The organism is Marinobacter maroccanus, assembly GCF_002933275.1.
In the GTDB taxonomy this organism is placed as follows: Bacteria; Pseudomonadota; Gammaproteobacteria; order Pseudomonadales; family Oleiphilaceae; genus Marinobacter; species Marinobacter maroccanus.
This window is the reverse complement of record NZ_PSSX01000010.1, coordinates 56,124-139,977: the sequence shown is the minus strand read 5'-3', so window position 1 is coordinate 139,977 and position 83,854 is coordinate 56,124. Positions and strand designations below refer to the sequence as shown.

Here is an 83,854-nt window from a genome sequence, read left to right as displayed (position 1 = left end):
TGACCATCTCGAGTTCGTGTTGTTGCGGGGACGGCTCTTTGAGCATGGGGCAGCCTCTGAAAAGTCGATGCCCCAATTACAACAAACCCCCGCCTTAATGGCGAGGGTTTGTCAGCAGTCTGAGGGAAGCTGCGGCTTCCCTTTTTCTTTGTGCGAAGAACATCAGAAACAATCAGGTACTGGCCAGCTTGGCGCCCATGGCCACAAAAAACCCACCTGTCAGGCCGTTCAGCAGACGCTTCATCCGCGCGTTCACGCCAAGACTCCGGAAGGTGACCACCACCCAGGCCAGGCCGCACTGCCAGAGCATGGCCAGCAGAAAATGCACGCCTGCCAACATCAGAGACTGCTGAAAGGCGTTACCGGCTGGATCTACAAACTGTGGCAGCAGCGCCATATAGAACAGCGCGGTTTTCGGATTCAAAACATTGGATAACAGCCCCTCACGGAACGACGCCACCATGGCGACCCTCCGGCGAGCAACCTTTTCCTCTTTTACCTCGGGGGCGTCGCCACGGCGAAGGGCCTGGCGCAATGAACCGATGCCCAACCACACCAGGTAGCAGGCGCCCGCCCATTTCAGGGCGGAGAAAGCCCAGGCGGTTTCCACCAACAGAAGAGAAATGCCCAGAGCCGAGAGCGTGGCATGAATGAACAGGCCGCTGCAGATGCCAACGCTGGTGACACAACCATCCCGCAAACCACCCCGGCCGGTATTGCGCATCACCAGCAGAGTATCAACACCCGGTGTGATGGTGAGCAGGGTAATGGCGACGAGATAGGCCCAGAACAGATCCGATATCAAAATGATCCCCTCTCAAACTCTTCAACGGAACGCCTCAGGGGCCCGGACCCGCAATTGAAAAGTCAGGCCTCCTGCTGGAGAATCTTGCGCGCCGCGGAGGATTTATAAAACGGTGCCAGCCGCCGGCGAATCAGGGCCTCAACATAGCCCTCCTCGCGCAATACGTCTATAACCGGAATTGCGTAGGCATCAATCTCCGCCATGACAACCTCACGGCTTACCCCCATATCGCCGAGCAGGTCTGCGAGCGGGCGTTCGCCATATTTGTCGAACAGGTGGGAAACCACCGCCCGGGCACAGCTCTCGAAGTATCCGGTCTTGCGAAACTGCAGCCAGAACTCATAGCCCAGCACCACAAACTCCTGCAGCTGCACATCTCCGAGGCCGTCGTGCAACTCGGCAATGGTACGGTCTTCCAGGGACACCCAGGCGGCCATCACGCTGTCCCGCAGTTCCTCGTCAGACAGGGCGCTGTGCAGGAACTGCTCACTACGGCTGATCAATCCGGGCAGACTGTCAGACAGCCAGGCCTTAAGGCGCCGCTCAAAGGTTTCATCCAGCCCCGGCACGGCTCTGTTGGCCATACGCTTGCCGAACTTCATCATCGAACCCACGCCCGGTACAGACTTGGTGATCAGGTTATCCTCGTAGAGGTAGTTCACCAGGCCGTGGTAAACCACATTGGACACCAGTTCCTGATATACCGGGTGCGCCATAATTTCGCTGATCACCCGCTCCCGCTGCTGCCGGAGTTCCAGTGCTTCCTCCAGAAAGCCGGTGGCCTGTTCACGGGTGATAATCTCACCCAGGGTAGTCTGCGACTGCACATCGGCATTGAGCACTTCGGTCGCCATTTCCGCGGCCAGCTCCGGAATGCCGGCATCCAGCTCCATATCCATAACGATGCGCTGGATGACGCCCATCACCTGCTCTTCCGAAGTGATCCGGTTCAGGGTTATCTCACCGGCATAACGCCACAGCTCATCCAGTTCCTGTTCCAGAAACTTGCGTAGCTTTGCGCCCTTGAGCGAAGCCAGTTCATGCTTCACGTGCTGTTCCAGCAGCTGGTTGGGGAGATCCGTTTTGCCTTTGGTCATGGCGTCAGTTGTCCTGTTGTTAAGGTGAAACACATTGGCCAGAGGCTAACATGAAGTTCAGGCTGGCAGGTTTGCCAAAACTACAGGTGAAGGGGTGCGGCCGGGCCAGTCCGGTTCAGCCGCGAGGTCTGTGGCGGGCTTACTGAAAATCGCTGAAGCTGTGGGGTTCCGCGGCCAGGGCCAGGCACAGACTGCCAGGGCCAACATAGATACTGCTGGTAATTCCCATCTGGGATAGCAGAAGTTCCACTCCGTTACTTTCGCAGGCGTCCCGCAGGCGGTTGAGACCCGGCAAATCCTCAATCTCGGTCCAGGTCAGGCCACAGGAGAGACTGACATAGGGGGTCAGGAGTCCGGCCTCCACGCGGGCAGTGGCATAATTCATCACCTTTTCCACCGCCACATCAAAGCTGCGGGTTTTGGCCGCTGGCTGGCCTTCAGCCCCCTGCCCGAAGATCACCGGGGTAATATTCAGTGCTTTGCCAAGAAAGGCCACGAGCGCCGACACGCTCTTGTCACCACGACGCCTAGCCCGCTCACGGATGTAGTGCAGGTCCCGCGGAATCACGCAGGTGTAGATCTTGTCGCTGAAGGTTTCTACCTCATGGCGCAGGGCATTCTTGGAGACCTTCTGATCGATCAGCTTCAGGGTATGCGCTGCCAGCAAGCCCTGGCCGGCGAAGATCTGCTTGCTGTCGATCACCCGCATAAAAAACCGGCCATCGCGACCGGCGGCGTGACGCGCCCCCTCGTAATTTGCCAGGACACTATTCATGGCTTCGGTGGCATTCTGGAAAATCAGACTTCGGGTTTTTGTGACGGTCTCGCAGATAGCGACATCAAACTGGGTAACGATTTTTTCCATGAACAGATCGTGGATCTGTTCGGCGGAGAAGGCACGGGTTTCCGTCTGATGGCCTTTCTGCAGCAGGCCACTCTGGTAGAACTCCTGGGTCCGTACCGGGTCGTGTTCGTCTATGTAGGTCTGGCCGTCAATTACAGCGGTTACCGGGAGGATGAACAGGTCGTGCTTGCGGCTGAAATCATAAGGTAAGTCGCACGCAGAATCGACGATCAAACCAACTCGCATGGTGGGCCTCCAGCTCCGGGAAGCTTCTCGACCGGAAGCCCCCTTTATTGTCGTTATTCTTTATGCCGCACAGTTTTACACACCGCGATCAGAATTTCAGCAAACCTGATCGATCCTGCACTGGATGTCATATCCAGCTCCCGAAGATTCCGTTCGAGCAACTCACGATTATCCTGCTGCCAGGGATGAAAGCCTTTGCGGAAATAGGCCAGGAATTCCGGCAGACACTTGCGCAGTACCCCGGGTTTTCCCCACAGGAAATTCAGGCCGCCAATCCAGGTGCGAAGACTCCAGAGCTTGCCATCAGCCTTCAGCAGGCTACAGGTGTTCAGGAAGGTGTACTTGAAGAAGTTCCAGGTGACAAACAGGAAGACGATCCGGCGCAGCCGTTCGTTGCCGACACATTCCCGGTAAACATCAAAGGCAACGGATTTGTGTTCGGTTTCCTCGATGGCATGCCAGCGCCAGAGCTTAGCCATGGCCGGTGTGGCCCCCTCCATCCACTCGGGGTGACTCAGGATGGCATTGGCCAGAACAGCCGTGTAATGCTCGGCACCACAAGTGCCCGCCAGTTGGCGGCTCGGCGGCAGTTTGCCCACCCACTCCATATGCTTCTCGAACCGCCGGTCTAGGGCATCGATATCATAGCCCCGCGCCTTCAGAGCTTCGTTGTAGCTCCTGTGCTCGCGGCTGTGCAGGGCTTCCTGGCCAATAAAGCCACGAATCTCCGCTTTCAGCTTGGGATCCTCAATCTGGTCCCGATAGAGTCTCACGGCATTTATAAACTGCTGTTCGCCGTCAGGGAACTGCAGGGAAAGCGCGTTGAAAAACGCGGTCCGGAAGGCGTCGTTACCGTGCCAGAGCGTTTTCAGATCTTCACTGATATCGAACCGGAGATGCCTCGGCTCAACGGACACCCCCTCAGGCGTGGAGCTGATGGTCATGACTGCCTCCTGTTTTTGTAGTGTTGTTATCAGTAGTGAACAGCGGACAAAAATTCATCAGTGCAAGCAGTTTAAACCCGGAAACCACGCGGAAGGAATACTTCCTCAGGAAAAATTGGACAAATTGTCACGAAATGACATTCTGTCAACGGCCGGATTTCGAGGGAAAAGGCAGGCAGAAAAAAGGGAGGCACGAAGCCTCCCAAGGACACACAGGGGGTCAGCGCCTTCCGGTGCAGATCCGGAAGGCGCAGGTTTAGTGCTCTTCTGCGGCTTTCGCGCCCGGCGCTTCCGGGTCGGCGGTAAAGCCAAGCAATCTGGTACGTTCAATCAGGAAATAGAGTACGGCGCCAGTGGCCAGGCCCCAGCCGGCACCATACACCGCCAGAACCACACCCATGGTGCCGGCAATGCCACGCTCAGTATTGTTCTCCAGCTGCTCCAGACCCACCATCAGACAGATATAGCCGGTCAGAAGCAGGGTCAGCGAGAGGGCAATCGGCAGCACCGGCTGGAAGAAGCTCACCAGCGGCAGAACGAACAGGGCAATGAAACCGGTAATCCAGAAGGTACCGCCGCCACTGTAGATGGAGTCCATGGCGTTGCGGCCGTACTTGTAACGCTCGGCCATGGTGGCTGTAACGGCCGTCCAGATCGGGCCCGCCAGCCCCGGGTAAGGCGCGAAGAAGGCGTGGCCACCGTTGCGAATCGCGGTTACCAGGTGCACCCGATCGATGCTGTTATCAATGTCTTCGTCTTTGCGCAAATGATCAACGCGATTCATCAGTGACTGGCCGACTACGATATCGCCGAAGGCAATAACATAGGCGATCACGGCCGTGGGAATGGCGTACAGGAAGACGTTGGCATCCGGGAAACCGACCGCGAACGGCAGGTAGTTCCACAGCTCATCAAACGCTGGCTTGGTGATGCCCCACTCCACATTGGGCACGTCGTATTCGCCAGTGGCAAAGCCAACAAGAATGGCAACCACCATACCCGGCACCATGCCGTAGTTGGCAATCTTGCGGGCGATGGAATTGCTTTCCACAAAGCCTTTGAAAGATACCGAGAACATCAGGTACAGGCACACCAGACCGCCAATGATCAGGGAGATTGGCGTGTTCGCCAGGCGGCCGCCCGCTTCGATCTCACCCATCAGGGCCGCGATACCGGCGCCGATGATGATCCCGCCTTTCATGGAACGGGGAATCAGCTCCACCAACTTGCTCCCCAGGCGGGTAATGCCCAGAACCAGGAAGATAATGAATACAAGGAACTGCAGGGCGAACAGAGCCTGAATCGCTTCCGGGCCGGGCTCGTAGTCACTCAGGAACAGCAGGACAACCGGAATACCCGGGGTAATCCAGCCGGGCACCAGGGGCACACCCAGCAACGCCGGCAGCATGAAACCGATACCGCAGATCACCACGTAGGCCAGAGCTACGTCGTAGGGCACACCCAGATATTTCTCAAGAAGGGGAATCATAGCCAGACTGACCACGAACATGATCAGGGCCTGCACCATCTCCGCGAATTCCCAGCGGTAATGGACAAACGGCAGACGAACCTTGAAAGGGCCAGCCGGCCAATACGGCTGCTCTTCCCCGTTCTTTCGGTGAAACATTTGCATAAAAAGGTCTCCGGGCTCACGCGGCGCGTGTGCCTGACAGCGTTGTTTTTCTGGTTAAAGTCGGCTGCGCCAGAGCGGCGCAGCCGATCGGGGGATCAGTCCAGTTCTTTGGCCTGGTCCCTCAGCACGAACTTCTGGATCTTGCCCGTGGAGGTTTTGGGCAGCTCCGAGAAGACGATGGTCTTGGGTACCTTGAACCGGGCCAGGTGCTCGCGACAGAAGTTGATAATGTCTTCCTCGCTGACCTGCCCTGCTTCCGGTTTGAGGGTCACGAAGGCACAGGGGGTTTCGCCCCACTTTTCGTCTGGCCGGGCAACCACAGCCGCCTCGAGTACAGCCGGATGGCGGTACAGGGTATCCTCAACCTCAATGGTGGAAATGTTTTCACCGCCGGAGATAATGATGTCCTTCAGCCGGTCCTTGATCTCCATGTAGCCGTCTTCGTGCCACACCGCCAGGTCACCGGTGTGGAACCAGCCGCCCCGGAAGGCCTCTTCGGTGGCCTTCGGGTTCTTCAGGTACCCCTTCATCACGGTGTTGCCGCGCAGGAAGATTTCACCGATGGTCTTGCCGTCTTTGGGCACCGGTTCCATGGTGTTCGGGTCGCCAACCATGGTGCCCGCCAGAGTGTGATAGCGAACGCCCTGGCGAGCCTTCTTGCGGGCGCGATCGTGCAGTGGCAGCGAATCCCACTCGGTCTTCCACGCGCAAACCGTCACCGGACCATAGACTTCGGTCAGGCCGTAAACGTGAGTCACCTGGATACCCATCTCTTCGATGGCACCGATAACCTGGGCGGGGGGAGCAGCACCGGCTGTCATGGATTTCACCTCGTGATCTATACCCGCCTTGGCAGATTCCGGCACGTTCAGCAGCGCGTTGAGAACAATCGGTGCGCCGCACATGTGGGTAACCTGATGGTCGCGGATTAGCTGCAGGATCTTCTCCGGGTCAACCCGGCGCAGGCATACATGGGTGCCCGCCATGGCGGTGATGGTCCAGGGGAAACACCAGCCGTTGCAGTGGAACATCGGCAAGGTCCACAGGTACACCGGGTGCATGTCCATGGACCACACCGCCTGGTTGCCGATGGCATTGATGTAAGCGCCACGGTGGTGATAGACCACGCCTTTCGGATTGCCGGTAGTGCCAGATGTGTAGTTCAGGGAAATGGCATCCCACTCGTTGTCGGGGAAGCTCCACTGGAACGCCGGATCCCCTTCCTGCAGAAAGGCCTCATAATCCAGATCGCTGACCTGAACGCCCTCGCCGTACTCGGGATCGTCCACATCAATCACCAGTGGCTTGGTGTCCAGCCGGCTGACGGCGTCCTTGATTACCTCACCGAATTCACGGTCGGCAATCACAACCTTGGCTTCACCGTGTTCCAGCATGAAGGCAATGGCCTCGGCGTCCAGGCGAACGTTCAGGGTATTGAGCACCGCACCGATCATGGGAACCCCGAAGTGGGCCTCCACCATGGCAGGAATATTCGGCAGCATAACGGCGACGGTGTCACCACGTCCGATGCCGCGCCCCTTGAGGGCAGAGGCCAGACGGCGACAACGCTCGTAGGTCTGCGCCCACGTGTAGCGGATCGCCCCGTGAATAACCGCGGGGTACTCGGGGTAAACAGTAGCGGTACGTTCGATAAAATCGACGGGAGATTGAACGGCGTAGTTGGCGTCAACGGGCGCCAGGCCCTGATCAAATATCGAGGTCATTGCGTGGTCCTCTTCAGTGCTGTTGTTCTTATGGCGTATTCAGGAATATCGCTAAACTAGCTATACTTCGGACTGGCCAGAATAGTATTGAATAGAATAAATACTAGAAATTATACCAACGTATTATAGTTAATTTACTATATTAATAAGCCATGAACGACATTCCCCCTTCAAGTGTATTTAGTTTGCACGACGCCGACCCGCAACCCGGATTGATCCTGGATGCTGATGGCGCCGTTCTTGAGGGCAACCGCGCAAGCCGGAATCTGTATCAGACGGCGAACCTCGCCTCCCGGTCCGGGCTGCTGCCGGTAAATGTTCTGGCACTCGTGAAGTCTGCACTGGAACAGGACCGGGCAATAGAGAATGTCGAAGCCCGTATTCCGGGAACCATCCTGATGTGGACGTTCGTCCCTGATGCCCAGAGCGGCAGGGTTCTGGCACGAGCGAGAGACGCCACAGATGAGGTTCTGACCCAGGAAGAGGCAACCCGCTCCAACCGCCTGTACCGGCTGATCACCGAGAATACCACCGACCTGATCTCCCGCCACGCTCCGGACGGGCGCTTTATCGATGCCACACCCGCGTCATGGCGACTGCTGGGCTACTGGCCGGAAGAATTGCGTGGCAAACCGCTCGAAGAGGTCTTTCGCGGCAACCATGTAGCCCAGAAACTGGCGGAAACCCGCAACCTTCTGCGGGATGATGGCTACGCCACCATGACCCTGGAAATCATCCACCGGGACGGATCCCGCCGCTGGTTCGAGATTGCCAGCCGAGCTATCCGGGAGACATACACCGGCGCCGTGATTGAGGTCATCAGCGTATCCCGGGATATCACCGCCCGGGTGGAATCTGAGGAGAACAGCCGCAGGCTGGCCGACGAACTTGCCCATACCGCCAGGCTCGCCACTCTCGGGGAGCTTGCCTCCAGCATTGCCCACGAGATGAACCAGCCACTGGCCACCATCGTGAACTTCGCCAGCGCCAGCCAGCGCTACCTGAAAGGTGCCCGAACCAACCCTGAATGCCTGGACCGCGTGGACGATGGCCTTCAGAAGATTGTTCACCATGCCAACCGGGCCTCGGAGGTCATCAAACGCTTGCGAGCCTTTTTACGCAAAGGCCAGAAGCGCACCGCGCCAATCGCGCTTAACGATGTCGTAAGCAACGTCGCCCGACTGTGTCAGTGGGAGGCCGAGAAGAACAATGTCCAGATCCGTGAGCGACTGGCCTGCTGTCCGCCCGTCATCACCGCCGATCCGGTGCTGCTGGAACAGGTACTGATCAATCTGATCCGCAACGGCATTGAAGCCACGATCGAAGCCCGTGGCGAAGAAACCCGGGGCGCACCTGCACAGATCGTGATAACCACCTGCATCAATGACCAGAACGAAACCCTGATTGAAGTCACTGATGAAGGCCCGGGCCTGGATGAGCAGGGTATCCGCCAGATGTTCCAGCCGTTCTACACCAGCAAGCCCCAGGGACTGGGCCTTGGCCTGTCCATGAGCCGATCGATCATTGAAGGCTTTGGCGGCTTTCTGGATGCCCGCCCCGCCGCAACCGGTGGCCTGTCCCTGATCTGTCGATTCCCGGCCAGCCAGAACCAGAAGCACAAAACCGCAACCACGGAGAACCAGCCCGATGACTGACCACTCTGCCCCGGAAGTCACCACCGTCTATGTTGTTGACGACGACGCCGGCATGCTGGAATCCACCCAATGGTTGCTGGAATCCGTGGGCCTGAACGTGGAGGCCTACAGCGATGGCCGGAAATTCCTGGACGCCGTTGGCAACGGCAAAGCCGGCTGCGTGGTTCTGGATGTGAGGATGCCGGGGCTCGGTGGCCTGAACGTTCAGGAGGAGCTTCAGAAGCGAGGGCTGGAGCTGCCCATCATCTTTGTCTCTGGCCATGCCGATGTGCCCATCGTGGTCAGGGCGTTCAAATCCGGCGCTTTTGATTTTATCGAGAAGCCTTTCAACGAGCAGTTGCTGCTGGACAGCGTTCAACAGGCCCTTCAGGAACACCAGCAATCCGGTACACAGCTGCAGGGTGATGAGGCAACCGAAGCCCTGCTGACCACCCTCACCCGGCGCGAACGGGATGTTTTTCTCCCACTGGCCCAAGGCTACACCAGCCGGGAAATCGCCGAGCAACTGGATGTCAGCGTGAAGACGATTGATCTGTACCGGGCCCGGGTGATGAAGCGCCTGGGCGCCGATCGCCTGCCGGATGTTACCGGCACGGCCATCGCCGCCGGGCTGCTCGACCCGCTGGACCTCCGTGGGGAAAAGAGCTGAACGGCCCTAACCCGCCGCAGCGTGAACATCGTGAGCCAACACCCCCAGCCTGCCCACAGCCTGCTCTATACGCTCACTCCAGGGATTGGCGCTGTTCAGTCTCAGGCAATTTTCGTATTTATTGGCCGTGGAAAACATCAGCCCCGGCGCCACGTTGATGTCCTCCGCCCTGGCCCTGTGGTAAACCTCCGTGCCGGAAACGCCATCCGGCAACTGCACCCAGAGAACGAACCCGCCCTGGGGTCGACTCACAGCGGTACCTTCCGGGAATGCCCGGGCCACGGCTGTACGCATACGCTCGGTGGACTCGCGATAGTGCTGACGTGCTGACCGCAGATAGCGATCGTAACCGCCCTGCTCCAGAAAATGCGCCACCGCCATCTGGGGAATCGAAGACGTGGCCAGGTTGACGAAATACTTGTGCTGCCGGGCGCTGGCCATATGACGCCCCGGCACCATCCAGCCCAGACGCAAGCCCGGCGAGATAGTCTTCGAGAAGGAGCTGCAGTAAATCACATTATCGGCCCGGTCAAAGGCCTTGGCCGGTCGCGGCCGGTCCCCGGAGTGGTGCAGATCCCCATAAATATCGTCCTCAATCAGAGGAACAGCAGCCGCCGCCAGCATGGACACCAGCTGTTTCTTGCGCTCGTCGGACATTTGCGCGCCCATGGGATTGCTGTGATTGGTCACCACCACACAGGCTTTCAGGGGCCACTGTTCCAGGGCCAGCTGCAAGCCTTCGAGGCTCAGGCCCTCGGAAGGATGGGTAGGAATTTCAATGACCTTCAGCCCGACCACTTCCAGGGCCTGAAGAATGCCGGGGAACGACGGTGATTCCACCGCCACAATGTCACCGGGCTGGGTCACGGCACGTAGCGCCAGGATGATGGCCTCCTGGGCACCGTTGGTGGCGAGCACGTCATCCGGGGTTATCGGTACCCCGAGGGTCGCCATCCGCTGGGCGATCTGCCGCCGGAACGATTCTTTGCCCGGAAAGGCATAGTCCAGGGTTTCCAGGCCCCGGCGTGCAGCCCAGAGCGTGCTGTGCTGGATCTGCCGGAGCGGCAGGTAATCCGGATGGGGAATCGCCGTAGCCAGAGGCACCATGCGCTTCTGCTCGTCGGCGCACAGGTCCAGGGTCATTTCCCGGGCGCTGACCGGTACCGGACGACTGCGATGCCGGCGCATCACTGGCTCAGGTGCATCCACGGTCGGCAGCCTCACGAAGTAGCCACTGCGCTCCCGGGCCTGCAGAAACCCCCGTGCTTCGAGAGTCTGGTGCGCCTGCAGGATGGTTGAAATACTCACGCCGAACTGCCGGCTCAGCATTCGCACGCCCGGTAATCGATCACCGTCGCGGTACACACCGTCCCGGATTAACTCCTGGAGCTGATCCGCCACCTGATTGTAAAGAATGCCCATTGCCCGTCCCTCGTCACTGGTACCTCCGGAGTCACCACGCTATTGCACCAGACACTGCGCCTCTCCATGCAGTACAGATACAGCCGAATCTGACCGGCACAGATTCCAGAAACCACACTCTGTACCGGTTCAAAATAAGATTATCTGAATCTGTTATGGCAGTCAGTTCATTTCCTACAATAAGCTGAACATCGGAAGGTGCTTACAAATCAGGCGATACAATCCAAAGGAGAAAAGACCATGACACAGCCTCTCTACCAGATTGATGCTTTTACCAGCAAGATTTTCGGGGGCAACCCGGCCGCGGTCATGCCCCTGGAGCAATGGCTGCCGGACAATGTCATGCTCTCGCTTGCCATGGAGAACAACCTCTCGGAAACGGCCTTTTTCGTGTCGCTTCCGGACGACGAGGAAGCCGATTTCCATATCCGCTGGTTTACGCCGGGCACAGAGGTGCCACTGTGTGGCCACGCCACTCTTGCCAGCGCCTGGGTTATCTTCAACAAGCTTGGCTGGGACAAGGCGCAAATCCGTTTACGCTCCAAAAGTGGCCCGCTCTCCGTCCGGCAGGCGGATGATGGCTGGCTGGTACTGGATTTCCCAAATTTGGCGTTCGAGGAGCAAGCCACGCCAACACTGATTCGGGAAGCCCTGGAGAGCGCACCTGATACGGCGTTTTTTGTACCAAACGATACCAATTACATGGTGGTTCTGAAGGACGAGGACGCTGTGCGGTCTGCCCAACCGGATCTGCGCAAACTCAAGCAGTTGGGCAACCAGGGGCTGATCATCACCGCCCTAGGCAAAGACTGCGATTTCGTCAGCCGCTATTTTGCTCCGGGCGCCGGTATCGATGAAGACCCGGTTACCGGTTCCATTCACAGCGTGCTGGTGCCCTACTGGTCTGAAAAACTGGGCAAGACACGGCTCGACGCCCGGCAGGTTTCAGCAAGGGGCGGTGTGCTGCGCTGCGAGTTGAAGGGGGATCGGGTCGACATCGCCGGCCAGGCTGCCTTCTACATGGAAGGCTCCGTCTACCTGCCCTGAGACTGGTATACTGCCCGCCGTTTTCTTTCCTATGGCGGGTACCATGACGGCAGGTTCAGCATCACAGTACGACGTAATCATCATCGGCGCCGGCGCAGCGGGCCTGATGTGTGCAGCAACCGCCGGGTATCGGGGTCGCCGTGTGCTGGTGCTGGATCACGCCAACAAACCCGGCAAGAAAATCCTCATGTCCGGCGGCGGGCGTTGCAACTTCACCAACCTGAACAGCACGCCCGCCAACTTCCTGTCGGACAACCCGCACTACTGCATTTCTGCGCTCAAGCGCTACACGCCCCAGGATTTTATGGAACTTGTAGACCGCCACGGCATTGAGCATGAGGAAAAAGCCCCCGGCCAACTGTTCTGCAAGGACAGCGCCAAGGAAATCCTCAACATGCTGCTGACCGAATGCGAGTGGGCAGGGGCGGAAGTGAGAATGAAGACAGCGGTCGACCGCATTACCGAGACCGACTCGGGCTATCGCCTGCGCGTCGGCTCCGGCGATCTGACCTGTGAATCCCTGGTGATCGCCACCGGTGGCCTGTCGATTCCCACCATGGGCGCAACCGCCTTTGGTTACCGCGTGGCCGATCAGTTCGGGCTGGACATACTTCCCACCCGCGCGGGCCTGGTGCCCTTTACCCTGCAGCCGGAGCTGAAAGAGCAGCTCGCACCTTTGTCCGGTGTCAGTTGTCCCGTTGACGTGCAATGCCATGACCAGCACTTCCGGGAACCGATGCTGGTCACTCATCGAGGACTCAGTGGCCCGGCGATGCTCCAGATCTCCAGTTTCTGGGAGCCGGGTGACAGCCTGGCCATCAATCTGCTGCCGGCCTGTCGCATCAAGGATGACCTGCTGAACCTCCGGAAAACCCGCCCGCAATCGACCATTGCAAACTACCTGAGCCAGCACCTGCCAAAACGGTTTGCCCAGGCCTTCAACGAACTGCAGGGCTGGACCGGTCCTTTGCAGGGCTACAAGAACAGCGATATTGAGCAGGTGGCAGACATTCTGGGCCAGTGGTCAATTAAACCGTCTGGCACCGAAGGCTATCGGACAGCGGAGGTCACCCTCGGTGGCGTAGACACGCGCCAGCTCTCCTCCAAAACCATGGCGGTGCTCGAACGGCAAAACCTCTACTTTATTGGTGAGGTGGTGGATGTCACCGGACACCTTGGCGGCCACAATTTCCAGTGGGCGTGGGCTTCTGGAGTAGCAGCTGGACAGCATGCCTGAATGCGTCGAAAATCTCAGTCAAGCCAAATTTAGGACTCTAACCTCTCATCGCAAGCGGCGATCGAACTAAGGTATCTCGTTCCCCAATATGACAGCATACTACGGTCGCAAAGCGGACATTCAGACCCAAGCCCAGCGGGCTCGCTTTAAGGGTCGTGTATGCCCCTTGTGTCGGGGCAAATCCAAGATAATGATGATAAGGTCCACGAAACCCAGATGATTAACCAACATACACCGACCCATGCCTACGCTCGCCAGCATGATCGGATAATTGGTCGCCCGTATTCGGGTAGTTCGATCTTAAGAAGCAGTAGCCGCTTACTGTGATTCGTATCCATGCCTTTAAAGATCTTAGAATCATTAGATCACTTCACTCAAAAGATGGTTTCCGGTTGGATGTTACCCCCGCCTTGAATTAATATTTTTGAGCAATTGCTAAAAAACGCAGGAACTTTTATAGAGTTCGAAACACTACATTGACAAGACTTAACCACTCGAGACTTGCTATGGACGGAAAGCCCATGAATAACACGGTCCAACCGGAGTCTGAAGCGTCACTGATCGAGGACCTTAAACAGGGAGATTCAACCGCTTATCAAAAGGCGGTACGCGAGTTCTCACCCGGCATGCTTGCCGTTGCCCGATTTTACCTGGACCACTCTAGCGCTGAAGAAATAGTCCAGGATTGCTGGGTAACGGTTATTGATGCTGTCCAGAAATTCGAGGGCCGATCCGGTCTGAAAACCTGGCTGCACCGCATCGTCGCCAATCGCTGCAAGAACCGGCTTCGTACTGCCAATCGGGAAATCGCAACGGACTTCTCCGAGACTCTGGAGCCTGAACTGGCTAACCGCTTCAATTCTAAAGGACGCTGGGATCTGCCACCCAAGCTGCAATTCCATGATTCCGCGGACAGGCTGATGGAAAATGGCGCCCTCAGCGATTGCCTGGACAAACACCTCTCTGCACTGCCGGAAACCCAGCGTTCTGCCCTGATGCTTTACGAAGCTCACCAGCACAAATCCGATGACGTCTGTAACATTCTGGATGTCAGTGCCTCTAACCTTCGTGTACTTTTACACCGTGCGAGGCAAAAGATCTTTCTCATGGTGGAGACTTTCCAGGAGACGGGCGAATGTTAATGTGCAGGGACCTGGCCGAAATCGCCAGTGACTACATCGATGGCGAACTGAACGGTCCGCGGAGCCTCTCCGTAAAAATGCATTTGATGATATGCAAGGATTGCCGAACGTTTATTGGCAACCTGCGAGCAAGCAGTAATCTGCTGAGTGCCCACTCCTCGGGGAAGGCCGACGAGGAATTCCTGCGCCGGATTGACGAGCGTGTCGCTGAAGCGCTGAGCGTCCGTAAAAACAAAGGTAGTGATTCAGAGTAACGTTGCAGAGGTTTCTATTCCGCCTCAAATACATCGGTATCCGGATGAAAGGTATACCAGGCAAACCAGAACGCCCGGGTCGCCGGAAGAAGGTTGCCTGATTCGTCGCGCAATTCCGCCGATGGTACTTCCGGGTCATAATGCAGCTGCACAGCCTTCCCACCAATACGGTCTTCAAGTACGGCACCGTGACCAGCCAGTTCCGGAAACGGCCAGGCCTTGCTCTCGCCATTGTGTGACCAGCCCAACACCCAGGTTTTTGGATGATATTTCCGGCTGGTGTGGGTAACCGGGAAATAGAGTCGCTCGGAGTGGTCGTAATCGCCATAGGGCGATATTCGATAATTGCGGCGGTGGCCGGTATCGGCGGAAAGCACTTTTCCGCTTCCTTCAACGCGCTCCCGCCAGCGGTGCCAGAGTTCATGGCGAATGGCGACAGGTTCCAGTTCCGTTCCGGCCAACGGCCCCGAAACCGCCCGCCCATCAATCTGCGACCAGAGGGATTCGGTCTGATGGTCATACATCAGTAGATCACTGTTATAGAGCAGTCCCGAAACGCCAAAGGTGAGAGAACGCCCGTCTACCCTCGGGTCAAAGGCCATTCCGGTGCCGCACAACGGGCAGAAGGTGATCAGCAGCGGCGTGCCTCCAAGATCATGATTCACTATCTCATGCCAATTCAGGATACCAATGGGGTAGGCAAAACTGACCTCTCCTTGATCATAGGTCAGCATCAGGTCATCGGAACGCCAGAGTTCTGCGTCCGCCGGGTCCTGGAAAACGGGGTAATTTATAGATGGGATCCCGTCCCGGGGCGGCCCTCCACGAAGAATCTCTTCCACCGGCACCAGGGCGTTACCAAGCTCAAACCCATTCTTTGTTTGACTTAAGGCCGGCTGGGCAAACAGCAGCAAAGCCATTGCCAGAATCAAAGGGTTGTTGAATCTATTCATGGCTCCTCCCAGAGATGCCCAGCTCCCTGAGTCGCTGCTCGATTCTCGGTACGGAAAACCCGTGCAATCGCTCGCCACCAATCAGGAAAAACGGTGTCCCCCGTCCGCCAAGTCGTTCAAATGTGTCCCGCGCAGCCCGGGAGGCGGTTATATCGAATTCCAGGTAGGAGATCTGGTGGTCGTGGAAATAATACTTGGCCGCTTCACAACCCGGGCAGAATGGCTGCGAGAACAGAACAACACGGGAATCCGGCGTGCCCTTGCTTTTTTCAATGACCTCACCGGCCAGCAACACACTGTTCCAGCTCAATAAAACGGCCACTGCAAACGCCCTTGCGATTGGCATTTTCATGCTCACCCCCCCAGGCAGGGGACAAGACCCTGCTTCCTGTTAAGGCGAGAGACACAGAGCAAGCCGGATTGTTACACCGAACCTTATTGCATCTGGATTTTGCGGGCTTCTTCATGAACCGCCTGCTCCGCTGTTTCGGCCTCCCGGAGCAGCGTCAGGTCTTTACTCACACTGGTGTAGGTTGACACCAGATAGGGCACACAGTAGGTCAGCACAACTTTCAACCAGTCCACGGAGGCGGCCCCGGTGACCGCCTCCCATTGATTGATGAGCACTAGAAGCGTGCCAACAACTGCCGCCAGCTTTGCGGCACGTCGTGGCGTACCGTGGCCTACCGCAAGCTCGCAGGCCTCCCTGCAGCTGCGGGCCGGGGTGCGTAAAATCCGTATGAACGACATCAGAATCTGTGTCCGCTGAATGCTGTTAGCTGTGGAATCATGACACCCCCTGGATTCATTTGTTACACCCCTTAATTGGATCAGTGTTTTAACATACGGTCGAATCGACCTGTAACATTCTTTGTTGTTACCTGTCTCTGCTATCAATAACAACAGACGCGCAATTGGGGTAAACCATGCTGCTGAACTGGCTGTCGAGGCGACTGGCCGCCTACCTTTCCAAACAGATCAAATGCCACTCAGTCCGAACCTCCACCTGGGCAGCTATACAGGCGTCGATCAAACCCGGGGACGTGCTTCTGGTGGAGGGAAATACGAGAGTAAGTACCGCCATCAAGTATCTGACCCAGTCCACCTGGTCCCATGCGGCCCTGTATCTGGGACCGGAAGCGAGTCTGGGTGTTGCTGAAGACGGCGAAGAACATGTTCTGGTCGAGGCGGATCTTGAGGAAGGTATTCGTTCACTGCCACTGTCTTTTTACCGCAACTTCCATACCCGGATCTGCCGGCCCGTCGGGCTCAATGAGCTGGATATTCGCAAGCTGATCAACTACTCAAAAAGCCGGCTCGGGCACCAGTACGACCTGAAAAACGTCTGGGACCTGGCACGCTATCTTTGCCCCACACCCCCGGGACCCACACGTTACCGTCGTTCCATGCTGGCCCTGGGCAGCAGCGACCCTACCAGGGCCATCTGTTCCACATTTATTGCCCAGGGCTTCCAGTCGATCCGGTATCCGATACTGCCGGAGCGCCTGGCTGACTCTGACGATGACGCGGATTCGGATGCCCAACGGCGGGAGTACTTCCGGATTCGGCATCACTCCCTGTTTGCCCCTCGGGACTTTGATGCATCACCCTATTTCGACGTGATCAAACCCACCCTGGAGCAGGGATTCGATTACCGACAATTCCAATGGGCGGAATGATCCGGCAGCTCAGCTATCATCCGCATCCGCCGTGCCTTGGAATCCCTGCAGCCCGGGCTTACCCAGCAGATACCCCTGCAGCTCATCGCAACCCGCCAACGCCAGCCAACTTGCCTGGGCTTCGGTTTCAACACCTTCGGCAATAACCTCGCAGCCCATGGTGTGGGCCATGTTGATGATGGTTCTGCACAGGGCCTCGTCCTGCTCGTTATCGGGAAGCCCTGTCACGAAGGTCCGGTCAATCTTGATACGGGAGACCGGCAGTGCCTTGAGATACGCCAATGACGAATAGCCAGTCCCAAAATCGTCCACAGCAAGGGTCAGGTCCAGTTCCCGAAAGCGATTGAGGGTTGCCATTGCCAGTTCGATGTCCTGCATCAAGGCGGTTTCGGTAATTTCCAGTTCCAACTGACGGGCCGAAACGCCTTTATCCCGAAGTGAAACCGCAATGCGGTCGGCAAAACCCGGATCGTGAAGTTGCAGGGCAGAGACATTCACCGCCATGCGTCCTGTAAACCCCTTTTCCGACCATCCCTTTAACGTAGCAACTGCCTGCTCCAGAACCCAGTCACCGATTTTCACGATCAACCCTGTTTCCTCCGCCAACGGAATGAACTCGGCAGGCGAAACCGGGCCGAGGGTGGGATGATGCCAGCGAAGAAGCGCTTCATAACCGGTGTTCCGCCTGAGACGATCACACTGCGGCTGGAAATACAGCTGCAACTGCCGGTTCTCGATGGCCGCCTTGAGACTGTGGATCAATTCCTGCCTGTGAAGGACCTGATCCCCGAGTTCCGAGGCAAAGAACTGCACCCTCTGGCTCGGGGACTTCTTCGCCCGATGCATGGCAATTTCAGCATGACTGAGCAGAGTCCTGGCATCCTGTCCGTCCAGGCCAGAAACTGCTACGCCGGCACTGACTTCACACTCAAAGGTTTTCCGGTCAACCTGGACTGGCCTTTGACAGGCTTCGATAACCGCTGAAATCCGGACTTCAATATCCACCGATGTCCGTGCCCGCTCACCAACCAGCAGCCCGAACACGTCGCCTCCAAGACGGGCAACCCGGCCATGATTGGCACTGAAGCCGGCGATACGACGGGCAATTTCCTGCAACACCCTGTCGCCAATCTCGTGGCCTGCCAGGCCATTGAGCGCCTGGAAATCGTTCAGACCGAGAACCAGAACGGCCTCTTCCCCTCCGCCATGGTCTGGATCGCTGAAATGGCGGTCCAACTGCTCTTCGAACAGGCTCCGATTGGCAAGGCCGGTAAGTTGATCATAGAGGGTGCGGATCTCCAGTTCCTGCTCGGTTCTGCGCAGGGTGCGGGTTCGTTCCGCAAGCAATTGGTCGAGTTCCCGATTCAGCAGTTTCAGGCGTGAAAGGTAAGCCGCATTCTGTTTCAGCATGCTGTTGAATACCCCCTCCACGTCACCGAACTCATCGCAGCGGCCGGCGGGCGTCAGGTATTTCAGGGGATGTTCCGCGTCCTCACCAGCGCGGGAAATGCGATCCCGCAGTCTAAGCAACGGTGACAGCATCATCCGGTCTACCACGAACATCGTCACGGCGGTGACAAAAACGGCGATCAGCAGCGACAGGCCCAGTATCCGGAACACAAAGGCAACCAGCTCCGATGGCACGTCACTGACATCCACCCGGGCCAGGACCTCGTAATCCGAGAGAACCGGTTCAGCAGCCCAGGAGAGATCGATCATTTCCTGCGGTGTCCTGGGCGCGGAACGAAGCAAGCCATTGGCGGGGTGTGGCGTTGTGATAGTTTCACCCGCCCGATACTCGGTTCCGGCTCTGCTCAGGGAGACACCAACCAACGGACTGCTGGTGATCAACGCCTCCAGCGCAGCCCCGGTTATATCCCGTCCCCGGGAGTGATTGATGAAAGTGATGATCGCCTGGCTGGCTATATCAACCCGGTCGTTCAGGAGGTCTTCCTCATAATTGCGGTACGACGGAATGAGGATGGCAACCTCAATGGCAAGAATGGCAGTAAAGGCCGCCAGGGTGAGGTTGCGGCACAACCGGCAATCCATGAGTTGTCTGGCCCACTCCCTGAAAGAACGCCTGGCAAGGGATTGTTCCTCGCTGCCAAGCTCTCCATTGACCATCTCCAACTCTGGTTCCGCCACCGATTTCATACTACCTCGCCTTTTGTATGAGCCTTATAGAGAGACACGCCAGGCAAAGGTAAATTACAAAAAAGGGTGGGGTTTTACCCCCACCCAAGTCCGACAGCAGACTCATTGATGCAAAGCGATGCTATTGCTTGTCGATAAACTTTTTCTGTTCCACGCGGGAATACTCGGTCAGTGCCGCCAGTTCCTCGGAGCCCCACTCAAGCGGTTCTGCAGCCATCGGTGCCACCATGCAGATCTGAACCATTTCATCCAGGTGCACCATATCCATGCCAAAGTCACGCTGCCCCATGGCCACGACATGGGGGTATTCATTCTTGAATGAGGCGTTGTAGCCAGCGCCATTGGCATGACAGGTGGCGCAGGAAAGGCCGTTGGAAGAAAGGCTGGTGTCATTGAAAAGCTTTTCGCCCTGGGCGCGAAGATCGGCGACATTGCCCTGATAGGGCGTATAGCCTTCCGGACGACGAACCGCCTTTTTCAGCTTGGCAGACTCGCCTTCGCCTTCCGCCTCACCCTCTGCTTCCCCTTCAGCCTCGCCTTCACCCTCGGCGCGGGCTTCTGCTTCACCCTCACCCTTGGCGGAACCTTCCGCCTCGCCCCTGGCCTCGCCTTCTGCTTCGCCGCGGGCCTCCCCTTCAGCCTCCCCCTGGGCAGCTTCAGCCGAGGGGATCAACCCAAGCCCGGGCCCGCTGCTCGCATTGAAGCCGGCGACGGCTACCACGGTCATCATGGGAACCGATACCATGAGATTTCGGGACAGTTTTTTTAGTAGTTCCTTTCGGTTTTTGTCTGTGGACATATCTGCAACCTCCGGTCGTATTTTTCCTTGTTCAGGGTGCGGGCCTTTTATCCAGGCCCTTGAAGCACGGACACCCCGGCCGCGCAATTGTTACTGCCCGGGAAACCGGGCCAGTATCTGAAAGTGACATCGGTCTCTGTTACCCGGATATGACTCATGCTTACCGTGGCGGGACCTTTTCGCTTCATGGCTATGGCCACGCTCTCAGGCCAGCCATGCTTGTTCCGATGCAGGTCCAGGAGACGCCCAACGGCCTGGCCTGGCTCACAGCGCTTCAGTGCCTGGCGAACCAGATATCGGCGAAGAGCGGGAACAAAACGCGGCATGAGAGACGAAGAACTGATGGTCATCTCCGCCAGATCACGGGTTTCTTTCAGAGTCTCGCCGGTCCACTCCCACTTGAATGGACCACAGGGCTGGCTGTTGAATGCCAGCAGAATAAACGGCGAATACCGGGAAAGGGTCTCGCCGCACAGGAATGCCCGGACTTCAGCAACGGTGCGCGCCGAGCTGAGGCGCCTGACCAGTAACCCACGACTCGTAGACTGGCCAGCGGGTACAAGTGATGGGTAACGATAGTTATTCAAAAGGGCGAGAATAATGCCGTGGCTGTTACCGGCAATCCAGGTCCCACCACCCAACGGATCTTTGGGCATCACCGTGCTGACCCCATCGCGCAACTCAACAACCGGTGGCTCCGCTTCAGGACGCTGCAGCGACTCGTCCCTGTTAAAAAACAGGTCAAGCCCTGCCGGTGAGTACTGCCAGCTCAGGGTACACATAAGATCAGGCGCTTTCGGCCATACCCTGGGCCTGCCTTTGCAGGTACCGCAAGGTCGAGGGGTGAACCCCGAACTCGGCGCCGACTTCCACGCCCGCCTGCTCGGCCAGCATGCCGATAATCGCCATGTGATGGATGGTATGGCTGGCCAGGAAAACCAGTTCGCGATCCACGCTGGTTGTGACTACCTGCCCCTGTTCGTCGCTGGTATGCAACATGGTAAGTTCGTTGGCGTGATTCCCGCTGAATCGGCTGCGCAACGTCTGCAGAATCTCTGACAATCGGTTGGCCCCGGCCCGCCGATCGGTTTCCAGTGACAGCTCACGGTCACGGTTTTCATAGTCGAGCAGTGCTCCGGGTGATGCCGTTGCCGACAGCAGGGCACTGTAATGGTCAATAATGTGCCGAACATGCTTGCCAATCACATGCTGCTTGCGCTGGCCGAAACTTTGCCGGTACAGATTGCCGGGTAAGTTTTCCAACAGATCTATGAGTTGCCCGATTGCGTGGGCGTTCTCTTCAACAATGTCATTAACGGTTTCGTCTCGCTCAGAGCCTGATTGAGTCATGGTATTCGTCCGCTTCTTGTTGGTCCCGGGTTCTATTACCTTTGAAACTGAGGCAATGAAAGCAACCGCGTGGACACAAGGGTTACTCGTGCCCACCCGATCAACGGCTTAGCCCTCGGCTTTTCCCTCGGCTTTTCCCTCGGCTTCACCTTCTGCTTCGCCTTCTCCCTCGGCTTCACCTTCAGCCTTGCCTTTCGCTTCGCCTTCGGCTTCCGCCTCTCCGGTGGCCAGCATCAGGTAGCTCGGTTCTGCTGTGGCATCAGCGGCCGATACGTTGAACGCCGAGGCACCCATAACAACCGCAAACACGGGGCCGGTATAGGCCATGCCCCGGGCAAGCTTGCCTAGCAATCTCTGTTTCTGTGTTTCTCTGGACATGATGTGTCCCCCTTGATTTAACGTAACAACTGCCAGGCTTACACCCGGCCTCTCCATACCCGGAGCCGAAGCGCTTTGCGCTCAACGGCCCCCGGATGCCTTTTGCGGTGCCTTCTCGAAACACCGCCCGGACAGTGCCGCCGCAGCGGCCTCCAGATTGTTCATATCCACCAGATAGCGCTCACGACCTTCCAGCCAATCCGCCAGCCTGGCGAAGCCATCGGTGTCCAGCGGTCGCCCGTCTTCACCGCAGCAGCTGGAAATGAGATGTCTGAGGCTTTCGTTCACGGGCAGGGGCTGTAAACCGCCATCTCCCAGTGACTCGTCACTCGGCACGAGCACGGCGTTTACGCGGCCGGCAAAGCCTGCAATGCCTGCTTTCGATGGCGTGAACACATCATCACCGTCGGAGTTGTGCAGGGGCAGACCCAGCCCCGTAACGCATGAGCCATCGGTGCTTTTGAGCAATGCGCCGCGGCCACAATCCATACGCCATTGCGTGGACAGTGCCAACGTCAGCGCGTCGCGCATTGACGGCTCAGAATGGCTGACCAGGAACATTTCACCATCGGAGCCAGCAACAAGACCGGCGTCTATGGCGATGTCATCGTGTCTGGCTGAATGGGTGGCCAGACAGCTGGCAAGCGCCGGAACGACCGCCGCCAGAGACAGGCGAGAACGGATCACCTGGCCGTCCAGAATCAAGGTAAAGCCCGGCGTGTCGCGAACAATTTCAAGTCTTGGCAATGAGTCCTTACCTGCCTCATCGGAAATCGCCATTGGCTCAAGCAGGCTTTCAATCCGGTTGACCAGCGGCGCGCTGTCGGTAAAGAAACGTGCCTGGAAACGCCCGCAGGACAGGGCCATCGACATCATGGTGGAGGTTTCCGGGAACGGAGGCTGGCCAGACTCAAGAGCATCCCCATTGGCAGACGGCCCCTCGGACTGGACCAGGAAACGGTTATTGACCCAGTCCGCCAGGGTATTCCAGACATCGTTCCTTATTGCCCAGGCATCCGGGGCAGTAGGCATGCTTTTCAGGGCGGATTCCACCAGCGCCGAGGCAATGTCATCGGGCCCGGCACCCTCAGTGGCCATCAACCAGATCAGGGACGCGGTCTCGTTCAGGCTGCTCAGGTGGCCCAGGCGGGTGTCGTAGAGGTAAACCTGGTCTTCGCTGAAGGTTTCCTCTGCCACCCAGCGTTCAAGGCGGGGTGGCTTCAGGGGCCGGTCAGAAAGGGCCTGGGCGACCACCCAATCGGACAACCTCGGCAAGGTCATGAAAGGCAGGTACGCCGAAGGGTCCGACCCCGGTATCAGGTTCCTGAAACCGCCGCTGCTGGCCATTTCGGCCTGAGTTTCACGGACCAGTTGCTCCACCATCGAACCGCTGGATTCCTTGTGCGCAGGGCGATTCAGACCGAGCATTTCAACCATGTCAGCCACAATGGAGCCCTTGATGCGTTCCTCGATGTCACCGCCACTCTCCGGGCCGGCACAGACTTCGAGGGATGGACTGAGGTTGCACTCGAGAATCCAGGGCTTGATGTCCGCATCAATCAGACAGTCAATGCCCATCAGCTCATAACAGCCACGGGTATCGGCGCCGATCACCCGGGAACGTTCTCGCATGGGCTCCAGGGCCGCCAGGCAGGTCAGGGCGACCATGTCCTCAATCTTGGCAAACAAGGCTTCATCGTCATGGCCCTGTTCACGGAGCCAGGCCCGGTAACGTTCGAAATCCACGAATTCCACGGGCACGTCGGCATCCAGATTCAGTGCATTCACATCCGGGTTGGTGAGATAGCTGTAGGGATTATTCGCGTTTTCCTCGTCATAAGGCATGGAGGCCAGCTTGGCGAAGCCCTGGTGATACAGGTAAACACGAAACGGCGAGACGGAAGAGACAAGCACATACAGCCGCAAAACGTATTTCCGGCCGTGCATGGTGTGGGGATTTTCCAGATACTCCTGAACCATCCAGGAGGATTCCATCGGCACGTCGGCCGGATCACCCACCAGCTGAATCCCCTTGCCGCGTGCTGCATTCTTCGGCTTGAGCAACCAGCGCTTGTCCGGATTATCCAGCGCTGCCTGCTGGAACGCATGGTAGTCCTCAGGCATCGAGAACACCTTGGGCACGAAAGCGAGGCGGTCGGTCAGATGTTTGCCGCCCTTTTCCTGCCGCTCAACGCGATCCCGCAAGTCCATCAGGCTGCGGTAAAGGCGGCTTTTCACCGTGAGGGCATTGTTGCCGGGAATGTGGTTAATTTTCCGCTCCGGCCCCACCTGGCTGAAGAATTCCGGGTCCGGCATCCCGGTGTACCAGCAGGCATCCCAGTTTTCAGGGCCTTCAGCCTTTTGCCACAGGGATTTATCGAGGGACTCCTCGAAGAAGCGATCCTGCTCGTAGGACCTGTTGCCACCCATCCAGTACTGACGATCATGCCGAGTCATCTTGCCGCGCTCTCCGTTTCGGTTGTCCGTTGCCCGTCGTCGGGGCACTGATTTCTCGCGTTTCACGGATTCCGACACATGAGATTTGCAACTGTTACAACACGGCTCGAACTTTTTCGACCGGTCTGTTTTGCGTTTGGGCAGTGGGGATTGTTGCTTCTGTAACAACGCTGCCTCGAAGGTGTCCTTGGCTCACCGGACCAAACAACGAACAACCTCCCAACAAGCCAGGAACACAACCATGGTTTTTCGACACGCCTTCATTTTTGCCGGCCTGTTAACCGTTATTGCACTTTCACTGGCGACCACTCAGTGGCCATCGACTCAATGGCTCTGGCTAATTGCCGGACCGCTGCTGGCACTGGGCGCCTATGACCTCCTGCAAAGCCGCCACACGCTTCTGCGTATCTATCCGGTGATCGGGCACTTCCGATACCTGTTTGAATCTGTTCGCCGGGAGCTGCAGCAGTACTTTGTGGAATCCGACCTGGATGGATCGCCCGTGAACCGGGAATTCCGCAGCCTGATCTATCAGCGAGCCAAAAAGGACAACGATACCCGGGCCTTCGGCACCATCTTTGATGTCTACCGGGATGGCTACGAGTGGCTCAATCATTCAGTGGCACCAAAACACTGCCTGCCTGCCAACCTCCGGATCCGCTTCGGCGGCAGCCGGTGTGCCCAGCCCTACGATGCAGCCCCGTTGAATATTTCAGCCATGAGCTATGGCGCTCTCAGCCGCAATGCCATCATGGCCCTGAACCGGGGTGCCAGACTCGGCAACTTTTTCCACAACACCGGTGAGGGCGGCATCAGTGAGTGGCACCTGAAATACGGCGGTGATCTGGTATGGCAGATTGGCACGGGCTATTTCGGATGCCGCGATTCCGAAGGCAACTTCGATCCGAGATTATTTGCCAGGGAAGCAGCCCGGGATTCCGTCAAAATGATTGAAATCAAGCTCTCCCAGGGCGCCAAGCCTGGGCATGGCGGTGTATTACCTGCGTCCAAACTGACCCGGGAAATCGCTGATATCCGGAAAGTCCCCATGGGCCAGGATGTACTGTCGCCGCCCGGTCATTCGGCATTCTCAAGCCCCATCGAGCTGGTGACATTCGTGGCCAAACTGAGGGCGCTGTCCGGCGGCAAACCAGTAGGCTTCAAACTCTGCCCCGGTAATCGACAGGAATTCCTTGGCATCTGCAAGGCCATGCTGGAGACCGGCCGGCTACCAGACTTCATAACCGTGGATGGTGGCGAGGGAGGCACCGGCGCGGCCCCGGTGGAGCTGACCAATTCGGTTGGCATGCCGCTCAGGGACGGGCTGCAGTTTGTGCATAATGCCCTCAAAGGCATTGGTGTTCGTGATCAGGTGCGCCTGATTGCCTCGGGCAAGTCCTTTTCGGCATTCCATATGCTGCGCCTGATGGTGCTGGGTGCCGATACCGTCAATTCGGCAAGAGGTATGATGATGGCTCTGGGATGCATACAATCCCGCAGCTGTAACACGGATAAATGCCTGACCGGCGTCGCCACCACCAATCCGGCACGCTATAAACAGCTGGATGTAACCGACAAAGGCGTTCGCGTGGCAAACTACCAGCACTCCTCAGTCGAGGCGCTGGCAGAACTGCTCGGCATTCTCGGCATTGACCGCCTCGAAGACCTGCAACCACGACACCTGAACCGGCGTGTTAATCCAAGCCTGGTGATGAACTATGCACAGCTCTACCCCGGTATCGAACCCGGTTGTTTGTTGCACAAAGACTGCGCGCCGGCGGACTGGGCTGAAGACTGGCGGCTGGCAAGGGCCGATCGCTGGCAATAGATAAGGCTGTTTGATGAGATCAAAAATTGCGGTTGTTCTTGTGGTAATCGGGGCGCTTGCGGGTGCCTGGTGGTTACTGCAGATATTGGGAATGCCGCCAAACCTGTCGCCGGATGTGCTCGCGACCTGGCTGCAGAGCCAGGGTGCTGTCGGCCCGGTGTTGTTAATGCTGCTGATGTTGATCGCGGTGGTTGTAGGCCCGATCCCCACACTCCCTGTCAGCGCCGCGGCCGGGCATGGATCATCGGTCCTGCAATGGCCGCCATTCATGGTGTCGGGAGCGAAAAGGGTATCCCCCTGAGCTGGCTGACGCGCCTGACCAATGGCTCGGATATCCTTGGAAAACTCGAGTCGCTGGTAAACGGCAACTGGCCAGAAAAGGGCCCACGGAACGAGGCGCCCACTTGCCCGATGCAGTGAGAGCGCCTACCAGTTCTCGCCGAACGGCCGGATGTCCAGCTCATGGGTCCAGGCCGACGCATCCTGCTGGCAAAGGTTCCACACGGCATCCGCCACCGCGCAGGGCTGCACGAAAAACTCATCCGGTTTGTCCGGCAGCATCTGGCGGGTGCAGGGCAAATCTACCACACCATCAATGACCACATTGGCCACATGAATCCTCTCTGGCCCAAGCTGTCGAGCCAGTGACTGGACCAGGCTGCGCTGGGCCGCCTTCGCAGAGGCAAAGGGCGCGGTATTCGCCCGGCCCCGGGTTGCCGCTGAGGCGCTGGTGACCACAATGCTGGCGATATCATGCTGGCGCAGCTGGGGCAACGCGGCTTTAGTGGCAGCAACCAGGCCCTGCACATTGATCCGCCAGTTGGCCTCGAAGTCTTCGAGGCTGGCCTCCTCGACGTTTTTGAAAGTACCGCCGCCGGCGTTGTAGAGCAGTACCGACACTGGTCCCAGCTTGCTTTCAATAGGCGCCAGCACTGAGTTGATTTGTGCGGGTTCCATGAGGTCGCAGGTAAAGGCATGGGCGCCGTCCACCGCACTCTCAAGCTGTTTCAGATAGTCCTCACTACGGGCCAGCATGGCCACCTGATAACCCTCGCTGCAGAAGCGTCTCACGAAGGCTTCACCATTGCCCGGACCGACACCCATCACTGCGCAAACTTTGTTCATGGCTTACCTCCTTTTCAGTGGGAAATCTTTATTCAGTGTAGGGCAGACTGCTACGCATCAGAGATAACGAGAAGCACTCGCCTCATTCGCTTCAAAACCTCTCCCGCACAAACGGGTTCGAAATTTTATGTCCATATGGTTGACAACAACCAAATCCCCACTCTATTTTGTCTACCTGGTTGACACCTATTAATCCGGGAGAATCAACATGAACCAGACACTCGTTCGCACAGCACTAAAGTTCAATGCGGCGTTTTCGGGTATTTCAGGACTTTTTCTGCTTTTTCTGCCAGATCTCGCTGGCCAATTGATTGGCATCACCGCGCCTATGGCCTTCCAAGTATTGGGGTTGGGCTTGCTGATTTTTTCTACGGATCTATTGCATCAATCCACTCGGGACAAGATCGCCGGTTGGCGGGTGCTGTACGCCAGCGCCGGAGATTTCATCTGGGTCCTAGGCTCCATCCTGGGCGTGATCCTCTGGGGCTCACACCTCACTCCTCAAGGAATCTTTACGATACTTGCCGTTGCAGCAGTTGTGCTTTGCTTTGGACTCACCCAGATGGCTGGATTGAAAAAAATGTACTTCCTGCCAAAGGACCGTTGTTTTGGCTACTCACTCCGGTACCAGTCCGTCTCGGATGCAGACAGTCTCTGGCACATTGTCAGAGATCTGGGTGCGATCGCGCAGTATGCTCCGAATCTGGCTTCCTCGTGGATTGAAGACATTCACGACGGCGACCTCCCATTGCGGGCCTGTGAAGATACCCAAGGCAACCAATGGCGGGAGCGCTGTTCCGAGTATGACGAATACCGCAGATGCTATGAGGTTGAATTCCTGACCGAAGAGGCAGGCTTTCCTTACCCGGCGACCTGGATGGTTGGGGGCTGGCAGGTTGAACAGATCCCGGAAGGATCCGAAGTGGTCGTCTGGTGGAAGCTACATCCAAAACCCGCATGGTTGGCGCCGGTGATCATGGCAATGCTGGCCTTCGGCGTCGACAGAACATTTACTGGTGTGATCGCAAACATGGAAAAGCGGGCGCTTTCAGGGGATTCTGCAGAACTCGCAGACTCTGCCGATCAGGCGACGGTTTGAAGAGCGTTTGGGCAACAACTGGAGTATCGACATGGATCTACTTGCATTCGGGAGGAGTGTTCTGGAGTCTCAGCCATTCAGTAGCCTGCTTGGCTGCACGCTGCATTCACTCGAGCCGGGCAAAGCACAACTCGAATTGATCATTGAGGATAAACACAGGCAGCAGCACACCTTTGTTCACGGTGGCGTAGTGAGCTACCTGGCTGACAACGCCCTGACGTTTGCAGGTGGGTCCATTCTTGGTGACTCTGTCACCTCGGAATTCAAGATCAATTACACAAGGCCCGCCATCGGAGACAAACTGCTCGCCGAGGCCTCGGTCGTTGCTGCCGGCAAGCGTCAGGCAGTCTGTGACTGCAAAATCTATGCAGTCGAGGCAGAGGCAAAAAAACTGGTAGCGGTCGCTCAGGGCACCATTGTTAAAGCCTGAAGCGATTGTTTAGGAGGGGCCATGATGAATCGCTATCGACCGCACTCCCTGCCGGGATTTGTACTTGTCACAGGATTTCTATTACCGACCCTGGTTGTCGCCGAAGACGTGCCTGAATGGCTCTCAGGGCCGCCTGAGACTGAAGTGCCCGAATGCCTTCAAGCTTTCCTTCACACACTCAAAGAAACTGCAGAAATTGATCAGGCAGGATCATTCCGTAACTTGGCAGAGAAGCGTCTTGCCAACCTTGTCAACCGGGCCTGGGAGGCACGCAGGAGTATCCCGGAAGATAGCTACAAAGCTACTTTAACTTTCCTCTACATGAAACCGGATGGCGCACCCAGACACTTCCGGTTTCAAATGAGCGGGGAAGAAATTGACAGGCTTGGATCCGACTGCGAGAACTGACAACCAGCCTTCGTGCGATCAGAGAGTTCCAAGATTGCCGGCTAGCGCATCCAGTTCTCGTACCAGATCCTTGAGGCTTTTCTTGCCGACGCTCTTGTTCAGCTCACGATCCATCTCTGCGAGGATCTGTCGAACCTCGGACATCAACCTCTCGCCCTTCAGCGTAAACTCAATGGGTTTGAGTTTACCCGGTCCGGCTCCCTGGACGAGATAACCTGCTTCGCTCAACTCCTTCACGGTTTTTGCCACCATCTGACGTGAAATATTGAGCCTTCGGGCAATGTCAGAACCAAAGTTCACCCCGCAGTCCAGGGCACCCAGAAACCCAAGCAAGGAAGCGGATACATCCGCATAGCCTCGATCACGAAGCCGGGCCGCTGCAACTTCAGAGATCCTGTCTTTCACATTGCCCGCGGTCTGCACCAGGGTGAGGGTGTCGCTTTCGGTAAGTGGTGTGCCCCGCTCAGTAAAACTAACCGTCATAATTCTGTGCCATGGCTGTATTTAAATATCGTGGAAAGCCGTGGCGATAGTGTACTGCATCTTCCCCCTGTTCGTAGGCCGTAGCCGGGATAAGGTCAGTTTCTGGTCGACGGACACGGCGCCCCGCAGGGCGCGCATGCGGTTTCATCCCTCTGGGAAAGCGCGGTTTGCACATTGCCCTGGCCCGAATTGAAGGCAAAAGTCGGGCTATTGAGATGGTCCACCAGAATCAATACGAGAATGATCCCAAGCGCCACCAGGATACGGGTTCGGCTGTAGGCTCTTTCCATGCTGTCGCCCTCCCCCTTAGTTTGGCAGCCGGAACCAGGGCCGAAGCCGGATTCCGATCAGTGAACCGGCGAAGGCACAGGCAAACCAGACCCAGGCGTGCAGGCTGGCGGAAGCAATGCCGGAAAACAGCGCCCCGATGTTGCAGCCAAATCCCAGACGGGCGCCATAGCCAAGCAGCAAGCCACCCACCACGGCGGCCAGGAACTGGCGGCCTTCGGGGCGGTTGCGGCTGGCTTCGTTGAACCGATTGGCCAGGCCCGCCGCCAGCATGGCGCCCAGCAACAAACCGAAATTCATCACCGAGGGGATATTGGTCAGCACCGAATCCTTCAGGGCCATGGCGGGGTAGTCCCAGGTCCAGAACTCGAACTGGGACATGTTAACGCCCACCACTTCCAGCGCCTTGGCGCCCCAGACGTTAAAGGCAAAGGTAATGCTCCACGGAGCACCGCCTATGGCCAGGGTCAGAGCATTGCCAGCCGCGAGGATCAGGATGGCCCAGGTGAACGGCCAGCGACCACTGAGCAATGTTCTGAGTACACCGTGGCTCTGGCCTTTCCACAGAAGTTCATCGCGCTCGAGGGTTCCATGGGCCTTGCGCTCAATTCGATTGACCCACCAGGCGATCAAACCGAGACCCACGAACTGCACCAGAATGGCACCGCTCACGCCAAAGCTGTTGACCAGTGGCACCGGATCAAAACCCGGTTGGTCCAGCCACCAGGGCAGGTGGATGGATCCAAGCACAGCACCGGCGATAAAGAACACCAGTGTCACCACCATGCGAATGTTGCCAGCGCCCACGGTAAACAGGGTACCGGAGCCGCAGCCACCGCCCAGTTGCATACCCAGGCCGAAAATGAAGGAGCCAACGACGAGGGACGTCCCCACCGGCGCCACGGCACCAACCAGCCCGGCCTGGCCGCTGTGGAGCATGGGGACCATGATCAGGGAACTGAGCCCGAACAGCAGCAGTTGAGCGCGCATGCCAGCGCCGCGTTTTTTCACCACCAGGTTGCGCCAGCCAGCGGTAAAGCCGAAGGCTCCGTGATATAGCGCCATGCCCAGCACGGTCCCAACCACAAACAACGCCACCATGAACGGGGCGGTTTCCAGCCAGATCAGCCCGCCCAGCAGGGCAAGGCCAACCACGGCCGTCGATACGATGAATCGGTCCACCTGCCAGCCGGGCTGTTGCAACCCGGGCTGGAGGACTGCGGAATCAGACATGAATAATCACTTTTTCAGATCAGTTGAAAAAATCCAGGATCTTGCCAAGACCTTTCTTCGCGACCTGCAGTGGCCGATCGCTGTCTTGGGACCACTCGGCCATGGAACCGTCATACAGGGCAACTTCCTCAAATCCGGCCAGCTCGCTGAGCACAAACCAGTCTGTGGCGGCCCAATGGCCGGTGTTGCAGAAGGCGATAGTACGAGCGCCCGGGTCAAGCTCTGCCTGGTTCACTCTCGCCGTGATCTCACCTTCATTGAGATACCAGGCCTGGTTTCGCTGGCCCAGAAAGTCAGAGTGGGGAAGACTCCGGGAACCGGGAATCGTGCCTGGAGCCTTGGCTGCTGGTGACTGGGTTTCTCCGGTAAAGTAGTCACTCGGCCGGGCATCGACCAGTTGAGCCTGGCTGTCGCGGGCCTCCTTTACTTCGCCCAGCGAAGCGATCAGATCTTGCTGCAGGGTACCCTCAAAGTTCACCACGTCTCGCTGCTCACTCTGCCCGCTGGCGACGTTCATCCCGGCTGCCTGCCAACCGGCAAAACCGCCGTTCAAAATGGTGACATCATCGTGACCCAACACACGGAAGGTCCAGTAGACCCTGGCTGCGCTGCCGAAATCCGTAACGCCGGTCCCAGCGGGCACAATGACAACCGTAACGTCGTTACCGATACCCAGGCCCCCTATCAGACGCTCCAGGCTGGCCACCGGTGGCAAAAGGCCGGCAACACCGTCACGACTTTCCCGCCAGCTGTCGCCCGTGTAACTGCTGTAGACGGCCCCGGGGATGTGTGCTTTCTGAAAGCTACTGCGATCCCCTCCGTTATCAATACCGGAGCGAACATCCAGTACCACGAGGTCGCTACGATTCAGGTTTGCATCAAGCCAGTCGGCATCCACAAGCGGAGGCGTTTTATCCCCATCCGCCATTGCCAGAGAGCTTGCAACGATCAATACAAGGGCCAGAAGACGACTCATGATACTTCTCCTTCGTTGCGAATTCTTGAACGATCATTATGAATCGCAGGGAGAGGAATGCATAGGCCCGCCCTGATCGTATTTTGTTATATCGAAATCCCGGATTTTTATGCCGAATCCCATAACTCATCTGTAACGCAACTCAATACTGCGGTGTCTATACCCCGTAAGCGAGGCCTGTTCCCATACGATGCAGACCCCGCGTGTCATCGAACCGAACGAGGTACAGACCATGAAGAAACTGACACTGATTTTCGCCGCTATCGCACTGTCCTTCTCTGCGACTACTGTCTTGGCCATGAACGGTCAGGCCGACAGGTACCATGAGGCGCAGAGCTACCCGACCAAGACCGTCGATCAGGTTGCTGACGTGAAAGTATCCGCGAGATAACCCGCGACGAGAAAGGCCGCTACTCTTCGGAATAGCGGTCTTTTTTGTGGCTATTTTCAGTCAACTGGCTGATCCAGGGTCGGAAAGTTATCCGGCGTGTTAAGCGCCCAGTCGTAATCGATAAACTCCAGGGACGATGTGCGAGCCACCTGATTAGCTACCTCGGGAGCAGCCCACGCTTCTATAAATGCCTTCGAAGAACCCGACGCTTCTGCGAAATCCTCTTCATACCATTTGAACAGCTCGGTCACATACAAGGTATCGCCTTTTACCCGCAGATGACGCGCCGTATTGAATGCCCGCCGGGTATTCTCCGCTAGCAGACGCTCCAGATTATCGGCGGTGTAAATGGTGTCCCGCAGCGGCGGGCATCCGACCGAGGCACAGTTCACGGCAAAATGAACCCGGGCATCTTTCCAACCCTTGCTGGCGTATTCCTCGCCCAGCAGAACTTCCTTCTCCATATCGTTGAGGCTGTAATTACGCCCGCCAATAACGAAGTTCTTGCGCTCAAATACGCTATCGACAAACGGGTTAACCCGGCCACCATAGTCCCATATGGAAGATACAAGCTCGCCGTCTGGCCGTTCGGTAAGAATCTGATCAAGCATGAAAAAGTTATAGGCGTTAATCCAGAAGGCAACAGATTCCGCTTTCCCTTCAAGGGCACCGGGGTTAAACGCCTTCAGGGTTTCGCGCTGCTCGGTCAGTGTCTTTTTCAGGCTGTCGCTGGCCAGGGCAGAACGATAATCAAAGGCGGAAACCAGTCCGTTTCCCGGCAGTGTGTGTTCAATCAGGTGCCGATCAAGCAGCTTCTGATAGTTCTGGAAACTGTCGCGATTGGCATCAGACATGGCTCTGCCCGGGAGCAGGGCCAGCAAAACAATGAAAGACAAAAGTGGATAACCACGCATCATTCCTCTCCAGTCGGTGGATTTGATAAAGGGTTGGTGATCGGTGCTTCAGACCAACTCGGAGCGGTTCTGTTACACAGAGAGATGAATTCAAAAACACGAGGACGGAGTGGCGCCGGCAGGAAAACTCCACGCCGGAGAATTTCGATCAGCACGTCTGTAACGCTTCCAGGTACCCGGTGTCTATGTTGCGAGCACCATTCACTGATATCCGCCACAGCGGCGAGGTCACTGGATGGACATCAGAAAAACGGAGGATACAACCATGAAAATTCTAGCCATATTAGGCGTACTGTTTGCTTTCTCAATGGGTGCAACCGCGCACGCCGAGGGCGTAAGCGCCGAAGACATCGAATGTGGAAACAATCCAACCTGCGTCCACAGTCTGGATGACGGCAACACAGGGTCAACTGGCTAACCGGTTGACCTGCTCCACAAAACCGGCCGGACGAGTCCTGCACAGACCCAGAAGAACTTCGTGGATGAGTGCGCGCGGGTGCTGAGCTCCCCCCGCGCACCGGATGTTGGAGGCCCCTATTTTCGTCGGCTTTATGAAGCAGAAGCAAACAACACTTCCAGGCTTTACACCCCAAAGACCCGGTGCGTGGGAAAACGGCTCAAGGACAAAACGGTCAAGGCAGGCAAACATACTGGCAACGAATGCGGGCAGAGCCGCATCCGTTGCCAGCAGGATCTGAGATTACTGCTTTTTCTGCCACTCGAACTTCTTGAACGGCTCATCAACCGGCGTCTCGGCAATATGGTTGATGTAGTTGCTCAGGGTTTTCTGGGACAGCACCAGAATCACTTCCAGTACCTGGCGGTGGTTGTACCCTGCCTTGTAGAAGGCGTCCAGGTCCTCTTTGCTGACGTTGCCATCTTTGCGCATCACGGCAAGAGTGAAGGTCCGTAGTGCCTCCAGCTTGTCGTTCGGCAATGGCGCTTCGTCCCGCAACGCATCGATGATTTCATCAGAGACTTCCATCATCTTGGCAATGCCTGTGTGTGCCGGAACACAGTAGTGGCAGGCGTTTTCCACGTTGATCGTCTGCCAGACTACGGTTTTTTCGTCATTATCAAAGCTGCTGTCCAACACCAGCTGGTGCAGATTCTGATACGCCTCAAGCGCTCCCGGCGCCTCGGCCATCACGGCGTGAAGGCCGGGAATCATGCCAAAACCTTTGAGGGAATTCTCAAGAAGCGGCTTGGATTTTTCCGGGGCGGATTCGACATCATGCATTGGAAAGTCAGTCATCACGATCTCCTTTTTGAACGATTGCTCAATTCCAACTTCAGGCTAACTGTTATTGAGTGGTCATTCAAGTTATAATTGAGCAGCCACTCAACTCACGACAATGGTGAATTGTTGTTATGGCCAGACACGCACGCTATGACCGCAAAACCGCTCTGGAAAAGGCCGTAGGTCTGTTCTGGGCGAAGGGCTATCACGGCAGCTCCATGAAACAGATCGAGCAGGCCCTGGACATGCGGCCGGGCAGCATCTACGCCACGTTTGGCAGCAAGGACGGTCTGTTTTCAGAAGCACTGGCCGCCTACGCTGAGCAGGGAGGCCGGGAGCTGGCCGTACACCTCAAGGGTTTTGACTCTATTGTTGAAGGTCTCCAGGACTATCTGCGCGGCATCGCCTGCACTTGCGGCGACAAAGGCGCAGCGCCCTCCCGGGCCTGTATGATCGTGAAAACGCTACTGGAATCCAGCAACACCCACCCTGCGCTGGCTGACCAGGCCAACAGTATTCTCTCTGCCATTGAGCAATCCATTGCAGGCCTTGTTGAGCAGGCACGGGTGAATGGAGAGCTGGTGCAGTCCACAGACAGCCAGCGACTGGCCCGGCTTCTCCAGGCGCAGATCATGGGCCTGAGATCCATGGGTGAACGCAAACTGGACCCGCAAATCATGCGCGACCTGGGTGATGACATGGCCGCTATTTTGGATGGATACCGCACCCAGCACTGACTCACCCCCTCCCGGGCGCCTGGGCTGAAGGTAGAAGCACTTGTAAAATTGTGCCCACAGCCCTATCCGTTAACACTGGCATCCAATACTGAACAGAATTAGTTGACCACCACAGATGATGCTCTGTGAAAAGTGTGCGGCGCTGCTGTGCAAAATAAAACGCACAAATCATGCTGTATTAGCGCATTTGCAATTATATGCCTACTAATCGAACAAGGATTCTTACGACCAGTTTCACTTTAGATATCCGGATTCGAAACGCATTTCAAAACTCTCAGAGGAAAACAATTTCTCTCATCTGGGGAGGGAAAATGGGCACGAATTGGATCCTGTGCGAATGTTCGCTTTTGTTTAAGAACGCACTCGCTAGAGTCCCGAAAAATACGATGAGTTCACGAGAATGCTGAAAACCGGCCTTTTTCAGGCATTTGATGGACTAACTCAAACCAGCTGTTCGCTAAGCTCATACTTCACAGTTTTTTTTGACTCTACCCTGCTCCATGAACGTGAACAGTGCGCATAAGTTAAAGCGACCATTTGATCGAAGTCGGACTCAATGCAGGATTGGGTTCATTTGCAAATGCACGCCCCCTTACTCCTATTAAGGCCTCAACTGGCAACAGGCTCACCGGATCGTTAGCAAACCGCCCCCGCTTCTCCCGAGTCCACTCCATTGCCCCTCGCTCCCGGTGTCGGGCTGCCACTGCGATTCATGGATTTGGAGCGGAAAATTTCGGTATCAAAAGCCGGACAAACTACCCTAAGAAAAAAACATTCTTTGACAAGTCTCTGGGATATGTTCGGAAAACCGCAGAGGTTACCCTGGGAGGCGGGGAACGGCGCCTGAGGGATCCCCCCCCCTATGCCATACCCGGCCAAAGAACTGGTAACCTTTCGCGATATACGAGCACAACCGGAGAACACGACAGATAGGGGGAACGGATGCTCCAGACCCAAAGTGACACCGCAACCAGCAATGCCCTCGTTGTCGAAGGTGGCGCCATGCGCGGCATCTTCGCCGCCGGTGTACTCGATGCCTTTCTCGAAAAGCGGTATCAGCCTTTCACGGAAGCCTGGGGCGTCTCCGCAGGCTCAACCAATCTCATCGGCTACCTCTGCGGCCATCACGGCCGAAACCATCGGGTGATCACCGACCACGCCTGTCGGCCGGAATTCATTAACTGGGGCCGTTTCTTCCAGGGCGGGCATTTGTGCGATGTTCACTGGCTCTGGCATCAGTCCTACCAGGAGGTACCGCTCGATCTGGAACGCTACCTGTCTGGCACCACCAGACTCTGGGTGGCAACCACGTCGGTGGTGACCGGTGAGGCCCGGTATTTTCCGGTCGACGATCAGAACATCCACGACGTGCTTACCGCCTCCTGCTCCATTCCCCTGGCCTACCGTGATTACCCGAAAGTGGAGGACGAGCCCATGAGCGACGGCGGAATTGCCGACTCCATTCCGGTTGCGGAGGCCTATCGCCGGGGAGCCCGGGATATCACGGTGGTGCTCTCCCGACCGCTGGGCTATGAGAAGAAGCCATTGGCGTTTCCGGCGCTTACCAAACGGATGTTCCGGGAACAACCGGGGCTCGCCGAGGCCTTGATAAAGCGGGGCGAAAGATACAACGAGACGCTGGAATTCATTCGGAATCCGCCGGAGGACTGCCGGCTCCGGATTATCGCACCACCTGAGGATTTTCCGGTAAGCCGGTTGACCACGGATCTGAACAAGCTGGATCTGGGGTATCAGCAAGGCCACCGCGCGGCGATGGCCTATCTGGCCAAATTGGCCCAGGAAGTAGCCTAGCGAAGCACCACCAGGGGCTTTTTGGCGGTTTTAAGCATCGTGGTGGTGGTACTGCCCACCAGAAACTGACGGATGCGGGAGTGCCCATAGGCGCCCATCACCAGGATGTCGATGTCGTGTTCTTCCTGGTATGCGTGTAACGCAGGCTCCACATCGCCGGCCCGGATTGCCAGAGTGATCTCGGATTCCAGGCCTGCCAGAATTTTCTCGGCTTTCCTGAGCTGCTCCCAGCGGTCGTTGGTGTCCGGTCCGACCATCACCAGATGCAACGGCATGCCTTTCAGGACAGGGCTGCCAGCCAGCAACTCCACGCCCTTGAACGCCGTGGCGCTGCCGTCGAACGCTAGCATGGCACTGCGGGGCTGGGTGTACTCGTCCGGCACCAGGAGGATCGGGCGGTGCATGCTGCGAATTACCGTCTCCAACTGACTGCCGATGTGGGTGTCACGCCCGGAACTGCTCTCGCCATGCAGACCCATGACCAGCAGGCGGGTCTGGTTCTCCAGTGCCATCAGGGACTCGGTCAGGTCACCGTGGCGCTGACGCTGAACCACGTCTGTGATACCGGCCTCGCTGACCCGCTTCTGTGCCTCATCCAGCATGTGATGCCCGTGTTCGAGGGCCAGTTTGGCGCGCTTGCGGTCCAGCTCTGCCAGGTCTTCGAGCAGTTGTTCACGGCTGCCCAGACCAATGTTGCCAGCCAGATCCGGCTCCGCCGGGTAACGTTCCTCGTCCAGCACGTGCAGCAGCATCGTGGGCGTTTCCATGTGCTTGCTGGCCCAGGCGGCATAATCGCAGACCGCCGGCGCCGCCTGGGAGCCATCAATACAGGCAACTACTCGTAACATCTCAACCTCGCCTTCATGATCCTTGTGATTGTTATTCTGACTGCGATCGCTGTTGGATTCCCTGGTCTGTGTCATGTCAGTGCCCCATCAGCTGGTCAACGGCGCCCGGCTTGTCGTGTACGCCAAAGCGGTCAACAATCGTGGCACTGGCTTCATTCAGCCCGATAACCTCAACTTCCGAGCCTTCCCGGCGGAACTTGATCACCGCCTTGTCCAGGGCACCCACTGCGGTGATATCCCAGAAATGCGCGCGACTCAGGTCGATCACCACATTATCGACTGCTTCCTTGAAATCAAAGGATTCCATGAATTTTTCCGAGGAGCTGAAGAACACCTGGCCCACAACCCGGTAAGTGCGGGTATCGGTGGTTTCATCCAGCTCGGAGGTCACCAGCATGTAGTGGCCCACTTTGTTGGCAAAGAACAAAGCCGCCAGCAGAACGCCGGCCAGCACGCCAAAGGCCAGGTTATGGGTGGCAACCACGACAATAACCGTAACAACCATCACGATGTTGGTTGAAAGCGGGTGTTCCCGCAGGTTCTTGATCGATCCCCAACTGAAGGTACCAATCGACACCATGATCATGACAGCAACGAGGGCCGCCATGGGGATCTGGACAAGCCACTTGTCCAGCACCAACACCATAATCAGCAGGAACACACCGGCAGTCAGTGTCGACAGCCGGGTACGGCCGCCGGATTTGATGTTGATAATGGACTGACCAATCATCGCGCACCCCGCCATTCCGCCGAGGAGGCCGGAGCCGATGTTGGCAATGCCCTGACCCTTGCACTCACGGTTGCGGTCACTGGTGGTGTCGGTCAGGTCATCGACGATGGTTGCGGTCATCATCGATTCCAGCAACCCCACAACAGCCAGCCCCACGGAGTACGGCAGAATGATCATCAGGGTTTCCAGGTTCAGGGGCACATCCGGCCAAAGGAAGATCGGCAGCGTATCGGGCAATTCGCCCATATCACCGACCGTGCGGATGTCGAGATTCAGGTACATGGCAACGCCGGTCAGAACCACAATGCACACGAGGGGTGAAGGCAAGATCTTGCCGATACGGGGCAGCAGCGGGAAAAGGTAGATGATTCCCAGACCGGCTGCGGTCATGGCGTAGACATGCCAGGTTACGTTGGTCAGTTCGGGCAGTTGCGCCATAAATATCAGGATGGCCAGGGCGTTTACAAAACCGGTTACCACCGAGCGCGAGACAAACCGCATCAGGCCGCCGAGCTTGAGATAGCCTGCGGCAATCTGAATAACACCAGTCAGCAGCGTCGCAGCCAGGAGGTACTCGAGACCATGCTCTTTAACCAGCGTCACCATCAACAGGGCCATGGCGCCAGTTGCTGCCGAAATCATACCGGGACGGCCGCCTACGAAGGCAATGATCACCGCAATACAGAAAGAGGCGTAAAGACCCACTTTGGGATCGACACCGGCAATGATCGAGAAGGCGATGGCCTCCGGGATCAGCGCCAGCGCCACGACGATACCGGCGAGCACATCGCCACGAATGTTCGAAAGCCAGTTGGCTTTTAAGGAATTCACCATGATTTCGGGGTTCCAGCTTGCTACGAATTCAAAGGTCGCGAAGCTTATCAACCCCCTTACAGGAAAGTAACCTCGCTAGTGGTAAGTTCCTAGACGTCTAACGACCGGGGCCCTCTACTGCTATTATCAGAACATCATTGATTTACAGGAGCTTGCACCACCCCATGGACGACGTTGCCGCCCAGTTTCTCGTTGGAAACCAGACCACCCTGAATCTCGCCGTTGCGCTTCTGCTTGGCGCCATCATCGGGCTTGAACGGGGATGGGACGCCCGGGAACAGAAATCCGGAGAGCGAATTGCCGGCATACGTACCTTTGCCCTGGTAGGCCTGCTTGGCGGTATCTCGGCGGTATTGGCGCAGGAGATCACCGAATGGGCGTTTCCCGTAATGTTGGTCAGTGTGGTGGCCATGGCCATCGTGGCCTACAGCGAGCGGCTAGAGCACATCCGCAACTTCAGCATCACTGGCATAGTCGGCATGGTGCTGACTTTCTGCTTCGGCGCCGTGGCGGTGGCAGTGGATCCTGTCATCGCAACAGCAGCCGCTGTTGTGACCGCAATCATCCTGGACAACAAGGAGGAGATCCACGGCTGGGTCAACAAGCTGAAGGAACATGAACTGGATGCGGCACTCAAGCTGCTGCTGATCTCCGTGGTCATGCTGCCGTTGCTGCCAAATGAAAAGATGGGCCTTGGCGGGGTTCTGAACCCCCGGGAAATCTGGTGGATGGTGGTGATGATCGCCTCCATTTCCTTTGTGGGCTATTTCGCCATACGCGTCGCCGGCACCCGAAGGGGAATTCTGTTCACCAGCCTGTTCGCGGGGCTGAGTTCCTCCACTGCCCTCACCCTGCACTTCGCCCGCCAGGCCTCGAAGAATCCGCAGCTCAACGCCCAGTTCGCCACCGGCATCCTGATTGCCTGTGGCACCATGTTCCCACGCATTCTGGTGTACTGCCTGGTAATCAATCCCGATCTCCTGCCAAGCCTTGTCTGGCCGGTGGTGGTCATGACTGCCCTGCTCTACGGCCCCGCGCTCTTTATCTGGCGGAAAAACAATCGGGAACTCCGTGTCAGTCAGCCAACACTTAACCAGAACCCGCTGGATCTGACCTCGGCCCTGGTTTTTGGTGGGCTATTAACGGGCATCCTCCTGCTGGGCGAGTTTCTGGGCAACTGGCTGGGTGATGCGGGCATCTATTTTCTCGCAGCCACCTCCGGTATCGCCGACGTGGACGCCATCACCCTCTCCCTGACCCGGATGTCCAATAACAGCCTGGCCATGGGCACGGCCGTGATCGGCATCGTTATCGCTGCCGCCACCAACAACCTGGTGAAGTCGGCTCTGGCGGGGTTTGTCGGCAATCGCCAGACCGGGCTCCTGGTCGGCATCCCGATGGTGCTCTCTCTGGCGGCCGGGCTATTGGTCGCGTGGCTGCAATAAACCCTTACCTGGCCCGCCGGAACGTCAGGTTGTAGCGGTACCCGCCCGTCAGCGGGTGCTCCCCGGCCTTCAGGGTCAAAACGCCGTGATAACGCATCCGCGCAGGGCCGCCCCAGACTACTACATCACCATGGCCGAGTGGCACCCGGATGGGGCGCTCGCTGCGCTTGAGACCACCGAACTGAAAGACAATGGGCAGGCCAAGGGAAACCGACACGATCGGCTGGCTGAAATCATCCTCATCCTTGTCCTGGTGCAGCCCCATTTTCGCCCCGGGCTGGTAACGGTTGATCAGGCAGGCGTCCGGGTCGAATCCGTCAAAGCCGGCGGTTTCGGCGGCGCTTCTGGCCAGTTCCCGGAAAGCCTCAGGCATGTCAGGCCACGGCCGCCCGGATTCCGGGTCTTCCGACTGATACCGGTAACCGCGGCTGTCGGTAACCCAGCCCAACTGCCCGCAACAGCTCATTGCAGCTGACATGGCATGACCGCCAGGGGTCTTCATATGCCTGAAAGGCGCTTCTGATGTGACCGTGCCAATGGCCTCCAGTAGCGGCTCGGCTTCGGCGAGCGCAAACTGACGCAGCACCACTGCGCCATCCATCAGATGCTCAACTGTCTGCTCTGGTGGCTGCTCGCCAAACAGGTCCTGAGTCATAACTACCGATTCCTCCTGAAAAAAACGGAAAAAATGCCGGGCAGCGTCTAGTCTTTCACTAGGCAGGGCCATCACCCTGCTGTCTTACGCCAATCTACACCGGTAAGGATCATCCATGCATGGAAAACGCCAGTCTGCACAGATTTCGCTGGCCCTCCTGATTGCATCGGCCATAACACTCGGCATGCTGGTTCTGACCATTGTGTTGATCGGCCAGAGTTTCCGGGGCATGGAGACGGCGAAGGTATCGGCGGCAGGTAGCACCGCCCGCCAACTGGCGATCAGTGTTGACGACCGGATACAGGCCATCACCGCGCCACCGTCCACCGCCCTTGCGGTGCTCAGCCATGACAGCCTCGCAGGTGCACAGACTCTGGCGCAACGCCTTGACCGGCTTCCGGTACTCGCCGACATACTGACCAGCAGTGACATTGTCAGTGCCGTCTATGCCGGCTACCAGAACGGAGACTTTGTTCTATTGCGTAAGGTTCGCAGTTCCGGAACCCTCCAGTTTCCCGATGCGCCCAACGAAACCCGGTTTCTGCTCCAGACGATCACCCGGGGAGGTGAAGAAACACCGGGCCAATGGCGTTTCTTCAATGCCGACATGCAACTGATTGAACAAAGGCCGGTACCTGAATACAACTACGATCCGCGTACCCGACCCTGGTTCAATGCCGCCAGGGCGTCAGATTCCACAGAGCTTTCCGCTCCCTACGCGTTCTTCACCACCCAGGAAACCGGGATCACGCTCTCCCGTCGCGCTTCGGAAGAGACCGGCGGGGCGGGTACGATTTTCGGTATCGATGTGACCGTGACCGACCTGAGCACCCAACTGGCGGAGCTTCGCCAGACACCGAACACCCGGATTGCCATTGTTAACCAGGATCGGGAGGTTCTCGCGGATTCGGGGAACGCCAAAGAGCCCGGGCCTGCGATTTCCGGCGCCCTGGACCGTTTGGGCGACCACATGGAGGGCAGCTCTGTCACCCGATTCAGTGCCGGCGGCAAAGACTGGTATGGAATGACCGAGCCCCTCGGCGCCCTGCAACAGGAAGGGCTCAGCATTGCCGTGGCTATTCCGTCGGACGAACTGCTGGCTGACGTCTGGGCGGCCCTTGCCAGGCAAACAGTGATCGCGGGACTCATTGCCCTGCTGCTTCTGGTGATCGGCTGGTTCCTGGGTCGGCGGGTGGGCCGTCCACTGGAGCACCTGACCGACCAGGTCAGCCGGCTGTCCCGTTTCCGATTTGATACACCGGTCAGGTCCGATTACAACATCCGTGAAGCGCGCCAACTGAGTGTGGCACTGGACGACATGGCGAAAACCATACGCAGCTTCCAGAGCATCGCCACCGTACTGAACCGGGGTCAGAACCTGAATCATCTGCTCCGGGACATTCTTGAGCAGATTATCCACATTGTTGGCCAGGAGCGCGGTGGCATCTACCTGTTCACGCGCCAGAAGAACCAACTCTCACTGGCCGTTAAGCAGAATCTTCAACTGCCGGATACCATCTCGAATGTGCAAGCGGACTCCGACGACAACGAGATCATCCGCTTGCTGAGACGAAACATCTCGGGGCACCCGGTGTTTGCCGTTCTGCGCAACCGACGCAAACAGCTGATCGGTGTCCTGGCAATCGAGATGGAGGTGGGCGACCACACCCAACTGAGTGACGATCTGATCGTCTTCGTGGATGAAATTGCCGGCTCTGCCGCCGTTGCCATCGAAACCCGGGAACTCATCGAAAGCCAGCAGGCTCTGCTCGAGGGCATCATCCGGCTGGTGGCAAATGCCATTGACGCCAAATCGCCGTATACCGGCGGCCACTGCGAGCGGGTGCCCAAGCTGGCCCAGATGCTGGTTGATGAAGCCATGGCAAGCAACGACCGGGCCTTTTACTCGTTCACCATGACCGGAGAACAGCTCCAGGAATTCCATCTGGCCGCCTGGCTCCACGACTGCGGCAAGATCACCAGTCCCGAGTATGTGGTCGACAAGGCGGTCAAGCTGGAAACCATCCACAACCGCATCCACGAGATCCGCACCCGATTCGAGGTACTGCACCGGGATGCCGAGATCCGGTACCTGAACCGTGTGCTGTCGGGCGACGAGGAGGCAGCCGCCGACCAGGAACGCCAGGCCACCCTGGCCCGATTGCAGGAAGAATTCCGTTTGATAGCAACGGCCAACCAGGGCGGTGAGTTCATGGCCGAAGAAGATATTGAGAAGATTCGCAGCATTGGCGAGCAAACCTGGATGCGCCATTTCAGTGACCGACTCGGACTTTCGCCGGACGAGAAAAATGCCCTGCAGCCTAGCCCGGAGGCGCCACTGCCGGTTACAGAACAGTTGCTTGCCGACAAACCGGAACATCTGAGGCCCTGGGGTGAACATATCCCCCCGGTTCGCAAAGACGATCCCCGCAATCGCTGGGGCTTCGACATGGAGCTCCCGGAGTATGCCTACAACCGGGGTGAACTCCACAACCTCACGGTGGCCAAAGGTACGCTGACGGATGAGGAGCGCTTCAAGATCAACGAACACATAGTGCAGACCATCTGCATGCTCGACGCCCTACCCCTGCCCGACCGGCTGGCCAATGTCCCGAAACTGGCAGGGACTCACCACGAACGCATGGACGGCCACGGCTATCCCTGTGGCCTGACGGCAGCGGACATGGGCATACCCGAACGCATCATGGCGGTTGCTGATGTGTTCGAGGCACTGACCGCCGTAGACCGCCCTTACAAAGAGGGCAAAACCCTTACCGAATCCCTCACCATCATGGCCCGCATGGTTGAAGACGGGCACATCGACCGGGCAGTATTCGAGCTGTTCATTCGCTCAGGCACCTACGAGCGGTATGCCAACCAGCACCTGCAGCCCGGGCAGATTGACGAGGTCGATGAAAGCCTGTTCATGAAGCCGGACTGAAAAACACGTATATTCTATGGGCTGATTCATTCCTGTTAAGGACATTTTAATGCTGTTTGCAATCATAATTGGCGGCCTGATTGGCTATGCCTTTGGCAAATTCCCGGGCTTTCTGATAGGTGCGGCTATTGGCGCCTTCCTCTTGAACCTTCTCAAGCGCCGCCTGATTGGCAAGCTCCAGAGCATCCAGTCCGGCTTTATTGAATCGGTCTTTGCGGTGATGGGTGCCCTGTGCAAGGCAGACGGCGTGATATCCAGGGATGAAATCCAGATGGCCGAAGCGATGTTCGTGCGCTTCCGCCTGAATGAAGACCAGAAAGCCAAGGCCAAAACCGCCTTCAACCGGGGTAAAGAGCCTGATTTCGACCTGGATGCCGAGCTGAACCGGTTCCTGCAGGCCAGCGGACGCCAACCTGCGTTTCTCCAGATGTTTCTGCAGGTCCAGGTATCGGCCGTGGCTGCGGATGGCAAGGTGCATCCGGCCGAACACGAAATGTTGGTACGGATAGCCCGTGGATTGGGACTGCCCGAGAGCCAGGTGGACCAGCTGGAAGCCATGCTCCGTGGCGCCCACACCAACCGGGCTGGCGCTGGCCAACCTTCCTCGGCCGATCAGATCAGCGATGCCTACAAGGTGCTTGGCGTCTCGCCGTCTGTCAGCGATGAGGAGCTCAAGAAGACCTACCGTAAGCTGATGAGCGAGAACCACCCGGATAAACTCGCGGGCCGTGGATTACCAGAAAGCATGCGGGAGATGGCGGAGGAACGCACCCGCGAAATCAGTCATGCTTACGACGTGATCAAGGAAGCGCGGAAAAAATCGGCGTAGTGCCTTCTTCCGCTATCGCGTCAGAACCAGCGGGGCACCCGCACCCGATAACGCTCATAGTCCTCACCGAAGTTATCCGCCAGCGCCTTCTCCTCCTCCCGGGCCTGGCGGTTAATAACCAGCACACCAGCCACCAGGCATACGAGGGAAAACACGCTGGGTAACGCCAGGAAAAAACCGAGCTGTCCAGCCATCACGGCCAGAAACAACGGATTCCGGGAGCGGCCAAATGGCCCGCTTGTCAGCAGTTTGCGCTGATCCTTGCGCGGGTCTATGCCAGAGCGCCAGTCCTCGTGCATGTAGGCTTGAAGGTAATTGACCACCGTGAAAGAGGCGATTAGCAGCAGCATGCCGGCCAGCAACACTGGCCAATAATAAAGCGGCCCGAAAACCCCCAGCCAACCGTCGATGTCAGCAAAAATCCGCACCACGCAAATGCCCAGAATGAGCGCACGAAACACATTGAAGATATGTCGATGCCACCAGGGTGCACTTCCGCGCTCACCATAGTTGATGTGCGAAAAGTGCATACGCTGAGACAGCCCGATGCTGCGGCCAGCAAACTGCAGGCCAATCATCAGGAAGAAAATGCCGAGAAAGTGGCGTACGAGGGGTTCAATAGATTCCATCAGGATCGCTTAAAACGGATTGAGACCGACAGCTTATTCCCTGAAAAGGCCTGTGAAAAGGCCCTGCGCCGGCGCCACACCCGCAGCCTACCTGAAATGACATGTCATCACGTTTTCAAATGCATTAGAGTTATCGGGTCATTTTAAGGAGAGTTTGGTTATGAGCGCCCCGGAAATCCCGCAGTCTTGCCATGTATTCTGCAACGACGCGCTCGGGCGTGATGACGCGACAACACTGGCCGAAAAAATCCGCAGACGGGAACTATCGATAACGGAACTCGCCGGCGCCGCCATTGCCCGGGCACAGGCTGCCCAGCCACTGATCCACGGCGTGGCATCCGCGGATTATGATCAGGCACTCCAGACTGCCTCAACGCTGGATGCAGCGACACAAGTGGGCTCCCAGCCGCTGTTCCGGGGCGTACCGACTTTTATCAAAGACAACACCAACGTGACAGGACTGGCCACGCGCCAGGGCTCTCTGGCAGTACCTGAAGCACCTGCTTCAGACACCAGTCCATTTGCCCAACAGCTGCTTGCGCAGGGGGTCCTGTGCCTGGGCAAAAGCACACTGCCGGAATTCGGCTTTAACGCCACAACCGAGCCTGTTCATGCACCGGCGACACGTAACCCGTGGAACCTGGCCTATTCATCCGGAGCCTCCTCAGGTGGTTCAGCCGCCCTGGTTGCTGCCGGCGTGGTGCCCATTGCCCATGCCAATGACGGCGGAGGCTCCATACGAATTCCGGCCGCCTGCTGCGGTCTGGTCGGTCTTAAACCCACACGAGGACGGTTGATAGACAACGAGGCAGCCGCTTCCCTGCCCATCAACATCATCAGCGAAGGCGTGGTGACCCGCTCGGTGCGCGACACCGCCAACTTTTTCGAACAGGCCGAGAGTTATTACCGGAATCCGAAGCTGCCAGCGATTGGTAAAATTGAGAGGCCATCGGGCCGGCCCCTGAGAATCGGTCTGGTACTGGACTCCATCAATGGCCACATAACCGATGACATCACCCGCCGGACTGTCGAAGAAACCGCGCTGAGACTGGAGAAACTCGGTCACCGCATTGAGCCTGTACCCGTTCCGGTGCACAGCGCTTTCCCGGATGATTTCGCCCTCTACTGGGCACTGCTTGCTTTCGGTATCAGGGCCAACGGCAAGAAACTGCTCCACCCGGCCTTCGACAAGCGCAGGACAGACGGCCTGACCAATGGCCTGGACAGGATGTTCCGACGGCAGTTCTGGCGCCTGCCTGCGGCACTCTGGCGGCTCAAACACTCCTGGCACGACTATGCCCACGCCATGGCAGGCTTTGATGCCGTGCTCACGCCGGTGCTTGGCCACGCCACACCCACCCTTGGCCACCTCAGCCCCGAGGTGCCTTTCGATACCCTGTTCGAGCGACTGCGCCAGTATGTCAGTTTCACCCCACTGGCCAACGCCACTGGCGCCCCGGCAATCTCTATACCCATGGGGCGCACGCCTGATCAACTGCCGGTGTCCGTCCAGTTCATGGGCCGTCACGGGGGCGAACACACCCTTCTGGACATTGCCTACACCCTGGAGGCCAGCCACACCTGGCCGCTGCTGTGCGACTCCAATCGACACAAATTCACAACCGACGACAGCTTGAAGGATTCACTTGCTAATCCGGTCTAGGGTTGGACACTTATAAGAACAGATGCCATATTCTTTAGGAAGCTCAGGGATCATCTGAACTCTCCACCAAACCAAGACTCAGGGCCGTTCGTATTTCAAGAAAAAGGACAACACATTGAGCCCGGCCATGCGTGACAGTGAAGTCCTCGTGACCCATCACAAGGCACTGATGGAGCTGAGCCACAACACCAGCTTCATTGAAATGCCCCGCCCCCGGAAGCTGGCAGCCCTCATGGAGCTGTGCACTCGTTTGCTCGGTATAAAACGGGCAAGCGTATGGTTATTTCCCCCGGAACGGGATCGAATCACTTGCGAATGGCTGCACGACAAAGAACAGCCCGACCGCAACAGTTGCGTGGCGCCGAGTGGCGCAGCATTAAATCTGTTTCGCTCGGACCACCCCGAGTACTTCCGGGCCATCACGGAAGAACGGGTTATTGCCGTGGAAGATGCCCGCAATGATATCCGAACCCGTTCATTCGACGTTGGCTACCTGTCTGTTCAGAACATCTACTCCATGCTGGATGCGCCAATTTTCGACGGCGAACAGCTCAGCGGTGTGGTCTGCCTGGAGTCAGATGTCTGCCGCGACTGGTCGGTCCCGGATATCTCACTGGCTGCTGCGATCGCTGATACCATAAGCCTGATGAACACCCATGAGGCGTGGCTGAGATCCAAGCGGGCCCTGGAATACGTCAGCCGTTACGATTCCCTCACCGGCCTCGCCAACATTGATTCGCTTCGTGACCGGCTGGGTCATCTGGTACGCAAGATCAAACAGCGGGGTACCGGCAGCCTGGCGCTGCTCTGGATTGATGTTGACCGCCTGAAAACCATTAATGACGGCCTTGGCCCCCAAGCCGGCGATCAGGTCATTGCCGACATCGGCCAGCGGCTCAAAGAGATCCAGTTGGCAGGCAAGGATTTTCTGGCCCGGATTGGAGGGGACGAGTTTGCCCTGGTCATCCGCAATTACACCCTGCCCGGCTTCCTTGATGAAGTAACCCGGGAAATCCAGGGCCGGATCCGGCAGCCAATCCGGGTATCCGACCAGGACCTGAACGTCAGTGCCAGCATGGGCATCTGTCACTTCCCCGGTGACTGTCATGAACCCGAGGAACTTCTCCGGGGCGCCGAAGCCGCCATGTACCATGCCAAAAGGCAGGGCCGGGACCGTTCTACCCTATTCGACTCGGAAATCCAGATGACAGCGCGCTCCCGATTTGCGCTGGAAAACGAACTGCGGGAAACCCTCAAAACCAATGGCCTGGATGTCTTCTACCAGCCGATCATGGACCGCACGGCAACACAGCTGGAAAGCGCAGAGGCGCTGGTTCGCTGGCAGCACCCTCAGCGCGGCTGGCTGTCGCCGATTGAATTTCTCGACGTGGCGCGCAGTGCCGGGCTCATGTATGAACTCGGAGCCTGTGTACTCAAAAACGTCTGCGCACACTGGCGTGACGCAAGAGACAGGAACATTGCATTACCCACCATCTCCGTCAACCTTTCAGCCGAGCAGGTATTGGTTCCCGAATTGCCGGAGCTGGTAAAGGAAATCTGCAATAACCAGGATATGCCGGTCAGTGCCCTGCAGTTTGAAGTGACGGAAGACTCGATCCAGGGAGATTTCAGTGTGATCGGTCGGGTTCTCGAGCAACTGGTGGAGGCTGGCGCCGAGCTTGCCATTGATGATTTCGGCACCGGGTACTCATCGCTGTCGCGGCTAAAGAGCTTGCCGTTCTCCCGGATCAAGATCGACCGCTCGTTTATCAACAACCTGCCAGACGACGAAAACGATTGCGCCATTACCCTGTCGATCATTGGTCTTGCCAGGGGGCTTGGCTTGTCGGTGGTTGCGGAAGGTGTTGAAAGTGAAGCCCATGAAGCCTGGCTGTTCGAAAAAGGCTGCGACTACCTTCAGGGCTACCGTTACAGCAAACCGCTTCCCTATTCGGAATTTATCAGCCGCTATTTTTCGAAGTGAACCTGCACGTCAAAACCGGGAAATATCGATAACACTTCGAGGAAGCTTTCCTCCGGTGGAACACTAATCGTAAGTGGCTCACCAGACGCGGGATGACGAAAAGCCATACCCGTCGCCGCCAGCATCAAACGGCCCTGCCCGAAACGTTCGGCAAAATAACGGTTGTGTCGACCCCGGCCGTGATTGGCATCGCCAATTATCGGGTGGTTGATATGTTTCATGTGCCTTCGTAACTGATGCTTCCGCCCCGTTTTCGGGCACAATTCGACAACCGCATAGCGACTGGTCGGATATTTCTCGATCTCTACCGGTATCTCGGTGGTCGCCAGCGTGCGGTAATGACTTACGGCGTCGCGCACCGGCTGCTCCACCCCTTTCAGGCGTCGATCCTCTGGCTCTTCCCTCAAGGGATAGTCAATTTCACCATGCTCCGGTGGCCAGCCACGCACCATGGCCAGGTAGGTTTTTGCCACCTCGCCGGCCATCATTGCCATACCCAGCGTGCGGGCAGTGTCGCTGTCCCTGGCAAACACCAGGATGCCGGATGTGGGTCGATCCAGGCGGTGAACCGGGTAGACATGCTGACCGTCATTAAGCGCCCGGGCATATTGCAGGGCAAACTCGGTTTCATGTTTGTCGATGGGGCTCCGGTGTACCAGCAGCCCGGCAGGTTTGTGGACAATCAGAAGGTAATCGTCCCGGTAAAGAACACTCAGTGGATTCACCATCAAAAGCCTGTCATAAAAAGTTCATAAACTGATTGATATAAAGCCTAATGGTTTTAGTTGCCATGCCGACATATCAATGTACACATACTATAAGCCGCCACGACAAACGATCTGTCACCCACATCCTAATCGGTAAGTATCAATGAACTGGTATTCCAAAAGTATTCTCAACCGGGTTCTCCTGGTCGTTCTCGCAGCCAATCTGATTGTCGCAGCCGTGGCGGTGGTTTACCTGAACTTCTCCCTGAAAGTCAAAGATGACTTCAACGATCTCGTCAGTACCCGAATGGTCAGCGCTCTCGAAGCACAGGATGTACTCTCTGAATTCAAGACCCAGGTTCAGGAGTGGAAAAATGTGCTGATTCGTGGCTCGGATCCGGGCCAGCTGGACAAATACTGGGGCCGGTTCCAGGAGCGCGAAGCGTCCATTCAAAGCCAGCTTGATGAGCTGATTCCCCGTATCCAGGAGCCCGAAGCAAAGTCCCTGATGTCCGATTTCAAACAGGCACATCGGGCAATGGGACGGGCCTATCGCGATGGATTCGAGGCGTTCACTCGCTCCGGTTTTGATCCGAATGCAGGCGATGCCGCAGTACAGGGCATTGACCGGGAGCCCGCCAGGCTGATTGAAAATGCGGCCAGCGCGGTTAGGGAGGACAGTCTGGCCAGGGCCGGGACCCTGAACACCATTGTCACCGAACGCAGCTGGCTGGTGGCAGGTCTTCTGATCGCTGCCATTGTTCTGGGCACCATCGCGCTGATCATAATCCTGTTGTCAGGTGTGGTCCGGCCTGCACAGAAACTCACCTCACAGATCGCCCGGCTGGGTGACGGAGACCTTTCCGACCCGGTCACCATGCAGCGCGCCGATGAGCTGGGGCAACTGGCCGATGCCGCCCGAAGCCTGCACCGGTTCCTCAGCGATACCGGCACCCAGCTCAGTGAAAATGCGAGGCAGCTCAACGAAACCGGTGAACTGATTCGTCAGAACGCCGACAGTGTTGTCAGCCAATCCGACCTGGCCCACCAGCGCATCGAGCAGATAGCCACAGCGATGAACGAGATGTCCGCCACTGCAGAAGACGTGGCCAGTCACGCTGCCTCGGTAGCCACTGAAGTGAGCCAGACATCGGACGAGACTGCTACAGCGGATTCGCAGATCAACAAGGCGGTAGACAGCATGCGTAGGCTGACCGACCAGATCCGGAACTCTGCGGAAACCGTTAACCAGCTCGCCAGCGATGGCAAAAAAGTCGGCGACGTCATGCAGGTTATCCGGGAAATTGCAGATCAGACCAACCTGCTGGCCCTGAACGCCGCCATCGAGGCGGCCCGGGCTGGCGACGCAGGCCGGGGGTTTGCTGTCGTTGCCGATGAAGTCCGGAATCTGGCGGCCAAGACCCAGGAAGCCACCGTGGAAATCGACCAGATCATCGGCGCCATCAGTGGCGCTTCGCGGGACGCCACCGAGTTCATGCAGGCCTCGGGCGTTGTAGCTCAGGAAAGCAGTGAAGCGGTAGAGGCAGTCCGCGCCACCCTCGCCGAAATCAACCGACGCATGGGCAGCATCAATGATGCAACAACCCAGGTCGCTACCGCAGCCGAAGAGCAGACCAGTGTCTGTGAAGACATCAACCGCAATGTCACGGATGTGGCCGAAACCTCAGAGGCCATGCACCAGGCGGCTGAAAATAACCTGCACACCGTGCCCGAACTGGAAGCCATGGCCGCCCGGGCCCGGGAATTGGCAGACCGAATCAAACACTAAACGCTGCGGAACCGCCCGGTCAGTCTCCCGAAGGCCTGGCCGGCCCGGTTGCCCAGAACCAGCAGTGAGGGCGTAAGCAAGAGCGTCAGCACGGTGGCAAACGCCAGGCCGCCGGCGATGGCACTGGAAAGCTGGGTCCACCATTGGGTTGAGGGAGCGCCCAGGCCCAGCGACGGCGTCAGAAGGTCCACATTGACGCCGAGAACCATGGGCATCAGGCCCAGCACAGTGGTGATGGCTGTGAGCAGCACCGGCCGCAGACGCAGGCACCCGGTTTCCAGGGCGGCCTCGTAGGCTTCAACGCCGTCCTTCCGCATCTGGTTGTAGGTATCGATCAGAATAATGTTGTTGTTCACCACAATGCCCGCCAGGGCAATCGTGCCCATTCCCACCATCACAATGCCGAACGACTGGCCGTTTACCAGCAAGCCAAGCAGGACACCGGCGGTGGAGAGCACAATCGCCGAAAGAATAAGGAAAGTCTGGTACAGCGAATTGAACTGGGTCACCAGTATCAGCAGCATCAGCCCGATAGCCACCAGAAACGCCGTGGCAAGGAAGTTGGAGGCCTGCTGTTGATCCTCATTCTCGCCGGCAAACTTCACCGAAATACCCTCCGGTGGCTCCGGCATCTCCGCCTGCAGGGCCCGCAGCAGCTCATCCACACGGCGCCCCTGCGCCAGATCGGATTTGATGGTCACCGTACGCTGACCATCCACCCGAACAATGCTGTTGGTCTTGTCGCCAGGCCGCAGATCAACAAACTCGGAGAGCGGCACCTGGCCTCTCGAGGTGTGGATCGTCTGACGTTGCAGATGGTCCAGCTCCCGCCAGTTGTTGGGCACCCGCACCACAATGTCCACTTCATCGCGCACGTCTTCCGGGCGGTAGGTGGCCAGTTTCAAACCGTTGGTAACCAGACGCACGGCGCTTCCGATGCCAAGCACATCGGTGCCAAAGCGGGCCGCGGCTTCCCGGTCAACCTGCAGTCGCCACTCGATACCGGGCAGGCTCCGGTCGTCTTCGATGTCCACGAAGCCACCGAGCTCCCGCATGCGATCTTTGATTTCGTCCACGTAGCCATTGAGACTGTTCGCCTCCCGGCTGCTCACCTGCAGCTCAATCGGTTTGCCTTCTGCGGGCCCACCTTCCTGCTTGCGGAATTCCAGTTCAATGCCGGGAATATCAGAGGTCATGCCCCGGAAGTCTTCCAGAATCGCGCTGGCCGGACGCCGCGTGAACCAGTCGGTAAACTGGAACTGCAAAACCCCGATCACATCCGGCGCCAGCTGCGAGCTGGTCTGGACCATCGAGCGGGCGTAAAGGGCCTTCACCTCGGGCATGCCGCGCAGGCGCTGCTCCACCTCTCGCACGATGGCATCCCGCTCCCACACCGAGAGATCACCACGCGCCCTCACCTGCACCTGGGCAGAATCCGGCTCCACACTGGGGAAGAACTCCACCCCGTGGTTAAAGCGGGCGTAGGCGGCATAGATCACTGCGATCACACAGAGTACGCCGATCAATGTCAGCCCCGGCGACCTGAGCAACATTGCCAGTACCCGCCGATAGCCCTCCATCAGGCGTCCCTGCGATTGGCCCTGCCGCGCCCGCCGCCCCCCGCTGGTACTGCCCAGCACGGGCAGGAACACCAGCGCCATGGCCAGGGAAGCAACCAGGCAGATGATGACCGTCAGCGGCAGGAACTTCATGAATTCCCCGACGACGCCGGGCCAGAACAGCAACGGCACAAACACCGCCAGTGTGGTTGCGGTCGAGGCAATAATGGGCCAGGCCATGCAACTGGCGGCCTCGGCCCAGGCGTGCTTTACCGTCTGCCCTTCCGACAGGTTACGGTCCGCCAGTTCCGACACCACAATGGCACCATCCACCAGCATGCCGGCCACCAGGATCAGACTGAACAGCACCACGATGTTGAGCGTGAGCCCCATGCTCCAAATCACCAGGATGCCGGTAAGGAAAGCACCCGGAATGGTCAGCCCCACCATCACCGCAGAACGCGGCCCCATGGCGGCGATCACCACAATCAGGACCAGCACAATGGCCGTGAGCACGTTGTTCAGCAGGTCACTGAGAATATCCCGCACTTCCTCGGACTGATCCATGATGTAGCGGATTTCCAGAGAGTCCGGCAGCTCCGGTCTGGCCTGATCGATCAACTCACGAACCTGAGCAATGGTCTCGATAATATTGGCACCCGAACGCTTCGACACTTCCAGCACCAGCGCCGGCTCGCCGTTGATCCGTGCAAAGCCGGTGGGGTCCTTGAAGGTACGCTGAAGCATGGCCACATCGCCGAAAGTGACAACTGTGTCACCGTCCACCTTGATCGGCATGGACATCACATCCTCGATGGTTTCGATCACCCCGGGCACCTTCAGGGCCATGCGGCCGTTGCCGGTATCCAGAGAGCCGGCCGCCACCAGCTGATTATTCCGGGTTACCAGGGAAGCCAGCTGATCAAAATCAACGCCATAGCTCTCCAGTACCTGGGGATCCACCACGATCTCCAGCAGGTCCTCCCGATCGCCGCCAATCTCCACCTCCAGGACTTCCGGAATGGATTCAATGGCATCCTGGAAGCGTCGGGCGATGGTGATCAGCTCCCGCTCCGACAGGGGGCCAGACAGACCCACCGACAGCACCGGGAACAGGGACACGTTGATTTCGTTCACCCTCGGTTCATCCGCTTCCTGGGGCAGTTTGGTGCGGGCGGTATCCACTTTCTCCCGCACGTCCTGAAGCGCCTTGTCCGGATCAAACCCTGCATCAAACTCCAGCATCACCGAGGCATGGCCTTCCGAGGCGGTACCGCGCATTTCCTTGATACCCTCAAGCGAACGCAGCTCCTGCTCCATGGGCCGCACCAGCAGACGCTCGGCGTCCTCAGGGCTGATGCCATCGAGGGTCATGGAGACATAGATCATGGGGATGGTGACGTCGGGGTTGGCTTCCTTGGGGATGGTCTGAAACGCCGCAATACCACCGAGCAGGAGGAACAGGAGCGTCAGCAAGGTGGTCCGGCTGCGATCAATGGCTGCGAAGATCAGTGCGCGCATGCGGTCTAGCCCCTGTCTTCGGCGGCGTCGACCGGCACAACCTGTTCACCGGTGCTTACGAAACCACCGCCCCGGGTAATCAGGCGGATCTCATCCGGCAAGCCGGTCACCCAGGCGCCGTCGGTGGATACACTCAACAGTTTCACTTCACCGAACTCGACACGGTTCTCACCGTTCACGTACTTGACGCCCGGGCGACCGTCATCACCCAGGGACAGGTAGGCGGGTGAGATAAACATCGCCTTTACCTCGGGCAATGCCACACGCAGGCTGGCGCTGCCACCGGCCACCCGTTTTCGATCCGGATTCTCCACCGCGATCTCAACCGCAAAACTCCGGGTCTCGGGCGAGGCGGCACTGGCCACAAAGGTCACCACACCAGAAAGACGGCTGCCATCGAGCAAATCCACGCGAACTGCCTGGCCGGGCGCCACATCGCCCACCGATTGCTGGGGAATCTGCGCGGTCGCCTTAAGGCGATCCACCCTCACCAGCTGAAACAGGGGGGAACCCACCTGCACCAGGTCGCCGGTATCCACCGACTTGCTGTTGATGATGCCGTCAAAAGGCGCCTCGGGAGTGAGATGGCTGATGGCCTGCCGGGCGCTGGTCAGCTCGGCATTGGCCGCAGCCAGTTCACTTTCCAGTGTCAGCACCTCGGATTCCGCCGCGAGATTGCTGGCCCGCAGCCGGCGAGCCGCTGAAAGGTCCGCTTCCAGTTTTCGAACCCGGGACTGCCAGCGCAAAACGGCTGCGCTCCGTCCTTCATCGGCAATCGTCAGCAATGTCTGACCTTCCCGGACCTGCTCTCCAAGCCCCACTGCCAGGGATTCCACCCGCCCGGGCACCTGGGCACTCAGCATCACCGAACTCCAGGGTTCCAACTGACCCTGAAGCATCAGACCCGGCTCGTAAAGCCGTGCTGCCAGGGTTTCCACCTGTACACTTGTGAGCTGGTCCTCGCCGTTGTCCTGACGCTCCGGCGCCTCATCACTGGCCACCTTCACCTCACCGGTCGCCATCCAGACCACCAGCGCGATCACGATCAGAAGTGACAGCCCGAGAGAACCCCATTTTGCTTTCGTCATTGAATGCTCACTGTTCCTGAATCGAAGGTTGGCAGAAAAACCGGCAATTAACGGTTGCATCCGTATAAAAACGTGGGGTAGATTCTACACAGAATCTTTTTACGAATTCAGAGCAGACTGTCGATTTTATGAATCTCAACGCAGTGATTGTCCTTGTGAAGCTTGTCCTGGTGGTCGTGGTACCGTCCGGGGGCTTCTGCGTGGACAAGCGGGTGAGATAGCGACAAACCTGACAAGACACCAGAAACCCCCGGCACCGAAAGGTCCCGGGGGTTTCTTTTTTTACGGCAAAAGAAAAGGGAAAAACGACCATGAACGGCGCACAGCACATTCTTGAAGCGTTCCACCGCCACAACATCAGCACGGTTTTCGGGTATCCGGGCGGCTGCATCATGCCGCTCTACGACGCGCTGGTGGACGATGTGGACGTGGAGCACGTGCTGTGCCGCCATGAACAGGGCTGTGCCCTGGCCGCCGACGGCTACGCCCGGGCCAGTGGCAAGCTGGGCGTCTGCATCGCCACCTCCGGCCCCGGTGCCACCAACCTGATCACCGGCGTGGCCAACGCCCACCGGGATTCCATTCCCATGCTGGTGATCACCGGCCAGGTTCCCTCGGGCCTGATCGGCACCGACGCTTTTCAGGAAACCGACGTATTGGGCATGACCCTTGGCATCGTTAAACACAGCTACCTGATCGACGATGCCGACAGCCTGCCCGCGATCATGGAAGAGGCGATCGACCTGGCTCAGAGCGGTCGCCCCGGCCCGGTCTGGATTGATATCCCCAAAGACCTGTTGCTGACCGAAGCGGCCGATGCGCCCTTCCCCCGGCCTGAGCCCCGTGAAACAGCTTATGCAGACCTGACGGACGCCCTGGCGATGCTGCACGCCGCGCGCAAGCCCCTGCTCTACAGTGGCGGTGGCATCAGCCTGGCCCACGCCGAGGGCAGCTTCAGGGCCTTTGCCGAATCCTCCGCCCTGCCAGCGGTTGTGACGTTGAAGGGCATCGGCAACCCCGGCAAACACAATCCCTACAACCTCGGCATGCTGGGCATGCACGGCTCCCGGGCTGCCAACAAAGCCGTCGACGAGTGCGACCTGCTGCTGGTCATCGGCGCTCGCCTGGATGATCGCGCCACCGGCAAGCTGGACGGCTTTGCGCCCAACGCCAGGATGATTCACATCGATGCCGACGCTGCCGAAATCAACAAACTGCGCGACGCCGACCTGGCCATCCGCGGTGACCTGAACGACATACTGACATCACTGGCGGACGCATTGCAGGCCGACCCACTGGCTATCAGTGAGTGGCAGAAACAGTGCCGCACCTGTTACACCACCGGCGGCTTCCATGCGGCCGACAACGATGATCCGATGGCCCCAATTACCGGCCCGGCCTTCATCCGCCAGCTCTCCCGGATTGTCCCGGACGACACCGTGATCGCCTGCGATGTTGGCCAGCACCAGATGTGGGTGGCCCAGCACTACGAATTCGATCATCCGCGCCACCACCTCACCAGTGGCGGCCTCGGCACCATGGGCTTCGGCCTGCCCGCCGCCATCGGCGCCCAGTTTGCGGATCGCAACAGTACCGTCATCAATGTAACCGGTGATGGCTCGTTCATGATGAACGCCCAGGAACTGGCCACCATCCGCCGCTACAACCTGCCGGTAAAACTGATCGTCATGGACAACCAGTGCCTGGGCATGGTCCGCCAGCAGCAGGAACTGTTCTACAACAACCGGGAAAGCCAGATAAACCTGGACGACAACCCCGACTTCGTCGCCATGGCCCGGGCCTTCGACATCCCGGCCCTGCACATCGAACGCACCGACCAGATCCGCCGCGGCATCGAAACCATCCTGGCCTACAACGGCCCGATGCTGCTGCACGTTGCCATCAGCCGTGAAGAAAACGTATGGCCTATCGTCAAACCCGGCGCCAGCAACACAGACATGATCGACGAAACCGCCCGCACCGCCAAAGCCAGCAAGGAGCAAGTCGCATGAATCCGCAAAGCCAGCCCACAACGCCCAACTACACCATCAACTGCCGAATGACCCACGAAGCCGCCGCCCTGGAGCGCTTGTGCCAGGTGGTCCGCATCCGCGGGTTCCGGATCGCCACCATGGCGGTGGAAACCGCCGGCGAGCATCTGGATATCGCGCTGACTCTGGAAGGCACCCGGCCAATTGCCATGTTGCAGTCGCAACTGGAAAAGCTTCACACGGTTGCCGAGGTTGCCCTCGCGGCTGGATCTGTGGCCCGGTCTCGTTCGGCCTGAGACTTTGGGGGTATCGTCCTTTCCTAGCCTGAGGTTTGGCGGGCGTGGTCTTTTTGTAGCCTGAGATTTGGCGGGCAGGTACGGGGGTGGGGGTATCTTTTCTTCGGGGAAAACAACTCGCTGCGCTCAGACATCTTTTCCCTGTCAGAAAAGATACCCCCACCCCCTACCGACGGGCAGAAAGGATATTTCTGAGGGGAATATTTGGTAGGTCGGATTAGCGAAGCGTAATCCGACAAAATTTGTTGGATTACGCCTGCGGCTAATCCAACCTACAAAAGCACAAAAATCCTTAAACCGGTGAACCCGTGTTGCACGCCGGCGCGGGGTGGCAGGTGGATTTTTCGCCGGAAAAAGGTGTCTGAGCAAAGCGAGTTCTTTTTCCAAGAAAAATCCACCTGCCACCCCGCAAGCCCGCCCCTAAACCCACAGGCTACAAAGGCGGGCACCTCTAAATCACCAGGCTTTGTAAGGCAGGAACTTCCCGTTCATGGTAACCACAACACGGTCGCCCTTCGGATTCTCTTCCTTCTCGATGTCCATGGTGAAATCAATGGCACTCATGATGCCGTCGCCGAATTTTTCATGGATCAGTTCTTTCATGGTATCGCCGTACACACCCACCACTTCGTACAAACGGTAGATCAGCGGATCCTGGGGAACAGCACCGTCCCAGGCTTTTTTGGGGCAGACCTGCAGGGCTTCGGCTATCGGCTTGTCGAGGTCGAGGACTTCACACAGGGCAAAGGCCTTGTCCTCGGTGAGGCTGTTCATACCCAGGGCCGCTGAGGTGGTGAACACCGGGGACATACCGATGGTTTCGGCGATGGCTTCCCAGGTCATGCCCTTGGACACCTTGGCTTCCAGGATTTTGGCGGTCATCAGCTCTTTGTTCATCATGGCTTTTTCCTCTCTTGGGTTTTACGTCAGGCATTCACCGCACGGGCGGCAGTGTCAGATTCGGATTCGGAGTCGGATTCGGTTTCAGCGTCGGCAGACGCTGGCGTTGCCTGGGCAACGCCTTGGGCGGGTTCCACGATTTTCGGGGTACCGTCTTTTTCCGGCAGAGCCGAGCCGCTTCGGTTGACCAGGAAGTCCACCAGGTAGTCCCGGGTTTTGTGGTAGGCCGGGTTCTGGAAAATGGTGGCCCGGGCCCGCGGATGCGGGATATCAACTTTCACGCTTTCGGCGATGCGGGCGTTGGGGCCATTGGACATTAGAAAGATTCGGTCGGAGAGCAGAATGGCTTCATCCACATCGTGTGTGATCATGAACACGGTCTGGCGGGTTTCTTCCCAGATTTTCACCAGCTCGTCCTGAATCACACCTCGAGTGAGCGCATCCAATGCGCCGAAGGGTTCGTCCAGCAGCAGGAGTTCCGGCTGGGTGGCGAAGGCCCGGGCGATACTCACCCTCTGGCGCATGCCGCCGGATAGCTGGGACGGTTTCCGGTTCAGGGCATGGTCCAGGCCCACCATTTTCAGATAGCGCTCACTGTGCTCCTTCACCTTGTCCTTGGACCACTCGGGCCAGCGGGCGCGCACGGCAAAGACGATGTTGTTCAATGTGGTTTTCCAGGGCAACAGGCTGTAGTTCTGGAACACCACGCCGCGCTCAAGGCCGGGGCCTTTGATTTCCTTGCCGTTCATGACCACGTTGCCGGCGCTGGCTTCGTCCAGGCCTGCCAGTACGTTCAGGATGGTGGATTTGCCGCAACCGGAGTGGCCGATGATGCAAACGAACTCACCTTTCTCCAGGGCAAAGCGGATATCCTCGAAGACGGTCAGCTCACCGCCCTGGCCATCCGGATACACCTTGGACAGGCCATCTACTTCCAGGAATGATTTACTCATAACAGGTCTCCATTCGGAGGGTTGAGGCCGGCACCGGTAACCGGTGCCGGACCGCTCATTCGTTGTATTCCACCAGTTTCTGGGCCTTGCCCAGGGCCAGGTCGAGCAGCATGCCCACCACCCCGATCATCAGGATGGAGAAGATCACACTGGCCAGATCCAGGTTGTTCCACTCGTTCCACACGTAGTAGCCAATGCCGGTGCCGCCCACGAGCATCTCTGCAGCCACGATGACCAGCCAGGCAATCCCGATGGAAATGCGCATACCGGTCAGGATGGTGGGGGCGGCGGCCGGCAGGATCACGGTAATGGCGGTGCGCAGGGGACCGAGTTCGTGGGTGCGGGCCACGTTTACCCAGTCCTGCCTCACGTTGGCCACACCAAAGGCGGTGTTCAGCAACATGGGCCAGATCGAGCAGATGAAGATCACGAAGATCGCCGAAGCATCGGAATCCTGGATGATGAACAGGGCCAGGGGCATCCAGGCCAGCGGTGAAATAGGCCGCAGCACCTGGATATAAGGGTTCAGGGCCTTGTACATCAGCGGCGACATACCGATCAGGAAGCCCACGGGCAGCGCGATGGCCATGGCCGCCAGGTACCCGGTCAGCACCCGGTACACCGAATAGGCCAGCTGAATGCCGATACCCTTATCGTTGGCGCCGGCATCGTAGAAGGGGTCGGATAGCTCCGCCCAGGCCAGCTTGATCACCGCCGAGGGTGGCGGCACGCGGGATTCCTGCTCCACTCCACCCATCAGCATTTCGTATTCGGTCAGCCCTGTCTGGGCCTCCGGGGGCTGGGTTGCCATTTCCCAGAGCCCCAGGGCCAGAATCAGGAACGAAACCGACAGCAGTGCTGCTCGAACGTTCAGGGAAGCCATGGTTACACCCTCCCAATGTCGAAGCTGCGTGCATACTCTTCTGCACGATCAGAATCGAACGTCTTGCCCATGATGGTGTGAGTTTTGTAGGTCTTGTCCGGAGCGCTGTAGCCCAGCTCTTCCATGATCTTGCCGGTCTCGCCCGCCAGGTAGACCTGCTCGGCGATGCCCTTGTAGTCGACGTCGCCCTCGATATAACCCCAGCGCTTCATCTGGGTGAGGATCCACACACCCATGGAGTGCCAGGGGAACGGGTCGAAGTCGATTCGGTCCGGCACGTCTTTTACCTCGCCAAGGCCATCGGCGTAGTAGCCGGTCAGAACTTGCTGGATCACCGGTACCGGCTGGTTCAGATAGTTCTTGGGCGCGATCGCTTCGGAAATTTCCTTTCGGTTATCTGGATTGTTGGAGTACTGGGTGGCGTCGATGATGGCGCGTAGCAGAGCTCCGTAGGTATTCGGATTCTGGGTGGCGAACTGTTGGCTGCAGGCAAAGGCGCAGCACGGGTGGCCCTCCCAGATGTCCTTGGTGAGCATGTGGATGAAGCCCACCTTCTCCCACACGGCGCGCTGGTTGAACGGATCCGGAGACAGGTAACCATCGAGGTTACCGGCACGCAGGTTGGCGACCATCTCGGGTGGCGGTACCACACGGATCTGCACGTCCTTGTCCGGGTCGATGCCGTTCTCAGCCAGATAGTAGCGCAACAGGAAGTTGTGCATGGAATACTCGAACGGCACGCCAAACTTGAAGCCTTTCCACTGCTTCGGGTCGCGCTTGTCCTTATGGTCCACGTGCAAAACGATAGCCTGGCCGTTGATGTTCTCAACCGCCGGCATGATGAACGGTTCCGGTGTGGAGCCGGCGCCCATGGTCATCGCCAGGGGCATGGGCGTGAGCATGTGGGACGCGTCGTACTCGCCGGCCAGGGATTTGTCCCGGGCTACCGCCCAGCCGGCGGTTTTGGTCACGGTTACATCCAGGCCGTAGCGCTCATAGAAACCCATGGGGTGAGCCATTATGATTGGCGTGGCACAGGTGATCGGCACAAAACCGACGTTCAGCTTGGTCTTCTCAAGCTTGCCCAGGGATTCCTTCACCGCGGCTTTGGCTTTCTCCATCGGGAACACGCTGCCCAGAACCGCCGCTGCGGTACCAGCACCCATCATTTTCATGAATGCACGCCGGCTGTGTTCATTGTGACCAAACACCGAACGCACCACCGCACCTTCGATAGCGCGATCCATCATCGCTTCAGAATCCAGATGCTCGTCGGCTACTGCCTGCTGGCCGGCCGAGGGCTTGAGATCGAGGGAAATGGACGGGGCGCTGTCGCCGGGTTTGCACTCGGGGCAGCCGCAGGTCTTTGCGTGAATCAGGGACTTGTCACCGTCAAACGGATTTCCAAGGCTTTTCGTGGTCATGGGGCACTCTCCTGAATTAATGGTTATTTCTGCACTCTTGCGGTGCAACAAAGTTGCGGCTCGGGCCCGAGGCCTGAAAAAGGGCCTGGTCGGCTACGCGTTCTGGAAGAGGTATCGCAGGGTTTATGCCAAGTGCGGTTATTTTTTTAACCCATTGTTTTTAAAGCATTAGGAAAGAGAAGCCTGAAAACAGAAGAGCTACGACATTTCGTAATTCACGATTTTTCGTAGCCCGGACTGCGATTTTTCGTAGTTGGCACAGGGTTTGTTTCTTCCTTTGGGAACGGACTCAGGAAATCGCCATGAACACCGAAGCCATCATTCGCCCTGAAATCACCGGCAACTGGATTAACCACCTGCCAGAAGCGGCCCTACTAGTGGACGCTGCCCGGGATCTGATTCTTTCGGCCAACAGCGCCATGGGCCGGATGATCGGCACCGACCGGCAATCCCTCGTCGGCACGCCCTGCACCCATCTGTTCACAGACCAGCGTCCGCAACTGATCGCCTTCACCGAAGAAACCCTGTTTCGCAGCCACGGCTGGAGCCGGGATTTCTTCCTCCAGCACCGGGACGGCCACACCGTGGAGCTGGAAATCTCCTCTTCCCGGGTCGGCGAAGCGGAATCCCAGAATGTGCTGTTGTTACTACGCGACCGCCGCCAGCTTCGTACCCTTCGAGAGCGCCATGATGCCAACCACTACCACCGGGGCGGCCTGCTTGAGTGGCGTCGAGTGGAAGAGCTGTTCAAGGACATGGAAAGGGAAAACCAGCTGATCCTGCATGCCGTCGGGGAAGGCATTTACGGGGTGGATGCCGAGGGCCGAGGCACCTTTGCAAACCCCGCAGCCGAGCGCATGCTGGGATGGCGAATTGACGAGCTTATGGGTCGGGTACTGCACCGCGTGGTGCACCACTCCCATGCCGATGGCAGCCTGTACCCCCTGAAGGACTGCCCGATATACGCCGCCTTCCGCGACGCCAGCGTGAAGCGCGTCGGCGAAGACTGGTTCTGGCGCAAGGATGGCAGCGGCTTCCCTGTGGAATACACCAGCACACCGATTCTGGACAACGGGCATCCGGTGGGCGCGGTGGTGGTGTTCCGGGATATCTCTGCCCGCCAGGAAGCCCAGAAAGAACTGCAGAAAGCGCTGGAAGAAGTAGAGACTCTCAAACATCGGCTGGAAATGGAGAACGCCTATCTGCAGGAAGAACTCAGCGCCGAGTACCACTTCCACGAAATATTCGGCCAGAGCGAGGCGATCAAAGCCATCGTACGGCGGATCGGCATGGTGGCGCCCACCGATGCCAACGTGCTGATCACCGGCGAATCAGGCACAGGCAAGGAGCTGATTGCCCGCGCCATCCACCAGTCCAGCAGCCGACGGGACCGGCCCCTGATTCGGGTGAACTGTGCAGCCATCCCCAAGGATCTGTTCGAGAGCGAGTTCTTCGGCCACATCAAGGGTGCCTTCACCGGCGCCGTAAGCGATCGCGTGGGCCGGTTTGAGCTGGCAGATGGCGGCACCCTGTTCCTGGACGAAGTCGGCGAAATCCCACTGGAACTTCAGGGCAAACTGCTCCGGGTTCTGCAGGATCAGCAATTCGAGCGCGTGGGCGAGAACCACACCCGGGCGGTAGATGTTCGGGTGATTGCCGCAACCAATCGGGACCTGAAATCGGAAGTTCAGGAAAAAACCTTCCGGGAAGACCTCTACTTCCGCCTGAACGTCTTCCCCATCGAATCCGTGCCCTTGCGCCGGCGGCTGGAAGACATCCCCATCCTCGCGCAGGAATTCCTGAACCGGGCCTGCCAGAAGTTCAACAGGCCGCAGCTGGCCCTGAGAGAGCGAGATATGGAAACCCTGAAAGCCTACCACTGGCCCGGGAATGTGCGGGAGCTGGAGAATGTGATCGAACGCCAGGTAATCACCGCCGACGGCCGGCTGGATCTGGACCTGCCGGGGCCGGATTCAGCAGCCCGGTCCAGCAGGGCAGAAGCGCCCCCGGCGAGGCATTACAGCGGCGAACTGATGACGGAACAGGAGTTGCGGGAGCTGGAAAAACAGAATCTGGCACGAGCCCTCACCATGAGCAGTGGCCGGGTCTTCGGGGATGACGGCGCGGCGGCCATGCTGGGCATCAAACCCACCACCCTGACCTCGCGCCTGAAAAAGCTGAAGATCGAACCCAGGGCATTCCAGGTCAGGCCGGAGTGATGCCCACCTGGTTCAGGGCGTAGGTCACCACAATCCAGATCAGCATCACCAGCGGCAGGTAGCGACCAACCAGGTACATACGCCATTCCCACCAGCGGCTCTGGGTGCCCAGTACCGTCCGGATCTTCTCGGGCGGAATGAACCAGCAGAACATGGCGGCCCCCAACACCCCGGAAAAGATGATCACATTACCGCCGGCCACCCGGTCGATCACATCCAGCACCGGCTCCCCGGCAATGTTCCACTCCAGCGGCGTAAAGCTCAGCGCGGATGCCGTGCCCAGCACCAGCATGACAAGAGTGACAAGACTCACAGCCTTGCCATTGCTGAGCCGAAACTCTTCCGCCACCGCCGCAATCATCACCTTCAGTCCAGCCAGGCTGGAACTGAACGCCGCCATAAAAAACAGGCTGAAAAACAGCGTACCGACCCAATAGCCGCCAGCCATATCCTCAAACACCCGCGGCATGGTCACAAACGCCAGTTGACTGCCCTCCGTTGGCTCCATGCCAAGACTGAACACAAACGGAAAGATCATCCAGCCCGCCAGCAGCGCCACACTGGTCTCGGTACCTGCAACAATCAGACAGGCCCGGGGCACGTGGGTCTGCCGGGGGATAAAACTGCCATAGGTCACCAGGTAGCCCTGACCAATCGCCAGCGTGTAGAACGCCTGCCCGAACGCAAACGCCCACAGCTTGCCGTCCGCCAACCGGCTCCAGTCCACCTGGAAAAAGAAATCCTTGGTCTGCTCCCAACCGGGTGTGCGACTGGCGAAAATCACCAGCCCGATCATCACAATGATCAACACCGGCATCAGGATCTTCGACATCAGCTCAATGGCCGTCACATCCTTGGCCAGGATGATTGCCGCCAGCACAGTCACGGCGAAGAAATACCAGAGCGAGTTATACCCCTCGGTAAAATCCCCAAACACCCGGAGGTTGTCTGTTGCGGCATCCACCGCATAACCCAGGGTCCAGCCAGTAATCACCAGGTAATAGCTGGTAATGGCCATGGTGATGAGCACCACAAACCACCCGTAAACCACCCCGAAGCGGTTCACCTGCCGGTAGGTCTGAACCGTGCTGCCCTTGGAAAGCCGGCCGGCCGACACTTCCAGAATCATGATGGGCAAAACCACCACAATCAGCGCCAGCAGATAAGCCACCACAAAAGCGCCACCACCGTTCTCCCCCACCATGTACGGAAACCGCCACAGGTTCCCCAGCCCCACAGCCGCTGCGGCCATGGAGGCCACAAATGCAGGCTCGGAGCTCCACTGCTTGCGGGATTCCTCAATAAATTCGTGGCGCTTTCGCACGGGGGTTCTTTCTCCAATGCCGGGGACTTTCAATGCATTGAAGGCTAGCAAATCATGGGCTTGGCCGCATGACTGATATCAACTTGGGGGGGGCTGGCCGGCGGTAGGTCGGATTAGCGAAGCGTAATCCGACAAAAGTTCGCAGATTGGATTAGACAAAATCTGTTGGATTACGCCTGCGGCTAATCCAACCTACAAGGTTACAGGGAATCCAAGGGGGTATTAACTCGCGATACCTCATGGGTATCTCGGCGCGGGGTGGCCGGTGGATTTTTCGCCGGAAAAAGGTGTCTGAGCGAAGCGAGTTCTTTTTCCAAGAAAAACTCCACCGGCCACCCCGCAAGCCCGCCCCTAAACAGGCAGGCTACGCGAGAAACAATCAGATCAACCCAATAGCAACAGCAGTCCCCTCGCCACCACCAATACACAGCGAAGCAACACCACGCTTGAGTCCACGCTGATTCAGGGCATTGATCAAAGTAACGATAATCCGCGAACCGGAAGAGCCGATCGGATGGCCGAGCGCACAGGCGCCACCGTGGACGTTCACCTTGTCAGCCGGCAGTTTCAGCTCATTGATGGCCGCAAGGGTAACCACGGCGAAGGCTTCGTTGATCTCGAAGAGATCCACATCGTCCACGCTCCAGCCGGCTTTCTTGAGCACCTTCTCGATGGCACCGATGGGCGCCAGGGTGAACTCGGCCGGCAGGCGGGCATGGGTGGCGTGGGCCACGATGCGGGCCTGGGGTGTCAGACCGCGGGCGTCGGCTTCGGCGGCGGAGGCCAGTACCAGGGCGGATGCGCCGTCGCTGATGGAGCTGGAGTTGGCCGCAGTCACGGAACCGTCTTTGGCGAAGGCCGGCTTCAGGTGCGGGATTTTCTCCGGCTTGGCATTGCCCGGCTGCTCGTCGGTGTCGACTTCGGTGTCACCGCCACGGCCGGATACGGTTACCGGAACGATTTCGTCCCGGAACCAGCCGTTCTCGATGGCCGCCAGGGATTTCTGCAGGGAGGCAATGGCGAATTCGTCCATGGCCTGACGGCTGATGTCGTATTTGTCAGCGGTGCGCTGGGCGAAGACACCCATCAGGCCGCCTTCGTAAGCGTCTTCCAGGCCGTCCAGGAACATACTGTCCATCACCTGGCCGTGGCCCATGCGCATGCCGGCACGGGCCTTGGGCAGCAGGTACGGCGCCTGGCTCATGTTTTCCATGCCGCCGGCGATCATGATGTTGTTGGTGCCTGCCTTGATCTGGTCGTGGGCCATGATCACGGCCTGCATGCCGGAGCCGCACATCTTGTTGATGGTGGTGCAGCCGGAGCTGTCGGGAATGCCGGAAGCGCGGGACGCCTGGCGGGCCGGAGCCTGGCCCAGGCCGGCGGGCAACACGCAGCCCATGATCACTTCCTGGACATCCGCCGGCTGAAGGCCGGAGCGTTCAATAGCGGCCTTGATGGAGATGGCGCCCAGGTCCGGGGAGCGCACGGAGCTAAGGGAGCCCATCATGCCGCCCATGGGGGTTCTTGCTGAGCCTGCGATTACCACATCATTGCTGTTCATTTTGTTGTCCTCCTGATTGGGTGGAGGGCCCGATCAGGGGCAGCCTTTCCGGGACACGCTGTAAATACGTCCCTGTACGCTCGACTGCAGCATCCATGCTGCAGACAGTCCCGGAAAGGCTGCCCCTGCTCGGACCCCGAGCATTCGAGTTGCCTTCCTCAGGCCTTGCCCAGTACCGAGCGGGCAATAATTTCTTTCATGACTTCCGAGGTGCCGCCGTAAATGCGCTGCACCCGCGCGTCGATAAAGGCCCGGGAAATCGGGTACTCGGTGGTGTAACCGTAACCGCCAAACAGCTGCAAACAGCCATCGGCCACGCGGCACTGCATTTCGGTGGCGCTGTACTTGGCCATGGAGGCGGTTGGTGCGTCCAGCTCGCCCAGGTCGTACTGGTCGATGCACTGGTCCACGAACGCCTTGTTCACCCGGTAGTCGGTTTCCATGCGGGCGATCTCGAAACGGGTGTTCTGCAGTTGGGCCAGTTTCTGGCCGAACAGTTCCCGCTCCTGGGCGTAGGCGATGGTCAGGTCCAGGGAGCCACGGGCGGCAGCTACGCCCAGCGCACCGATCACCAGACGTTCCCGGGGCAGTTCCTTCATCAGGTAAACAAAACCCTGCCCCTCTTCACCGAGGAGTGCGGAAGCCGGGATGCGCATGTCAGAGAAGAACAGCTCGGAAGTATCCCCGGAATGCTGGCCGATCTTGTCCAGGTTGCGGCCTTTGCTGTAGCCCGGCAGCGAGGTATCCACCAGGAACAGACTGATGCCGCGGGCGCCGGCTTTCGGGTCGGTTTTCGCGGCGACGATGACCATGTCAGCGTGCTGGCCGTTGGTGATGAAGGTCTTGGAACCGTTCAGGATGTACTCATCACCATCCTTGACCGCGCTGGTGCGGATCGCCTGCAGGTCACTACCGGCGCCGGGTTCAGTCATGGCGATGGCGCCAACGGCTTCACCGGAAACCAGCTTGGGCAGCCACTGTTGCCGTTGCTCTTCATTGCCCATGTGGCTCAGGTAGGGAGCCACAATGTCCGAATGGACCATCACGTTCGTGGACAGCGCGCCGAATCCCATGCGGGCGAGTTCTTCACCCACCACCACGGAGAACTGGAAAGGTGCACCAATGCCACCCCACTCTTCAGGCACATCCACGCACAGCATCCCGGCGTCGCCCAGGGTGTTCCAGAGCTCGCGGGGCACCAGCCCGGACTTCTCCCAGGCTTCGTAGTGCGGCGTCACTTCTTTTTCCAGGACCTTGATAACGGAATCCCGGAACATCCCCAGTTCTTCTTTATCAACAGACACGGTCATGTATGTCTCCTGCAATTGAATGCTTTACTTGGGCGCCATACGAAGCGCGCAGTCCAGACGAATCACTTCGCCGTTGAGAATCGGGTTGCGCACCATCTGGTCCACCATCATGCCGAATTCCTCTGGCTTGCCGAGGCGTTTCGGGAATGGCAGCGTGGCGGCCAGGCCCTCCTGAACTTCCTCTGGCATACCCGCCATCATGGGTGTCATGAACAGGCCCGGTGCAATCGTATTTACACGGATGCCTTCGCGAGCCAGCTCACGGGCCGACTGCAGGGTTAGCGATACCACACCGCCCTTGGAAGCACTGTAGGCCGCCTGGCCAATCTGGCCCTCATAGGCGGCTACCGAAGCAGTGTTAATGATCACACCGCGCTCACCATCGGCGTTGGGTTCACGCTGGGCCATGTCCGCTGCCGCCAGGCGCAGGATGTTAAAGGTACCAATCAGGTTGACCTGGATAACCTTGCTGAAGTTCTCCAGCGGCATCACGCCCTCGCGGCCCAGAATCTTCGAGGCCGTGGCAATACCGGCGCAGTTAACAGCAATACCGCAGGGGCCGTGGGCCTCCCGGGCGGCAGTGATGGCCGCTTCGGCGCTGTCCGGGGAACTGACATCACATTTCAGGAAAATGCCGCCGATATCCGCGGCCACCTTTTCACCCTGCTCTTGCTGAAGATCCAGAACAGCGACCTTGCAGCCGGCAGCGGCCAGTGCCCGCGCCGCACCCTCGCCCAGTCCGGAAGCACCGCCTGTTACAATGGCTGCCACATTTTTGAATTCCATCGTTCACTCCCCTTTTCAGGATTCTGTTTGTTAAAAATCGGACCCTAAAACTACTTTACGTTTACGTAAACTTTATCTAACCTAAGTCTAAAAAGGAAATCCCAATGGACATTAAAAAGACATACAGCATCAGTGAGCTCGCAAAAGAGTTCGACGTGACAACCCGGAGCATTCGTTTCTATGAAGATCAAGAGCTGCTCAGGCCCACACGGCGCGGGCAGACACGGATCTTCAGCTCAAAGGATCGAGTGCGTCTAAAGCTTATTCTCCGCGGCAAGCGAATGGGATTTTCCCTGGCGGAAACCAAAGAATTATTCGACCTGTGGGACGAAACCCTTAGTGGCAATGAAAAACAGCTGCTGAAAATGCTGACCATCCTGGAAAATAAACGGGCTCAGCTGGAACAGCAGAAAAACGACATTGCCCAGGCAGAAATGGAAATGGATACAGCTGAAGCCCGGTGCCGAGAAGCCCTGGCAGAGCTGCAGAAGAAAAAGAAACAGCAGGCCCCGGTAAAAGAAGAAGCCAGGCAGACCGCTGAAAACTAATGAATGACAGAAATCAAAGGTAGCCAACGATGAAATCACAGTACTCAGAGCTCAACTTCGGCCTCGGCGAAACCCTCGATATGCTCCGCGAGCAGATCAACGGCTTTGCTGCTTCCGAAATCGCACCGCGCGCCGAGGAAATTGACCGCAACAACGAGTTCCCCATGGACCTGTGGCGGAAAATGGGCGACATGGGTCTGCTGGGTATCACCGTGAGCGAAGAATACGGCGGCTCCGACATGGGCTACCTGGCGCACGTGATTGCCATGGAAGAAATCAGCCGTGCCTCCGCCTCCGTTGGCCTCTCCTACGGTGCCCACTCCAACCTGTGTGTAAACCAGATTCACCGCAACGGCACCGAAGAGCAGAAACAGAAATACCTGCCAAAACTCGTTAGTGGCGAACACATTGGCGCCCTGGCCATGTCCGAGCCCAACGCCGGCTCCGACGTTATCTCCATGAAACTCAGCGCCAAAGACGCCGGTGACCACTACGTCCTCAACGGCAACAAAATGTGGATCACCAACGGCCCGGACGCACACACCTACGTGATCTACGCCAAAACCGACACCCAGGCCGGCTCCAAAGGCGTAACCGCCTTTATCGTAGAACGCGACGCCCCGGGCTTCAGCCGCCACCAGAAACTCGACAAACTCGGCATGCGCGGCTCCAACACCTGTGAGCTGGTATTCCAGGACTGCAAAGTACCCAAGGAAAACGTCCTTGGCGGCGTTGGCAACGGTGCCAAAGTCCTTATGAGCGGCCTTGACTATGAACGCCTCGTTCTTTCAGGCGGCCCGCTGGGCATCATGCAAGCCGCCATGGACGTCGTCGTCCCCTACATCCGCGAGCGCAAACAGTTTGGCCAGGCCATTGGCGAGTTCGAACTGGTACAGGGCAAAGTCGCCGACATGTACACCTGGATGAACACCGCCAAGTCCTACGTCTACATGGTTGCCATGTCCGCCGACCGCGGCGCGGAAACCACCCGTAAAGACGCCGCCGGCGCGATCCTCTACTCCGCCGAAATGGCCACCAAAATCGCCCTGGACGCCATCCAGCTGCTCGGCGGTAACGGCTACATCAACGAATACCCGACAGGCCGCCTGCTTCGCGACGCCAAACTGTATGAAATCGGTGCTGGTACGTCCGAGATCCGTCGGATGCTGATCGGCCGCGAGCTGTACCTGAACAAGTAAAACAGCTTCACGCCACCGGCTCCCGAGGCCTTTTACGGTTCTAAGGAAGCCAGCACCCAAAGTGTGACGGAGGGGGCGGTGGCAGGGCAGTCCGGGAATGTAGAGGGCCATGGATGGCCCGAAACAAGCGCACATGGATGTGCTCGTAGCGGTTCCCGGACTGCCCTGCCACCGGCCCCGACTCCCCGAGGTCAGGAAGTCAAAACCATGACAATACTGCAAAGCAAGATTAACCCCAGGTCCGAAGAGTTCCAGGCCAACCAGGAATCCATGGCCCAGGCCGTAGCCGACCTGCGAGACAAAGTTTCCACCATCCAGCAAGGCGGCGGCCCCTCCTACCAGGAACGCCACATCGCCCGTGGCAAACTGCTGCCCAGAGAGCGCATCAACCGCCTCCTGGACGACGGCTCCCCGTTCCTGGAAATCGGCCAATTCGCCGCCTACAACGTCTACGATGAAGAAGTCCCCGCGGCAGGCGTGATCGCCGGCGTGGGCCGCGTCTCCGGCACCGAATGCATGATCATCGCCAACGACGCCACCGTAAAAGGCGGCAGCTACTACCCGCTTACCGTGAAAAAACACCTGCGCGCCCAGGAAATCGCCCTGCAGAACCGCCTGCCGTGCATCTACCTGGTCGACTCCGGCGGCGCCAACCTGCCCCGCCAGGACGAAGTCTTCCCGGATCGCGACCACTTCGGCCGCATCTTCTATAACCAAGCCCGCATGTCCGCCGACGACATCCCGCAGATTGCCGTCGTTATGGGCCTGTGCACCGCCGGTGGCGCCTACGTGCCCGCCATGGCGGACGAATCCATTATCGTCCGCAACCAGGGCACCATCTTCCTGGCCGGCCCGCCGCTGGTGAAAGCCGCCACCGGTGAAGTAGTGACCGCCGAAGACCTCGGTGGCGCCGACGTACACTGTAAAATCTCCGGTGTTGCCGACCACTACGCCGAGAACGACGCTCACGCCCTGGAAATCGCCCGGCGCAGCGTCTCCAACCTGAACCGTCGCAAGCCAACGGATGTGGAAATCCGCAAGCCTAAGGCACCGCTGTACGACGCCGAAGAAATCTACGGCATCGTTGGCACCGACCTGCGCAAGCAGTTCGACGTGCGCGACGTCATCGCCCGCACTGTCGATGGTTCCGAGTTTGACGAATTCAAACGCTACTACGGCCAGACCCTGGTGACCGGCTTTGCCCACATTCACGGCTACCCGGTGGGCATCATCGCCAACAACGGCATCCTGTTCAGCGAAGCCGCCCAGAAAGGCGCCCACTTCGTTGAATTGTGCTGCCAGCGCAACATCCCGCTGCTATTCCTGCAGAACATCACCGGCTTCATGGTCGGCCAGAAATACGAATCTGAAGGCATCGCCAAGCACGGCGCCAAGATGGTTATGGCCGTGGCCTGTGCCAACGTACCGAAGATCACCGTGCTGATCGGCGGGTCTTTCGGGGCGGGCAATTACGGCATGTGCGGCCGCGCCTACAGCCCCGACTTCCTGTGGATGTGGCCCAACGCCCGCATCTCCGTCATGGGTGGCGAGCAGGCCGCCGGCGTTATGGCCACCGTTCGCCGCGAAGGCATGGAGCGCAAGGGCCAGGAATGGAGCGCCGAGGAAGAGGCGGAATTCAAGCAGCCGATCATCGACACCTACGAACACCAGGGCCACCCCTACTACGCCAGTGCTCGCCTCTGGGACGACGGCGTCATCGACCCGGCCCAGACCCGCGAAGTGGTTGCCCTGAGCCTGTCTGCCACCCTTAACCGACCCGCCAAGCCAACGCGCTTCGGCGTGTTCCGGATGTAATCGGGGAGACTGACATGACAGACAACGAATCCGCAGTTCTGCTCAGACACCGATCCGAAGGCATTGCCGAGGTGGTTCTCAACCGCCCCGACAAGCACAACGCCTTCGACGACGTGATCATCCAGCAACTGATCAGCACCCTCACCGAGGTGAATGCCGACAACAGCGTTAAGGTCGTGATCCTGCGCTCCGAAGGCAAGCACTTCTCGGCCGGGGCCGACCTTGGCTGGATGCGCCGTATGGCCGAGAACTCCCGCCAGGAAAACCTGGACGATTCCCGGGAACTGGCGCGGCTGATGAACGTACTCAACCATCTGTCCAAGCCGGTGATCGGCCTGGTACAGGGCGCTGCCTTCGGCGGCGCGGTGGGCCTTGCCGCCTGCTGTGACATCGTCATTGCCACCGAGAAATCCAGCTTCTGCCTCAGTGAAGTGAAGCTCGGCCTGATTCCGGCGGTGATCAGCCCCTACGTGGTGCGCGCCATCGGCGAGCGCCAGGCCCGGCGGTATTTCATCTCCGCCGAAGTGTTCACCGCAAAGCAGGCTCAGGAATACGGCCTTGTACACATCGTCTGTGACGATGTCGAAGCCATGGAAGCCCGCTGCAACGACATGCTCCAGCAACTGGCCATGAACGGGCCCGAGGCCATGAAAGCCGCCAAGGACCTGGTATTCGCCGTTAGCCACAAGCCCATCAACGACGACGTGATTGACGACACGGCACACCGCATCGCGGATATCCGGGTGGGTGAAGAAGGGCAGGAAGGGCTCAGCGCCTTCCTGAACAAGCGCAAGGCCAACTGGGTTCCGGAGGAAGAATAACAATGTTCAGCAAGATACTGATCGCCAACCGGGGCGAAATCGCCTGCCGGATCATACAAACCGCCCACCGCATGGGCATTCGCGTTGTCGCCGTCTATTCAGAGGCCGACGCCAATGCACGGCACGTGGCCATGGCCGACGAAGCCTTCCACATCGGCCCTGCACCCAGCTCCGAGAGTTACCTGCGGGCTGAAAAGATCATCGAGATTGCCAAGCAGAGTGGCGCCCAGGCCGTTCACCCGGGCTACGGTTTCCTCTCGGAAAACACCGCGTTCGCCGAAGCCTGCGAAGCCAACAACATTGTCTTCATTGGCCCGCCCTCCTCGGCCATTGCCGCCATGGGCTCCAAATCTGCGGCCAAGGCCATCATGGAAAAAGCCGGCGTACCCCTGGTGCCCGGTTACCATGGCGACGACCAGTCTGTGGAAACCCTGCGGGCCGAAGCCGAGAAATGCGGCTTCCCGCTGCTGCTCAAGGCCGTTGCCGGTGGCGGCGGCAAGGGCATGCGCGTGGTAAATAACATGGGCGAATTCGACGACGCCCTGGCCGCCGCCAAGCGGGAAGCCCAGAACGCCTTTGGCAACCCAGACATGCTGATCGAACGCTACCTGACCCAGCCACGGCACGTGGAAATTCAGGTGTTCTGCGACAAGGATGGCAAGGGCGTGTATCTGGCCGAGCGTGACTGCTCCGTGCAGCGCCGCCACCAGAAAGTCCTGGAAGAAGCCCCGGCCCCCGGCCTGAGCGAAGACACTCGCAAGGCCATGGGTGAGGCCGCCGTGCGCGCCGCCCAGGCCATCAACTACGTGGGTGCCGGCACCGTCGAATTCCTGTACGACGTGGACGGTTCCTTCTTCTTCATGGAGATGAACACCCGCCTGCAGGTGGAGCACCCGGTTACCGAGATGGTGACGGGCCAGGATCTGGTGGAGTGGCAACTGAAAGTGGCTTGGGGTGATGCCCTGCCGCTGGAACAGTCCCAGGTGAAAACCCGGGGCCACGCCCTGGAAGCGCGGATTTACGCCGAAGACCCGGACCAGGACTTCCTGCCGGCCACCGGCAACCTGCGTTACCTGAGCACTCCGGATGAAAGCGCCCACGTGCGGGTCGACACCGGTGTGACCGAAGGCGACGACATCAGCATCCACTACGACCCCATGATCGCCAAGCTGATCGTGTGGGACGAAACCCGCGACCAGGCCATCAACCGCATGGTCCAGGCCCTGGAGCATTATCGCATTGCCGGCGTGAAAACCAACATCCGGTTCCTGCACGCCCTGGCCGATGCCCAGCCGTTCCGGGAAGCAGACCTGACCACCGGTTTCATTGATGACCACCGGGAACTGCTGTTCCCGAAATCCAAGCTGGATACCCACAAAGCCCTCGTCCTGGCCGCCGGCTTCGTTCTGGAGCAGCGCAAATCCCGGGAAGTGGTCAGCACCGACCCCTGGTCGCCATTTGGCCGCCAGAACAGCTGGCGCATGAACTCCGAGTACGCCCAGCCACTGCAGCTGCAGGTCGGTGAAGAGATTCACGACCTCAAGGTGCTTGAGCGGGATGACCGTTATCAGGTGTACGTGGGCGACAGCGTCTACAACCTCACCGCCCGCCTGGACGACGATTATCTGCAGGCGGTCATCAACGGCCACCGCATCAGCATCCACGGCAACCTGCACAACGACCAGCTGGTGCTGTTCTACGAAGGCGATACCTTCAACTGCAACGTGTACAAGGAAAGCTACGGCTTCGAGGAAATGGCCGGCGACGGCAGCCTGGCCGCGCCCATGAACGGCGCCATCGTGGCCGTGCAGGCCAAGGTCGGCGACAAGGTAACCGCCGGCCAAAGCCTGGTGATCATGGAAGCCATGAAGATGGAACACGCCATCAAGGCCCCGGCCGACGGCGTGGTCACCGAGATCTTCTTCGCCGAAGGCGACCAGGTTTCCGAAGGTGCCGAACTGATTGCCATTGAGGTGAACGACCCTGAAGCGAAACAAGAGGAGGCAGGCTGATGGCCTTTCCCAAACAGGTTCGCCTGGTTGAGATGAGCCCCCGGGACGGACTCCAGAACGAGCCCGGCCCGGTGATCGCCACCGCCATCAAAACCGGGCTGATCGACCGCCTGGCAGACAGCGGCCTGAGCCACATCGAGGCCGCCAGCTTCGTGTCCCCGAAATGGGTGCCACAAATGGGCGACGCCGCCGAGGTGATGGCCGGCATCAATCGCAAGGCTGGCGTTCGCTACTCCGCCCTCACCCCGAACCTGAAAGGGTTTGAGGGGGCACTGGCAGCGAAGGCCGACGAAGTGGCCGTGTTCGGCGCCGCGTCCGAATCCTTCACCAAAAAGAACATCAACTGCACCATCGCCGAAAGCCTCGAACGCTTCGCCCCGGTGGTGGAAGAAGCCCGCAAATACGGCATCCCCGTGCGTGGTTACGTTTCCACCGTCATGGGCTGCCCGTACGAAGGCGACATCGCCCCGGAACAGGTGGCCAGCGTGGCCAAAGCCCTGTACGACATGGGCTGCCACGAAATCTCTCTGGGCGACACCATCGGCGTGGGCACCCCGATCAAAGCCAAGCGAATGCTCGAAGCCGTTGCCGCCCATGTGCCCATGGAAAAGCTGGCAGCCCACTTCCACGACACCTATGGCCAGGCACTGGCCAACCTGTATGCGGTGCTGGAAGAAGGCGTCAGCGTCATCGATGCCTCCGTCGCCGGCCTCGGCGGCTGCCCCTACGCCAAAGGCGCCTCGGGCAACGTCGCCACCGAAGACGTGCTATACCTGCTTAAGGGCCTTGGCATCAAAACCGGCGTCGATCTTGAAAAGCTGGTCGCCACAGGCGACTGGATCTGTGGCCAGCTGAACCGCCACAACGGTTCCAAAGTCGGCCAGGCACTCGGCGGCAACTGCCAATGATCAAATTGGCGGGCGGGAACAGCTTCCCAGGACTGTCTGCAGCATGGATGCTGCAGTCAAGCTTACAGGGACGTATTTACAGCGTGTCCTGGGAAGCTGTTCCCGCCCGCCAAAGCACCGAACAAGAAGGCTAGGAGCCAAGAATGAGCAAGAAAAACGTAGTCGCCCTGGATCTCCCCATCCCGGAGATCAGCGAGATGCCAGAGGACACCCAGAAGTACTTCCAGATCTGCCAGGAAAAGCTGGGCATGATCCCGAACGTACTCACGGCCTACAGCCAGAACCTCAAACAACTGGAAGGTTTCACCCGCCTGTACAACGAGCTGATGCTTGGCGAAGGTGAACTCTCTAAACTGGAGCGGGAAATGGTCGCCGTGGTGGTCTCCTCAGAGAACAAATGCTTCTACTGCCTGGTTGCCCACGGCGCCGCCGTACGGGTCCTGAGCGGCGATCCCCAGCTGGGTGAGCATATGGTGATGAACTACCGCAGCGCCAAACTCGACAAACGTCAGCGGGCCCTGCTGGATTTTGCCTCCCACCTTACCCGCTCACCGGCCACCGTCACCGAAGACGACATCCAGGCCCTGCGGGATGCCGGTCTCAGCGACCGCGGCATCTGGGATCTCAGCAACCTGATCGGTTTCTACAACATGTCCAACCGCGTGGCGATAGCCAGCGATATGCAACCTAACCCGGAATATCACAGTCAGAGTCGCTAGCAGGTAAACCACCCTGCTCGCCCTCGAATACAAAAACAATGGAGGCAGAGATATGAGCAAGACTCTACCAAGTTATACCAGCGGAACCGCGGAAAAGCCCCTGCTGGGCATGACCATCGGCGAAATGCTCGACCGCACCGCCGAAAAATACCCGGACAACGAAGCCCTGGTGTGCCTGCATCAGGACATTCGCTGGACCTACAAAGAGTTTGTTGAAAAAGTCGACGAAGCCGCCCGGGCCTTCATGGCCATCGGCGTTAAGCGCGGCGACCGTGTGGGCATCTGGTCCCCCAACCGCTACGAGTGGACCGTTACCCAGTTCGCCACCGCCAAAGTCGGCGCCATCCTGGTGAACATCAACCCGGCCTACGGCGTGCATGAACTGCAATACGCGCTCAACCTGGCCGGCATCACCACCCTGGTAACGGCAGACACCTTCAAGGCCTCCAACTACCGTGAAATGATCTACGAGCTGGCCCCGGAGCTGAAACGCAGCGCCCCCGGCAAACTCAAGGCCGACCACGTGCCCGAGTTGCGTGCCGTTATCAACGTGCACGAAGACAAGCACGATGGCATGTGGACCTGGAAGGAATTCGTCGGCTTCGCAAGCGACGTATCACAGGACGATCTGGTAAAACGCCAGGGCGAACTGCAGTTCGATGATCCCATCAACATCCAGTTCACCTCCGGCACCACCGGTAACCCGAAAGGCGCTACCCTCACCCACCACAACATCCTCAACAACGGGTACTTTGTGGGCGAGAGTCAGCTGCTTACAGAAAAAGACCGCCTGGTGATTCCGGTGCCGCTGTACCACTGCTTCGGTATGGTCATGGGCAACCTGGGCTGCATTACCCACGGCTCTACCATGATCTACCCGGGCGAAGGCTTCGAACCCAAGTCCGTTCTGCAGGCCGTGCACCAGGAAAAGGCCACCGCCCTGTATGGCGTGCCAACCATGTTCATTGCCGAACTGGCCGAGCCGGAGTTCGAGACCTACGACCTCTCCACCCTGCGCACCGGTATTATGGCCGGCTCCATCTGCCCGGCCGAGGTGATGAAGAAGGTCAACGGTAAGATGAACATGAAAGAGGTTCAGATTGCCTACGGCATGACCGAAACCAGCCCGGTTTCAACCCAGACCAGCTCACTGGACCCTTTCGAGAAGCAGGTAACCACCGTGGGCCGCACCCAGCCGCACCTGGAAACCAAGATCGTTGATCCGGGCACCGGCAACGTGGTTCCGCGCGGCGAGATCGGTGAGCTGTGCACCCGGGGCTACAGCGTGATGCTCAAATACTGGAACAACGAAGAGAAAACCCGTGAAGCCATCGACGATGCCGGCTGGATGCATACCGGCGACCTGGCCACCATGGACGAAGAGGGCTACATCCAGATCGTGGGCCGCATCAAGGACATGGTTATCCGCGGTGGTGAGAACATCTACCCGAAAGAAATCGAAGAGTTCCTCTACACCCACCCGGCCATCGAAGAAGTACAGGTAACCGGCATTCCCGATGACAAATACGGCGAAGAGCTGATTGCCTGGGTGAAGCTGGCTCCGGACGCGGCGCCCGTCACAGCCGAGGACCTGCAGGCCTTCTGCAAGGGCAAGATCGCCCACTTCAAGATCCCGAAGAACTACAAGTTCGTGGATGAATTCCCGATGACCGTCACCGGGAAGATCCAGAAGTTCAAGATGCGGGAGATTTCAATCGAGGAGATGGGGTTGAAGAAATAACCACAGTCCCCGCTCTGGTTGAACCGACAAACCCTGGCTTTTGCCGGGGTTTGTTGTTTGGATCTTTGGCAGGTGACCCCGAATCCGCGCTTGTCAGCGCCCGATCACCATGCTTCACTGCACTGATTAGCATGCATATTGAGCGTGGAGAGAATCCTCTGCTCGCCCCGTCAGGACGGCCAACACATCCAGGGAGCCAACGCCATGGAGCGCCAAGACGCAGATCCTGCGCTCAAGCCGGCACTGATGCAGTTCGATATGGCACTGGCCGAATTTGCCCGCGCCCGCAAAGCAGACCCTAAAGCCTCCAGCCTCAGCCTGCTGGAACGCGCAAGGATGCTGATGACACTGCCGGGTGGCTTCGACGCCATCTACCGACGCGTGCGGTCGCTCGAATCCGCCGGCATTTTTGGCACCAGCGACTGGGCACGACCGGCCCTCCTGCAACCTGCGCTCGCCAAGCACTCGCTGAGGGCGGCCGGTCCCGTTACCACGATTGTGGAAGCGATCAGCGAACTACGCATGCTGGCCGTGACCCGCGGCAAATATTTCCATCCGGGCATTTCAGCGGAACAGGCTCGCCATTATCTCACCCAGGTAATGGCTCTGAACCTGGACCTGCTATCTGGCCAGCTCACAGAAGCCGATCGGGAACGCCCAAAGCAACTCGGGGTCATCGTTCAGGAACTCTACCGTTATCTGATATCCCATCTCGGTTATGAAAGTCTGCTGGACAGCCTGGTGGCAGAAGTCTGGCGGTTGCTGGACCAGGGCCCGGTACAGGTCGAAAGTATTCGCGAGATGATCGTCCAGATCGCCAAGTGTCTCTACGATCCCGACATCAAGACCGAACGCAATGCCGACGCAACCCGACTGGTAAAGGCGCTATTTGCCCCCACACCCGCCAGTGCCGAGGACCCGGGCCTTGCCGTTTACGAGCAGCGCCTGAAAGACATGGACGACGTGGCACTCTCCTCCGAGGCCACTTACTTTGCCCGCAGCATGTTCGATACCGGCCTAGCCTCCCCCTACCACGCGGTGATGCTCAGGTTCCTGCGCGCCACCGGCCAGGACGATCTGATCCCCAACACACTGGGCCTGACCATGACCGGTCTGGACGATCTCTACTGTTACAGCGAGCTGGTTCATGCCTTGATCGACGAGGCCATCTACCCGGAGACCTGCCAGGCCGTGTATGGCCTGACGATGATGCTGGAACGCGGGTCGCTGTTTACCCCCTCGGTTGCCCAGGCCCTGTGGCGGCAGATCAAGCTTCGCCCCTCTGCGGAAACCGAACAGACCCTCAGAGAAGCGTTCGGCGATGAGCGCCCGCCGAGGGTGTTCCTGCTTGCCGGTGTTATAAATCTACTGGGCCAGCCGCTGGGTGTTGGCCAGGGCAACAACCCCACCTGCCAGTCCGCCATTGGTCTTTCGATGTGGGCATCCAACGAGGCGGATTACCTGCTCCAGGTTCTGGCCTGGGCAGCCCGGGACAACGAGGTGCTGAGCCGCTTCGAGGGCCAGGAGGTTTCTTCCCGGGATCTGGAGCCCGGCCTGGTGAAAGGCACTCCAGTGGACGTGGACCCGGTATCGCTGGTGCTTATCCCCCACCTGGACCGCATCTACGGCGAGATGTGGCGCCGCTGTGAAAACCGGGATGACGATGCCCACCGCTGGATCAACCCGGAATTTTACGGCTGGTGGGTCAGCCACGGCTTCCGCGCGGTAACCGATGTGAAAACCGGTGAGGTGAAGGACTATGAAGGCTTTATCCGGCATTTCTACGCGAGTTACCACCCCTTCTACAATGGCAACATCCCGGTCATTCACGCCCAGCCCGCGGGCATAGCGGTAACTGACAGCGCCGCACGTTTCGTTGGCCGACACGCTATCAACATTCTGAGGGTCGCCCTGAGCCCGAAAAACGAGATGCGGGTTTATTTCTTCAACCCCAACAACGACAGCGGCCAGAACTGGGGCCAGGGCATTACCTGCTCAACCCACGGCAATGGCGAACTGCGCGGCGAAGCCTCCCTGCCCGTGGCCGAATTCACCTCCAGACTGTACGCCTTCCACTACGACACCCTGGAGCTGGGCGACCTCTCGGCCATACCCGATGAGGAAGTGGCCCGGGTGATGGATCTTGGCTACACCAGCTGGGCAGCGCCCACCGAGGAGACACCGGAGTAACGACTGACACAGCGCTTTCTAGTAGCTCTCAGTCTTACCTGTAACCGGCGAATAGGGTTCGCCTTCCTCGTCCTGAAGCTGATAGTCGTAGGCCGCCTGCAGACCGGTATCCTCTTCGGTCTCTTCCTCCGGCTCGTACTCCAGATACCGCGGGTAAAGCGGCGAGAGCATGGCCACCACAATGCCGATTGCGCAGAACATGGCAAACGCATCGGCATAACCGGCTTCGCTTACCAGCATACCGACCACGGGTGAGCCTGCCGCCTGCCCCAGGGACACCGCCATGAATGGCAGTACCGGCCCCATGGAGAGCCGCCCCGGCAGCAGACGGATGCCGGTCATCAGATACAGCCCGGTAAGACTCATGTATGCCAGGCCAAAAACCAGGGCCGAAAACGCCGAAATCAGCTGGTTGTCCGGGCTGGCAGCCAACAACGCCAGACTCGCAGCCAGCATCATCAGCATCAGGGCCTGGGTGATCGGCGAATTGTTGCGATCGGCCAGATCGGCCACCACTGCGCCACCCAGGCCAGCAACGCCAACCCCCAACCACAGCCAACCAGTGGCATCGGATGGCATGGCACCCAGATTGACCACCAGGTCGGGCGCGAAGATCCAGTAGGCCGCAGAGACAAAGCCCATCATGAAAGCGAACAGCGACAGCCTGAGCAGGCGCCACCATTGATCCGTGCTGATTGGCTGCGCCGGTGCCGCATTCGCAGGCACGACACGGGAAACGGAGGGGATGAAGAACCAGGTGGCAATCACACCGATGACGGCCAGCACCGCAAAGGACGCGTAGGCATAGCGCCAGGCACCGGCCAGGAACAGGATCGTCGGCACAGCGATAACAACGCCAATGCTCGTGCCCGCATTCATCACCGAGCTGACCCGACCATGCAGGGAGCGTCTTACCAGAGCCTGCATCGCTGCTGTAAGCGCCGGCATCATCAGGCCCGTGCAGATACCACAGGCGACAACCCCAACACCAAGCGAAACCGCACCAACTGCCTGACTGATCAAGGCCAGACCAACCGCACCGAAAATTCCGGAGGCCATGGCGGTGTTACGGGCACCCAGGCGATTCGCGGAAAGCGGCGCAACCATGGTCGCAAACACGAAGCTGATCAGCGGGAGCGCACCGATGATACCGATCACATCGGCTCCCAGATCCAGATCGGCCCGGATCGGGGGCACAAACAAACCAAACGCAAAGCGCGCAAGCCCGTAGCTGATTGCGATCAGTGCTGCGCCCAGGAGTGCAAATGACGTGCTCGAAGGAAACTTCATTCCGCTGTGCTCCTTGCGCTATGCATCCCCTCAGCCTAGACATCCGAACGAGGTTTTTAAAGCACCGGGCATCTTTGGCGACTCATCCGAAACGTGTCTATCGAGACATCCGATTTGAATTCCAAAAACCCGCTGAGTTACGCTGGCTATAAAACGAGCAGCATGGTAGTCGACCGCTATGGCACAGCCCCTGGAAACACCCCGCGAACCAACCTCCACCGTAGCGCCCCTGAACCCGGACAATGTGGCCCTGCTCGAACAGGAAGGCTTGTCACTCAAGCCGCTGGACCCTATCGGTGTTGAAAT

Annotated in this window: 73 protein-coding genes (1 of these 73 running past the window's edge); 34 read left to right on the top strand and 39 right to left on the bottom strand. The window is 58.5% G+C overall.

From position 1 onward, the window contains the following. Window positions 1-172 precede the first annotated feature (172 nt). The 6 genes from KEHDKFFH_RS12665 to KEHDKFFH_RS12640 all read right to left on the bottom strand — a co-directional run bounded on the left by KEHDKFFH_RS12665 (window position 173) and on the right by KEHDKFFH_RS12640 (window position 7,293). Entirely contained in the window at window positions 173-811 is a 639-nt protein-coding gene (locus tag KEHDKFFH_RS12665; protein ID WP_104322254.1) for a LysE family translocator, read from the bottom strand. Window positions 812-867: 56 nt separating this feature from the next. Then, complete coding sequence (locus tag KEHDKFFH_RS12660) at window positions 868-1,902, bottom strand: hypothetical protein (protein ID WP_104322253.1); 1,035 nt, start codon at window positions 1,900-1,902, stop codon at window positions 868-870. Between the two features lie 139 nt (window positions 1,903-2,041). Next, the gene (locus tag KEHDKFFH_RS12655) at window positions 2,042-2,992 is read right to left on the bottom strand and encodes a DegV family protein (RefSeq protein ID WP_104322252.1); all 951 of its coding nucleotides are present in this window, start codon (window positions 2,990-2,992) and stop codon (window positions 2,042-2,044) included. A gap of 53 nt (window positions 2,993-3,045) precedes the next feature. Further along, window positions 3,046-3,936 carry a metal-dependent hydrolase gene (locus KEHDKFFH_RS12650; protein WP_241956494.1) on the bottom strand — a complete coding sequence of 297 codons (891 nt, stop codon included), beginning with the start codon at window positions 3,934-3,936 and terminating at the stop codon, window positions 3,046-3,048. Between the two features lie 256 nt (window positions 3,937-4,192). After that, complete coding sequence (locus KEHDKFFH_RS12645; RefSeq protein WP_104322251.1) at window positions 4,193-5,569, bottom strand: solute carrier family 23 protein; 1,377 nt, start codon at window positions 5,567-5,569, stop codon at window positions 4,193-4,195. A 95-nt stretch (window positions 5,570-5,664) separates the two neighbouring features. Beyond that, window positions 5,665-7,293, bottom strand: coding sequence for an acyl-CoA synthetase (locus KEHDKFFH_RS12640; RefSeq protein WP_104322250.1), 1,629 nt, complete (start codon window positions 7,291-7,293; stop codon window positions 5,665-5,667). Window positions 7,294-7,445: 152 nt separating this feature from the next. Here KEHDKFFH_RS12640 and KEHDKFFH_RS12635 point away from each other — a divergent pair, with 152 nt between their 5' ends. Together KEHDKFFH_RS12635 and KEHDKFFH_RS12630 are read left to right on the top strand one after the other, a co-directional pair. Further along, on the top strand, window positions 7,446-8,948 hold the full coding sequence (locus KEHDKFFH_RS12635; RefSeq protein ID WP_104322249.1) for a sensor histidine kinase: 1,503 nt from the start codon (window positions 7,446-7,448) through the stop codon (window positions 8,946-8,948). After that, complete coding sequence (locus KEHDKFFH_RS12630; RefSeq protein ID WP_104322248.1) at window positions 8,941-9,597, top strand: response regulator transcription factor; 657 nt, start codon at window positions 8,941-8,943, stop codon at window positions 9,595-9,597. The genes KEHDKFFH_RS12635 and KEHDKFFH_RS12630 overlap by 8 nt, the downstream gene beginning before the upstream one ends. Before the next feature lie 6 nt (window positions 9,598-9,603). Here KEHDKFFH_RS12630 and KEHDKFFH_RS12625 read toward each other — a convergent pair whose 3' ends face one another. Next, window positions 9,604-11,019, bottom strand: coding sequence for an aminotransferase-like domain-containing protein (locus KEHDKFFH_RS12625; protein WP_104322247.1), 1,416 nt, complete (start codon window positions 11,017-11,019; stop codon window positions 9,604-9,606). A gap of 240 nt (window positions 11,020-11,259) precedes the next feature. Here KEHDKFFH_RS12625 and KEHDKFFH_RS12620 point away from each other — a divergent pair, with 240 nt between their 5' ends. The 4 genes from KEHDKFFH_RS12620 (at window position 11,260) to KEHDKFFH_RS12605 (ending at window position 14,699) form a co-directional block, all read left to right on the top strand. Continuing rightward, the gene (locus tag KEHDKFFH_RS12620) at window positions 11,260-12,066 is read left to right on the top strand and encodes a PhzF family phenazine biosynthesis protein (RefSeq protein WP_104322246.1); all 807 of its coding nucleotides are present in this window, start codon (window positions 11,260-11,262) and stop codon (window positions 12,064-12,066) included. 43 nt (window positions 12,067-12,109) lie between these two features. Then, window positions 12,110-13,303, top strand: a complete 1,194-nt coding sequence (locus KEHDKFFH_RS12615) for a BaiN/RdsA family NAD(P)/FAD-dependent oxidoreductase (protein WP_104322245.1) — start codon at window positions 12,110-12,112, stop codon at window positions 13,301-13,303. Window positions 13,304-13,824: 521 nt separating this feature from the next. Further along, window positions 13,825-14,445 carry an RNA polymerase sigma factor gene (locus tag KEHDKFFH_RS12610; protein ID WP_104322244.1) on the top strand — a complete coding sequence of 207 codons (621 nt, stop codon included), beginning with the start codon at window positions 13,825-13,827 and terminating at the stop codon, window positions 14,443-14,445. After that, window positions 14,439-14,699 (top strand): anti-sigma factor family protein, encoded by a 261-nt coding sequence (locus KEHDKFFH_RS12605; RefSeq protein WP_104322243.1) that lies wholly within the window; start codon window positions 14,439-14,441, stop codon window positions 14,697-14,699. The genes KEHDKFFH_RS12610 and KEHDKFFH_RS12605 overlap by 7 nt, the downstream gene beginning before the upstream one ends. Before the next feature lie 14 nt (window positions 14,700-14,713). Here KEHDKFFH_RS12605 and KEHDKFFH_RS12600 read toward each other — a convergent pair whose 3' ends face one another. The 3 genes from KEHDKFFH_RS12600 to nrtS form a co-directional block, all read right to left on the bottom strand. Continuing rightward, window positions 14,714-15,652: a DUF3179 domain-containing protein gene (locus KEHDKFFH_RS12600; RefSeq protein WP_104322242.1), complete on the bottom strand. Its 939-nt coding sequence runs from the start codon at window positions 15,650-15,652 to the stop codon at window positions 14,714-14,716. After that, complete coding sequence (locus KEHDKFFH_RS12595) at window positions 15,645-16,004, bottom strand: glutaredoxin family protein (protein WP_104322241.1); 360 nt, start codon at window positions 16,002-16,004, stop codon at window positions 15,645-15,647. The genes KEHDKFFH_RS12600 and KEHDKFFH_RS12595 overlap by 8 nt, the downstream gene beginning before the upstream one ends. Before the next feature lie 83 nt (window positions 16,005-16,087). Further along, a complete protein-coding gene (gene nrtS, locus KEHDKFFH_RS12590; protein WP_104322240.1) occupies window positions 16,088-16,402 on the bottom strand; it encodes a nitrate/nitrite transporter NrtS in 315 nt (104 codons plus the stop codon). A 176-nt stretch (window positions 16,403-16,578) separates the two neighbouring features. Here nrtS and KEHDKFFH_RS12585 point away from each other — a divergent pair, with 176 nt between their 5' ends. Beyond that, window positions 16,579-17,331 carry a YiiX/YebB-like N1pC/P60 family cysteine hydrolase gene (locus KEHDKFFH_RS12585; protein ID WP_104322239.1) on the top strand — a complete coding sequence of 251 codons (753 nt, stop codon included), beginning with the start codon at window positions 16,579-16,581 and terminating at the stop codon, window positions 17,329-17,331. Window positions 17,332-17,340: 9 nt separating this feature from the next. Here the strand turns inward: KEHDKFFH_RS12585 and KEHDKFFH_RS12580 are convergent, their stop codons facing one another. From KEHDKFFH_RS12580 to KEHDKFFH_RS12555, 6 genes are all read right to left on the bottom strand, one after another. Then, window positions 17,341-19,488 carry a putative bifunctional diguanylate cyclase/phosphodiesterase gene (locus tag KEHDKFFH_RS12580; RefSeq protein WP_241956493.1) on the bottom strand — a complete coding sequence of 716 codons (2,148 nt, stop codon included), beginning with the start codon at window positions 19,486-19,488 and terminating at the stop codon, window positions 17,341-17,343. Between the two features lie 121 nt (window positions 19,489-19,609). Beyond that, on the bottom strand, window positions 19,610-20,287 hold the full coding sequence (locus KEHDKFFH_RS12575) for a cytochrome c peroxidase (protein ID WP_104322238.1): 678 nt from the start codon (window positions 20,285-20,287) through the stop codon (window positions 19,610-19,612). A 47-nt stretch (window positions 20,288-20,334) separates the two neighbouring features. Then, the gene (locus KEHDKFFH_RS12570) at window positions 20,335-21,069 is read right to left on the bottom strand and encodes an NRDE family protein (RefSeq protein ID WP_241956492.1); all 735 of its coding nucleotides are present in this window, start codon (window positions 21,067-21,069) and stop codon (window positions 20,335-20,337) included. Window positions 21,070-21,073: 4 nt separating this feature from the next. Further along, complete coding sequence (locus tag KEHDKFFH_RS12565) at window positions 21,074-21,637, bottom strand: DinB family protein (RefSeq protein ID WP_104322237.1); 564 nt, start codon at window positions 21,635-21,637, stop codon at window positions 21,074-21,076. 108 nt (window positions 21,638-21,745) lie between these two features. Beyond that, window positions 21,746-22,015, bottom strand: coding sequence for a hypothetical protein (locus KEHDKFFH_RS12560; protein WP_104322236.1), 270 nt, complete (start codon window positions 22,013-22,015; stop codon window positions 21,746-21,748). Between the two features lie 81 nt (window positions 22,016-22,096). Then, window positions 22,097-24,472, bottom strand: a complete 2,376-nt coding sequence (locus KEHDKFFH_RS12555; protein ID WP_104322235.1) for a PqqD family peptide modification chaperone — start codon at window positions 24,470-24,472, stop codon at window positions 22,097-22,099. 241 nt (window positions 24,473-24,713) lie between these two features. Between KEHDKFFH_RS12555 and KEHDKFFH_RS12550 the strand changes: the two genes are divergently transcribed. After that, on the top strand, window positions 24,714-26,300 hold the full coding sequence (locus KEHDKFFH_RS12550; RefSeq protein ID WP_104322234.1) for an FMN-binding glutamate synthase family protein: 1,587 nt from the start codon (window positions 24,714-24,716) through the stop codon (window positions 26,298-26,300). Between the two features lie 13 nt (window positions 26,301-26,313). Beyond that, on the top strand, window positions 26,314-26,601 hold the full coding sequence (locus KEHDKFFH_RS12545) for a TVP38/TMEM64 family protein (protein ID WP_241956491.1): 288 nt from the start codon (window positions 26,314-26,316) through the stop codon (window positions 26,599-26,601). Window positions 26,602-26,726: 125 nt separating this feature from the next. On the opposite strand, the gene KEHDKFFH_RS12540 is transcribed toward KEHDKFFH_RS12545, so the two are convergent. Continuing rightward, entirely contained in the window at window positions 26,727-27,425 is a 699-nt protein-coding gene (locus KEHDKFFH_RS12540; protein WP_104322233.1) for an SDR family NAD(P)-dependent oxidoreductase, read from the bottom strand. 208 nt (window positions 27,426-27,633) lie between these two features. Here KEHDKFFH_RS12540 and KEHDKFFH_RS12535 point away from each other — a divergent pair, with 208 nt between their 5' ends. From KEHDKFFH_RS12535 to KEHDKFFH_RS12525, 3 genes are read left to right on the top strand one after another with little or no spacing between them, the layout of a single operon-like run. Beyond that, the gene (locus KEHDKFFH_RS12535; RefSeq protein ID WP_104322232.1) at window positions 27,634-28,524 is read left to right on the top strand and encodes an SRPBCC family protein; all 891 of its coding nucleotides are present in this window, start codon (window positions 27,634-27,636) and stop codon (window positions 28,522-28,524) included. Between the two features lie 31 nt (window positions 28,525-28,555). Next, window positions 28,556-28,954 (top strand): PaaI family thioesterase, encoded by a 399-nt coding sequence (locus KEHDKFFH_RS12530; protein ID WP_104322231.1) that lies wholly within the window; start codon window positions 28,556-28,558, stop codon window positions 28,952-28,954. Between the two features lie 21 nt (window positions 28,955-28,975). Next, complete coding sequence (locus KEHDKFFH_RS12525) at window positions 28,976-29,362, top strand: hypothetical protein (protein ID WP_104322230.1); 387 nt, start codon at window positions 28,976-28,978, stop codon at window positions 29,360-29,362. Window positions 29,363-29,380: 18 nt separating this feature from the next. On the opposite strand, the gene KEHDKFFH_RS12520 is transcribed toward KEHDKFFH_RS12525, so the two are convergent. The 4 genes from KEHDKFFH_RS12520 to KEHDKFFH_RS12505 form a co-directional block, all read right to left on the bottom strand. Beyond that, a complete protein-coding gene (locus KEHDKFFH_RS12520) occupies window positions 29,381-29,845 on the bottom strand; it encodes a MarR family winged helix-turn-helix transcriptional regulator (RefSeq protein ID WP_146084207.1) in 465 nt (154 codons plus the stop codon). A gap of 95 nt (window positions 29,846-29,940) precedes the next feature. After that, window positions 29,941-30,135 (bottom strand): hypothetical protein, encoded by a 195-nt coding sequence (locus KEHDKFFH_RS12515; RefSeq protein WP_104322229.1) that lies wholly within the window; start codon window positions 30,133-30,135, stop codon window positions 29,941-29,943. A 16-nt stretch (window positions 30,136-30,151) separates the two neighbouring features. Next, the gene (locus tag KEHDKFFH_RS12510; RefSeq protein WP_104322228.1) at window positions 30,152-31,366 is read right to left on the bottom strand and encodes a YeeE/YedE family protein; all 1,215 of its coding nucleotides are present in this window, start codon (window positions 31,364-31,366) and stop codon (window positions 30,152-30,154) included. A 19-nt stretch (window positions 31,367-31,385) separates the two neighbouring features. Then, window positions 31,386-32,342, bottom strand: coding sequence for a sulfurtransferase (locus tag KEHDKFFH_RS12505; RefSeq protein ID WP_104322227.1), 957 nt, complete (start codon window positions 32,340-32,342; stop codon window positions 31,386-31,388). Window positions 32,343-32,574: 232 nt separating this feature from the next. Between KEHDKFFH_RS12505 and KEHDKFFH_RS20130 the strand changes: the two genes are divergently transcribed. Further along, window positions 32,575-32,733 carry a hypothetical protein gene (locus tag KEHDKFFH_RS20130; RefSeq protein ID WP_158253197.1) on the top strand — a complete coding sequence of 53 codons (159 nt, stop codon included), beginning with the start codon at window positions 32,575-32,577 and terminating at the stop codon, window positions 32,731-32,733. Window positions 32,734-32,789: 56 nt separating this feature from the next. Here the strand turns inward: KEHDKFFH_RS20130 and KEHDKFFH_RS12495 are convergent, their stop codons facing one another. Both KEHDKFFH_RS12495 and KEHDKFFH_RS12485 read right to left on the bottom strand, forming a co-directional pair. Then, entirely contained in the window at window positions 32,790-33,647 is an 858-nt protein-coding gene (locus tag KEHDKFFH_RS12495) for a DUF547 domain-containing protein (protein WP_104322225.1), read from the bottom strand. Window positions 33,648-34,347: 700 nt separating this feature from the next. Then, window positions 34,348-34,902, bottom strand: coding sequence for a carboxymuconolactone decarboxylase family protein (locus tag KEHDKFFH_RS12485; protein ID WP_104322224.1), 555 nt, complete (start codon window positions 34,900-34,902; stop codon window positions 34,348-34,350). A 116-nt stretch (window positions 34,903-35,018) separates the two neighbouring features. On the opposite strand from KEHDKFFH_RS12485, the gene KEHDKFFH_RS12480 reads away from it, so the two are divergent. Beyond that, window positions 35,019-35,624, top strand: a complete 606-nt coding sequence (locus tag KEHDKFFH_RS12480; protein WP_104322223.1) for a TetR/AcrR family transcriptional regulator — start codon at window positions 35,019-35,021, stop codon at window positions 35,622-35,624. A gap of 942 nt (window positions 35,625-36,566) precedes the next feature. Continuing rightward, the gene (locus tag KEHDKFFH_RS12470) at window positions 36,567-37,436 is read left to right on the top strand and encodes a patatin-like phospholipase family protein (RefSeq protein ID WP_104322222.1); all 870 of its coding nucleotides are present in this window, start codon (window positions 36,567-36,569) and stop codon (window positions 37,434-37,436) included. Here KEHDKFFH_RS12470 and KEHDKFFH_RS12465 read toward each other — a convergent pair. Together KEHDKFFH_RS12465 and KEHDKFFH_RS12460 are read right to left on the bottom strand one after the other, a co-directional pair. Beyond that, on the bottom strand, window positions 37,433-38,359 hold the full coding sequence (locus KEHDKFFH_RS12465) for a universal stress protein (RefSeq protein ID WP_104322221.1): 927 nt from the start codon (window positions 38,357-38,359) through the stop codon (window positions 37,433-37,435). The two genes, KEHDKFFH_RS12470 and KEHDKFFH_RS12465, sit on opposite strands and share 4 nt — an antisense overlap. Window position 38,360: 1 nt before the next feature. Then, window positions 38,361-39,848 carry a SulP family inorganic anion transporter gene (locus KEHDKFFH_RS12460; RefSeq protein ID WP_104322220.1) on the bottom strand — a complete coding sequence of 496 codons (1,488 nt, stop codon included), beginning with the start codon at window positions 39,846-39,848 and terminating at the stop codon, window positions 38,361-38,363. 164 nt (window positions 39,849-40,012) lie between these two features. Here KEHDKFFH_RS12460 and KEHDKFFH_RS12455 point away from each other — a divergent pair, with 164 nt between their 5' ends. Further along, a complete protein-coding gene (locus KEHDKFFH_RS12455) occupies window positions 40,013-41,293 on the top strand; it encodes an MgtC/SapB family protein (protein ID WP_104322219.1) in 1,281 nt (426 codons plus the stop codon). A gap of 4 nt (window positions 41,294-41,297) precedes the next feature. On the opposite strand, the gene alkB is transcribed toward KEHDKFFH_RS12455, so the two are convergent. Next, entirely contained in the window at window positions 41,298-41,948 is a 651-nt protein-coding gene (alkB, locus tag KEHDKFFH_RS12450; protein WP_104322218.1) for a DNA oxidative demethylase AlkB, read from the bottom strand. Window positions 41,949-42,063: 115 nt separating this feature from the next. Between alkB and KEHDKFFH_RS12445 the strand changes: the two genes are divergently transcribed. Together KEHDKFFH_RS12445 and djlA are read left to right on the top strand one after the other, a co-directional pair. After that, a complete protein-coding gene (locus tag KEHDKFFH_RS12445) occupies window positions 42,064-44,889 on the top strand; it encodes an HD domain-containing phosphohydrolase (RefSeq protein WP_104322217.1) in 2,826 nt (941 codons plus the stop codon). 49 nt (window positions 44,890-44,938) lie between these two features. After that, on the top strand, window positions 44,939-45,718 hold the full coding sequence (gene djlA / locus KEHDKFFH_RS12440) for a co-chaperone DjlA (RefSeq protein ID WP_104322216.1): 780 nt from the start codon (window positions 44,939-44,941) through the stop codon (window positions 45,716-45,718). 20 nt (window positions 45,719-45,738) lie between these two features. Here the strand turns inward: djlA and KEHDKFFH_RS12435 are convergent, their stop codons facing one another. Beyond that, window positions 45,739-46,347, bottom strand: a complete 609-nt coding sequence (locus tag KEHDKFFH_RS12435) for a methyltransferase family protein (protein WP_104322215.1) — start codon at window positions 46,345-46,347, stop codon at window positions 45,739-45,741. A 160-nt stretch (window positions 46,348-46,507) separates the two neighbouring features. On the opposite strand from KEHDKFFH_RS12435, the gene KEHDKFFH_RS12430 reads away from it, so the two are divergent. Together KEHDKFFH_RS12430 and KEHDKFFH_RS12425 are read left to right on the top strand one after the other, a co-directional pair. Further along, window positions 46,508-48,010 carry an amidase gene (locus KEHDKFFH_RS12430; RefSeq protein ID WP_104322214.1) on the top strand — a complete coding sequence of 501 codons (1,503 nt, stop codon included), beginning with the start codon at window positions 46,508-46,510 and terminating at the stop codon, window positions 48,008-48,010. A gap of 127 nt (window positions 48,011-48,137) precedes the next feature. Continuing rightward, complete coding sequence (locus KEHDKFFH_RS12425) at window positions 48,138-49,994, top strand: sensor domain-containing phosphodiesterase (protein WP_104322256.1); 1,857 nt, start codon at window positions 48,138-48,140, stop codon at window positions 49,992-49,994. On the opposite strand, the gene KEHDKFFH_RS12420 is transcribed toward KEHDKFFH_RS12425, so the two are convergent. Beyond that, the gene (locus tag KEHDKFFH_RS12420) at window positions 49,979-50,722 is read right to left on the bottom strand and encodes a pseudouridine synthase (RefSeq protein WP_104322213.1); all 744 of its coding nucleotides are present in this window, start codon (window positions 50,720-50,722) and stop codon (window positions 49,979-49,981) included. The two genes, KEHDKFFH_RS12425 and KEHDKFFH_RS12420, sit on opposite strands and share 16 nt — an antisense overlap. A gap of 142 nt (window positions 50,723-50,864) precedes the next feature. Between KEHDKFFH_RS12420 and KEHDKFFH_RS12415 the strand changes: the two genes are divergently transcribed. Beyond that, window positions 50,865-52,490: a methyl-accepting chemotaxis protein gene (locus KEHDKFFH_RS12415; protein ID WP_104322212.1), complete on the top strand. Its 1,626-nt coding sequence runs from the start codon at window positions 50,865-50,867 to the stop codon at window positions 52,488-52,490. Here the strand turns inward: KEHDKFFH_RS12415 and KEHDKFFH_RS12410 are convergent. Next, a complete protein-coding gene (locus KEHDKFFH_RS12410; RefSeq protein ID WP_104322211.1) occupies window positions 52,487-55,570 on the bottom strand; it encodes an efflux RND transporter permease subunit in 3,084 nt (1,027 codons plus the stop codon). The two genes, KEHDKFFH_RS12415 and KEHDKFFH_RS12410, sit on opposite strands and share 4 nt — an antisense overlap. A 5-nt stretch (window positions 55,571-55,575) precedes the next feature. Then, window positions 55,576-56,658: an efflux RND transporter periplasmic adaptor subunit gene (locus KEHDKFFH_RS12405; RefSeq protein WP_104322210.1), complete on the bottom strand. Its 1,083-nt coding sequence runs from the start codon at window positions 56,656-56,658 to the stop codon at window positions 55,576-55,578. Between the two features lie 311 nt (window positions 56,659-56,969). Here KEHDKFFH_RS12405 and ilvG point away from each other — a divergent pair, with 311 nt between their 5' ends. Then, entirely contained in the window at window positions 56,970-58,670 is a 1,701-nt protein-coding gene (ilvG, locus tag KEHDKFFH_RS12400; RefSeq protein ID WP_104322209.1) for an acetolactate synthase 2 catalytic subunit, read from the top strand. Beyond that, window positions 58,667-58,945, top strand: coding sequence for an ACT domain-containing protein (locus tag KEHDKFFH_RS12395; RefSeq protein ID WP_104322208.1), 279 nt, complete (start codon window positions 58,667-58,669; stop codon window positions 58,943-58,945). The genes ilvG and KEHDKFFH_RS12395 overlap by 4 nt, the downstream gene beginning before the upstream one ends. 456 nt (window positions 58,946-59,401) lie before the next feature. On the opposite strand, the gene cynS is transcribed toward KEHDKFFH_RS12395, so the two are convergent. The 4 genes from cynS to KEHDKFFH_RS12375 are packed head-to-tail and all read right to left on the bottom strand — an operon-like array spanning window position 59,402 to window position 63,105. Continuing rightward, on the bottom strand, window positions 59,402-59,845 hold the full coding sequence (gene cynS, locus KEHDKFFH_RS12390; RefSeq protein WP_104322207.1) for a cyanase: 444 nt from the start codon (window positions 59,843-59,845) through the stop codon (window positions 59,402-59,404). Window positions 59,846-59,871: 26 nt separating this feature from the next. Next, entirely contained in the window at window positions 59,872-60,798 is a 927-nt protein-coding gene (locus KEHDKFFH_RS12385) for an ABC transporter ATP-binding protein (protein WP_104322206.1), read from the bottom strand. A 55-nt stretch (window positions 60,799-60,853) separates the two neighbouring features. Next, window positions 60,854-61,681, bottom strand: coding sequence for a nitrate ABC transporter permease (gene ntrB / locus KEHDKFFH_RS12380; RefSeq protein WP_104322205.1), 828 nt, complete (start codon window positions 61,679-61,681; stop codon window positions 60,854-60,856). A 2-nt stretch (window positions 61,682-61,683) separates the two neighbouring features. After that, complete coding sequence (locus tag KEHDKFFH_RS12375) at window positions 61,684-63,105, bottom strand: ABC transporter substrate-binding protein (RefSeq protein ID WP_104322204.1); 1,422 nt, start codon at window positions 63,103-63,105, stop codon at window positions 61,684-61,686. Window positions 63,106-63,407: 302 nt separating this feature from the next. On the opposite strand from KEHDKFFH_RS12375, the gene KEHDKFFH_RS12370 reads away from it, so the two are divergent. Then, window positions 63,408-65,324: a sigma 54-interacting transcriptional regulator gene (locus KEHDKFFH_RS12370; protein ID WP_104322203.1), complete on the top strand. Its 1,917-nt coding sequence runs from the start codon at window positions 63,408-63,410 to the stop codon at window positions 65,322-65,324. On the opposite strand, the gene KEHDKFFH_RS12365 is transcribed toward KEHDKFFH_RS12370, so the two are convergent. The 4 genes from KEHDKFFH_RS12365 to KEHDKFFH_RS12350 form a co-directional block, all read right to left on the bottom strand. Then, entirely contained in the window at window positions 65,311-66,648 is a 1,338-nt protein-coding gene (locus tag KEHDKFFH_RS12365) for a sodium-dependent transporter (protein WP_104322202.1), read from the bottom strand. The genes KEHDKFFH_RS12370 and KEHDKFFH_RS12365 overlap by 14 nt on opposite strands. Window positions 66,649-67,027: 379 nt before the next feature. Further along, on the bottom strand, window positions 67,028-68,209 hold the full coding sequence (locus KEHDKFFH_RS12360) for a thiolase family protein (protein WP_104322201.1): 1,182 nt from the start codon (window positions 68,207-68,209) through the stop codon (window positions 67,028-67,030). Between the two features lie 158 nt (window positions 68,210-68,367). Continuing rightward, window positions 68,368-69,519 (bottom strand): acyl-CoA dehydrogenase family protein, encoded by a 1,152-nt coding sequence (locus tag KEHDKFFH_RS12355; RefSeq protein ID WP_064227316.1) that lies wholly within the window; start codon window positions 69,517-69,519, stop codon window positions 68,368-68,370. 24 nt (window positions 69,520-69,543) lie between these two features. Then, complete coding sequence (locus KEHDKFFH_RS12350) at window positions 69,544-70,305, bottom strand: SDR family NAD(P)-dependent oxidoreductase (RefSeq protein WP_104322200.1); 762 nt, start codon at window positions 70,303-70,305, stop codon at window positions 69,544-69,546. 104 nt (window positions 70,306-70,409) lie between these two features. Here KEHDKFFH_RS12350 and KEHDKFFH_RS12345 point away from each other — a divergent pair, with 104 nt between their 5' ends. The 9 genes from KEHDKFFH_RS12345 (at window position 70,410) to KEHDKFFH_RS12305 (ending at window position 82,258) form a co-directional block, all read left to right on the top strand. Next, the gene (locus tag KEHDKFFH_RS12345; protein WP_064227315.1) at window positions 70,410-70,853 is read left to right on the top strand and encodes a MerR family transcriptional regulator; all 444 of its coding nucleotides are present in this window, start codon (window positions 70,410-70,412) and stop codon (window positions 70,851-70,853) included. A 29-nt stretch (window positions 70,854-70,882) separates the two neighbouring features. After that, on the top strand, window positions 70,883-72,052 hold the full coding sequence (locus KEHDKFFH_RS12340; RefSeq protein WP_104322199.1) for an isovaleryl-CoA dehydrogenase: 1,170 nt from the start codon (window positions 70,883-70,885) through the stop codon (window positions 72,050-72,052). A gap of 207 nt (window positions 72,053-72,259) precedes the next feature. Continuing rightward, window positions 72,260-73,867 carry a carboxyl transferase domain-containing protein gene (locus KEHDKFFH_RS12335; protein ID WP_064227313.1) on the top strand — a complete coding sequence of 536 codons (1,608 nt, stop codon included), beginning with the start codon at window positions 72,260-72,262 and terminating at the stop codon, window positions 73,865-73,867. A 14-nt stretch (window positions 73,868-73,881) separates the two neighbouring features. Beyond that, entirely contained in the window at window positions 73,882-74,688 is an 807-nt protein-coding gene (locus KEHDKFFH_RS12330) for an enoyl-CoA hydratase-related protein (RefSeq protein WP_104322198.1), read from the top strand. A gap of 2 nt (window positions 74,689-74,690) precedes the next feature. Next, entirely contained in the window at window positions 74,691-76,700 is a 2,010-nt protein-coding gene (locus tag KEHDKFFH_RS12325) for an acetyl/propionyl/methylcrotonyl-CoA carboxylase subunit alpha (protein ID WP_104322197.1), read from the top strand. Beyond that, window positions 76,700-77,608: a hydroxymethylglutaryl-CoA lyase gene (locus KEHDKFFH_RS12320; RefSeq protein ID WP_104322196.1), complete on the top strand. Its 909-nt coding sequence runs from the start codon at window positions 76,700-76,702 to the stop codon at window positions 77,606-77,608. The genes KEHDKFFH_RS12325 and KEHDKFFH_RS12320 overlap by 1 nt, the downstream gene beginning before the upstream one ends. A 143-nt stretch (window positions 77,609-77,751) precedes the next feature. Then, window positions 77,752-78,327: a peroxidase-related enzyme gene (locus KEHDKFFH_RS12315; RefSeq protein ID WP_104322195.1), complete on the top strand. Its 576-nt coding sequence runs from the start codon at window positions 77,752-77,754 to the stop codon at window positions 78,325-78,327. A 52-nt stretch (window positions 78,328-78,379) separates the two neighbouring features. Then, the gene (locus tag KEHDKFFH_RS12310) at window positions 78,380-80,068 is read left to right on the top strand and encodes an AMP-binding protein (protein ID WP_104322194.1); all 1,689 of its coding nucleotides are present in this window, start codon (window positions 78,380-78,382) and stop codon (window positions 80,066-80,068) included. 204 nt (window positions 80,069-80,272) lie between these two features. Next, on the top strand, window positions 80,273-82,258 hold the full coding sequence (locus tag KEHDKFFH_RS12305) for a hypothetical protein (RefSeq protein ID WP_104322193.1): 1,986 nt from the start codon (window positions 80,273-80,275) through the stop codon (window positions 82,256-82,258). A gap of 18 nt (window positions 82,259-82,276) precedes the next feature. Here the strand turns inward: KEHDKFFH_RS12305 and KEHDKFFH_RS12300 are convergent, their stop codons facing one another. Continuing rightward, on the bottom strand, window positions 82,277-83,548 hold the full coding sequence (locus KEHDKFFH_RS12300) for an MFS transporter (protein WP_104322192.1): 1,272 nt from the start codon (window positions 83,546-83,548) through the stop codon (window positions 82,277-82,279). 178 nt (window positions 83,549-83,726) lie between these two features. Between KEHDKFFH_RS12300 and KEHDKFFH_RS12295 the strand changes: the two genes are divergently transcribed. Then, a protein-coding gene (locus KEHDKFFH_RS12295; RefSeq protein ID WP_104322191.1) for a TauD/TfdA dioxygenase family protein crosses the window boundary here: on the top strand, window positions 83,727-83,854 show its 5' portion. 949 nt of this gene lie beyond the right edge of the window; 128 of the gene's 1,077 nt are visible here — the first part of the coding sequence; the start codon lies at window positions 83,727-83,729; its stop codon lies off the right edge, out of view.

Bases quoted from the DNA above. Each gene is read 5' to 3' on its own strand.
- KEHDKFFH_RS12660 (WP_104322253.1), bottom strand. From the start codon at position 1,902: ATGACCAAAGGCAAAACGGATCTCCCCAACCAGCTGCTGGAACAGCAC.
- KEHDKFFH_RS12655 (WP_104322252.1), bottom strand. From the start codon at position 2,992: ATGCGAGTTGGTTTGATCGTCGATTCTGCGTGCGACTTACCTTATGAT.
- KEHDKFFH_RS12650 (WP_241956494.1), bottom strand. From the start codon at position 3,936: ATGACCATCAGCTCCACGCCTGAGGGGGTGTCCGTTGAGCCGAGGCAT.
- KEHDKFFH_RS12645 (WP_104322251.1), bottom strand. From the start codon at position 5,569: ATGCAAATGTTTCACCGAAAGAACGGGGAAGAGCAGCCGTATTGGCCG.
- KEHDKFFH_RS12640 (WP_104322250.1), bottom strand. From the start codon at position 7,293: ATGACCTCGATATTTGATCAGGGCCTGGCGCCCGTTGACGCCAACTAC.
- KEHDKFFH_RS12635 (WP_104322249.1), top strand. From the start codon at position 7,446: ATGAACGACATTCCCCCTTCAAGTGTATTTAGTTTGCACGACGCCGAC.
- KEHDKFFH_RS12630 (WP_104322248.1), top strand. From the start codon at position 8,941: ATGACTGACCACTCTGCCCCGGAAGTCACCACCGTCTATGTTGTTGAC.
- KEHDKFFH_RS12625 (WP_104322247.1), bottom strand. From the start codon at position 11,019: ATGGGCATTCTTTACAATCAGGTGGCGGATCAGCTCCAGGAGTTAATC.
- KEHDKFFH_RS12620 (WP_104322246.1), top strand. From the start codon at position 11,260: ATGACACAGCCTCTCTACCAGATTGATGCTTTTACCAGCAAGATTTTC.
- KEHDKFFH_RS12615 (WP_104322245.1), top strand. From the start codon at position 12,110: ATGACGGCAGGTTCAGCATCACAGTACGACGTAATCATCATCGGCGCC.
- KEHDKFFH_RS12610 (WP_104322244.1), top strand. From the start codon at position 13,825: ATGAATAACACGGTCCAACCGGAGTCTGAAGCGTCACTGATCGAGGAC.
- KEHDKFFH_RS12605 (WP_104322243.1), top strand. From the start codon at position 14,439: ATGTTAATGTGCAGGGACCTGGCCGAAATCGCCAGTGACTACATCGAT.
- KEHDKFFH_RS12600 (WP_104322242.1), bottom strand. From the start codon at position 15,652: ATGAATAGATTCAACAACCCTTTGATTCTGGCAATGGCTTTGCTGCTG.
- KEHDKFFH_RS12595 (WP_104322241.1), bottom strand. From the start codon at position 16,004: ATGAAAATGCCAATCGCAAGGGCGTTTGCAGTGGCCGTTTTATTGAGC.
- nrtS (WP_104322240.1), bottom strand. From the start codon at position 16,402: ATGTCGTTCATACGGATTTTACGCACCCCGGCCCGCAGCTGCAGGGAG.
- KEHDKFFH_RS12585 (WP_104322239.1), top strand. From the start codon at position 16,579: ATGCTGCTGAACTGGCTGTCGAGGCGACTGGCCGCCTACCTTTCCAAA.
- KEHDKFFH_RS12580 (WP_241956493.1), bottom strand. From the start codon at position 19,488: ATGAAATCGGTGGCGGAACCAGAGTTGGAGATGGTCAATGGAGAGCTT.
- KEHDKFFH_RS12575 (WP_104322238.1), bottom strand. From the start codon at position 20,287: ATGTCCACAGACAAAAACCGAAAGGAACTACTAAAAAAACTGTCCCGA.
- KEHDKFFH_RS12570 (WP_241956492.1), bottom strand. From the start codon at position 21,069: ATGTGTACCCTGAGCTGGCAGTACTCACCGGCAGGGCTTGACCTGTTT.
- KEHDKFFH_RS12565 (WP_104322237.1), bottom strand. From the start codon at position 21,637: ATGACTCAATCAGGCTCTGAGCGAGACGAAACCGTTAATGACATTGTT.
- KEHDKFFH_RS12560 (WP_104322236.1), bottom strand. From the start codon at position 22,015: ATGTCCAGAGAAACACAGAAACAGAGATTGCTAGGCAAGCTTGCCCGG.
- KEHDKFFH_RS12555 (WP_104322235.1), bottom strand. From the start codon at position 24,472: ATGACTCGGCATGATCGTCAGTACTGGATGGGTGGCAACAGGTCCTAC.
- KEHDKFFH_RS12550 (WP_104322234.1), top strand. From the start codon at position 24,714: ATGGTTTTTCGACACGCCTTCATTTTTGCCGGCCTGTTAACCGTTATT.
- KEHDKFFH_RS12545 (WP_241956491.1), top strand. From the start codon at position 26,314: ATGAGATCAAAAATTGCGGTTGTTCTTGTGGTAATCGGGGCGCTTGCG.
- KEHDKFFH_RS12540 (WP_104322233.1), bottom strand. From the start codon at position 27,425: ATGAACAAAGTTTGCGCAGTGATGGGTGTCGGTCCGGGCAATGGTGAA.
- KEHDKFFH_RS12535 (WP_104322232.1), top strand. From the start codon at position 27,634: ATGAACCAGACACTCGTTCGCACAGCACTAAAGTTCAATGCGGCGTTT.
- KEHDKFFH_RS12530 (WP_104322231.1), top strand. From the start codon at position 28,556: ATGGATCTACTTGCATTCGGGAGGAGTGTTCTGGAGTCTCAGCCATTC.
- KEHDKFFH_RS12525 (WP_104322230.1), top strand. From the start codon at position 28,976: ATGATGAATCGCTATCGACCGCACTCCCTGCCGGGATTTGTACTTGTC.
- KEHDKFFH_RS12520 (WP_146084207.1), bottom strand. From the start codon at position 29,845: ATGACGGTTAGTTTTACTGAGCGGGGCACACCACTTACCGAAAGCGAC.
- KEHDKFFH_RS12515 (WP_104322229.1), bottom strand. From the start codon at position 30,135: ATGGAAAGAGCCTACAGCCGAACCCGTATCCTGGTGGCGCTTGGGATC.
- KEHDKFFH_RS12510 (WP_104322228.1), bottom strand. From the start codon at position 31,366: ATGTCTGATTCCGCAGTCCTCCAGCCCGGGTTGCAACAGCCCGGCTGG.
- KEHDKFFH_RS12505 (WP_104322227.1), bottom strand. From the start codon at position 32,342: ATGAGTCGTCTTCTGGCCCTTGTATTGATCGTTGCAAGCTCTCTGGCA.
- KEHDKFFH_RS20130 (WP_158253197.1), top strand. From the start codon at position 32,575: ATGAAGAAACTGACACTGATTTTCGCCGCTATCGCACTGTCCTTCTCT.
- KEHDKFFH_RS12495 (WP_104322225.1), bottom strand. From the start codon at position 33,647: ATGCGTGGTTATCCACTTTTGTCTTTCATTGTTTTGCTGGCCCTGCTC.
- KEHDKFFH_RS12485 (WP_104322224.1), bottom strand. From the start codon at position 34,902: ATGACTGACTTTCCAATGCATGATGTCGAATCCGCCCCGGAAAAATCC.
- KEHDKFFH_RS12480 (WP_104322223.1), top strand. From the start codon at position 35,019: ATGGCCAGACACGCACGCTATGACCGCAAAACCGCTCTGGAAAAGGCC.
- KEHDKFFH_RS12470 (WP_104322222.1), top strand. From the start codon at position 36,567: ATGCTCCAGACCCAAAGTGACACCGCAACCAGCAATGCCCTCGTTGTC.
- KEHDKFFH_RS12465 (WP_104322221.1), bottom strand. From the start codon at position 38,359: ATGACACAGACCAGGGAATCCAACAGCGATCGCAGTCAGAATAACAAT.
- KEHDKFFH_RS12460 (WP_104322220.1), bottom strand. From the start codon at position 39,848: ATGGTGAATTCCTTAAAAGCCAACTGGCTTTCGAACATTCGTGGCGAT.
- KEHDKFFH_RS12455 (WP_104322219.1), top strand. From the start codon at position 40,013: ATGGACGACGTTGCCGCCCAGTTTCTCGTTGGAAACCAGACCACCCTG.
- alkB (WP_104322218.1), bottom strand. From the start codon at position 41,948: ATGACTCAGGACCTGTTTGGCGAGCAGCCACCAGAGCAGACAGTTGAG.
- KEHDKFFH_RS12445 (WP_104322217.1), top strand. From the start codon at position 42,064: ATGCATGGAAAACGCCAGTCTGCACAGATTTCGCTGGCCCTCCTGATT.
- djlA (WP_104322216.1), top strand. From the start codon at position 44,939: ATGCTGTTTGCAATCATAATTGGCGGCCTGATTGGCTATGCCTTTGGC.
- KEHDKFFH_RS12435 (WP_104322215.1), bottom strand. From the start codon at position 46,347: ATGGAATCTATTGAACCCCTCGTACGCCACTTTCTCGGCATTTTCTTC.
- KEHDKFFH_RS12430 (WP_104322214.1), top strand. From the start codon at position 46,508: ATGAGCGCCCCGGAAATCCCGCAGTCTTGCCATGTATTCTGCAACGAC.
- KEHDKFFH_RS12425 (WP_104322256.1), top strand. From the start codon at position 48,138: ATGCGTGACAGTGAAGTCCTCGTGACCCATCACAAGGCACTGATGGAG.
- KEHDKFFH_RS12420 (WP_104322213.1), bottom strand. From the start codon at position 50,722: ATGGTGAATCCACTGAGTGTTCTTTACCGGGACGATTACCTTCTGATT.
- KEHDKFFH_RS12415 (WP_104322212.1), top strand. From the start codon at position 50,865: ATGAACTGGTATTCCAAAAGTATTCTCAACCGGGTTCTCCTGGTCGTT.
- KEHDKFFH_RS12410 (WP_104322211.1), bottom strand. From the start codon at position 55,570: ATGCGCGCACTGATCTTCGCAGCCATTGATCGCAGCCGGACCACCTTG.
- KEHDKFFH_RS12405 (WP_104322210.1), bottom strand. From the start codon at position 56,658: ATGACGAAAGCAAAATGGGGTTCTCTCGGGCTGTCACTTCTGATCGTG.
- ilvG (WP_104322209.1), top strand. From the start codon at position 56,970: ATGAACGGCGCACAGCACATTCTTGAAGCGTTCCACCGCCACAACATC.
- KEHDKFFH_RS12395 (WP_104322208.1), top strand. From the start codon at position 58,667: ATGAATCCGCAAAGCCAGCCCACAACGCCCAACTACACCATCAACTGC.
- cynS (WP_104322207.1), bottom strand. From the start codon at position 59,845: ATGATGAACAAAGAGCTGATGACCGCCAAAATCCTGGAAGCCAAGGTG.
- KEHDKFFH_RS12385 (WP_104322206.1), bottom strand. From the start codon at position 60,798: ATGAGTAAATCATTCCTGGAAGTAGATGGCCTGTCCAAGGTGTATCCG.
- ntrB (WP_104322205.1), bottom strand. From the start codon at position 61,681: ATGGCTTCCCTGAACGTTCGAGCAGCACTGCTGTCGGTTTCGTTCCTG.
- KEHDKFFH_RS12375 (WP_104322204.1), bottom strand. From the start codon at position 63,105: ATGACCACGAAAAGCCTTGGAAATCCGTTTGACGGTGACAAGTCCCTG.
- KEHDKFFH_RS12370 (WP_104322203.1), top strand. From the start codon at position 63,408: ATGAACACCGAAGCCATCATTCGCCCTGAAATCACCGGCAACTGGATT.
- KEHDKFFH_RS12360 (WP_104322201.1), bottom strand. From the start codon at position 68,209: ATGAACAGCAATGATGTGGTAATCGCAGGCTCAGCAAGAACCCCCATG.
- KEHDKFFH_RS12355 (WP_064227316.1), bottom strand. From the start codon at position 69,519: ATGACCGTGTCTGTTGATAAAGAAGAACTGGGGATGTTCCGGGATTCC.
- KEHDKFFH_RS12350 (WP_104322200.1), bottom strand. From the start codon at position 70,305: ATGGAATTCAAAAATGTGGCAGCCATTGTAACAGGCGGTGCTTCCGGA.
- KEHDKFFH_RS12345 (WP_064227315.1), top strand. From the start codon at position 70,410: ATGGACATTAAAAAGACATACAGCATCAGTGAGCTCGCAAAAGAGTTC.
- KEHDKFFH_RS12340 (WP_104322199.1), top strand. From the start codon at position 70,883: ATGAAATCACAGTACTCAGAGCTCAACTTCGGCCTCGGCGAAACCCTC.
- KEHDKFFH_RS12335 (WP_064227313.1), top strand. From the start codon at position 72,260: ATGACAATACTGCAAAGCAAGATTAACCCCAGGTCCGAAGAGTTCCAG.
- KEHDKFFH_RS12330 (WP_104322198.1), top strand. From the start codon at position 73,882: ATGACAGACAACGAATCCGCAGTTCTGCTCAGACACCGATCCGAAGGC.
- KEHDKFFH_RS12325 (WP_104322197.1), top strand. From the start codon at position 74,691: ATGTTCAGCAAGATACTGATCGCCAACCGGGGCGAAATCGCCTGCCGG.
- KEHDKFFH_RS12320 (WP_104322196.1), top strand. From the start codon at position 76,700: ATGGCCTTTCCCAAACAGGTTCGCCTGGTTGAGATGAGCCCCCGGGAC.
- KEHDKFFH_RS12315 (WP_104322195.1), top strand. From the start codon at position 77,752: ATGAGCAAGAAAAACGTAGTCGCCCTGGATCTCCCCATCCCGGAGATC.
- KEHDKFFH_RS12310 (WP_104322194.1), top strand. From the start codon at position 78,380: ATGAGCAAGACTCTACCAAGTTATACCAGCGGAACCGCGGAAAAGCCC.
- KEHDKFFH_RS12305 (WP_104322193.1), top strand. From the start codon at position 80,273: ATGGAGCGCCAAGACGCAGATCCTGCGCTCAAGCCGGCACTGATGCAG.
- KEHDKFFH_RS12300 (WP_104322192.1), bottom strand. From the start codon at position 83,548: ATGAAGTTTCCTTCGAGCACGTCATTTGCACTCCTGGGCGCAGCACTG.